Source organism: Nesterenkonia aurantiaca, assembly GCF_004364585.1.
GTDB classification, from domain to species: Bacteria; Actinomycetota; Actinomycetes; order Actinomycetales; family Micrococcaceae; genus Nesterenkonia; species Nesterenkonia aurantiaca.
On sequence record NZ_SOAN01000002.1, the window covers coordinates 173,476 to 285,678 of the forward strand.

A 112,203-nucleotide genomic window follows, 5' to 3' on the forward strand; every position below is an offset into this window, starting at 1 on the left:
CCGAGACGCCGGATTCCGCTCCCACCGCCGCACCGAGCAGGCGTTCAAGGATCTCTTCGCTCGGTACCGCGCGGATCGCGTCATCCCCTGAACGGATGCCCCGCTGAGAAGCATGACCTGTCGAAAAGCACGCCGGTCGCGAGGAATGATCGGCTGAGCTGTGCGCTCAGTCCCGGACCGCGGCCACGGCCTCGATCTCCACGAGCTGTGCATCGTAGCCGAGCACCGTCACTCCGAGCAGCGTGCTGGGCGAATCGTGGTCACCGAAGGCCTCGCGCACCACGCGCCAGGCGGTGACCAGGTCCGCCTGGCGGGTCGAGGCGACCAGGACCCGGGTGCTCACCACGTCGTGGAGCCCAGCCCCGGCCTCGTCCAACGCGGTGCGCAGGTTCGCCACACACTGCTCCGCCTGGGCGGCGTAGTCGCCGGCCCCCACGGTGGCGCCCTCCCGGTCCAGCGGGCACGCCCCGGCCAGGAAGATCAGCCGCGCATCGGCGGGGGCGGTGGCCGCATAGGCGTACTCCACGGACCCCGCGAGCGAGGGCGACCTGATGAGCGTGACGGCGGTCGGCAAGGGGTGGCTCCTTCTGTGAGGTGGCAGGGGTGGGTTGCCAGCGTCGTGCCTAGCTGTCTAGCTGTCTAGCTGTCTAGCTGCCTAGCGGCGTGGCGCGGTGTGAGGATTCGAGGCGCGGCCTGCGTAGAGTGCCAGCTTCAGCAGCTCGGTGAGCACCAGCACCAGCACCCCTGAACTGAGCGTGATCAGCAGGTAGAACGGGTCCAGCACCGCGGTGTCGAAGATCGTGTGCAGCCAGGGCAGGTAGATGAACCCGACCTGCAAGAGGGTCAGCGCCGCGACCATCAGCCAGGCGAGCTTGTTCTTGAACAAGACCGAGGGGCGCAGGCTGAACTTCTCCAGGGACTTCACGCTGAAGAGGTAGAAGACCTGACAGACCACCAGCACCGTCGTGGCCAGGGTGCGGGCCACCTCGAGATCGTCGCCGGCGTCGATGCGCCAGCGGAACACGATGATCGTCACCGCGGCGATCAGCAGCGAGACCACCGCGATCTGCACCACGTGCCGGGTCTCCACGATTCCGGCGTCTGGGTCGCGGGGCCTGCGCCGCATGATGCCGTCCTCGGCGGGCTCGAAGGCGAACGCGAAGGCCAGCGTGACACCGGTGACCATGTTGACCCAGAGCACCTGAAGCGGGGTCAGCGGCAGGGTCCAGCCGAAGGCCACAGCGAAGAGCACCACCGTGGCCTGGGCGCCGTTGGTGGGCAGCAGGAAGACCAGCGCCTTGCGCAGATTGTCATAGATCCGGCGGCCCTCCTCCACCGCTGCCTCGATGGTGGTGAAGTTGTCATCGGCGAGCACCACCTCGGCGGCGTCCTTGGTGACCTCGGTGCCCTTGAGGCCCATGGCGACGCCGACGTCGGCCCGGCGCAGCGCGGGGGCGTCGTTGACGCCGTCGCCGGTCATCGCCACCACTTCACCCTCGGCCTGCAGGGCGCGGACCAGTCGCAGCTTGTGCTCCGGGGAGGTGCGGGCGAACACGTGGTGGCGCTGGGCCAGCGTCCGCAGCTCCTCGTCATCGGTGGCCTCCAGCTCAGCGCCGGAGATGGCGCCCTGACCGTTGTCGATGCCCATCTGCAGCGCGATCGCGGTGGCGGTGCCGGCATGGTCTCCGGTGATCATCTTCACCTGGATTCCGGCGTCGTGGCAGACCTTGATCGCATCGATGGCCTCCTGCCTGGGCGGATCCACGATCCCGACCACACCGACGAAGATCAGCTCCTCACCGAGGGATTCCATGCGCAGGGACTCGCGGTCCTGGGCCTGGGCCGGGCGGCAGGCGGCTGCCAGGACGCGCAGGCCATCCGCAGAGAGGGCGTCGATGTGTTCGTTCCATGCCTCGGCGTCGAGCGCAGCGGTCTGGCCCTGCGCGGTGAGCTGGGTGCTGGAGCGGGCCAACAGCCGGTCCGGGGCGCCCTTGACCAGCACGAAGGTCTCACCCTCAGGCAGCGCCGCCGTAGTGGCCATGAGCTTGTTCTCGGAGCTGAACGGCAGCGTGGCCAGTCGTGAGGCGGCGTCGTCGTCGAAGGCGAGCTTGCCCGCCAGGGATTTCAGCGCGCCCTCGGTGGGCTCCCCGGCGATGGTCCAGCTGCCGGCCTCGTTGCGAATCAGCTCGGTGTCATTGGTCAGGCTCATGATCTCCACGAAGCGGCGCAGCCCAGAATGCTCCAGGGTGACCCGCTGCCCGTCCAGGGTGACCTCGCCCTCCGGGATGTAGCCGGTCCCGGAGACCTCGAAGGTCTCATCGGCGAGGACGAGGCGCTCGGCAGTCATCTCGTTCTTGGTCAGCGTGCCGGTCTTGTCTGAACAGATGGTGGTCACGCTGCCCAGGGTCTGCACGGCGGAGAGCTTGCGGGTGATCGCGTTGCGCCTGGCCATGGTCTGCACGCCGAGCGCCAGGGTGATGGTGATCAGCGCCGGCAGGCCCTCCGGGATCGCGGCCACGGCGAACCCGGCGGCGGCCTGGAGCAGCTCGGCGATCGGGGTGCCGTGCAGGCCCCAGCCCAGACTCACCAGCAGCAGCGTCAGCACCAGCACGCCCAGGGAGAGCATCTTGCCGAATCGGGCGATCTGGCGGGTCAGCGGAGTCTCCAGGGTCTCGACCTCGGACATCATCGTGTTGATGCGCCCGATCTCGGTGTTCTCGCCGGTGCCGACGACGACGCCGGTCGCGGTCCCCGAGGTCAACATGGTGCCGGAGAACGCCATTGAGGTGCGGTCACCCAGGGGAGCGCCCTGCTCGCTGGTCTCGGTGGTCTTCTCGGACGGGACGGATTCACCGGTGAGCGCCGATTCCTCGATGGCCAGCTCGGCGGTGTCGATGAGGCGGACATCGGCGGGGACCTTGTCCCCGGTCCGCAGCCGGACGATGTCTCCGGGAACGACCAGCTCGGCGTCCACCGTGGCCCAGGAGCCCTCGCGACGGACATCTGCGCTGGGCGAGAGCATGTTCCGGATGCCCTCCAGGGCGCGCTCGGCGCGGCCCTCCTGCAGGAAGCCCACGACCGCGTTGATCACGACCACCAGCAGGATCACGATGGTGTCGGCCCAGTGCTGCAGCAGCGCGGTGAGTCCGGCGGCGCCGATGAGCACGTAGATCAACACGTCGTTGAAGTGCTTGATGAACCGGATGAAGGGGTGGTCCTGAGCCGGGTCCGGAAGCCGGTTCGGGCCGTGCTGTTCCAGGCTCGCCGCGGCTGCCTCGGAGCTGAGTCCCTGTTCGGGGTCAACCTCCAGGCGGCGCAGCACCTCCTGGTGCTCAAGCGCGTAGGCCGAGGCGACGTCCTCGGCGGAGGCGGCTGCGACGTCGGCTCCCGTGGTCTCGCGCGTGGACGGTGTCTGGGCGGGTGATCTCACAACGATTCCTTCGTCCCCGGGGTCAACGAGTGCTCCTAAGCCTACGGGTGCTGCGTGCAGAGCGTGCGCGGGGGCCGCTCGGCCAAGTGAGTCCTCCCGACGACGAACGCCCCGCCGCGCGGAGCTCGAGGAGCTCCTGGCGGGGCGGGGCGTTCATCGTGACGGGCGCTGCGGGGTTCCCGGAAGCGCCCAGCGCGTTCAGGCGGCGGCGTCGGCCTTGTCCAGGGACGCGATGTCGATGACGGCGCGGTAGCGCACGTCACCGGAGACGACCTTCTCGTAGTACTCATCCACCTGGTCGGCCTTGATCAGCTCGATCGTGGAGGTGATGCCGTGCTCGGCGCAGAAGTCCAGCATCTCCTGCGTCTCGGGCAGCCCGCCGACCATGGAGCCGGCGTAGTTGCGGCGCATGGCGAGCAGCGAGAACATCTGGAAGGACTGCTCCTCGCTCGGTGCCCCGACGTTGACCATGGTTCCGCCGCGGCCCAGCAGGCCGAGGAAGGAGTCCAGGCTGACCGAGGCGCCGACCGTGTTGATGATCAGGTCGAAGCTGCCGGCGAGGTCCTTGAACGCCGAGCCGTCTTCGGTGGCGCGGTAGGCGGTGGCGCCGAAGGCCAAGCCGTCTTCCTTCTTGCTGTCGGTGCGGCTGAGCCCGGTGACCTCGGCACCCATGGCGGCGGCGATCTTCACCGCGACGTGGCCGAGTCCACCCATGCCGATGACACCGACCTTGACGCCGGGGCCGGCGCCGTAGCGCTTGAGCGGCGCGTAGGTGGTGATGCCGGCGCAGAGCAGCGGGGTGGCTGCGGCGGGGTCGAGGCTCTCGGGAACGCTGAGCACAAAGTGATCGCGCACCACGATCTGCTGGCTGTAGCCACCGTGGGTGGTCTCGCCGTCCTTGTTCTGCCCGTTATAGGTCGCGATGACGCCCTGGCTGCAGAACTGTTCCTCACCGTCCTTGCAGGCCTCGCACTCCATGCAGGAGTCCACGAAGCAGCCGACGCCGACGGTGTCGCCGACCTTGAACTTCGAGACCTCGGCACCGACCTCGAGGACGTCGCCGACGATCTCGTGACCCGGGGTGATCGGGAAGGAGGTGCCGCCCCACTCATCGCGGACCTGATGGATGTCGGAGTGGCAGATGCCGGCGTAGCGGATGGCGATCCGGACATCGTCGGTGGCCAGGCTGCGGCGCTCGAGCGTGCGGGTCGTGAAGCTGGACTCGGCGCTGTCGGCCTGGAGTGCTGTGATCGTTGTGGTCATGAAACGTGGTTCCTTAGGGGAAGTAGAAAGAGGGGGACACGACGCAGGGCCGCGGCGAGCATGAGATGCGCGCCGCGACCCTGCAGCAGTGTGGTGGACCCGCGTGGGCCCGTGAGGATCAGCTCTCGAGGGTGGCGTCCAGGGTGATCTCGACCCCGGTGAGCGCCTTGCTGACCGGGCAGCCGGTCTTGGCGGCCTCGGCGGACTTCACGAAGGTGTCCTCGTCGATGCCGCTGACCTTGCCGTTGACCGTGACCTTAATCCCGGTCAGCTTGAAGCCGCCCGACTGGTCTGGGCCCATGGAGACGTCCGCGCGGACGTCGAGGGTCTCGACGGTGCCGCCGGCGTTGGTGAGCTCGGCGGAGAGCTGCATGGCGAAGCAGGAGGAGTGCGCTGCCGCGATGAGCTCCTCCGGGCTGGTGCTGCCGTTGGCGTCGTCGGATGCGCGCTTCGGGAAGGACACCCCGTAGGTGCCGATCTTGGAGCTGCTGAGCTCGACTTCGCCGGAGCCCTCTTCGAGTGATCCGTTCCAGGCGGTGCGTGCTGTGCGTGTAGGCATAGTGATTCTCCTTGAATTGGTGGGTCCAGCGTCAGTCTTGCGGCTGTGTCCGGATGGTTCCTGGACGCCTCAGCCGAGGGCCGCGCCGAGGGGTTTCTGCTCTGGGGTGATCTCTTCGAGTCCAGGGATCAGGAGCGCAGGAAGGTCAGCAGGTGCTCGTTGACCTCCTGGGCGTGGGTCCAGAGCATGGCATGGGGGGCGTCGTCGATCTCGTGGTACTCCGCGGAGGGCAGCGCCTTGTGGAAGACCCGGCCGGTGGAATCGATCGGCAGGATGTTGTCCGCGGTGCCATGGACGATCAGCGCTGGGACGCCGGAGCGGCCGACGGCGGCGACGTCCTCGCGGAAGTCGGTGAGCCAGGTCGGCTGGGCCCAGACCGAGGCATGCGGGGAGGCGGCGTAGGCAAGGCTCTTGTGCGCCGCCAGGGCCTCCTCGCTGAGCCGGCTGCCCAGGTTGTCCTTGGTGTTGAAGAAGTCGTCGAAGAACGCGGTGAAGAAGGCGTAGCGATCGCTGGTGACGGCCTCGAAGAGCCCGTCGAACACCTCCTGCGGCACGCCGGTGGGGTTGTCCTCAGTCTGCAGCAGGAAGGGCTGGAGCGAGCCGAGGAAGACGGCCTTGCTCACCCGGTCGGAGCCGTGGTCGGCCAGGTAGCGGGCGACCTCGCCGGTGCCCATGGAGAACCCGACCAGCACAGCGTCGCGCAGGTCCAGGGATTCCATGAGGGCGTTGAGGTCGGCGGCGTAGGTGGTGTAGTCGTGTCCAGCAGTGGGGCGGGAGGACTTCCCGAACCCGCGACGGTCATAGGTGATGACGCGGTAGCCGGCGTCGAGCAGCGCGGAGGTCTGCTTCTCCCATGATGAGCCGTCCAAGGGGTAGCCGTGGATGAGCACGACGGGCTGACCCGCGCCGTGGTCCTCGTAGTAGAGCGAGATGTCTGTGCTGTTCTCGGTTCCGACGGTGACGTGAGACATGTCAGTCCCTCCTTGAGAGTCGGAGAACGTTCGTTCTCCGTTGTCCTCAGCCTAGGAGAACCGTCGTTCTCTTGCAAGTACACTGGGATGACGGCACCATGAAAACCGCGGAAACGTGAAGGTGCGCAAGACTCTGAACCGCCGAAGATGCGGTGACACCGGGACACGGTGGAGGCGAAACACAGCGATACCGAAACACAGTGAAGTCGAAACACAGCGATATTGAAACTCGAGGAAAGGGCCGCGATGGCGCGTCAGGGGGACGCACAGCTGCAACAGTCTGCCGATCCGCTGCGCCAGCGCATCATCGAGGCGGCAGATGAGCTCTATTACGCCCACGGCTTCCGCGCCGTGGGCATGGACGCGCTGCGCCAGCACGCCCGAGTCTCGCTGAAGCGGCTCTACACGGTGTTCCCGTCCAAGGAGTCCATCGTGCTCGCCGTGCTGGACTACCGCCACACGATGTGGGCCGATGAGATCGCAGCCGCCGTGGCCCAGGAGGGCACCCCCCGCGCCCGGCTCCTGGCGATCTATGACTATCTCGCCGGGTGGTTCCTCTCCGACTCCTTCCGCGGCTGCGTCTTCATCAACGCCTTCGGCGAGCTGGCCACCGAATCTCCTGCCGTGGCCATCAAGGCCGCGGACCACAAGCGCGAGTTCCGGCGCTTCATGGAGCAGCTCGCGACCGAGGCAGGGTTCTCCGAGGAGCTGGGAGATCAGCTGATGCTGCTCGCCGAGGGAGCCCAGACCACGGCTGCGATCACCGGAGACTCCGCGATGGCGCTCAAGGCGCGCCGCGCCGCCGAATCGCTGCTCAGCGTCGCAGAATCCACCCGGGCCCAGTCGGTCCGATGAAGCACCCGACGGCGCTGATCTGGTGCGCAGGCCTGCTCGGCCTGCTCAACGCGGCGCCGAGCTACTACTGGGCCGCGGGCGGGGACGCGCTGCTGGGGAGCATCGGGCAGTGGCTGATCGACCTGCGCGCCGAGATGCCGGGGCTGACCGGCCTGGCCCTGCTGGGTATCGCGCTGGGCAAGACCGGCGCAGCGGTGGTTCCGATCGTGGCGGCCCACCAGCTGACTTCCCGCCGGCCGACTTCCCGCCGGGTGCGATCTCGCACTGCGTCCTCCGAAGGGTTGAGCCCTGTCCGACGCCGGCCGGCTTCCCGCGAGGAGCGCTGCTGGAACCTCTCCCGGCTGGTCGCCGCCGGGCTGATCGTCTACGGCGCGGCGGGTCTGCTCGTCAACGCCGGGCTGCTGCTGTGGCCCGGGCTGGACCTGCAGGACCCGACGGCGCGGCTGGGCCAGGCGCTGCTCTGGTATCCGATGCTGCTGCTCTGGGGGCTGGTGCTCGCAGCAGGTCTGCGGCGGCTCAGAGCCAGTGTCGCCGTTTGAACACCGTCCACAGCGTCAGGCTGAGTCCGACCATCAGCGCCACCGCCAACGGGTAGCCCCAGAACCAGGTCAGTTCGGGCATATGCCGGAAGTTCATCCCATAGATCGAGGCGATCAGCGTCGGGGCGAACAGGATGGCCGCCCAGCCCGAGATCTTCTTACTCTGCTCCCCCTGGGCGTAGGAGGCGTCGGCCAGCCGGCGCGTGGCGTCGTTCTGCTCGATGGTCAACAGCGTCGAGTGCAGCCCGACGGCGTTCTCCAGGTGCGACCGCTGCAGCTCCACCCGGTCGCGCATCCTTCGGGTCCGCATGATCAGATCGGCCCAGCTGGAGGAGGCCTCCCCGGCGGCGTCGGACTCGGCGGCCGCTGCGGCGCGGTCGGTGGCCACCGACTCCAGGGGACGCAGCGCCCAATCGAAGCGGTGCACCTTCTGCAGCAGCTGATAGATCCGATGGGAGAGCACCGCGTCGAGCCGGGCCTCCTGAAACAGGATGCCCTCCATCGTCTCGATCGCGTTCTCGAGTTCATCCAACGCTGCCGGATACTCGCGCAGCACCGCGCCGACCAGGCTCGCGACGGCCTCCGAGGAGCTCACCGAGCTCCTCGAGTGCGAGGATCGAGCAGACTCCAGCAGCGCCTGCAGGTCCAGGGTGTCCTGCCCCGTCTCCACGGCCTGGACGGTCACCACCAGCCCGTCCACGGCGAGGAGACGCAGCTCCGAGAAGCGGAACCTGGTGTCCTGAGTCGACTCAGAGGCGGTGGTGGAGACCCGGTGCAGCACGGCGGCCACCGATTCCGCCGAGGCGGCGGGAATGGGAAGGCGACTGCGGTCCCCGCGGAGGAACTCGAGCTGGGCGGTCCTCAACCCCAATGCGGCGGCGGTTTCTCCGAAATCTGGCAGGTCTTCCCCGGTGAGGTCCACCCAGAGCAGCACCGAGGCGGGGTCTGCAGTCGGCGTGGCATCCAAGGAGGCCACCTTGGAACTCCCCGCATCAGCGGTGAACCGCCGCATGGTGATGGCCATTGCGCTCCCTGGGATCGCGTCGAGATCAGCACCTGCCCTGATGCCCGATCGGATCTCAGCGTAGCCCAGCGGCTTGGCTGCGACTCGGTGGCGGCTCAGTGCTGGGTCGCTGCAGGCTCAGTGCAGGGTCAGGCCGCGATACCGGTTGATCGCGGCGTGGATCTCCTGGGTCCGCGGACGGGCCAGGTGACCGGGGTGTCCTCGGTGCGGGGAGAGGCCGTCCAGACCCTCGACGTCGAGGCGTTCCACGAGTTCGGCGACCAGGGCGGGGATGTCCCGGGCGTCGTCGGCCTGCTCCGCGAGCCGGTCCAGCGCCTTGGCCAGCGCCTCGGTCTGGGCGGGGTCCACCAGCTGCGCCACGGCGGTGAGGTCGATGTCCTCACGGCCATATTGGATCATTCGGTGCCCGCGGCTGCGCGCGGGCTTGGTCTTCTTCCCAGGATGCAGCGAGGCACGGCGCGGCACCCGCGCCGGGTCTGCGGTGAAGACTCCCGACTCCGGGCCCGCGGGCCGCGTCTGGTGGTCTGCGGCGATCCGGTGCGCCTCGGCGGTGACCTCGCGCAACTGGTAGTCCTGCAGTGCGATGACCTGGTCGGCGACCTCGAAGAAGGCCCCTGACCCACCGGCCACCAGCACCGTGGAGACCCCGCGCTCGGTGAACAGCGGGCGGACCCGGTCCACGAACGGGGTGATCGGCTCACGTTCTGCCGGGACCAGCCGGCGCATCTGGTCATCGCGGATCATGAAGTTCGTCGCCGAGGTGTCCTCGTCGATCAGCAGGGCGCAGGCGCCGGCTTCCACGGCCTCGACCAGGTTGGTGGCCTGAGAGGTGGAGCCGGAAGCGTTGGTGCTGGAGAAGCTGCGCGTGTCCGCCCCGGAGGGCAGCCCGGAGATGAAGGCGGAGATGTCGACGCCGGCGGCGCTGCGGCCGTCCTCGGCCCGGATCGAGGCCGCAGAGTCCCGGGTGATGACCCATTCGCGGCCGTCCCCGGCGATATGCGGGTAGACCCCACGTTCGATGGCGCGCAGCAGCGTGGACTTGCCGTGATAGCCGCCGCCCACGATGACGGTGACCCCTTCGGGCACGCCCATCCCGGTGACCTGCCGGCCGCTGGGCAGGGAGAAGCTGCGACGCAGCGACTCGGGGCTGTGGAACTCCACGGCCTCCACGCCGAGCGGCAGATCGGAGTCCCCGGCCTGGCGGGGCAGCACGGACCCGTCGGCGGCGAAGCAGACCAGCTTCGCCGCGGTGAGCTGGGTGCGCAGATCCTCCTGGTCGCGCAGCAGGGTGACGTGGGAGCGCAGCGCCTCCTGGTCCAGGCTGGTGTGCAGCAGCGAGGCCTCGGCCACGCGGGGCAGGGTCTCGGTGAGCAGCCGGGCGGCCTTGACCCCCAGCGCTCGGCGTCCGGCCGCGGGCAGCGCCACGGAGAGCCGGGCGGTGATCAGGTCCTCGGTGATGACCACGCTGGTGCGCTCGAGCACCTGCTGCCCGGGGCGGCCGATGCTGATGCTCGCCGCAGAACCGGAACCCTCAGCGGCCTCGGCGGTCACCGCCTCGGCGAAGGCGCGGGCTAGGAAGTCGCTGGCGGCGATCCGGCCGAGCCGATCATCGAGCAGGTCCCCCGGCAGCCCGGCGTCCTCGCGGGACAGGCTGATCCGCATCAGCGAGGGCGGAGCGAACGGGTCCACCTGCACCTTGTCCACGTTCAGGGTGAACCGGCCCAGGGGATGGTGCCCGCTGAGCTGCTTATAGGACGCGTACCCCCGGCCGTCGATCGAGGTCAGGATCTGCTCCAGGGTCTGCTGGTGGCTCATGCACTCTCCGTGTACTCGCGCTGACGTTCGCGCTGACCGTGGGTCAGTCGACGCAGGTCCGCCCCGGAGTCGAAGCTGGATCCGATGGCGCCGGCGAAGACGCCCATGACCGCGCTGAACCAGGCGATGTTCAGGTAGTTGAGCAGGCTGACCTCGCCGCCGATCACGGTCGCGAGGTATTCGGCGTCGATGATCACCAGCCCGGCCAGGAAGATCACGCCCACCAGCAGCAGGTAGAGCAGCAGGATGCAGACCAACAGGGTGATCGCGGTGGATCCGTTGTAGAGCGTGACCACGGTGGCGAGGCTGCGGTGCTTCGGCCGGTCCCAGAGTCCCTCGCGGACGACCAGCCAGAAGAGCATGGTGACCACCGCGGCGAGGCCGACCAGGACCAGCCGCGTGGTGCTGAGCGCGTCGGCCATCTGCCAGATCGAGCTGTAGAAGATGCCGAAGGCGCCGGTGGCCGCACCTGCACCCAAGGCGCTGGTGAGCTTCGGGACGGCGCGCAGCGGATCATTGCCCAGCACCATTCCGGCCACGGTCCGCGGACCACCCGTGATGGTGTGGGCGAACAGGCCCAGGCCCTCCCCGCGCTCGGTGGACTTCCACTGGCTCCAGCGCTGGTCATACTCCTCCGGATCCGGGCCGGCTCCGGAGGGGAGCAGGCGCAGCAGCGAACCGGTGAAGACCTTGCGGATGCGACTCTTCGTGGCCCAGGCACCCAGAGTCGGGCAGGACACGATCGCGACGTTGTGATCGGGGAAGATCTCGGAGATCAGCGGATGCCCCGTGGTATGGCGGGGGATCTCGGTGAGCATGATGACCGCGTCGGCCTCGGCGTGATCTTCTTCCATCTCGCGCACCGCGTCGATGTCCAGGGTGGCGTCGGGGCGGATGCGCAGCATCCGGGTGTCCGAGGAGACGGTGACCTCGCCGTTGAGGAGCTTGCGTGCTTCCGCGGCGAAATCTTCCTGGATGGAGTTCACGCGTCGCGTGGGCAGGCCTGGATCGGCGAGCAGCCTGATATGGAAAGGTTTCGCGGATTCAGGCACAGCCTCAGGTGCTCCTTAGCTGTTGGCGACAAGGACCTCATCATGAGGCCACCCACCCGCAGGGCCGGTGGCCCAGCGGGACATGCCCGTGCAGCGGGCGGGTGAGCACACTCTAGGCGAAGAGCGGCGCGAAGCCTGTGGGCAGCTGCGAGCGCAGGTCCTTGATCTCACCTTCGGAGACCGAGTCCGCCAGGGTGGAGAACACGGCCTTGACCTGGGCAAGCGCATCCTCGGTGCCGACACCCTGCTCAAGCTTGCCGGCGACGCGACGCAGGAACTCATCCACGTCGTCGAGCGTCTCAGTTCCGGCGTGGTCGGTCAGCGGCGCCTTGAGCTCCTGGGGCAGCTGTGCGGCGAGGTTGCTCGCCTCACCACCCTTGAGCCGCTTGCCGAGATCCTCCAGCACCACGTTGACCAACTTGCTGGCCTGCTCGCGATCCGAGGGGCCGCCCTTCTCGGTGACGGTCTTGAGAAATTCGTCGTGGCGCATCTGTTGCTCCTTCACTTGCGGTGGCCAGCGGGCCTTACGCGGAGGCGCGAACGTCCGCTCTCGCGTGCCGGCAGGATCTATACGCCGCGGGCGGGCCCGGCAGGCCGGTTCCTCCACGGTAAACACGGGACCCCGGGCTCTGTCGAACCACAGGCCCGAGGAGACCTACCCGCCCCGGGCGATCCGCCAGCCGGCGAGGATGAGAGGCAGCTGGAGCGGGAGCCGCGCGAGCGCGATGTTGCGCACCGTGGGCCGGTGCCAGTACCTCTTCACCGAATAGAGGTTCGCCGGGTAGACGGCGAGCATCAGCGCCGCGGTGCATGCTCCGCCCACTCGCCGGGTCGCCGGGACCGCCAGCAGGGCCGCGCAGCCCAGCTCGGCCACACCGCTGGCGTAGGTGATCCGACGGCGGTTGCCCAGCTGGGGCGGCACGATGGCGTCGAAGGGCGCCGGCCGCAGGAAATGCATGGTCCCGGCGACACCGAGCAGTGTGGCCATCGAAGCTGCGCGCTGGGTGCTGTTCATGGGTCCTCCGGGGTGGGATATCGAGGTGAGAGACTGGCGTGATGACGATCCTGAGCGTGACTCGAGGCCTATGGGGATCCTCTCATCCCGGACCCACCGTCGTGGTGACGGTTCTCACCGCAGCGCTCGCGGTCTCGGCCGGAATCGGAGTGGAGCGGATCGCACTGCTGGGGTTCGCGGTGTTCCTGGGTCAGCTCTCGGTGGGCATCTCCAATGACGCCTTCGACGCCGAGCGGGACCGCGAGGTCGGGCGCAGCGACAAACCGATCGCGCGCGGCGATCTCAGCGTCCGCACCGCCTGGATCGCCGCGATCGGTGCTCTGGTGCTCGCGCTCGCGCTCTCGACCCCGCTGGGGCTCGGGCTGCTCGGCGCGCATGCGGTGTTCCTGGCGGCGTCCTGGGTCTATAACGCCGGGCTCAAGGCCACTGTGTTCTCGCTGGCCCCGTTCCTGCTCGCCTTCGGACTCTTCCCCTCCTTCGCGACCCTGGCAGCGCCCGATCCGGAGCTTGCCGCCCCCTGGGCCTGGTTCGCCGGCGCCGCCCTGGGTGCCGCGATCCATCTCACCAACGTGTTGCCGGACCTCGACGACGACGCCCGCACCGGCATCACCGGCCTGCCGCACCGGCTCGGTGCCCGGCCCGCGGCGGCGCTGGCCGCCGCGGCGGTGCTCTGCGGCGGGATCGCGGTGACCGCCGGTGCCGCCGGGTGGCAGCCGGAACAGGTCCCGGCAGTCTCCTGGGTGTTCTTCGTCCTGGTCAGCGCGGTGGCGCTGCTGGCGCTGGGCCTGGCGATCCGGGCCCGGTCTGGGCGGGTGCTCTTCCGGCTGGTGATGTTGGCGGCGCTGCTGCTCGCCGCGCAGCTGGTGGTCGCCGGAGGCTCTCTGGCTGGCTGAGGATCAAGCTTCGGCGTCGAGGCCCATGGCGTAGGCGTGGGCGAAGAGCCGGCCGGTGCCTGGACCGAGCATCAGCCGCACTCCGTTCCGGCGGGCGGAGTCCCTCGCCGGTGAAAGCGGCCGGCCGAGCCGGGTGTTCAGCGCCGCCAGCTGGGCGGCTCGGCGGGCCGAGCGCAGTCGGGTGCGCTCCCAGTGCCGCAGCTGCGCCTCCGGGGCGGTGCCGGTGCGGACCCAGTCGGTGAGCAGCGGGGCCAGGGTCGCGGCGTCGAGCAGACCCAGGTTCATCCCCTGGCCGCCGATCGGGCTGACCTCATGGGCGGCGTCTCCGATGACCATCAGCCGGTGACGGCGCAGCGCCGGGGCGACGAACCGGCGCACCCCGAAGCCGCTGACCGCTCCGGTGAGCGGCTGACCGTGGGCGGCGAGGGTGCGTGCCATCCGGTCACGCTGAGCGGCCGGGTCCTGGAATGCCGGGTCTTGGACTGAGGGGGCTTGGGAGGCTGGATTTCCGGAGGTGGCCCCGGAGTCCCAGGCGACGAACCGGCGTCGTCCCCCGGGAAGCGGGAAAGACTCCAGCACTCCGGAGGACTCGAGGTGGACCACGGCGGTGCGCGCGTCCTGCCGGGCCGGCATCTGCGTCCCCGGGCCCTGGTCATCCGACGCGTCGGCGTCGGTCATCAGATACCGGTCCGGGTAGCTGTGCCCCAGCGCGGACCGGTAGACCAGCTCGCGGGAGCGCGGGCCTCCGGCCAGCACCACCAGCGGGGCTCGGTGGGTTCCGGAGCTGGTGTCGAGTTCGACGTGGTCAGACTCGGGGCGCAGCGCGCTGACGCCGATGCCGCGCTGCGGAGCCGGGGAGTGAAGGGCGAGCGCGGCCTCGGTGCCGGACTGGGGCAGCGTCGCGACGAAGGGGAACCGGGTGCTGAGCCGATCAAAGCGCACAACGCCGAGCAGCTTCCCCTGCGCACGGGCTTCACCACGGGTCACCCGCACCGCCTGCTCCAGCAGCCGCGCGGTCAGCCCGGAGTCCTCCAGGGCGGCGAGCACCGGGGCGTGGATCCCGATGGCACGGCTGTCTGCGCTGCCGTGTTCGCGCTGTTCCAGGATCTCCACATCCACCCCGGCGCGGCGCAGCAGGCCGCCCAGCAGCAGTCCCACCGGGCCGGCGCCGATCACCAGCACCTCAGCCACGGCCGGGCGCTTCCGCGATCAGCCGGAACGGCGCGGGGGAGGTCACGGTCCACCCTTCAGCCAGGGCGGTGGCGAGCTCCTCGGGCTGGTAGCTGCGCCGGATCGAGCGGAGCCCGTCGGTGCGCAGGAAGGTTCCCCGCGCCAGCGGGGTGATCCCGACGGCGAAGAGCCCATAGGCGAGCCGACCTCGGGCGATGTCGCTGTGCAGCACGGTGCCGGTGCAGAGCTGCCGGGAGGATTCGGTGAAGTCGAGCAGGCCGGGGGCGTCCAGGTGGTGGAGCACATGGTTGGACAGCACGACGTCGAAGCTTTCGCCCTGCTCCAGCAGGGCACCGGCATCGGCGCAGAGGAACCTGACCCGGGGAGGCTGTCGATCGCTGATGCGGGGCTTCCGGTCGTTCTGAGTCTTCTGGGCGGCCTCGTGGGCACGCGGATCGGGATCTGCCCCGGTCCACTCCACGGGCAGCCCGTCGCGGGCGGCCAGCTGCGCGAGGCGGGTGACCACATCCCCGCCTCCGGAGCCCAGATCCAGCACCCGGGCGGGCCGCTCCAGGTCCAGCAGCGCCGGGCGCAGCCGGGTCCGGTAGACCTGGTCCCAGCCGGAGATCAGCCGGTTGACCAGGTGGAAGCGCCGCAGGGTGGCGTCCAGGCGCACCGGGTCGCAGTCGGGATCATCCATGAGCTCGCGCAGCTGCTCATCGCGGACGGAGAGATTGACCGGGCTCACGGGTCACCGAGTCTTGTGCAGCAGGGCGGATTCCACCGTCAGCCCAGGCCCGAAGGCCAGTGCGGCGATGCGGCCGCTGACCGTGGGGTCGGCGAGGAGCTGGCGCAGGATGAACAGGATGGTCGCGCTGGACATGTTGCCGTGATCGCGCAGCACTGCACGGGAGGCGTCCAGGGCGGTGGGCTCAAGCTGAAGTCCCGCCTCCACCCGGTCCAGGACGCTGCGGCCTCCCGGATGGACCGCCCACCGGGCGGGCGCAGGCTGATCACCGAGGAAGCGGTCGACGGCGGCGCGGATCTCCCGGCCGATGATCCTCGGCACCTCGGCGGAGAGCCGCATGTTGAACCCGTGGTCCCCGATGGTCCAGACCATGTCCGATTCGCCCTCGCTGGTCAGGGCGGTGCCGAACCTCTCCAGGGTGATCCCGCCGGGGGTGCCGAGGTTCTCGTCGGCGGTGACCACCGCCGCGGCGGCGCCGTCGGCGAAGACCGAGGCGGCGACGATCTGTTCGGCGTCCGAGGCGTCGCGGATATGCAGCGAGCACAGCTCCACGCAGGCCACCAGCACAACGGCCTCGGGCTGCGCGGCGGTGATCTGGGAGGCGGTGCGCAGCGCCGGAAGCGCTGCCGCGCAGCCCATGAATCCCAGGTGGCTGCGTTCCACGGTCGGCGGCAGGCCAAGATCACGGATCAGCCGGAAGTCCAGGCCCGGAGCGAAGAACCCGGTGCAGGAGACGGTCACGACGTGGGTCACCTGGCTCGGTGCGAGTGCCGCCTCGGTCAGGGCGCGGCGCCCGGCCTCGGTCGCCAGTTCCGGGGCGCTCTGCCGGTAGAGCTCGTTGCGGGTCCCGGTGGTGGGCGAGAGCAGCGTGGCGCCCTCGCCGACGAAGACCCCGTCCGGGGTGCCGCCCAGACCCGTGAGCACCGAGTGCCTGGTCTCAATGCCGGCGGCGTCGAAGGCGGCCCCGATGAGCCGGCGGGTCAACCGGGTGGCGTCGGGCTGGTCCGCGAAGAAGGCGCGCAGATCTTGCTGGGGCACCGAGGTCGCCGGAAGTGCCGTGCCGATGGAGAGGATGCGCGCGGGCATGTCACCACTAAACCATGGTCACGAGCCTCTCCGCCGCAGAGGTTGCGCAGAAGCCCAGGAAGTCACGAAGAACACCTGCCGAAGAGAGGCGCCGGGCAGGGGATGGGCCCGCGACCTCAGCGACCGGGCGGGGGGAGGTGCCCGCGGTCCACCCGACGCCGCCGGGTGGAGGAGGACTCACCGGGGCTGTTCGGCCTGATCCTCCCGGACCACGGGTTCCTCGAACGCGGCAGGATTCATCCCGATGATGTAGGCGGCCTGAGCGATATGCGCCACCGCGTCCAGCGAGATGCTGATAAGCCGCGCCGCCCGGGTCACCGGCGGGTCCCACTGGGGATCGATGATCTGCTCCAGGTCCGCGTCGCCCAGCGAGTCCAGGTAGGACAGCTGGGCCTCGACGACGGCGCGCAGATGCTCCAGCAGCAGGTCCGGGTCACCGGCCCGGATCCGCCGCGCCTCGGCGCTGGTGTGGCCGAATCCCATCTCGTGGTCTGCCAGTTCCAGGCCGAACCGCTCCGCGAAGCCCTGCGCCGTCCACACCGTCTCCGCTCCGGAGAGCCCGGCGAGCTGCTCATCGATCTCTCGGGCGGAGTGCCAGAGCAGCCAGGCGATGGAGTTGTGGTGCTGCGGATGTGCGTTGAGCAGCTCGGGCGTCAGTGCTGGGCGCAGCGCCTGTGCCTCCTCGAGCGGGCGGCGCGCGATGTCTTGGAGAATCTCGATGCTGCTCATGGTGATCACCTGTTCTTCGAGGGCGGGCTATCCGGCGAGGAGTGCGCGGACGTGTTCGGTGCGCACCCCCGGGTTGGCGAGGTCGTGGAGAGGCTCGGGTCTGCGGCCACCGGTGACGACGACGCTCATGACTTCTCCGCGAGGTCTGGGCGCCGTGGTGGTGCCTGCCTGAGGGTCAACCGGGCTGGGAGGTGATGGTTTCCCGGCGGCTCGGCATGCCGCTGGGGATGCCGCAGGGAGGCCGGACGGGGCCTGACCGGGGCTCCGACCCGGGGCCCCGACCCGGGGCCCCGACCGGGTGCCCTGACCGGGGCTCGCGATCAGGCTCCGGATCGGTCATCGAGAGCACCGATCGCGGCGGCGACGACCTCCGGGTCGGTGAGCATCGGCAGATGACCCGCGCGCACCTCGAAGGTCTCGGTGGGGTGCAACCGAGTCGCGAAGCGCCGCTGCAGGGTGCTGGGGATCTCGGCGTCCTCGGTGGTCACCACGTAGCCACGCGCCGGAAGTGCGGACAGGGCGGCTGGGTTCGCGGCGCGGCTGGTGAAGTACTCGCGCGGCTCGGGGGAGAAATCCGCCACGAGATGCTGCGTGGTGGTCTCACCGAGGCCTGTGCCGAGGCCGGTTCGGATCGCAGCCTCCGACGGCCTGGTCCCCGCCACCTGCATGACGAGGGGCAGGATCAACCGCTGCGGGAACGGCAGCGAGGAGACGAAGGAGGCGTCCGCCCGCGGGATGAGGGCGGCGATGGCGAGCACCCCGGTGATGCGGTCCGGCGCGGCGAGGCGGGCGAGCTCGGCGGCGACCACACCGCCGGAGGAATGCGCGACCAGCAGGAACCTCTCGACAGGGGCCGCCTCCAGGGCCGTTCGGGCGTAGTCGCTGACGGTCTCTCCGCTGCGCGGACGCGGAGCGACACTGGACGGTGCTTCCACGCGGGAGCGGACTGCGTCCCAGATCCAGGTGGGAAGTCCGGCGCCGGAGAGGAACAGCAGGGGAGTGGTCATGGGGTTGATGCTAGGAACCCGCGCTCGGCAGCGGAAGGGTCAGTCTGCCCCGGTCTCGCACATCTCGCGGGAGACCGCCGGTCGATAGGAGGGTTCCGGTCCGAGGCAGGGCCGACCCGGGAACGGCGCAGCGGCTGCCGCGGGATGAGGATTCGGTTCGCCGTGTGATCTGAGCAGTCCTTCAGGGATGTGGCCGGCTGTTCGATCCTCGTTCACCGACCAGCGGCATCCCGGTCATATCGGTACGTGAAGGTCGGGGCAGCCCATGCAAACACCGAAGGGATTCCCATGCCTGACCACTCCGCGCCGCGAATGACGTCCGCTGTCTCACTCCTCGCCCTCGCTGGGTTGGCTCTGGCTGCGTGTAGCAGCGAACCAGACGCCGCCGCTTCAGAACCATCCGGGGAGGGTCAGGAGGCATGCGGAACCGCGCCGCTGCGCTTCTCCGACACCGGAGTGGAGGGCCTGGAGGTCCTTCAGGTGGAGTTCGAAGACTTCCGGGCCGCCTTGGAGGAGGCAACAGAGCTGGAGATCGAATTCCAGCCGATGTCTTCGCGCACCGCTGCTGCCACCGCGCTGGAGTTCGACGACCTCGACGTGCTGCTGACCGGACCCGCGGAGTACGTGGTGCTCAAGCACGACGCCGACGCGCTGCCCATCGTGGGTGTCACCCGAGAGAACTACCAGGCCGCGATCTTCACCCGCACGGACTCCGACGCCGAATCCGTCGAGGACCTCGCCGGCGGGCAGATCATCACCAAGGAGGTCGGGTCCACCTCGGGGCACCTCGGCCCGCTGGAGATGCTCGACTCCGCCGGCCTTGACCCCACGGTGGGTGATGTTGAAGTCATTCCGCTCGCGGACACCCAGCTTGAAGCGTTCGCAGGGGGCGACGGCGACGCGCTGGGCAGCGGCATCTCCGACTTCGAAGAACTCCAGGACATGATGGGCGAAGACGAGGTCCAGATGCTCGAGGAAGGACCGGATCTTCCCAACGACCTGTTCGTCGCTCGCACCGGACTCGGCGAGGAGTGCTCCGACTACCTCAAGGCGTCCTTGCTGGAGAACCAGGAGGTGCTCCTGGAAGCCATCGTAGGGACCGGGGAGAACGACAAGTACATCGGCTCGGAGTTCGTCGACGCCCAGGATGGTGACTACGACCCAGTACGCCGGTCATTCGAGGCTGCCGGGTACTCCGACTACTCGCAGCTGCCTGACGAGAATGAACCAGCTGAAGCAGACGACGACGCCGAAGAAGACTGATGCGGGTGCGCGATGTCTCCGCACAACCTCCGGTCATTGACGTCTCCGGTCTCGCGAAGCGGTTTCCCAACGGCACCCAGGCGCTGACGGAGATCAACTTCCAGGTCAACGCCGGTGAGACGGTAGTGCTCCTCGGGGCGAACGGTTCAGGCAAGTCGACCCTGCAGAAGTGCCTGACCAAGCTGGTCGAACCCACGCACGGTTCGGTCCGGGTCCTCGACACCGAGATCACCACCGCCGGTACTCGCGAGATCACCGCACTGCGGCGCCAGGTCGGAGTGGTGTTCCAACGCATAAACCTGGTGCGAGAGCTTTCGGTGATGACCAACGTCATCCACGGATCGTTGGGCCGGGTGGGCAGCCCGCGGAACTGGTTCGCCGGGACCGCCCGCAAGGACCAGCGTGAGGAAGCCATGGAGGCCCTGGATCGCGTGGGACTGGCCCATGTGGCGCAGCGCCGGGCCGACGAACTCTCCGGCGGTCAGCAGCAACGTGTCGCCATCGCGCGGATGCTGATGCAGCAGCCCAAGGTGGTTCTCGCTGATGAGCCGGTGGCCGCACTGGACCCCAGGGCCGGGAGGTCGGTGATGGACCTTCTGTGGGAGATCACCGAGGAGCGAGGTCTGACGCTGCTCTGCACCTTGCACCAGTTGGAACTCGCCCGGGCCTACGGCCGCCGCGTGATCGCGCTTCGCGACGGAGCGATGGATATGGACACGGTGATGTCCAAGGTGGCGGATGAACAGTTCCAGGGGCTCTACACCACCGAGGACCAGGAAGAGTCTCCGTCTCACGTGACCTTTGAGGGAGCAGCGTGATGACGCATCCCAGCACCGAGGCGGCCATGCGGACACCCCCGGCGGCTGAAGGGCGACCCGCGGCTCCGCCTCGGAGCAAGCCTCCCCGCTGGTCCACCAGTGTGATCGTGGTGCTTCTCCTGGGGCTGGCGGTCAACGGACTGATCCGGATGGACATCTCGATCGAACGCCTGTTCCGGGCACCCGAGAACGTCTGGCGGTTCCTCTCCGGGGCGTTTCCGCCTGATGCGCAGCGGTTCCCCAACTTCGCCGAGGCGATGCTGGAGACCATCGAGATCGCGCTGATCGGCACCATCATCGGGGTGGTGCTCAGCGTGCCTGCTGCCCTTCTGGCCGCGCAGAACACCACCCCATGGAAGCCTTTGGCGCATGCGGTGCGGTTCGTGCTCACGTCGCTTCGTGCCATCCCCGATCTCGTCTGGGCCCTGATCTTCGTCATGGCCGTCGGCCTGGGCCCGCTGGCGGGAATCCTTGCGATCGCCGTGGACGTGATCGGCTTCGCCGGACGATTCTTCGCCGAGCGGATCGAGGAGGTCGAGCGTGGACCCATCGATGCGCTGCGCTCCACCGGGGCCAACGAGATCTCGATCGTGGTCGGGGCCGTCCTGCCAGCCTCGTTCGCCTCGTTCACCGCGACCAGCCTCTACTGTCTGGAGAAATCCATCCGCGGCGCCACCGTGCTGGGGATGGTCGGTGCTGGCGGCATCGGCGGTGAGCTGACCACAGCGTTCAGCCTGCGGCAATTCGACACAGCCTTCGCGATCATCCTGATGATCCTGGTCGTGGTGCTGCTCGCCGAGCAGCTCAGCGCCATGGTCCGGCGCAGGATGCTGGGAGCGGACCAGCTCACGCGCGCGGTCTGACCTGTCATCTCCAAGCGGGCGAGCGGGTTTCGGGTGTGTCGGGTGTTGCTCCGGCCACGGGACGCCGAACGTGCTGGAATGGGCGAAGCAGGGGGGTTTCGAATGCCGAGCCTATGAACGGGAGTCCGTGCAATGCAGACCGCGCCCTACGACAGCTTTGCCGCAGCCTACGCGGCGGACAACGAATCAAATTTCGTGAACGGGCACTACGAACGCCCCGCGATGATCGATCTGGCCGGTGACGTCGAGGGGCGCCGAGTGCTCGACGCCGGCTGCGGATCCGGGCCGCTCGCCGCCGCGCTGATCGAGGGTGGCGCCGACGTCGTCGGGTTTGATCTGAGCCCGGCGATGGTGGAGATCGCGAGGCAGCGACTCGGTGCCGACACCGACCTGCGCGTGGCAGACCTCGGCGAGCCCCTGCCCTACGCGGACGACTCCTTCGACGACGTGGTCGGATCCCTGGTGCTGCACTACCTCGAGGACTGGTCAGCGCCCCTGGCGGAGCTGCACCGCGTGCTCAAGCCCGGAGGGCGGCTGATCCTCTCGGTGAATCACCCCTACGTCTACATGCTCAACTACCCGAAGGCCGACTACTTCGCGACCACCCAGTTCTCCGATGAATTCACCTTCGCAGGCCAGGAGGCGACGCTGACGTACTGGCACCGACCCCTGCCCGCGATCACGTCGGCCTTCACGGAAGCCGGGTTCGACATCGCATCGGTCTCCGAGCCGCCCTACGATCCCGACACGCCGCTCGAGCTGATCCCGCCACCGCTGGTCGGACGGTCCTTCATCTGCTTCATGTTCTTCGTGCTCGAGGCACGGACCTAGGGGGCTCGAACTCAGGGGTTCGAGGCTCGGTCGCCTCTTCACCCCTCGGTTCCCGCGAGGATCTCTGCGAGGCCCACCAAGTCCTCGACCTCGATCTCCGCAGTTCTGAAATAGCTCGGGTAGGCGGCTCCGGTCCGGTTGATCCACGCCGTGCGAAGTCCCGCCGCGGCGGCGCCATGGATGTCCCAGGGGTGCACCGCGACCAGCATCAGCTCATCGACGCGCCGCCCGGTCTGCTGGGCGGCGTACTCGTAGGCCTCCCGGGCGGGCTTCCACCGCGGTGCCTCTGCGACGCTGAGACACCGCGAAAAGTGCTCGCGCACACCGCCGCGAGCAAGCAGCGATTCCGCGATCTCCGCCGAGCCGTTGCTCAGCGTGACCAGCTCTGCGGTCCGGCTCAGCGCGGCGACGGCCGGCGCGACATCGGGGTGAAGCTCAAGGCTCGTGAAGACCCCCAGGATGCGCTCCACCGCCTCGTCCTGGCCTTGCGCTCCAGGGGTCGCTGCCAGGTGGCGTCTCAGGGTGTCCCCAGCGAGCGCCACGAAATCCGGGTTCTCTCCGGTGGCGGTCAGCGCAAACCCGTCACGGAGCACCTGCGCGAACCACAGTGGGGCGCCCGTGGCGGGCAGTCCCGATGCTTCGAACGCGGCGGCGAGAGGTCCCATGTCGGAGAGCGTCTCGTTGACGTCGAAAAGCACCACGGGCGGCGAGGTAGTCATGGCACTCTTCCTACCACGGGCTGGGCTCCCAGGGCCCGGCATCCAGGCCGAGCCACCCGCACACAGGTGAGCTGCCGCTGGGCTCCAGTACGCTCGAGGAGTGACTGACCAGGAGCCGGACCGCCTCAGCTCCGCGACCCCAGATGGCCCGGACTCCGCTGCGGCGGCATCGAGTGGCCGCCGAGCTGCGGTGACCAAAGCCGCGCTGCTGGTGCTGGCGCTGGCTGGGTTCACCGCAGCTGCTTTGCTGCTCCCCCTTCCTGCGCTGGAGGAGATCCGATCCCTCGTCGCCGGGGCAGGCTGGTGGGGCCCATTCGGATTCGGGATCGGCTACGCCGCACTGACCCTGGCGCCGGTGCCGAAGAACGTGCTCTCCATCGGTGCCGGAGTGCTCTTCGGCTTCGGCCCAGGACTGCTGATCGTCTACGTCGCCGCGATGGCCGGAGCCTCGGCCGCCTTCTGGCTGGGCCGGGGACTGGGTCGCGAGGCGGTCGAACGGTTCACCGGCACCCGGGTCGCAAAGGTGGAAGCGGTCCTGGACCGCCACGGGTTCGCCGCCGTCGTGGGCGTCCGGCTGGTCCCGGTGCTGCCCTTCACCGCGATCAACTACTCGGCCGGCCTGACCTCGCTGGGCTGGTGGCCCTACGTGATGGGCACCCTGATCGGGATCATCCCGGGCACCGCCAGCTACCTGGCGCTGGGCGCCTACGGCTTCGAGTCGGGCGCTCGGGCCGAACTGGCGGCCGCCGCACTCGGAGTCCTGACCCTGGCCGGGATCGCCTACGCGGTGCGAGTCCGCAGAAGGAGCACCACGACAGATGTTTGACGCGAGACTCCGGTCTGCGCTCACCCCCGCAGCAGACGCCGCCGCCCGCGTCCTGGACGTGCCCTGGGTGACCCCGAACCGACTCACCGCATTGAACCTGGTGGCGGGTCTGGCCAGCGCCGCGCTGGCCGCGACCCAGCTGTGGATCCCGGCGCTGATCCTGTGGCTGCTCTGCCGACTCGCGGACGGCCTGGATGGGCCGCTGGCGCGGCGTCGTGCGCTGGGGTCATCGCCGGCCTCCGGGCAGGGCGGCTTCTTCGACATCTGCGCGGACTTCATCGTCTACGGGGCGACGGTGATCGGCGTGGCGATCGGCGCGAACGAGGCCTTCGACGCACCCTGGCTGCCCTTTCTGCTGGTGCTCTTCGCCTACTACATCAACGGCGGCGCCTTCCTCGCGTTCTCCTCCATCGCGGAGAAGCAGGGCAGAACGCTCGACGACGGCCGGTCGCTCTCCTTCCTGGGCGGTCTGGCGGAAGGAGCCGAGACCGTGCTGGTGCACAGTCTGTGGCTGATCTTCCCCTTCGCAGCCGCCCCGATCGCGGCGGTCTGGGCGCTGCTGGTGTGCCTGAGCGCGGCGCATCGCGTCGTCCTGGGCTACCGGTCGCTGGGCTGAGACTTCGGCCCGCGGCGTCGTCGCCGGACCAGCCCGGCAAGGGCGCCGGTCGCGGTCTTGACCGCAGGGGAGTCCAAGCCGCCGCTGGCATGAGCGACCGCGGCGTTCCACAGCGCATCGTTGTAGGTCGGGTAGGCGTGGGTGACCCCGGCGAGCTGACGGGTGGTCAGCTTATTCGCGACGGCGAGGCTCAGCTCCCCGAGCGACTCGCCGGCCCGCGGACCCACCAGGGTGCCCCCGAGGATCCGGCCGCGCCGGCCGATCACCAGCCGGGCGAACCCCTCGGCGGCGTCCTCGGTCAGCGCCCGGTCGGTGTGTTCGAGCGAGACCGTCGAGGTCCTCACCCCCGGGCCGGTGGCCGCGGTGTGACCCACGGCGGCCACCTCCGGGGAGGTATAGGTGATCCGCGGGATGGTGCTGCTGACCCGACGCCGCAGACCCAGCAGCGCATTGGAGGCGGCGGTGCTGGCATGGACCCCGGCCAGGTGGGTGAACTTCGGGTGCGCGGTGACATCCCCGGCGGCGAAGATGGAGTGGTTCGAGGAGCGCATCGTGGCATCCACGACCACGTGGCCCGCGTCATCGCACTCGACCCCGAGCCGCTGAAGGCCCAGCCCCTTCGTGCGCGGGGTGCGCCCGGTGGCGATCAGGACGACCTCGGCCTCCAGCCGTCGGCCCGCCGCGGTGGTGACCACCTTGACGCCGGCGCTGACAGTTCCATCACGCCCGTCGGTGGCGGCGTGCACGCGGGCGGGCTGATCGTGGAGGAGCACCTCGACGCCGTCGCGTTCCAGGCTGGCCTGGACCAGGGCAACGGCCTCGGGGTCCTCTCTGGGCAGCAGTCCAGAGCGGGCCAGCAGCGTCACCTCGGAGCCGAGTCGGGCGAAGGCCTGGCCGAGCTCGCAGGCGATCGGGCCGCCGCCGATCACCACCAGTCGCGGCGGCAGCTCGGTGAGATCCCAGATCGTGTCCGAGGTGACGTATCCGGTGTCCTCCAGACCGGGGATCTCCGGCACCGAGGGGAAGCTGCCCGTCACCACCAGGGCCTGACGGAAGCGGATCCGCTGAGCCGCGCCATCGATGGAGCCGGCGGTCCCGGCCATGCCCGCGGCAGCAGCGTCCGAGATCTCGGCGAGGCCCGGGGCGACGAACCGGGCGGTCCCGTGCATCACGGTCACGCCCGCCTGTTCGAGGGCCGCTGGTGAATCAGCGGGCTCTATGGTGGTGATGGTCGCGCTGATCCGTTCCCGGACCTTGTCGAAATCGGGCTCGATGCCCGCGGCCTCGCGGATCATTGCCGCCCGCGCAGCCGCGGAAAGGATGGTCTTCGAGGGCACGCACCCTGTCCAGAGGCAGTCACCGCCGGTCCGGTGCTGCTCGACCAGCACCGTCCGGGCGCCCAGCCGCGCCGCCGTCTTCGCGCCGACGATCCCGGCGGTGCCGCCGCCGATGACCAGCAGATCGATCAGGTCATCCACGGTGAGCTCCTTCAGCAGCGGGAAAGCGAGGACCGGCGCCAGCACATACCCTGGGCGGTGAACCATGGGCGCCGTCGTGCCCAGCGTACGCGGGAGAGGAGCCTGGCCTTGAAGAGATCCAGCGCCGAGAAGTACACGGCGTTCGCCCCCTTCTACGATCTGCTCTCCGCCGAGCACCCCGTCTACGGTGCGGGACGAAGCCGGCTCGTCGGATCCCTGGCGCTGAGCGCAGGAGACCAGATCCTGGACCTCGGCTGCGGCACCGGGCTGAACTTTCCGCTGCTGCAGAACCGGGTGGGCCCGGGCGGGAGGATCGTGGGCATCGATCGCAGCGCCCAGATGCTCGCCCAGGCCAGGAAGCGGGCACAGCGCCAGGGCTGGGACAACGTGATCCTGCTCCAGGCCGACGCCACGACCATGGTCGCCTCCGAGGTCTCAGCGCAGATCGCCGAGGCCGGAGGACATGGCCTCTCTGGCATCGGTCTGGCCACCTACTCGCTGTCCCTGATGTCCCCGTGGGAGCGGGCCTGGGAGAACCTGTGGCAGCTCACCAGTCCCGAGGCGCAGCTGGGAGTCCTGGACATGCAACGGCCCAGCGGACTCAGCACGCCGATGATCCCGCTGGCCCGGGTCGCCTGCTGGCTGGGAGGCGCCGACATCGAGGTGCACCCCTGGACGGCGGTGGGACGAGACTGCGTCGATGTGCGGGCCGACTCGGCGCGCGGCGGTCACCTTCAGGTGCGCACCGGGGTCAAGCCCGCGGGTCGACGATGATCTTGACGTGCGCCTCGTTGTTGGTGATCAGCTGCTCGAAACCTTCAGAGACCAGCCCGTCGAGGCCGATCCTGCCGGTGATGAACGGACCGAGGTCGATCTTGCCGTCCTCCACGAGTTCGATCACGCGTTGGTGGTCGTTGGAGTAGCCGATGGTTCCCAGCAGCGCGATCTCCTTGAGCACCAGCTTCGGCATGTCGACCGCGGGCTTGTGCCCCCAGATCGAGACGTTGACGATGACTCCGGCCGGCCGCACTGCATCCAAGAGCATGTCCAGGACCACCGGGACCGAGGAGCATTCGAAGCCGACGTCGGCGCCCCGACCCTGGGTGCGCCGGCGCACCTCCTCGGCCACATCGACCTCGCGGGGATCGAAGACCTCATCGGCGACGCCGGTCTCCCGCGCCTTGGCCTTGCGAGCCTCGGAGAGCTCGGAGATGAAGACCGTGAGCCCTTCGGCCTTGAGCACCGCGGCGGTGAGCAGGCCGATGGGGCCCGCCCCGCCGACGATCGCGATGTCACCGGTCTTGGCGCCGGACCGGACGAAGGCGTGGTGGCCCACGGCCAGAGGCTCGATCAGCGCAGCGTGATCGAGCGCCACGTGGTCCGCGATCGGGTGGACCCAGCGCCGTTCGACCACGATCTTCTCGCTGAGTCCGCCGCCTCGGCCGCCGAGGCCGATGAAGTTCATATCCGGGGAGAGCTGGTAGTCGACCCCGGGCCTGGCCTCGACGTCCTCACGGATGATGTAGGGCTCGACCACGACCTTCTGGCCGGGGGCGAGATCCGTCACGTCCTCGGCGACCTCGGTGACGGTTCCGGAGAACTCATGTCCGAGCGTGACCGGGGCGGACTCGCCCGAGATCGGGTGCGGGTGTCCGTGGGCCGGGACGAAGATCGGGCCTTCGAGATACTCGTGGAGGTCGGTGCCGCAGATGCCGCACCAGGCGACATCGATGGCCACGTGTCCTGGCTTCAGCGCAGGCTCCTCGATCTCCTCGATGCGGATGTCTTTGCGGTCGTAGTAGCGTGCTGCGCGCATGGCGAGGGTCTCCTGAGGGCTGATCCGAGCGGGGTCGAGACTCTCGCAGACTACTCCTCGCACCCTGGCAGAGCACCAGGTCTCGCGCAGGGAAACTCTTCTGCACCCCAAGAGAGAAGGTATGGCTCCTCACAGGATTCGTGATCGTGGTGTGCTTCATCCTGCTCATCAGCCACGACCTGGCAGTGGTGGGGATGCTCGCCGACCACATCCGGGTGCTCTACCGGGGTCCGCGCGGCAGAAAACCCAGCGTTTTGGTGTAGCGTAACGGTCGTTATTGTTTTCGATCTTCTGGGGGCCCACAGTGCGGACCTTTGTAGTCAGCGGCATGGCCCTGATCGCCGCGACCTATGGGCTGGCGCGCTTCGGGTACGGGCTCTTCCTGCCCCGGTTCACCGAGACCTTCGAGATGAGTTCTGTGGTGTCCGGCTCGATCCAGGCAGGCAGCTTCCTCTCGTTCTGCATCGCCGCCGTGATGGCCACCCGTCTGGGCGCTCGGCCCCGTCTGGTGGTCACCTGTGCCGGTGCGACGGCTGGGCTCGGAGCCGTGGGGGTGGCCGTATCTCCGCATGTCCTCGTCTTCGCCGTGAGCGTGATGATCGCGGGTGCCGGTGCAGGGTTCGCGACACCCGGACTCGTGGCCCTGGTGGAGTCCAATGTCCCAGCTCAGCGCCGGGAAAGTGCCCAGACGGTGGTCAACGCGGGAACCGGTGCGGGGATCGTGGTCGCAGGTCTGCTGATGTTCCTCACCCTGGGTCAGTGGCGTCTGGGCTGGTGGATCATCGCCGCAGTCGTCGCGGCGGTCACGCTGGCCGTGCTGAGGACGGACAGGTCCTCTCGGGCGCAGCCACGCGAGCAGCAGGAGGCCACACCTCAGACTCGCACCCGGCGCGCCGGTCTTCTGGCGGCTCTGAGATGGCCGATCACGGCCGCGCTGCTGGCCGGAGCCTCCAGTGCCGCCATCTGGACCTTTGGGCGTTCCATCATGGCGGAATCCACGGAGGGGGGAGAGGCGTACTCGATCCTCGCCTGGATGGTCCTGGGAGCCTTCGGGATCTTGGGCGCGCTTGCCGGCAAGATCACCCGAGCGGCCAGCGTCGCGGTCGCGTGGAATCTCACCACGGTGGCGATGGCCCTCTCGACGATCGCTCTGGGGCTCGCCCCGGGGGTGCCGGTTTCGGCATACCTCGCCGTGGCCGTCTTCGGTGCGGGCTACACCGCGATCTGTGGCGTCTTGATCATCTGGGCGGGTCGCATGGTTCCGGATCAGGCCGCTGCCGGCACTGCGGTGCTGTTCATCGCGCTCGCCGTCGGCCAGGCGATCGGATCTGTTGTCCTGGGGGTCTTGTTGAGCCTGGGTTCGGAGGCCCTGGCCTTCGGCGTCGCGGGTGTCCTAGGGGTGCTGGCTGTTGCGCCCACCATGGCAAGAGCCGCGACGGCGTCTCCGGAGCGTGCTGCGCTCAGCTGGTGAGCTCCAGTGACGGGGTCGCCCGGTTCAACTCTGGGTGTAGGCCTGAACCGCCGCGCCGGCCAGGCGCTTTCCAGCAGTGATCGGGCTCCGGGGGTGACCGCGCAGAAACGCGGTGAGGGCCCCGTTATAGGCCAGCAGCACTGCGTCGGCGAGGTCTTGCGCGTGGTCACCGGCCAGCGGGCGGGAGAGGTGGAGCAGCCTGGTGCGGAGCAGGGCGGTGTCCGCGTCCAGGACCTCTCTGATCTCTCCGGTCTCCGGCATCATCTCGGTGGCGGTCGCCAGGAAGGCACACCAGCGCTCGGGGTGCTGCGGGGTCTGCGCGTAGGCGGCACGGGCGTCGAAGACTGCCAGCAGTCGTTCGGTGTCATCGTTCGCGGAGATCACGTGCTCGTCCCAGGTGCTGCGCCAGTCCGCGAAGCGGACCCGGAGGGCTTCAGCGATCAGCGCGTCCTTGCTGCCGAAGTGTGCGTACAAGGTGGCCGGGGAGACCTGCGCCTGACGGAGGATCTCATCCACCGGCGTGGCGCGGATGCCCTCTTCGAAGAGTATGCGGTCAGCAGCCTGGAGCAGTCGTGTGCGCGCGGGAACCTGCTGAACGGTGCTCATCAGGCCATTCTAGGCCGTCAGCTGCGCAGGCATCTCCGTGCGCTCAGCGCCCGACCCGCTCGACTCCCTCGAGGATCGCCTCCTGCACCTGGGCCTTGCCCAGGGGCAGGAAGTGCCCGCGGCTGCCCAGCTGCACATTATGCGCGGCCTCGAGGTGGCTTCCACCGGGGATATGCGGGTCGAATCGCCCGTAGATGGACACGATCCTGCGATTCACCTCAAGGCTGGCACCGAGCGCGGCGAGTTCTGGGGAGCGCGGCAGGAAGAGCCGGAGCGCCGGAAGCGGCAGCAGTCGGGCCAGCGGTGACCCCTCGAACGGGGTGTTCAGCGTGACCAGTCCGAGGATCAGTTCGGTGTCGATATGCCGGGTGAGCAGCAGCTTCCCGATCAGTCCACCCTTGCTGTGCGCCACCAGCACGCAGCGTCCGATGCCTTCCCGTCGAATGTGTCCATCCACCAGGTCCGCCATGTCTTCGATGGTGCCTCCGTTGTAACCCAGGTCCACCACGGCGTGCACGTCGTAGCCCGCTTCCCGCAGCACATCGGCCACCGGGAGCATGAAGGACCAGGTCTCATAGATCCCCGGCAGCAGCAGCACGGAAGGCTTCTCCGACCCGGGCCTGCGGTAGACCTGCGGGTCCGGACCGCGCAGCAGCCCGGAAGCCTGCCAGCGCAGCGCGTAGGCGTAGTCACGCGCCCAGGCGCCGAGGTTGAGGCCGAGCTCCGAGACCACCCGCAGGGGCCCCCGCGCGCCGGAATACCCCGCGTCCATGCCCGGGCGTCGAATCATGCGGGCATCGACTGCTGGTCCGGGCGCTCGTCGTCGAGCGCCGCCAAGAACGGCGCACACGCCGAGGCGAGCTCCTGCGCGCGGTTGATCTGCAGCGCGTGCGGAGCATCAGAGATCTCCACCAATCTCGCGTCCGGGGCGAGTTCCGCCAGCTGCCGCGCCCAGTCGGCCGAGGCGATCGGATCCTTCTCGCCACGGACCACCAGCCCGGGGATGGTGCAGTGCTGGATGGCCTCCTCGGTCCGGTGGCTGAGCATGTGCCGGACGGTGTCGAGGTAGCGCAGCGGACCCATCCGCAGGTAATTGCGGAACACGATGACGTTGTTGCGCGGCGGTTCGCGCAGGGTGTCTCGCATCAGCCGCGAGCTCTGGCCCAGGAAGCTGCGCGCGGCCGGATCCGTGGTGGGCCCGATCAGCACATAGCCGGCATACAGCTCGGGGTGGGTGGCGACGGTGTCAGCGGTGATCTGGCACCCCATCGAATGCCCGACGACGACGGGGCGGTCCAGCTCCAGGAGTGTGGCCACCCCGGCGACCACCTCGCCGAGCTCCGAGATGCTCAGTGCGCGGTCCGGGTTGGGAGTCTTGCCATACCCGGGCAGATCCACCGCGTAGACATCGTGGGTGGCTGCGAGCGCGTCGGCAAACGGCAGGAAGTACTCGCCAGACATCCCCAGCCCGTGCACCAGCAGGATCGGTGGGCGCTGTGTCGTGCAGGTGCTACGGACGTCCACGGCGTGCTCGCCGACCTGCAGCCGCCGGGTGCGCAGCCCCACACCGGGCGTGCTTCGCTGGATCATCGGGCCCCTTGAATTCGTCGAGTGATGCGGGAAGCGCGCATTCCGGCGCATCTCCGGCTTTCCATCGTAGCGAGGCGGGGCACCTGCCGAGGCGGGGTCCCGCATCGCTGGCGCGTCTGGCAGCTACTTGCTGCCGCCGGTGAGCCCAGAGGTGCTCGCCTCAGGCGAGAGATCAAGACGGCGCAGCAGCTGGGCGTTCAGGGCAACCACGACGGTGGAGGCCGACATCAGGATCGCGCCGATGCTCATCGGGAGTACGAATCCCACGGGGGCCAGCACGCCAGCAGCAAGCGGCACTGCGGCGATGTTGTAGCCGGCAGCCCACCACAGGTTCTGCTTCATCTTATTGAAGCTGGCCTCGGACAGTCTGAAGACGGAGAGCACCGAGCGGGGGTCTGAGCTTGCCAGGATGACTCCAGCGGATCCTATGGCCACGTCGGTGCCGGCGCCGATGGCGATGCCGACGTCGGCCTGGGCCAGGGCGGGAGCGTCGTTGACGCCGTCGCCGACCATAGCCACCTTCATGCCCTCGGCCTGGAGTTCCGCGACCTTCGCCGCCTTGTCCTGCGGCCGGACCCCCGCGAAGACTCTGTTGATGCCCAGATCCTTGGCCACAGTGTCGGCCACAGCCTGGGCGTCCCCGGTGATCATCACGACCTCGACGTGTCTGGCGTGCAGCGCCTGGACGGCAGCGCGGGACTCGGCGCGGGTCTCATCCGCAAGCCTCAGCGCTCCCATCACCTCACCGTCCGCCAGGACGTGCAGGATGATCGCGCCTTCTTCGCGCCACCGCTCGGTCACCGGGAGCGTGGCCTGTCCGCGCTGATCCAGCAGATGCGGACCGCCGACCTCCACGATGCTGCCAGCCACTTCCGCGCGGACCCCGACGGCGGGAGAGGAGGTGAAGTCCTTGGCCTTCGGCACGCTCAGCTCACGGCTCCTCGCCGCGCCCATGATCGCTCTTGCCAAGGGGTGCTCGCTGTCTGATTCGGCGGCGGCCGCGAGGGCCAGGACGTCGTCCTCCCTGCGACCCGTCACGGGGTGGACCTCCGTGACCGTGGGCTCCCCCTTGGTGAGTGTGCCGGTCTTGTCGAACAGCACGGCATTGACCGTGCGCATTGACTCCAGCGCCAGCCTGTCCTTCACGAGCACGCCTGCTCGGGCGGCTCGTTCGGTGGCGATCGAGACCACCAGGGGAATCGCGAGGCCCAGGGCGTGGGGACAGGCGATCACCAATACGGTGATCGTGCGGACGACTGCGGCGTCAGGCATGCCGAGCGTCGCCCAGGTGATCGCGGTGAGGACCGCGGACCCCAGAGCGAACCAGAACAGCCAGCCCGCGGCGGTGTCGGCGACGCGTTGGGCCCTGGAAGAAGATGCCTGTGCGTCCGAGACGAGCTTCTGGATTCCGGCCAGGGCGGTGTCTTCTCCGATGGCGGTGACTCTCACGCGCAGCCCGGAGTCCGTGGCCACTGTGCCGGCGACGATCTGCTCGCCGATGCTGCGGTGGACCGTCTTGGATTCACCGGTGACCATGGATTCGTCCATGGAGGCGCCTCCGTCGATGATCATCCCGTCGGCCGGGACAGACGAGCCCGGCCTGATGATCACCACATCGCCGACGACCAGATCGGCGGGAGCGACCTTCACGACGTCGTCACCGTCGAGCTTCTCGGCCTCATCCGGCAGCAGCGCAGCCAGGGAGTCCAGCGCCGAGGTGGTCTGCGCCAGCGAGCGCATCTCGATCCAATGGCCCAGCAGCATGATGACCACGAGCAGGGCCAGTTCCCACCAGAAGTTCAGCTCGTGATCCAGGATGCTCAGCGTTGCGCCCCAGGAGGCGAGGAATGCCACGCTGATCGCGAGCCCGATGAGCAGCATCATCCCGGGCTGCCGACTCCGGATCTCTGAGACTGCGCCCGTCAGGAAGGGGCGGCCGCCCCAGAGGTAGATCACGGTGCCCAGGACGGGGGACACCCACCACACCCAGGAGGCTCCTGGAAGCTCGTAGCCGAGGAGGTGCGCAAACATCTCATTGAAGCCCACCACGGGTATGGCCAATATCGCCGTGATCCAGAACAACCGACGGAACTGACCGACGTGGTCCCCGTGGTCTCCGTGGTCTCCGTGTCTGTGTTCTGAGTGTCCAACGTCCGCCTGGTGTGCAGCGTCTACATCGGGATCTGGCGCAGTCTCGTGTGGTGCTCGCGGTGAATGGTCCATACCCGCATGTATACCCCCAGGGGGTATAAGGGTCAAGATCTGATCGCGGCGTGAGCTTCATCGAATCTTCAGGGAATCTGAGGCCCTTCGCGGACCCATCACCGATAGTGTTGATGGCTGGCCATTTCATCCTCGGAGGAGATCTACTGATGCAGCGCGTGAACCGCAGACGTCTCATCGCTGGGGGTCTGGGCGTGCTTGGAGCGGGTGCCCTGGCGGCCTGCTCGCGGGATGTTCAGTCGGAGGCCCCGGCCCCCGAATCGACGGCATCGCTCTCCCATATCCATGCGATCGTCCGCGATCCCGTCGATTCTTCGGTCGTGCTGCTGGCAGCGCACGAGGGTCTTTTTCGACTCAGCGATCAGCAGCCGATCGCCGTCGGCCCCGAGATCGATCTGATGGGCTTCACCGTCACCCCAGACGGGCGCTACCTTGCGTCTGGACACCCTGGACCGGGGGTCGACCTCCCGGAGCCGCTCGGACTCATCGAGTCCACGGATCGGGGCGAGAGCTGGAACGTGATCTCCCGAGGAGGCGAATCCGACTTCCACGCGCTGGCCTCGACTTCCGATCGCGTGCTCGGCTTCGACGGGGAACTGCGACTCAGCGAGGATGGTCAGACATGGACGACCCTGGCCATCGGTTCCATGCCCGCCTCCGTCGCCATCGCCGAAGCCAGCGGAACCATGCTGGCCGCGACCGAGGACGGCGTTCTACGCTCAGAGGACGGAGCCTCATGGGACCGCCTGGACACGCCGCAGCTGATCCAATTGCTGACCTGGGTCGATGAACAGACGATCGTGGGCGCCAGCGTCGAGGGACACCTGCTGATCAGCCACGACGCGGGGGGCAGCTGGACGGTCAGTCAACAGTCGCTCGGAGAGATCTCTGCACTGGGCGCGGGTCTGACCGTCGAGGGTGCTCTCGAGGTGCTCGTGGTGGCGGGAGCGTCGGTGCTTCGCACTCTCGACGGCGGGGAGACCACCGAGCGGCTTCTCTGAGCCGCTCGGCGGACACCTCCCTCAGAGGTTGGTCAGCAGTTCTTCCATCTGCTCGATCTCAGCCTGCTGAGACTCGATGATGGTCTCCGAGAGCTCCAGGGCTTCGGGGTTCTCGCCCTCCTGGAGGTGCTGCTCCGCCGAGGAGACGGCGCCTTCATGGTGGACGATCATGTGCTCCAGGTACATCGTCGAAGCAGTCGAACCGGTGGACGCATCGAGCTCGTCGAGGTCTTCCTCACTCATCATGCCTTGATGGCCCATCCGGTTCTCGCCCATGTCCCCGTGGTCCATGTCCTCCATGTCCCCCATACCCCCCATGCCGTTGCCTGCGTCGTTCTCACCCCAGGCGTCCAGCCAGGATTCCATCTGTTCGATCTCCGGGCCCTGTGCGTCGCGGATGTCCTCGGCGAGGTTCGCGACCTCGGGCTCGACGTCGTCCTTCTCGAGGAGCATCTCGGACATGTGGACCGCCTGCTGGTGGTGCGGAATCATGCCGGAGAGGTAGTCGACATCGGCGTCGTTGTACTCCGCTGAGGTCTCCTCCGTGGCCTGCTCCTGATCGGACGGGGTTTCGCCGGGCTGGTCCTCGGAGGCGCCACAACCGGCCAGCACGGCTGTGAGCGCAAACGCGCCGATGAATGCTGCGGATGTCCTGGTCTTCATGGTCTGCTCCTGGGTTGAGATCATCAGTGCCTTGCTCAGGAGTCAACCGCACGGCTGGTCCCGGTATTGCCGAGAAGCGCGATCTTGAAGAAACCTTCATCAAGTGCAGACCGGGTCTTGATCGGACCCTGCCGCCGTGACCCTGCCGCCGTGCCCTTGATGCTCGGCTCAGCGCGGACGCCGGGACAGTCTGGGTGCCCGCAAGAGAACCTCGAGGGGCCCTCGGGTGAAGCGCTGCCGCCAGAGCCAGGCGAACGCCATCAGCGCGAGGACTGTGGAGGCGCTCGCGATCACGCCCTGGAGCAGTGTGTCCGGTCCCGGGCGGACGATGAGTGCGAGGATCAGCAGGTGCCCGACGTAGGCCGTCAGGGCCAACTGGCCCAGGAAGACCAGCGGAGACGCCAGCGGGTGGGACCACGTGCGGATCTTCAGGCACGCGCCGAGGACGAACACCGCGGAACCCGTGCCACCGATCACCCACAGCGGCATCTGGGAATGGGCCACTGAGCTGAAGAGTCGCTGCCAGGCCAGGTGGCTCGTGGATTCACCGAAGATCGCGACCAGAAGGAGAGACGCCCCGCGGGCCCCGATCGCTCCAACGGCGCCCCAGATGATCAGACGGGTGCTGACCCTCGAGTCCGTGAGCTCCAGGCGTCCCAGCCAGATCCCGAGGATGAAGGGCGCGGCCCAGACGATCAAGGGGTAGGGGCCGGTCAGGACGATGCCGGTGAAGATCTCCCACAACGGGTCGGAGGCCGAGACCGGATCTCGATCGAAGCGTCCGTCGGTCTGAGACTGCACCGCGAGCCAGATCAGCGGGCCTATGAGGGCGCTGAGGCCTGCGGTGAGAAGCAGGGTCCTGTTGGCCGCCCGGAGGAGTGGAATGCAGAAGAGGATCAACAAGGCATAGATCTGCAGAATGACCGAGACGTCGTGGGCGAGTTCCTGGAGTGCCAGGCCGCCGAGAAGCAGCAGGGCACACCGCCAGAGCAGCGATACCCAGGGCAGCGGGTCGTGCTGTTCGCGAGAGCGTCGCGTCATCAAGGAGATGCCGATGCCGCCGAGCAGGACGAAGAGCAGCGAGGCCCGACCGTACGGAACGCGGTAGATCAGCTCCAGGAACTCGTCGTCCCCGCGGGGACCAGTGTTGACCGCGATCATGCCGATCACTGCCAGGCCGCGCGCCGCGTCCAGAGCAATCATCCGCTGGGCGCCGGAGCGAGGCGGCCTCACTCTGGAGGTCTTTCGCTGAGACAACACTCCCGCTCCCTGTCTGATCTGTGGGTGGGCACCCTGACTGCGACCACGCGGCTCCCGACTCTATCCATCCACCCTTGAGAGGGTCCTCGGAGACACGGATCCTTCATGGAACCTTCAGAGATTCGGGGGCGCTCTGCGGCAGCTCGACGGTGAAGACTGATCCGCTGCCCGTCCCCTCACTGAAAACCCCGACGGATCCGTGATGGGCGGTGACGATGGAACGCACGATCGCGAGCCCGATGCCGGAGCCACCGTGGCTGCGCTCGCGTGCACTGTCGGCGCGGTAGAAGCGTTCAAAGATGTGCGGAAGATGGACCGCATCGATTCCGTGGCCGTTGTCCGCGACCTCGAAGGACACGGATGATCTCGAAGTGCGGGCACTGAGGAGCACTTCGTCCTCGGGGTCGGTGTGATGCAGCGCGTTGTCCAGAAGGTTGGTCAGGACTTGACCGATCCGGTCGCGATCCACACTGATCGTCGTGGCGCGTGCCCGCGGGCCGGCCTTGATGATGAGATGCACGCCGGCGCTCTCATAGCGGGCCCGAATCTGGCCAGATGCGGCATCGAGAAGCTCGCCGACCTCGATGGGGGCGGGACGCAGGTTCAGGCGCCCCTCCTCGGCAGCGCTGACGAGGGAGATGTCCTCGGCAAGGCGTTTGAGTCGTTCAGCCTGCTCTCTGAGCATCCCCAGCGTCTGTTCGTCGGCGTGAGCGATCCCGTCCTGCATCGCCTCGAGATAACCATCGATGGTGGCGACGGGTGTGCGCATCTCATGAGCAAGGTCGGAGAGAAGCCGCTGACGTGTGAGCTCTGTGCGGTCAAGCTCTGCGGCCATGCCGTTGAAGGCGGCCATCAGTTCAGTGAACTCCGCTCCGATGCTGCTCTCGGGGACCCTCGCGGAGTAGTCGCCCTCTGTGATCTCTCCGACGGCAGCGCGGATCTTGCCGATCGGCCGAACCAGTCGACGCACCAGGATCACGGTGACCACGAGGGAAGCCCCGAAGGCGGCCAGGAGGGCCAGCAGGAGGGAAAGTCTCCAGGCCGCGTCGAAGGCCTCTTCTGCGTGTGCGACGACCCCAGGATCAGGGTCACCGGAGTCGACCATCTCCATATGGTCATCGAAGATCACCGGTCCCACGACGAGAGCGACGGCCCAGGCCGTCACCACCGCCACGCACAGCACCAGGATGAGCGCCGCCAGAATCCGGGTGCCCAGCCCGCTGAGACGTCTCTGCCGGATCATCGCTGCGGCCCCGCCTTGTACCCGATGCCCCGGACGGTGTGGATGAACCGTGGGTTCGTGGGATCCTCTCCCAGCTTCCGGCGAAGATGCCCGATATGGACGTCGACCAGGTGGTGATCGCCGAACCAATCATCGCCCCACACCTTGGCGATCAGCGCGCTTCGAGAGAGCACCACCCCGGGCTCCGAGAGCAGAGCGGCCAGCACCTCGAACTCGGTCAAGGTGAGATCCACCGGCTGCCCGCGGAGCCGGACTTCGCGCCCCGCAAGATCCACGTGGAGATCCCCCAGCTGATAGGTGTCAGGGTTCGTGGCGTGGGCGCCTCGGGGCCTGCGCAGCATCGCCTTGACACGGAGCACCAGCTCCCTGGGGCTGAAGGGCTTGGTCACATAGTCATCTGCGCCGACGGAGAGTCCGATCAGACGGTCCACCTCTTCAGCGCGGGCGGTGAGCATGATGATGTAACAGTCCGAGAACATGCGGATCCGGCGGCAGGCCTCCACGCCGTCCATGCCCGGAATGCCGAGGTCGAGGATGACGACCGCGGGGTTCGCTCGGCGAACGATATCCACAGCGTGGACGCCGTTTCCGGTCGCCTCCACGCAGAACCCCTCGCGGAGAAGGTACTGCTCGATCAGGTGGACCAACGGCGCCTCGTCATCCACCACCAGGATCTTCATGGGACCTTCCTGGAGGGCAGACATGGACCCGATCCTAGATCAGCGAGGACTCCGAGTCTCGTCGGCGTCTGCCCCGCACGATGCTGACGCGCCCCGGCACCCGTCTCATCGACGCCGGCACAGTGGGGCTTCCGGGCCTCAGCCGTGACGACGGATCGGGGCGAGGCCGTTCTCGGGCTCCGGCTGGTGGAACTCCCGGATCAGCGGGGCCAGCAGGCCGGGCTTCTCCACGATCGCCCCGTGAGTGGCGCGAGGGATGACGGCGAGCTCGCCGTCGGGCAGCGCCTCGAGCATCTCGATCAGGTGCGGCCAGCGCACCTGATCGTCGTCGCCGACCACGATCAGCACCGGCAGGCGCAGCCGCAGGAGGTCCTGTGTGCTCAGATCAGGCTCCCGGTGGTGCAGCTGCTGGGCCTTCTGCACGACGACGGGCCAGTGCTGCCCGCCGTCGGGGGATATCGCGGCGTAGGCCTCGCGCATGAACTCCGGCGGCTCCCCCTCCAGCACTCCGTCGAGCCAGCCGGACCGGTGGAAGGCGGCGCCGCCGAAGACCAGGCTGCGCACCAGCTCAGGTCTGCGCAGCGCAAGGTGCAGGCCGACGATCGCGCCGTCGCTCCACCCCACGATGTGGGCGGGTGTCGTATGGGTCTCAAGGACCTGCGCCACCGCCTCGGCCATCTGAGTGAAGGACCAGGCGCCGTCGACGTCGGGGGAGCGGCCATGGCCCGGGCGATCCACCAGCAGCCGACGGTAGTCGGGCAGCTGCGCGCTGAGCGGGGCCGTCGCGGTCGAATCGGTTCCTCCGGGGTGCAGGAGCAGCAGCTCCTCGCCCACACCGGTCTCGGAGAACCAGGGGGTGCGCGACGTCATGATCGGAAGCTCCTCATCTAGGGGTCGTTCGAGGGCTCGGCCCGGCCCATGTCGTCGAGCCAGCTCGCATGCCAGGCCAGAGCGGCATTCCAGTTGATCGTGGTCTCGTTGGTGGACCAGGAGTCCGGGGCGTCGACGTAGCAGAACTGCGGCGGGCAGCCATCGAGGTCCTCCTGGGCCGTGGGGTCATCGAGGGTGGAGTTGGCCCCGCCGGCGAGCTTGCCCGCAGGGAACGGCGGCAGCCGCTCGTGATCGGCCGCGTACCAGCGGCTGTGCATGTTCTCGGAGGAACGCGTGCCGTAGCCGGAGACGTAGGAGTTGTTGATCGCATTGCGGCCCAGGACGTAGTCGATGGCCTCGATCCCTGCATCGCGGTACCGGGTCTCGCCGGTGAGGTCGAAGGCGGTGGCGATCACCGCGGCGTTGTTGAGCACCATGTGATTCGACCCCCAGTCGTAGTCCTGCGGGCCGTAGGGGTGCCCGAAGGGCTGATCCGTCTGGATCCTGCTGTAGCCCTCGGCGGCCTGGATCACCGACTCGACGACAGCCTCGCGGTCCACCAGATCACTCTCCACGGTGGCCAGGTCCAACCGCGCGGCGGCTGCGGTGTTCTGCCAGTCGAATGCCGGGGTGCCGAAGACCTGGTCCTCGGCGCCGCCGACATGATGCTCGCTGCGCAGCACCGCGTCCTCGTAGATCGCGGAGCCGGTGCTCAGATACAGCTGGGCGGCCGCCCAGTAGAACTCATCGGTGAACTCGTGATCGTTGTACGGACCACCGCCGGCATCCGGGTCCGCAGTATCGGTGCTCCGGTAGATGTCGGAGTGTGCGACGGCGGCGTCCCAGGCAGATTCCGCGGCCTGGAGCAGCGCCTCGGCGAACGCGGCGTCGTGCTGCTCATAGATGCGTGCCCCGTGTGCGGCGGCGGCTGCGAGGTTCAGCGTCGCGGCGGTGGAGGGCCGGTGCAGATAGCGCGGCATCGGGTCCTCGTGCGGGAGGGTGTCCGTCCCGGTCCAGGCGATATCGTGCATCTTGTGGTGGGCCATCCCGCCGGCGTTGATCTCGACGCCGTCGATGGTCATCCAGGTGTCCGCGGGAACCTGCATGGTGAGCATCCATTCGAGGTTCCAGCGGACCTCGTCGAGGATATCGGGCACCCCGTTGCCCCGCTCGGGGATCAGCAGGGTCTCATCATTCAAGGCCTGGTCCACGGTGGTCTCCGCGTTCCGGCTTCGCTCATAGGTGGAGAGCAGCTGCCACACCGAGATGCCGGAGTTCACCACGTACTTGCCCTGGTCGCCCGCGTCATACCAGCCGCCGGTGACGTCCAGGGCGTAGCCCTCTGGGCAGCGCCAGGCGTTGGGGCCGCCGTAGACGTCCGCGCTGGCGCGCTGCTGCGCACCGTTCCACTCGAAGCGCTCCACCGGCAGGCAGGGCACCTGCAGATCCCCTCGGTTAGGGGCGTCGGCGTCTGGCAGCTCCGCCTCGGGTGGGAGGAACTCCGAGAGGTGCCCGGCGGGACGCTCGTACTCCTGCCGATGCAGGACGCCGTCGACCTCGATCGGTTCGATCGCAATCCCGGAGCGCTGGGTGTAATAGACGTTGAGCGCATCATGGCGCAGCGAGCTGTAGAGGTCCTCCGCGATGTCGAAGGGGTAGCTCGGCTCACCCTCGGCGCTCAGCGTGTAACCAGACCCGGAGTCGGTGTGCTCGGTGAAGTCGATGGTGTGCACGGTGAGCCCCGCGGAGGGGTCGAATCCTTCCGGGGAGGAGGTCCCCTCCGCGGCGAGCTCGCCGTCGTCGTCGCGCAGCTGCCAGCTCACGGCCTCGTGCTCCTCGGTCACCAGCGTGGCGCGTTTCGGACCGTCGGGCAGGTAGCCGAGCTGATTGACGCGCACGCGGGGCCCGAGCTCCTGCCCGAAATCCGCGGCTGTGGAGGTGGCTGAATGCTGGCCTGCGGGACCTTCCCCGGCCTGGGAGCTCTCGTCGGCGCAGCCCAACAGGGCGACAGTGACGAGGAACGTCGCTGCCCCCAGGACAGGGCGGGAGCCGTCGCCCGGTGTTGCGCTGGGGTGCATCGGAGATCCTTGGTTCGGCGGGGGACGGCCCGCATCGGTGAACACTCAGCAGCGGCACTGGTCCTGAGGCTCCTGAGAAGCAGTTTTGGGTACCGGCGGTTCAGAAGTCAAAGGGTCCGGGCCGAGACTGACGTGGCGGTCGGCGTCGGGGCGCACCGCAGCTGCCGCGACCCTGGAACGCAGCACGGGAACCTGCCGAGAAATAAACCTCGCCCCAGGTGGTGTTCCCCGGACGAGAGCACCCACGATCTTGAGGATTTCTGATCTTATGCGCGACCTTCACCAGCTGTTGAACAACACCATCGGCTTCGGCACGGCACCTCGGGGCAACATGTTCCGTGAGATCCCCGAAGACGAGGCGCTGAACACCGTCGAAGCCGCCTGGGAGGCCGGCATCCGCTACTTCGACACCGCCCCCTTCTACGGCGCCGGTCTCGCCGAGAAGCGCCTCGGCGCCACCCTCGGGCAGAAGCCCCGGGACGAGTTCCTCCTGAGCACCAAGGTCGGACGCTACATGTCCGATGAGACCGAGGAGAAGGAGGGACTCTTCGCCGACGGCCGCAGCAACAAGGTCATCACGGACTACACCGCCGAGGCGACGCGGAAGTCGCTGGCGCAGTCGATGCAGCGCCTGGGCACCGACCGGCTGGACTTCGTGTTCGTCCACGACATCTCCCAAGACTTCCACGGCGACGAATGGATCGCGAAGTTCGAAGAGGCCCGCACCGGAGCCTTCCGCGTCCTCACCGAGATGCGCGAGCAAGGCCTGATCAAGGGCTGGGGACTCGGCGTCAACACCACCGAGCCGATCGAGCTGGCCATGCAGCTGGACGAGACCCCGCCGGACCTGAGCCTCTCGGCCACCCAGTACACGATCCTGCAGCACGAGAAGGCGTTGGAGCGGATGATGCCGAACGCTGAGGCGCAGGGCGTGGGAATCATCGTCGGCGGGCCCTACAACTCCGGAGCACTCCTGGGTGGGGACTACTTCGACTACGCCGAAGCTCCGCAGTCGGTGAAGGATCAGGTGACGGCACTCTCTGCCGTGGCGGCCCGCCACGAGGTGGACCTCAAGGCGGCCGCGCTGCAGTTCTCCACCGCGCACCCGGCGACCGTCGCGGTGATCCCCGGTTCCAGCCGACCCGGCCGGATCTCGGAGGACCTCGCCGCACTCTCGGCGACGATCCCCGGCGCATTCTGGGACGAGCTGGTCCAGGAGGGTCTGATCTCTGCGAAGGCGCCGCTGCCGCAGGGCTGATCGCGGCGGCGGCACGCGTGATCCGGTAGTCCGAGGGGTCGCGGGAGGCAATGTCACATTGCCTCCCGCGGCCTGCTAGGTCTTCTCTGGAGCGCGCCCGTCGAACCGAGGGTCTCGTCCGTAGTCCTGGAGGCGAAGGTCCAACGCCGCCTGGACCTGGTCGGGGGCATCGTCTCCGAGGAGCAGCCGCAGCCGAGCGTCGTCGGGATCCTTCACGTGGGCCAGAAGTGCGGCGGCGATCTCGGAGGCGGGTGTGCCGTCGTCGGCATCGCTCACGGGCCACGGCACGGTCGGGCTGCCGAAGAGGGTCTCGCGCAGACCGTCGTAGGCGGCGACCGGGGTGCTGAAGCGCATGCTCGCTCCGGCCCAGTCGGTGGCGATCGCGCCAGGCTCCGCGAGCGTCACCCGGATGCCGAACTGCGCGACCTCGGCGGCCATCGCCTCGCTGAAGCCCTCGAGTCCCCACTTGGCAGCGTTGTAGAGCCCCAATGTGGGCATGGTCCCGACGGCGCCCACGGTCGAGATCTGGATGATATGGCCGTGGCCTTGTTCACGCATCACCGGGATCGCGGCCTGGGACAGCCACAGCGGTCCCAGCAGATCTGTCTCAAGGATCTCGCGGGCCTCCTCCTCACTGACCTCTTCGATGGCGCCGATCAGCCCGTAGCCGGCGTTGTTCACGACGACGTCGAGGCTCCCGAACCGCGCGACGGCGTCCGTCACGACCTGGTAGGCGGCGGCGCGGTCCCGGACATCAAGTTCCCGCAGCAGGAGCCGATCCGAATAGGGGAGGTCGTGCGCGCCGCGGACGGTGGCGACGACGGCGTGCCCCGCATCCAGGGCAGCCATCGTGATAGCCCGGCCCAGGCCGCGGCCTGCGCCGGTGACGAGCCAGGTCTGTTGGGAGGTCATGGACCCAGGATAGTGAGCAGCTGCGCCGCGACCGACTGTTTCTCCTGCGCAGTTGAGTTTTCCGGCGGCTATGTTCCGACCGGAGAACTCAACCAGCCAGGAGGGGTGGGGGAGCTGGGGTTTAGTGACGGTTCACAACTGTGAGCCTCCCCGTCGGGCACCGCGCAGCGTGGCTGGCCTCAACCCATCGGAACACCCGCGCCAAGGAGCAGCACCCCGGCGGCGAGGAAGCCGAGCGTCGAGCCAGCGATGACTTCGCTCCGGGAGTGGCGGCCCAGATGCACCCGCGACCAGATCACCAGCGCCCAGACCGGAATCGTCGCGAGCAGAACCCACCAGGAGAACGCGCTGGCGATGACCACGGCGGTGAGCGCGGAGATCAGCGCGTGCAGGCTGATCTTGAAGACGGTGTTGATCACCGCGACCACCGCCACCAGGCCGACGGCGATGAAACAGGCCCAGCTGACCCAGGCGCTCTCGGTCACGAGCAGGGTTGCCGCTGCGCCCAACAGGGTGGAGGCCATGACGATGGCGTAGAACAGGTGGCGCTGCGCCCTGTTGACGATGAACTTATCCGTTGCCCGGCCGCGCAGGGTCATCGCAATCGCGACAGCCTGGGGGATCACGGCGAACGCGATCACCGAGATGACCGTGGTCACCACCCAGTTGGGGTCTGTGACCACTGCCAGCGAGACCAGCATCAACGCGATCAGCACCGGTGGAGAGAAGACCTCGGACCCGACCCAGGCCGCACGGCCCAGGATGTGCTGCGCGGCCGAGAGACTCGGGCGCTCGCGGGTGCCGGCACCGTCGCCGGCACCGTCGCCGGCACCGCCGTCGGGTCCCGCGTCCTGCGCACCGAGAGCGGAATCGTGGTCGGCCTCGGGACTCACGCGTGGCACAGTCAACGCCCTCCTGTTGCTCATCCGGTGCTGGTTCGTCAGCTGGTCCCCGAACCGGGTTCAGGGTCGACCGAGAGTCTGACACATCAGGGTCGAGTTCACCCAGGTCAGCCGTGGCCCTGTGTGGCTGACCATCCGTACCCAGGAGCACCTTATGATCCGGTTATGGGACGACCCCTCACCGAGCGCGAACGAGACGTGCTGACCTTCATGATCGAGAGGGCAGTTCCCTTCGCAGATGACCGACCCGTGCCTGCCGGCTCACGGGAACGATGGCGCCAGTCGGTCCCCAGCACCACGGCGGGTCGGGGCTGCGCGTGCGGGGCGTGCCCCTCGATCGACCTCGAGGATCAGCACGGTCAGACGCCGGACGGCGGAGACAGGATCGTGCTGAGCGCCCACCATCCGAAGGCCTCGCTGCTGCTGTTCATCGACGAGGACCGGCTCAGCTACCTCGAGCTGGCGCCACACGGCGATGAGGTGTGGGATCACTTCCCGCCGGTCGCGGAGCTGAGTCTTTGACTCGATGCTGCGCCGTGGTTCTTCGCCAACTTCGAGGGCCACCAGACCGCGGGCCCGATGTCGCGCACCAGTGCCGGCACGAGCAGCGCTCGCACCAGGAACGTGTCCAGCAGGACGCCGAAGGCCACGATGAAGGCGATCTGCGCCAGGAACAGGATCGGGATCACCGAGAGCGCCGCGAACGTCGCGGCGAGCACGATGCCGGCTGAGGTGATCACGCCTCCCGTGACGGTCAGCCCGCGGATGACGCCGCGTCGCGTCCCATGGGTCAACGACTCCTCTCTGACTCGGGTCATCAGGAAGATGTTGTAATCGATGCCCAGCGCGACCAGGAACACGAAGCCATAGAGCGGCACGGTCGGATCGGCCCCCGGGAACTCGAAGACGCCGTTGAAGACCAGCGCGGAGACGCCCAAAGCGGTGGCGAAGGACAACACGGTCGTGAGCACCAGCAGCACCGGCGCCAGGATCGAGCGCAGCAGCAGCATCAGGATGAGCAGGATGACGACCAGCACGATCGGGATGATCAGGTTTCGGTCGTCGATCGCGGCATCGTTGGTGTCGATCGCCGTGGCGGTCACGCCACCCACCAGCACCTCGGAGTCGGCCTCGGCATAGGTGGCTCGCAGCTCGCGGACGGTGTCCTGCGCGGGTGCAGAATCCGCGGGATCGGTCAGCGTGGCCTGAAGCATGATCGACCCGTCGATCACGAGCGGATCCGAAGCAGGCGTCCCCGGAGGGCCATAGGCGCTGACCCCATCGGAGTCGACCGGGGCGGAGCCGGCCTCGTCCTCGGTCATCACGGTGACTCCGTCGACCCCGCTGTTGCCCAGCAGGACATCAGCTGCGGTCTGGAGCGAGTCCTGATCGGTGACCACGTAGGCAGGGCTGCCGGAGCCGCCCGGGAAATGCTCGCCCAGGGCGACCTGGCCATCGCGCGCCTCGGACTCTCCCAGCACCAGCTCCGACTGCGGCACTCCCTGGGCATCCAGCTGCGTGACGCCCACGGCGCCCAGGAACAGCACCAGAGTCGTGGCGATCCAGATGCGGCGGGGCCTGCGCTCCACGAGTCGTCCGGTGCGCGCCCAGATCCCGCGGCTGGGGATCCCGTCCTCGGCGGCGACGACCTCGGGCTCGAACCGGGGGCGGCGGGGCCAGAAGGCGGCACGGCCGAAGACGAAGAGGATCGCCGGGAGGAAGGTGAGGGCGGAGGCCATCGCGAAGAGAATGCCGATCGAGGCGACCGGACCCAAGGTGCTGTTGGACTTCAGGTCGCTGAGCAACAGGCACAGCAGGCCCGCGATGACGGTGCCTCCAGAGGCCAGGATCGGTTCGAAGGATCCGCGCAGTCCCTTCCAGGTCGCGGTCCACTTGTCCTGGTGGGCGCGCAGCGCCTCCCGGTAGCGCGCGACGTAGAGCAGCGAGTAATCGGTGGCCGCGCCGATCACCAGGATGAACAGGATGCCCTGGGTCTGCCCGCTGAGCAGCAGGATGTCCGCATACGCCAGCCACCAGATGGTCAGCAGTGAGACACTGAGCGCGAAGATGCTCGTCGCCAACACGGCGATGGGCAGCAGCAGCGACCGGTAGACCACGATCAGGATCAGAAAGACTGCGGCCAGCGAGACGGCGAGAAGGATCCCGTCGATGCCGGCGAATCCGGCGGCGAGGTCCGCGGTGAACCCGGCCGGCCCGGTGACGAAGACCTCGACGTCGGGAAGTTCGGCACGCAGACTCTCCGAGATCTGACCCACGACGTCTCCGAGCTCCTCCTCGGACCCGATCGGCACGAACGCCTGGACGGCCAGTCCGTCCTCGGACAGGATGATCGGGGAGAGGTCCTCCTGCACCCCGGCGATCGCGGGCAGCTCTCCGACGGCCTCGTCGATCGCGGTGACCTGTGAATCGCTGAGCTCCGTGTCAGAGGCGACGACGACGACGGCGGGGATGGTGTCTGAATCATTGAACTCACCCAGCAGCTCCTGCACCGCGGTCGCGTCCGCGGACTCTGGCAGGTAGGTGGTCTGATCATTGGAGGAGACCTCCGCGACCCTTCCGAAGAATGGCCCGCCGATGGCGGTGCCGGTGAGCCAGATGAGGATCAGCGCGGCGGGGAGGAACACCCTCAGCCAGCGCGGAACGCCGCCCCGGTGAGGGCGGCCGCCGCTGCCTCCGCGGACATCATCTCCGCCGCCGTCGCTCGGGATGCCCGCGCCGGGCGTGGGTGAGGTGCGGGTGTCCGTGACGGTGCGCGGCATGTTCTTGTCTCCTGACGAGTGATTTCTTTGGTGGAAGAATATACTGTCCTGAGGGATAAAGTACACCAATGGATAATAAACGCCGCAAGGTCCGGTTGCGCATCGTAAGGTGGTCAGCATGGCAGCAGGAGAGACCGAGCCGGATCCCGTATCAGAGAGCCTGTATGAGGTTGATGCCACGGATCCCCTTCAGCGACTCGTGGATCGATCCGAGGTGCCTTCCGAGGACGTTGCCCAGATCGGTCGGCTCATGCGAGCACTCTCCGACCTGCGGACGGCGGAGCAGCGCCTGTCCGAGGCCTCGCAGCAGTACATGAAGCTCAGCCAGCTGGACATGGGTGCGATCCACTACCTGATCGTGGCGGAGAACCGTGGGGCGACGGTGACGCCCGGGATGCTCGCAGCAAGTCTGGAGATCTCTGCGGCATCGACCACCAAGCTGTTGAACCGACTTGAGCAGGGTGGACATGTCACTCGCGAAGTGCATCCGACTGACCGTCGGGCCTTCGCCGTTCGGGTCACGCCGGAGACGGCGGAGGCCGCGATGGAGACCGTCGGGCGGCAGCAGGCCAAGCGGTTCCACTCTGCCGCCGCGCTGAGTGCCCGGGAGCGAGAGGTGGTCATCGGCTTTCTCCAAGACATGACACAGCAGCTCTCCTTAGACGACGTCGCCTGGGCGAAGGGTGAGGGTGCCTGAGCTTGCCGCGTCACATCTCCACGCCGTCACAGTGGGCGATATATCGTTAAGTCTGATCGGACCCATCGTGGGTGCGGCGCTTAGGAGGCTGTCATGACTGGATCATTTTCAGGCGACTCACACGCCCGGGGCATCTTCGGAGACCGCCGGCACGCTGCAGGGGGTCCGCCGGCGGACCTCTGGGACGCCATGGATCAGCTGCGCGGTGCTTTCAAGGACAAAGCGGCCCCGCGCGCGAACCGTGGAGATGTGCGCGCAGCGGTGCTCGCGCTTCTGGCCGAGCGCTCCATGCACGGATACCAGATCATCCATGAGATCGAACAGCGCAGCGGTGGCGCGTGGAAGCCCAGCCCCGGCTCGGTCTATCCCACTCTGCAGCTCCTGGCCGATGAAGGACTGATCCACGCCGAGTCAGAGGGTGGACGCAAGACATATTCGCTCACCGAGGAAGGCCGAGAGGCCGCGGCCGCCGCTGAACAGTGGCCCGCTCAGTGGCAGGGTGCTGAGCATCGCGGCCATGCGGTCCGAACCCTCTCCAAGGCGGGCATGGAACTGGCGCAGGCAGCCGCGCAGGTGGGCCGTTCCGGAACACCCGAACAGATCCACCAGGCGGAGCAGGAGATCGACCAGGTGCGCCGGAAGCTCTACGCCATCCTCGCTCAGGACTGAACCGCGTGCTTGAGGCAGGTGACGCGTGGGGCCGCAGCCTTCAGGGCATCGAGTGAGTCCAACGGCTAAGTCGCTGCGCAATCGGTACCGCCGAATTCTGCGGTTCGCGGCTCTTCATCTGGTCCAGGTGTGGTGGTTCGAACTGTTCCTGCCACGAATCGGCCTGGCTCAGCTCGCCGCGGTCGGCCGAGCTCGGCGCATGCGGCGGCTTGCTCAGCGCTTCCACCGCCTCGCGGTGGATCTCGGCGGGCTGATGATCAAGGTCGGCCAGTTCCTCTCCTCGCGACTCGACGTGCTGCCCCCCGAGATCACCAAGGAGCTGGAAGGGCTGCAGGACGAGGTCAGTCCTGTCGACTTCGCTGAGATTCGAGCCGCTGCCGAAGAGGAGCTTGAGGTCCCGCTGGAGCGTGCCTATGCGTCCGTGGACCCGGAGCCGCTCGCTGCCGCCTCGCTGGGCCAGGCGCACCGCGCGGTAGCTTCGGCCGAGGACGCTGAGGTCGCCGGTTTCGATGCAGCGGTCGTGAAGATCCAGCGCCCCGGGATCGGTGAGATCGTCGACGTCGATCTGGCGGCACTGCGCCGAGTGAGTCGATGGCTGTCCCGGATCAAGCTGGTGAGCAACCGGGTGGATGCGCCGGCCCTGGTGGAGGAGTTCGCCACCACCAGCATGGAAGAGATCGATTACCTCAACGAGGCTGCCAATGCTGAACGCTTCGTCGCGAACTTCGACGGGGATCCGCGCGTCTCTGCGCCTGAGGTGATGTGGGAACGCACCACCCGTCGAGTTCTGACCCTGCAGGACGTGACCGCGATCAAGATCAACGATGTGCCGCGGCTCAAGGCCGCGGGGATCGACCCGACGGCGGTCGCCACAGAATTCGCGAACGTGATGTTCGACCAGATCTTCGTGCACGGGTTCTTCCATGCCGACCCGCACCCCGGGAACATCTTCGTCACGCCGACTCCTTCTGGCCGTGAGCTGCCGGCAGAAGCCGGAGCATCGCCGGGCTGGCATCTGACCTTCATCGACTTCGGCATGATGGGCGAGATTCCGGACACGCTGCGCGACGGGCTGCGCCGGGTGTTCATCGCCGCTGCCTCTCGAGACGGAAAAGGCCTGGTCGACGCCATCCAAGAGGTGGGTGTGCTGCTCCCGTCCGCGGACACCGCGGAGCTTGAACGAGCCATGACCCAGCTCTTCGCCCGCTTCGGCGGCATGGGCTTCGCCGAGCTCAAGGAGGTCGACCCTAGGGAGTTCCGGGACTTCGCCAAGGAGTTCGGTGACCTGGTCCGTTCGCTGCCCTTCCAGCTGCCGGAGAACTTTCTGCTGATGCTGCGCACGGTGTCGCTGATCTCGGGCGTCTGCAGCACCCTGGATTCCCGGTTCAATCTCTGGGACGCCATCGAACCCTATGCCGAGCAGCTGATCCGCGACCAAGGCCGCCCTGCGGTCCAGGACGCCGCCCGTCAGGTGGCGACCACCGTGACGACGGCGCTGCGGCTCCCGGGCCGGCTCTCCGACGTCGTGGGTCGCATCGAGGAAGGCCGGATCGCGGTGCGCACCCCGGATCTCGATCGGCGCACCGCGGCTCTGGAGCGCGTGGGACGGAGGCTGGTCTCGGCGGTGCTGTTCACCGGGCTGCTGGTCACCGGGACCCTGCTGCGATCCGAGGACGACGTGATCGGATCGGTGATCATGGCGGCCTCCCTGATCCCGCTCCTGCATGCGGTCTTCCCGTCCCGGCGAGGCAGGATCTAGGTCTGCGCTGAGCGCGGACCCGAGCCGCAGCTCGTCAGCTCCAACCGGTCACCTGCGCGAAGACCAGGAAGCTGATGGCGACCAGCGTCCAGAGTCCGAACAGCGGCAGATAGAACCGCAGCCACTTCTCCCAGCGGACACCGCCGATGGCCAAGGCGGCCATAAAGTACCCCGAGGTGGGATAGAGGATGTTGGTGAGTCCATCGCCGAGTTGGAAGGCCAGCACGGCGGTCTGCCGGGTGACCTCCAGCAGATCCGCGAGCGGAGCCATGATCGGCATCGTGACCACGGCTTGGCCGGAGCCTGAGGGCACCACGAAGTTGAAGCCGGTCTGTACGGCGAACATGCCGACGGCGGCGAGTTCGCCGGGCATCCCGCTGACGGCGCTCCCCAGAGAGTGCACGATCGTGTCAAGGATCTGGCCGTCCTCCAGGACCACCGCCACGGAACGGGCGACGCCGACGATGATGGCGGCCTCCAGCACGCTGCGCATGCCCTCGGAGAAGGAGGCGGAGATCGCCGAGGGGTTCAGCCCGCTGACCAGGCCTATGATCAGCATCATCAGCAGGAACATCCCCGCCATCTCGATCATGAACCACCCCTGCGAGGAGACGCCCCAGATCGTGACACCGAGGACTGGCGCCGAGAGCAGCAGCGACACCTTCTGCCGCCGATTCATCCGCTTCGCCTCACCATCCGCTCCGGAGGCATAGAGGCGCTGCTTCTCCAGCTCATCCTCCTCCCCGTACACCAGGCTCTTCGCGGGGTCCTGCTCCACGCGACGGGCATAGCGGATGACCCAGAATGAGCCGAGTGTGATCATCGCCAGGAAGAGCGCCCCGCGCAGGCCCGCACCGGAGAAGGTCTCGATGCCAGCGATCTGCTGGGCCAGGCCGGTGTTGATGGGATTGAGCACGCCAGAGGTGAAGCCCGCCGTGGTGCCCACGAGCGCAATGGCCACCGCCACCATCGAGTCGTACCCCAGAGCGATGATGACCGGAATGAGCACTGGAATGTAGACCAGTGCCAGTTCCTGAGTGCCGATGAGGGAGGCCAGGGCTGCGAAGACCGTGATCAAGACGGGAATCAGCAGAAGCCGGCGATTGGCGAAGGCTCGAAGCAGCCTGTCGAGCGCGTTCTCGATGATCCCGGTGCGCCGGATGACCATGAAGACGCCTCCGATGATGAACGTGAAGAACACCACCTCCCCGGCATCGACGAGGCCGCGGGGGACCGCGGTCGCGAAATCAAGGAACGACGTCGGCGTCGCCTCCACCGGTCCATAGGAGTCCGGGTTGATGACCTCTCGGCCGTCTGGACCTTCCACGCGCTCGAACTGGTTCGAGGGGATGACGTACGTCGCGAGGGCGGCCAGCGCGGAGAGGACGAAGAGGATGACATAGACGTGAGGCATCTGGAAACCGCGTCTGACGGTGCGTGCTGGCGTATCTGTTGCAACCATCCCCGAGACGTTACGGAGCCGGTGTTTCGCGCGTGTCACGACCGAGTGAACTCACTCTGGACCGGTCTGGCTGACCCATGGGCGACACGCGATCGGGTCGCGAGAGTGGCATTTCCTCGGGCCGCGGCCTCCCCGCTGGCACAGACGATCTATCGGGAATTCGCCCTTCCGCGCATCCCGGTCGGCTGCGTCCAGAGATGGTCTGCCGCCGCGGCCGGTTCCAGGGATTCTTGGGAACCGGCTGCTGGGGAGGATCCACCGAGTGCCTGCCAGTGTGCCTCTATCCTCCGGTCCCGTGGGTGACGCAGAACCAGCTCCACGGCGCGTCGAGCGCTCGAGAGAGCAGCATTCGTCGACTCGGTGAAACGCATCCCTGCGACGAACTGCGGCCCGTGTGCCCGATCAGACTCCAACGCATTGAAGTGCGCCGCGCGTGCATCCATATACCGCTGCAGGGGCAGCAGGGAACTTCTCGTGAGCAGCAGACCCTGCCGGCACGGAACGCCGCGCCTCAGAGCGAGTTCCAACAATCCTTCACTCATCTTCAGCTGATGCTCCTCGTACCACCGGAGGCCTTCTACGTCATCGGGGTCCTCGGTGCCCAGAAAGAGCTCAGGGAACTGATCGGTCCAGCGGATCCTGGCGAATGGGGTTATGAGTCGAATCATGAGTCAGCGTTCCTTACTATGATCCGTTGCGGATCAGGTCAGCGCGGCCCTCGTACGCGGGTTCCCGTGTGGGGCCGATGTGCCGGTCGGGGATCCGGTGTCCGCGTCTATGGAAGGCATCTGCTGTGATGCGGAGCTCACAGTGAAAGCCGTCCACGGTGCGGGTCACTCCTGCCGGGTGATGCTCATGACGGGCCGCCGTCGGTGGTGCAGCTGCCGCCGGTGGCCATGGGGTTGCTCCTGAAGCTGAGTGCCTCGGCATTGAGGTGTTGCTGGTGCAGTGCCGCTCGTTCCCGAGGCCTGATCGCAACACTCCTCTCCCGGGGAGAGCGAGTCAAGGGCAAGAACGCGGGAGGCGTCCCCACCGGTGTGGGGTGCAGCTATGGGGCAGGCTTCCCGTTCTCCTCCGAGCGAGTCAGTCGGTCGGCTTCGGAGGTCTCGGCAAGTATGCGCTCCTCAAGGCCCGGAGGTGGGGATTCCTCCCGCCAGGCCACCCCCGTCGCCTCCATGCGCGCGGCCGTAGCCCGCAGCTCTGCGAGCTCTGCATCGATCGAAGGGTCTGCTGCCCGGGTTCGGTCGAACTCGCGCCGCTCATCGTCACTGAGATCCCCCACCAGCGCACCGGCGATGAGCTCCTCGCGACGTGAAGGCGTTTCTGTCATCGTGCGCCACTACTTCCCAATGCTGTCCGCATAGATCTCAACCCGTAATACATGCGCGTCCGCAACGTCGCGACCGGGACACCCGTCTGTTCCGATAGGTCCTGGTAGCTTCCACCGAGCAGCTGTACGGCGGCGATCACCTGACGGTGCTCAAAGGTAAGCGTAGCGAGGGACTCATAGAGGGCCAACCGCTCGACTATCAGCAGGTCCTCCGTCACAGGCTCACTGGCCCACTCGATCTTCCCCGCATCAGAGGGCTCTGGGCGCCGGGCGCGAGATCTCAGCGCATCGATGACGAGGTTTCGCGCTATCGCGAACAGCCAGGTCCGAACTGAGCCACGCGAGCTGCTGTACCGCTCTCGGCTGCGCCAGGCACGAATGAAGGTCTCCTGCACGCAGTCTTCGGCCTCGACTCGATCACCCAGTGCATTGAGTGCGAACGAGAACAGCACTCTGCCGTGTGCGGCGTAGGCTTCTTCAGCGTTGAACGTCATCTCAGCCTCTGCACGCATGGGGAGCACCCCCTCGAGGGGCCAGTGGATCCAGCGCACAGGCGGCATCCAAGCTTAAGTTGCGGTTCGCGGTGGGTGGAACAAGCATAGAAACGGATCCTCGCTGCTCTCAGGGTCGTGTCCGGTGCAAAGAGACTCTCTGAGGGCGACTTGGTGATTCAGCTTTGGATAGGCATTACTTGAACATTCAACTATCACTCCGTCAGTCCGTGAAGGGACCTTGGTCCCATACCGGCCTTGCCTGAGACCTCGCGGCGAAGGCCCTGGGACAGCGTCAGGGTGGTTCTAGCGGATAGGCCCTGGCTGATCACGGAGCCGGTCATCCTGGAGGTCTGGAACAACCATGACTGGACCGGTCGCCCGCAGGAGCACCCCGCGGGAGACCGATCCCAAAAGATTGCCGCTGAACGTTCCCCTACCTCGTGTGCCGACCACCGTCAGCTGTGCCTCCTGGGCGGACTTGCTCAGCTGCGTCACAGGATCCCCAGGCTTGACCGAGGCGGTCACGGCCAACGAGGGAAAATGCCTGTGCAGCCAGGCCGCCTCTGCCTGAAGCGAGCGCTCCAGCTGTGACTGTCTCCGGCTGATGATGTCTTGGTCGAGGGGGTCCAGATCCGGGTACCAGTCCCACCAGCCCTCCAGCGAGGGCAGCGTCATCAAGAGGTGCAGGGCGACACCACGGTCTTGAGCCGCTCGGGCCGCATGCAGGGCGGCGACGCGACTCTGCGCAGAGCCGTCGATGCCCACGATCACTGGACGTGAGTCTGCCTGAGGGGCGAAACGCGCAGCCCCTTCTGCGACGTTGATCGCATAGTGCCGGGGCACCACAATAGTGGGGCAGTGCGCGTGGGCCGGCAAAGCGGAGGCCACCGAGCCCAGGATTCTTCCGAGGAATCCGCCGCGTCCCCTTGCTCCGAGAATCGCAAGTTCTGCCACCGTGGAGAGCTCCGCCAGCACAGCAGCAGCCTCGCCTTGTTCGGTCCGGTAGGTGACCTTGCCTGGGTAGGCCTGAAGGTACCTCCGGGCATCATTGAGGACTATTCCTGCCGCATCGATGGCGGCCTGAGTTTCGAACTTCTCCGGCAAGGCGCCGAGGGTGGTGTAGACGGGAATGGGGCCGCTGACCGCGGTGATCACCGTCAGCACACGTCGGCTGCGTTGAGCCTCCAGCGCGCCGTAGTGCAGCGCCAGAAGAGACCGGGTAGAGCCGTCGAAGCCGACCAGCACACCTAGGCCCTGGGCCGCGAGGTTGAAGGCGCGGGGTCGGGGAGCTGAGTGAGTGTCGATGTTCATGTCTTGCCTCCGTGAGGGGGAGAACGTTGGGAACGGGGAAGGGATTGTCCGTTGCGTGGTCGCCGAGTCTGGTGCCATGGCTCGACGCGAGCTCTGAACTGGTACTCAAGGATCCGCGCTGCGTGACGGACCTCGCGGTCCGGGCTGCTCAGGGAACCGTTGTTGCTAAAGCCGGTTCGGCATACGGCTCGGGAGGGACCCGCCGAGGCCGCCTGTCATAGAAGTCCAGGAGCTGCGCACCAAGGCCGAAGAGGACCATCGCCAGCCACACCGCAATGTTCAGCCACGGAACATGCAGCGCGACGATCAGGATCACCCCGCCCACCAGTGCCATGACCACAGGGCGCTGAGAGTCCCGGAACACAAGGCGTCCGATGGCGTAGGAGCCGGAGGCGAATGTCGCCAGAGTCATCAGCGCCCATACCAAGATCCCAGCCAGGGCCAGCGGGGCCCCGATGATGGTGATCATGAGAAGCAGGAGCGCCACGGGAACCGCGACCGCCGCCACGAACCCCACCAGGAGCGCCTTCCACGGAGAACGCTTCAGCTGGTTCGTCACCTCCGTGAGTCGGCGCGGGAACACCAACACGGCGACCAACGTGATGAGGCTCAACGCGACCAGAGCGTAGAGCAGCCCGAGAGCCCAACCGAGGAAGACGCCCCAGGGTGAGGGCTCTGCCTCAGGAGCCGGATCGGGGGCGATGCGCTCGACCGAACCAGCGACCGCACCGTCAGTGATCGAGGCGCTCTGGTCGCTGTAGTAGGTCACGTCTCCACCGACGGACCCATCGATGGAGAAGTCTTCGGCGCTGATCACCAAGTCTCGCTCGATGCTTCCGTCGATGCTGACTTCACCGGCAGCACCGACGAGATCGGCTCCGAGGGACCCCTCCTCGGTGAGATTCACACTGGCGGCGAACACCGTGCCGCTGCGTTCAACCTCACCGCTGATGACCACATCTTGGGCTGCAAGACGCACGTTGCCATCGACTGTGCCGGTGATATTGATCGTCTGGGCCGCCACGATGACGTCGCCGGTGACGTCGCCGCTGACGGTGACGTTCTGGCCGGCCACGTAGACATCACCCTGGATCGTGTCTGAGACGTCGATGACGGAACCGCTGTAGAACTGTGGTCCCTCACCGTCGCCGTCTGTCACCTCGCTGGTGGTTGAGCTGGGTGTGGAGGGTGAGTTGATCGGTGTTGACGCTGCACCGAAGGCCCCTGCCGCAGACCCGATGAGCAGGACCCCTGCCATCACGGTGCTGGCGATAAGGCGCCCGGGCTTTATAGGTGCGCTCATGATTGGTGCCTCTCTCAGGCCATTGGGGTGAGTCATTGCGCGGGCTTTGAGAGACCTCGCGCGCTTGAGACACCACGGTGCTGCGAGATGGCCACGGAACGGAGCATCCTCGTCGACCTTCTCCGACCTCATTCTGTGGTGGAGAGCGAAGCGTGTGTAGGGCCTTTAGTCTCATCAGCCGCGGGGCGGGGAAGAGCCCGAGGGCGGGGGTCTAACCTTCGGAGTCTCCGACGCTCATCGTGGCGCCATAGACGGCGACCTGGGTGCGGCGGTCCATCCCGAGCTTCGCCAGCAGCCCTGAGACGTAGTTCTTCACGGTCTTCTCCTTCAGGCCCAGGCGGTGTCCGATCTGCCGGTTGGTGAGTCCTTCGGTGATGAGCGCCAGAACCTGGTTCTCCCGCAGGGTCAGGTCAACCCACGGGACGCGCGTGGACTTCTCCTGAGCCGCCGCCTGTGCCTGCTTGGTCAGGGATGAGTGCACCCGTTGGGCCAGGTCGCGGGTCACCAGGTTCTCACCCTGAGAGACTCGAAGGATCGACTCGATCAGATGCCGGCCTCGGATGTTCTTGAGCACATAGCCCGAGGCGCCGGCGACCACAGCGGCGATGCTTGCCGCGTCGTCGTCGTAGGCGGTGAGGATCAGGCAGTGGATCTCCGGGTGCGCCGAGCGGATCCGGCGGCACAGCTCTATGCCGTTGCCGTCCGGCAGATGGACATCCAGCACGGCGACATCGGGCAGTGTGGCTTTGATTCGGGCGAGGGTCCCGCGTGCGGTGGCAGATTCACCTACGACTTCCAGGCCTGGTTCGGCGTCGATGAGTCCGGCGATGCCGCTGCGAACGATCTCGTGGTCATCGACGAGGAAGACACGCGTCGATCTGGTCATGTGAGTCTCGGAGAGTTGACGGGGGCGTGCCAGCGGCTCCGGGTTCCTCCGGAGCTGCGGGGACATAGTTGGAAATCCCCTCCGTGGGCATGCGCCCTGGCCCTGAGGTTCTTGGTGCCGCTGTTGAGCACCGAGTTCGGGGAGATCCCTACCCCGTCATCGTCGATGGTGATCGTGATGTCGGTCTCTGTGGCGCTGACCTCCACCCAGACGGTCTCGGCGTGGGCATGGCGTGCGACATTGCTCAGCGACTCACGAAGGACAGCGACGGCGTCATCGGCGAGGGAACCTTCCAGGATCAGGTCGACGGGTCCGGTGAACGTCAGACGCGGAACCGTTGACAGAGTGGGTGAGAGTTCGGAGACGACCTCGAGGAGCTGGTGTCTGACATTCATCTGCGGTGCTTGAGTCTGGAGAGCGAAGATCGCGGTGCGGATATCGGCGATCGCCGCGTCGATCTGCGCCACGTGGGGCTCCAGCCGGGCTGCCTGCTGCGGATGGGCTGATGCCAGCGCTTGCAGTCCCATCCCGGCTCCGAAGAGTCTCTGGATGACATTGTCGTGGAGATCTCGCGCGATGCGGGACCTCTCTTCGACCATTTCCAGGTGCTCTCGGTCTACCCGTGCCCACGCCAGGGCAACAGCGAGACCAGCCTGGGTGGCGAACTCTGTGAGCAGCTCGAGATCATCTGCGCTGAAGCGCGGCTCTGTCGCGGAGCGGGTGGCGCATAGGGCGGCCACCCGGTCGCCGGCGACGACGAGAGGTACCGCGATCATCGACGCGCTGGGGATATCCTCGGCGAACGGAACTGGTTCGTCTGCCTCCAGGGGAGTGATTCCGGGCTCTCCATTCATGGCTCGTGAGAGGACACAGTCCATCCAGGGAACTGAGGCGCCCTCAAGCCGTGCCGCGCGTGCCCCCCGAGCGGTATCGACGAAGAGCGCCTGGCCCACCGCTTCGGAGACCACGACACTGACCAGCTGCGCCCCGGTGAGTGAAACCACGCTCTCCGCGAGGACCCCGAACACCTCGTCGCCTTCCGCATTCAACAGCCTCGCCGCGACGTCCCCCAGCGCGGCACTGAGCTCCTGTGCCCGGCGGGTTCGTTCGTACAGGCGTGCATTGTTGATCGCGGTCGCTGCGGTGGCCGCCAGCGCCTGAACCAGAGCCTCATCATTGGCGGTGAACGACTTCTCGGAGGAATTGGTGAGATAGAGGGCACCATAGGTGCCGCCGCGGATCATGATGGGGACCCCGAGGAACGCCTGCATCTCCGGGTGAGCAAGCGGCAGGCCGACGGAGCGAGGATCATCAGACAGGTTCCTGATCCTGATGGGCTCGCTCCCGGTCAGGACGGCGCCTAGAACGCCGAGTCCCCGTGGCGGGGCACCCATCTGCTCGACGAGCTCTGGGGACATCCCCACGTGGATGAACCGCTCTAATGCCCCTTCGTCATCTACCACGCCGAGGGCAGCGAATCTGGCGTCCACGAGGGTTCGGGCCGACTCTGCGAGGTGGCGGAGGACCTGGTCGAGGTCTAGGTCCTCTGTCACAAGCTGACTCGCCTCGAGCAGGCTCAACAGACCGTGATGGTCCGTCAGGAAGCGGTCACTCCGGACCGCACTGGCGTGGTTCGTCTCGCCCGCGTCGTCAACATGGCGATCTGGGAGCTCCGGAACGGAAGGGTGATCGAGCATGGAGACGGACTCATTACTGCCATCAGGGCCTATCCGGTGCGAAGGCGCCCTGAGGGCGATTTTGCGATTCACGACTTTGCAGGACGGTGCCCCTCGACTACAACACTGAACTGCGGCTGAAGGGAAGCGTCCGGGGCCGACTGGGGCCCAGGCGCTCAACGGGGCCGCCGTTTTGGAGCTGGGGTGACTCAGCTCTTCAACGTGTGGGGTCTTCGGTGCTCAACCTGGCGCCATAGACGGCAACCTGGGTGCGGCATGTCATGCCCAGCTTCGCCAGCAGGCCTGAGACGTAGTTCTTCACGGTCTTTTCCCTCAGGTTCAGCCGCTGCCCGATCTGCCGGTTGGTGAGGCCTTCCGTGATCAGTGCCAGGACCTGGGTCTCACGCAGGGTCAGCCTCACCTGTGGGTCCCGACTCGACTTCTCCTGCGCTGCCGCTTGTGTCTGCCTGGTCAGGGAGGAACGAACCCGGTTGGACAGATCACGGGTGACCAGCGTCTGCCCTTGGGAGACCTGGAGTATCGACTCGACCAGATGTCTGCCCCGCACATTCTTCAGCACATAGCCCGAGGCGCCGGCGACGACGGCGGCGATGCTGGCCGCGTCATCGTCGTAGGCGGTGAGGATCAGACAGGGGATCTCCGGGTGCGCCGAGCGGATGTGCCGGCATAGCTCTATGCCGTTGCCGTCCGGCAGATGGACATCCAGCACCGCGACGTCGGGCCGTGTGGCCGTGATCCGCTCGAGGGCACCCCGTGCGGTGGCCGATTCTCCGACGACCTCCAGACCTGGTTCGGCGTTGATGAGCTGGGTGATGCCGCGACGCACGATCTCGTGGTCATCGACGAGGAAGACCCGGGTCATGTGGAGCTCGGGGCGTTCACCGGGGCGTACCAGTGGGCTCTGGTGCCTCCGGAGCTGCGCGAGGTCAGCTGGAATTCGCCGCCATGAGCGCTGGCCCTGGCGTGCAGGTTCTTGGTCCCGCTGCGGCGGGACAAGGAGGAGGAGAGCCCCAGGCCGTCGTCCTCGACGGTGATGGAGACCTGGGCTTCTGCGGCGTTGATCTCTACCGAGACGGTCTCAGCCTGGGCGTGGCGTGCGACATTGGTCAGTGACTCCCGAAGCACGGCGACGGCGTCATCGGCGAGGGTGCCTTCCAGGATCAGGTCGACGGGACCGATGAAGACCAGACGGGGAATCGTGGAAAGCCTGGGGGAGAGTTCGGACACCACCTCCAGGAGGCGATGTCTGGCATTCTGTGTAGGTGCCTGAGTCTGCAGCGCGAAGATCGCGGTGCGGATGTCAGCGATCGCGGCGTCGATCTGAGTGACGTGTGTTTCGAGGGTGGCTGCCTGGGCAGGCCGCGATGATGCCAGGGCCTGCAGCCCCAGTCCCGTGCCGAAGAGCCGCTGGATGACGTTGTCGTGAAGGTCTCGGGCGATGCGGGCGCGTTCTTCGACCATATCCAGTCGCTGCCGATCCACTCGGGACCAGGCAAGTGCCACAGCGAGACCGGCCTGGGTGGCGAACTCTGTGAGCAGTTCAAGGTGACCTTCGGTGAAGGGGGATTCCTCTGCGAAGCGGGTGGCGCACAGGGCGGCGACCCGGTCTCCGGAGATGACCAGAGGCACTGCCATGATGGAGGCGCTTGGGACATCACCGATGAAGGGAGCCGGCGCGTCCCCGTCCCTCGGCGTGATGCCGGGCTGTCCCTTCATTGCGCGGGAGACGACGGAGTCGGTCCACGGCATGGTGGTGCCTTCGATCGAGAATGCGCCCTCTCCTCGAGCCGTCTCGACACGGAGCTTGCTGCCGACGGCTTCGGAGACCACGACGCTGACCAGTTGTGCCCCGGTCAGTGACGCAACGCTCTGGGCAAGCACGCCGAAGGCGTCGGTATCGGGTGATGCCAGCAGCGCGGAGCTGACCTCACCCAGTGCGGCGCTGAGTTGCTGTGCCCGTTGCGCCTCGCCGTAGAGTCGTGCGTTGTTGATCGCAGTAGCCGCTGCCGTCGCGAGCTCCTTGACCAGTTCCTCGTCCTCTTGGGTGAAGGGACCGCCGGATCGGTTCGTGAGATAGAGATTCCCGAAGGTCACTTCGCGGATCTTGATGGGCACGCCCAGGAAGGTGTCCATCGGTGGGTGATGCTCGGGAAAGCCGACTGCTCGAGGGTCTTTGTTGAGGTCCGTGAGTCTGATCGGGCATGAGGTGTCGGTGACGGCGCCAAGGACCCCGTGGCCCTCGGGAAGATGACCGATCTTCGCCACCAGCTCTTTTGGCATTCCGACGTGAATGAACTGCTCCAGCTGACCTTCCGGGTCAATGACGCCCAGTGCGCCGTATTGCGCATCCACCAGGGTGAGTGCGGATTCGGCTATCTGACGCAGCACATTCGAGAGGTCCAGTTCGCCGGTGACCAGGAGGCTTGCCTCCCAGAGGCCGCGCAGGCCCGGCTGCGCACCCATCATCCGGTGATCTTGCGCATCGACCTGCGGATTCGAGTTTCGGCGTTCGGTTTCCGGCCGGGGTGCTGAATCTGAGCGTGGAATGAACACGATTAAACCCATCATTATACCAAATAGCCATACAGTGTATTTTGATATTTAAAGAAGAATTATGAAATTATGATGCGGGCGGTTCCAGGGATCGCCCCGGAGTCCAGGTGTCTGGTTCGAGATTTCAACCGGGGCTGCCATCTCGATCGTGGTCCCATTATGTCTGGAGGACCCTCCGGAGAGTCTTCGAAATCATGCGTTGTATTGATCGAAAAGACTTCACTAGGGTCCTAAGACTCTACTTCGAATGGTGCGCAAGCGCATACGGTCCGCTTATGACTCCTCCACGTGACGCAAGTGAGCCCCGCACGCCGGCTGTTCTGGTCGGGATCGATGGTTCGGAAGACAGCGAGCGAGCCTTTCGAGCAGGGCTCAGGATGGCTGAGCGCCGTGGATTGCCGCTGAGGTTGGTGGGCACCTTCGCTCGCCCGGTGGTGAGCGACGCCTACGCCATCCCGCTGATGGGTGAGTTCGTCGAGACGGCGCTCAAAGAGACCCAGAAGATGCTCGACGGCTACGCGGCACAGGCAGAACAGTCGGGGATCGAGGTCACCACCCACGCGGTCGAAGGCGACCCGGGCGCGACACTGGTCGATGAGAGTCGCTTCGCCGAGCTGGCAGTCGTGGGAAAGCGTGGACGGAACAGATTCGCAGGTCGAGTCTTGGGCAGCGTCTCGGCCAAGCTGTCCGCGCACGGAGGCTGCCCGACCCTGGTCATTCCGGCCAAGTGGGAGAGCGAGTCCGCCGAGGAGCTGCTTGCCCCATCGCAGGAGCATCCGCTCGGGGATGGGATGGCGGCCGAGCCCCTGACTCAGATGGAGGAGTCCGCCCCGAGAGAGCATTCCCGTCGTGAGTTCGCCAACGTGGCGCAGGAGCTCAACTTCGACTCCGAGGTCGTCGTCGGCGTGGACAGCTCCTCAGGCCAGGTCGTGGACCTGGCGGCGCAGACCGCGCAGCTGCTGGAGCGGCCTCTGACCCTGGTGTCGGCGGCTCCATTGAATGCCAAGGGTCATTGGTACCCCAACACGGTCGAACACAATCTCGAGCTCCCGAATCTGCGTCGGCCCTATATCGAGAACCTCCAGAAGCTGGTCCTTGAAGTTGGGGAGAAGTTCCCGGCGCTCAGCGTGCGGTGGCAGTTCTTCGATGGCTCACCAGCAGGCGTGCTCTCCGAGGCGTCCAGGACCGCCGAGCTCGTGGTGATCGGCACCCGAGGTCATGGCGGGTTCGCGGGCCTGCTGCTGGGCTCGGTGAGTCAGGCAGTCCTGAACCGTTCGGCCTGTCCCGTCCTGGTCGTTCCGACCTCAAAGGTTGAAGGTTCCCGGGCGAAGCTGCGAGTCGGGACCACCCGGTCAGATGCATGAGCGGATCGCCCCACACGGTGGAGCCCTCCTTGGCGATGGGCTCCAGAGCAGAAGCCGCCCGCTCCGCGGTCCTGGAGATTTGGAAGCTGCAGAAAGAGAGATCGGCTGATGCTGTTTGAACACGCAGAGAATGAGCCAGTGCTCATCCTCGATGCTGACCAGATCTGGAATCTTCTGGAGACCGCCAGTCACGGGAGACTCGTCCTCGTGGTGGGATGGAGGCCAGACATCTTCCCGATCAACTATGCGGTGGCCCCCGACCGCACCCTCATCTTCCGAACTGCGCCGGGAACCAAGCTGGCCGAGCTTGCGATCAACGAAAAGGTGCTGTTCGAAGCGGATCAGATCTCCTCAGACGACGCTTGGTCCGTGACGGTCCGCGGAGAAGCGCATTGGCTGCAGAACTCGGCGAGTATCGAACAGGCAGAGGCGTTGGGTCTGCGACCGTGGGTTCCCACCGTGAAGGACCACTACGTGAGCATCACCCCCACGGAGGTCAGCGGCCGACACTTCCAGTTCGGCCCGCATCCGGAGCGCGAGCTGGGAGAGGGCTCCGAGGGCGGCTGATCCACCATCGCTGGACCCCGGGTATCCGGATCTCCGATCGCGGCTGACGCTTTTCGGATGTGGGTGCATACGGGGTGAGCGGGCTCGCCTGGCGCTCAGCTGGGCGGGTGCCCCGCTGGGTGGGCATCATCCAGCTGATTCAGTACCGCACGGGGTCAGGTCGATGGCTGCTCGCCAGAGGTGGGCGTTCGGTGTCGGCGATCGCCCCTCCCGAGTGATTGATGACACCGGTGAGACCTGAGAGCTGCGCCATCTTGCGTTGCCGGGTGGCTCCGGTTCCCTGGGCCAGGAACAGCTCCAGCCCGGAGCGGACCAGTTCTTCGTCGCCGAACTCGACCAGGTAGGGCCATGCCTGATTGAACGCCTGCCACACCACCACGTCGGCGAGGACCGGAGCCCCGGTGAACGGGTCGAGCAACCGACTGCTGAGGCCGAATTTCGCGGCCTGCCAATGAGCGACGTCCAGGAGCTCAGGTTCAGGTTGAACCCGCGAGGGTTGGTCGATCGCGGCGCAGACCAGCGCTCGGATCAACGTTGCAAGAACCACGGCGTCGAGCACCTGGAGCTGAACGTCGCAGGCTCGAATCTCGATCGTCGGGTGAAGCTGCGAGAGCCGGGCCAACCAGCTGATGCCACCGCGGTCGGCCACCACATCGGAGTTCACCAGAGCATCGATCCGATTCTCATAGTCGGTGAAATCACGGAAGGCAGGTGGCACCCCGTTGACCATCCAGCGCCGGTAATGGATGGATCGCCAGCTGGCGAAGCCAGAGTCGAGACCTCGCCAGAAGGGCGAGTTGGCGCCCAGCGCGGTCAGCAGTGGAAGCCACCGGCGAATCCCGTTCAGTGCTCGGATTCCGGTCTCGGGATCTGGGACGCTGACATGGACGTGCATCCCGTTGATGTATTGATCAGCAGCAATCCCTGGTGCCAGATCTGTCATCTGCCGGTACCGGGGGTCGTTGCTGACCGCGGCGCCGAACTCCGCAATGGTGGGAGCGGTCCCGATGGGCGCGGCAATCAGTCCGAACCCTTCCGCCACGGATGCGAGGTTCTGTCTAAATCTCAGCAGAGCCGTGGTGGCAGCTGGCGCGTCCTGCAGCACTGCAGATGCGTGCTCGACCTGACAGGAGAGCCATTCCTGAGAGGTTGCGCCCTGGCCCGGCCTGATGTCCTGCAACGCGTTGGATTGGTGCACGGTCGGGGTGGCGGGCAGCATCAGCTCCCGGTCGATGAGCAAGAACTCTTCCTCGATCCCCATCGACACCGCGGGGGAGAGACGAGCGAAACTCTCAGACATCACTCGGGACCGCTGGTTCGGGGGATCGGGATGACTCTTTATGAGGGCAGGCGAGTGTCGGGCCTCTCGAGATCCTCCCCAGGGCGGGGCATGCGAGGAGGTGCAAGGGTGGAGATGTCACCGTGATGTCCTATCCATGTGATGTCGGAGTGGTTCAGCGCCGGCGGATCTTGAGGCGATTGTCGACGTGGGTCACGGCCGGGGAAGCCGCCACCGCGAGCCCGGCCTGTTTCCTCTCGTCTCGAGACTTCACGAATCCTCGGAGGACGGCGGTGCTTTGGACCCGGGTGACGAAGACTCGGCTTGCAGGGGGTGAAAGTGCGCGGCTCAACGGACTCCCAGGTCCGACGCTGAGGATGGCGGGGACCGATGGGGGCACCGCGTCGCAGAAATCTGAACCAGAGCCCCCGGCGCTTCGAGCTCGACGGGCGAACGTATCTCATGGTCGGTGACGGGCGTCGCGCCCGGCCCGGTAGTCCTCATAGTTGTAGCCCTTCAATCATTGCCCGCGTCTTGTCTTGTGGCTCCACCGTCGTATTGTTTGCGCGATCTGTGCAGGGCCATTGGTCCCGCACGCTCGACCCACACCCCCATCCGCACCCGCACCTGCACCCGCACCGTGCACTGCAGGGTCCATTCGCTCTCTGCTTCCTGGCCCGGAGGCGAAGTCCCGGGCGTGTGCCCTGCACGCTGCGCTGGGGATAGCATGTGGACACCAGACGGGTCTGACACCCCATGGAAAAGGAGTCCCGCATGACTGGTCGTGTTGAAGCGGTTGTTTTCGATGTTCTGGAGACTCTCCTGGACCTGGACCCTCTCGGTGCCAGGCTTGAGGAGGTCGGGCAGCCTGCCTCGGTGCTGGGTCCGTTCTTCATGCGGTTCCAGCGGGACGCTATGGCGTTGACGCTTGCCGGTGATGTCGCAGACTTCACCCGGACGGCTCGTCAGTCGCTGCGCACCGAGACTAAACAGGCGCTGTCGGATACGGATATCGACTACGTCATGGGAGGCTTCGCCAGCGTTCAAGCCTTCCCCGATGCACTCCCCGCGCTGCGCAAGCTCTCCGAGGCCGGGATCACGGTCGGCTGTCTGACTGTCGGTGATCCGGAGAACACCCGTTCGTTCTTGGCCGGAGCGGGACTCGAGTCCTATGTGGACGAGGTGGTGACCTCAGATTCAGTGGGAGTGTGGAAGCCTGCACCAGAGGTCTACCACCACAGCGCGAAGGCGCTGAATTGCGAGATCGATCGCATGGCGCTGGTGGCGGTGCACGCATGGGACTGCCACGGCGCCAAGAAGGCCGGGGCCCTTGCAGGCTGGTGCTCGCGGCTCGAGGGTGAGCCCGGTGAGGTCTTTCTCCCGGCCGACGTCCGCGGCGAAGACCTGATCGACGTCGTCGACGGGCTGCTGGCCCTCTAGCTCCTGAGGTGAGCGGGTCGCTACGCCCCGCGTGCGATCGAGTCTCGCCCCATGGCGAGTCAGGAGCCGCAGCGAACAGCGCGCCTCAGGGGATATCTGCCGGGAGGGAGCGCCCGGGGGCGCGGATCGCGGACTGTCGTTCCCATAATGCGCCGGTGACCCGCCACAGGACATCGGTCGCCGTCGTCACATCCTCCTGTGGGAGTCCGTGGGTGGCTCGTGCCACCATAGCGATGAAGTCGGCGTGGATCGCAGAGATGGTCCGGTGTCCCTCGCTGGTCAGCTGCAGTCGCACGCTGCGCCGGTCCTCCGGCTGGGCGACGCGTTGAAGAAGCCCCGCGTCGACGAGGCGTCTTGAGATGCCGGTGACCGCTCCGCTGCTCAAAGCGAGATGGCCAGCCAGCTCCTTGGGGGTCAGGTCTCCCGACTCGGCAACGCGGAAGAGGCCTCGGAGGTCCGTGGGGGAGAGGGAGTGCTCCTCTGCGAGGCGCTGCCGCTCTTCCTCCAAGCCCCTCAGGAGGTGGATGGCAGCGTTGGGAAAGCCTGTCAGCGCATGCCTGTCTTGCTGGTCCTGGGCCACCTGCTCCTCCTATCGAGACTATGACATGTTCGCTACGCGTTCGGACATCGTGTTTCGCCTGATCCTACGACAGCAGGATGGCCGAGAGTCGATATATAGTTTAGTATCTAAGATACCCACTGAAGTATCGCCGCGGCCTGCAAAGTGGAGCGCGGCCTGTCCGATGGAGGACCCGTGATACCCGAATCCCTGACACAAGGACAGTTCGACACCGTCTACAACTTCCTGTCCCTGGTCATCGCCTCGCAGCTCTTCACTGCCCTGTTCCTGCTCATCTGCTTGCCCCGGATCCTGCCCCGCTACCGGCAGGCCATCACCGTGGCCATCGTGGTCTGCGGCATCGCGGCATACCACTACCTCCGCATCTTCGACTCCTTCAAGGATGCCTTCGTCACTGACGCCGTCGGTGGCGACGGCATCTACACCCAGGCGGCAGGTGCCTCGTTCAACGAGGGCTACCGGTACGTGGACTGGCTCTTGACGGTGCCACTGCTGCTGGTCGAGCTGATCGCGGTGCTCGCATTGGCCCGAGCCTTGCAGTCCAAGTTGCTGTGGCGGCTGGTTCCTGCCGCGGTCCTGATGATCGCTCTCGGGTATCCGGGTGAAATCAGCGACGACAACATGGTGCGGGGGATCTTCTTCGGGCTCTCGATGATCCCGTTCCTGTATATCCTCTACGTGCTGTTCGTCCAGCTGACCGCCTCGCTCGACCTGCAACCGGCGGGTGTCCGTCGTTCGCTGAGCAATCTGCGCTGGCTTCTGCTGGGCAGCTGGGCGGTCTACCCCATCGCCTACCTGCTGCCGATGCTCAATGTCTCTGGGGCGGATGCCTGGGTTGGCATGCAGATCGGGTACTCGGTGGCTGATATCACTGCCAAGGCTGTATATGCGCTGATCATCTACCGGGTGGCCCGGATCAAGTCATTCGCGGAAGACCCCGCCTTCGCGGAGCGTGAGATGTCCCACGGCGCCTTCGCGAGGGAAACCGTCTGACGCCGGCATGATTGACCGCGTGGTGGCCCTCCAGCAAGTCGGGCAGCAAGGCACGACATGCTGGGGGCGACTGCCTCTCGGGGGTTGCCCGCAGGTCAAGATGCCACCTCTTCATGCGGCAACCCCGAATGGCATTCAGCGGCTTGGGGGGAGATGTAGGACCCGGTCGAGCCTTTGCAGGGTCTCGCTTCGGTGTGAGGCCACGAGTACTGTGCCTTCATAATCCGCGATGACGTTAGAAATGATGCGTTCGGTCTCCGAGTCCAAGCTGGCAGTCACCTCGTCAATGAGAAGGATCTTTGGTCTCCGGATGAGGGCGCGGGCAAGGCAGAGCCGGGCTTGTTGTCCCCCTGAGAGCCGCAGGCCGTTTTGACCGATATGGTCCTCGAGGGTGACCCACTCCAAGGCCTTCACCCTGTCCAGTACAGCCAGGAGTTCGGCGTCGCGTATCGGATCGGCACCTCGCAACAGGTTCTCCCGCACCGTTCCGTGGAACAGGGTGGCATCCTGGTCGACAACGGCGATGGCTTTTCGAAGGCAGGGATCTTCGATGTTTCTCAGAGAGATCTCTGCGCCGGATCTGGGGACGAGCTCGATGCTGCCATGGGTGGGGTCCCAGAGACGAGCAGCCAAGGTGATGACGGTGCTCTTCCCCGACCCGGAGGGACCGGCGATGCCGACATGTTCCCCGGCCGTGACTTCTGCAGACCAGGAGGAGAGCACGTCGGTCTGGTCGTCATAGCTGAAGGACACGTGCTTGAAGCGCAGTCCCAATGGCCCTGACGGGAGACTCTTGGACCCCGGGGAGCGGTCAACGGCTGGGGGCCGCTGGATGCCGTGTGCGACTCGGTCGGCGCTTGCTGTGAGCGGATGCAGCTGAGTCACCGTGGTGGTCGCCTCAGTGACGGCAGTGACGCCGGCCAACGACAGAGCGATCAAGGCCGGAAGAGCGGCTGCGGTGAATCGAGGTTCGTTCGGATCGCTGAAGAGGCCCGCGGCCGAGGCGCTGGTCGCGATGACTCCCATCATGACGGCAGTCACGGTGAGATCGCGGATCGCTGTGATGAGTTCAGCGAGAAGTGCGCGTCTGCGGCTGATAGCCGTGGCTCGGTCGGTGGTGGCGAGAGCTTCAGCGGTGATGGGGCGGATGAGTCCGAAACTGAGGACTTCTCGCAACGCTCCGAGCGCGTCGACGAGCTCGGTGGAGAGCTGGTTGCGGAAGAGCTGTTCCTTAGCTCCGAGATCGCGCATGCTGCGTCTGCCGAGCAGGACGCTTGCCGCGATCGTGATCGCTCCTATGGTCATCACCAGTCCGGCTTCGGGCAGAAGGAGCGTTGCGGTGAAAAGGGTGGTGAGGAAGACGGTGAGGGAGGTCGCGATTCGAGCGAGGGTGTGGGCGTAGAAGAATTCCAGCTTCTCGATGTCGTCCATGACCACGCTCGCGGTCTCTCCGGAGTGTTCTCGGCGTCGTGCGGGAACACTGTGCGAGTAGGAGTCGAAGAGCGCCATGCGCAGACGCGCCAGAACCCGGTAAGCCAGGGCATGGGAGATGTCCATTTCTCTCCACGTCAGGATCGTCCTGGCCAAGACCAGTCCGATGAGTGTCACCCACATGGTTGGACCGGGAGGGCTCGCCTCGACGATGGCGTGGCCTACGGCCCAGGCGGTGAGCACTACGATCGCGGTCAGCGTGAGCGCACTGGCGGTGCCGATGAGGTAGCTGGTGATCATGCCCCGTCTTTCAGCGCGCAGCACGGGGAGCAGCGAGAAGAAAGCGTTGGGTGAGGAAGGGTGTATCACGGGACGATGCGATCCACATGGTCATTGTCCAAGTGCAGGACGGATTCGACGTCGAGAAGACTTTCGGGACGGTGGCTGATCATCAGGACGATCCGGTCGGCTGCGACCCGGTGCAGGGTGTGGATCACTTCAGCGGCCCGGACAGCATCCAGGGCACTGGTGGGCTCGTCCACCAGCAGAACGGGTCGTCGGGCAAGCAGCGCCCTGGCGAGTGCAAGCCTCTGACGCTGTCCGCCGGAGAGGCTCAGCCCTGCTTCGGTGACCTCCGTGTCGAAACCCCGCGAGAACGAGAGGATCTCGTCGAGGATTCCGGATGCCGCGCAGGCGGTTTCGAGTTCGGTGTCGGAACGCGCACCAGTGACAGTGAGATTCTGGCGGATGGTGCCGGTGAAGAGGACCGGACGTTGAGACACCACGGCGAGGTCGTTGCTGTGCAACGTTTGGCCATCGAGCAGGATCTCACCGCTCTCAGGGGTCAGGAACCCCAAGAGGAGATCAAACAATGTCGACTTGCCGGCCCCGGATGTGCCCACCACAGCGCTGAGGGTTCCCCGGCTGACTGTATGTGTGATGTCTTCGAGCACCGGGAGGTCTGTGCCTGGGTAGCGGTAGGTCAACGCCTGGATGCGGAGTTCTCGGGCTGTAGCTGGAGATTCTGACCCGATCGGAGTCTCCGGCCGGGCATGTTCTTCGGATCCGTTGAAGGCGCCCAGCCGAATGAGTTCGGGCACGGCTGTCAGGCCCATGAAGCCGGCGTGCCAGTGCCGGGAGAGATCGCGGATCGGACGAAACGCCTCAGAAGCCAGGAGGAGGACCAGATACGTCTCCAGTGCTGGAGGCTGTCCGGTGGTTGCGTGGAGGGCCGCTGTGGTTCCGGCCGCGACTACTCCGGCCTGAATGGCGAAGTCCGTCACGCCGGTTTCTGCCAGAGATACTCTCATCACCCGTTCTGTCGCGGAACGGAGCGCTTCTGATCGGTCGTGGAGACGATGCCGAGTCTCTGGCACGGCACCAAGGACGCGAAGGGTGGCCATGCCGCGCAGGGATTCCAGGAGGTCTGCGCTCAGATCCTCGTAGGAATCCCAATGGTTGAGTCCCCGCCGGGCTGCGACCTTCTTCCACAGCAATGGTCCCGTGAGCGCCAGTACAACCGCGAGTCCTACCCATACCCCAGCCCACGGGTTCAGGATTGCCACGGTGATCACGACCAGTGGGCAGGCGAGGACCACTTGGGCGGTGGCCGGGATGTACTTCGACACGTAGGCGTCGGTGCCATCGATCCCATCTCCGAGGCTGGCTCTGATGGCACCGTCTCGGGCAGTGGTGTCATGGAGGCGCGGGGCCACGAGGGCAGCGGGGATCGCTTGTTCTCGGAGGCGACGCCGGACGAGTCCTCCGAGTCTGGCCGCGGAAGAGGCTTGCACAAGAGACAGCAGCAGGCGGAGCACAGCGATTCCGAGAATCATGCCGAGTGCGAGCCACACCTCGTCGGTCTGCCCGCTGATCACACTTGCGAGGGTCCAGGCGATGGCGAGGGCTTGAGCCGCGTGTGTCGCGAACACCAGGACGAGCCAGATGATGCTCCAGGCAAGAGGAGCGGGGAACTTCGCGGCCTCGCGCCAGAGTTCAGGGACGATCATCATGAGCTGGCACTCACTGTAGAGTAATTGCTAACGAGAAGCATTTGCAATACGGTAGCCGAGTGCTTCTTCGCTTCCCAACTCGTGTGGCCTGTGGCTCCCTTGAGGCGTCTCTTGGACCTTGCACTCTGTGAAGACTTCCCTGAGTCTCAAGTTCATCCGGAGTCGCAACGGAGCTCGATCCGATGTGCCCTTGGAAGACCAAAATCCCGACGCGAATCGACCACCTCGGCGAGGTCAGCTGGCGACGAGAATCCTCGTCCCGACCCTCTCCGTCCTCCTGGTTGCAGTCGTGGTGGTCTCCACCAGTGTCGGAACAATCCCCGTAGCCCCCCTCGAAGCGATGAAGATCATCGTGGGGCACATGGTTCCAGGTATGCCCTGGATGAGCGATGGGACCCTGACCCCCTTGCAGGACAGCGCCGTGTGGCAGTTCCGGCTGCCACGGATCCTCTTAGCTGCCCTGACTGGTGCCGCCCTGGCCCTGGCGGGGGCGCTGCTGCAGGCCGTGGTGCATAACTCCCTGGCGGAGCCCTACATTCTGGGAGTCTCCGCGGGGGCAGGAGTTGGGGCGGTGTCGTTCATCGTCCTCGGCGTCGGTGTCAGCTCCTTAGGCATCGGGGCCTCAGCCTTCGTGGGGGCGCTCATCGCGACAGCAGCCGTATACCTGTTGGCGCGGAAGAACGGCCGGATCGCTCCGCAGCGCCTGATCCTGGCCGGGGTCGCGCTGGGGTCGCTGTTCAGCGCCATCACGAGTTATCTGACGATCTCCACCGACGCCCAGAACGTCTTCAGCATCATGTTCTTCCTTCTGGGATCCGTCTCGGCCGCCACGATGCAGAGTCTCGCCCTGCCTGTCGTGGCCCTGGTCGGAGTAGGGATCTTCACGGCGTTGCGCGCCCGGGCGCTGAACGCGTTGCTCGTCGGGGATGACGCGGCCAGCTCCTTGGGCATCAACGTCAACAGGCTCCGCACCACAGTGCTCATCGCAGCGGCCCTGCTCACCGGCGCCGTCGTCGCGGTATCGGGCGGCATCGGATTTGTCGGGCTGATCATTCCTCACATCGCACGCATCATCGTGGGCTCGGACCACCGCAGGATGCTCCCCGTGGCAGTCCTCTCCGGGGCCGTGTTCCTCACCACCTGTGACCTGCTGGCCCGGACACTGGCAGCTCCGTCAGAAATCCCACTGGGAGTGCTCACCGCCCTGGTCGGCGCACCCTTCTTCCTCTGGCTGCTGCGCCGCGACCGTGCCGACAGCGTTGGGGGCGGACGATGAAGGTCACCGTTGATCACCTCGACGCCCACCGCGGCGGGCGCAGGGTCATCAAGGACGTCTGCCTGGAAGTTCCCACTGGCGCGGTCCTTGGCCTGATCGGCCCCAATGGCAGCGGAAAATCCACGCTGCTGCGTGCCCTCTGCGGCATCGACACCCCCTCCGGGGGCACCGTCCGTTACGACGGCATTCCGATCGCCAGTCTTGGCCGGCGGCAGCTGGCCCAACGGGTGGCCTTCATGACCCAGGAGCACAACGAAGAGTTCGACATGCCCGTTTTGGAACTCGTGCTTCTGGGTCGCATCCCTCACGGCAAGGGCTTCGGACGGGACTCGGATGCCGATATCGCCCACGCGCAGCGGGCCTTGGATCAGGTTGGAGCGCGGCATCTAGCCCAGCGGTCGTTCTCGGCCCTCTCCGGGGGAGAGCGACAACGGGTCCTATTCGCCCGGGCCTTGACGCAGGACACTCCGGTGTTGGTGCTGGATGAACCCACGAATCACCTGGACATCGCGCACCAGCTTGAGCTCCTCGATCTCATCCGCGCCACAAACCGGACGGTGATGATCGCTCTCCACGACCTCAATCTCGCCGCCCGCAGCTGCGACGAGATCGCGGTTCTGGCAGACGGATCGCTGGTCAGTCACGGTTCTCCCGAGGACGTGCTCGGCACTGAGCTCATCCGCCGTGTCTTCACCGTGGAGTCCACCGCCGTGACCCACCCCGCGACGGGTCAGCCTCACTTCCTCTTCGACGTCCGCACACCGCGAGATGAACCCCAGCAGAGCAACGCTCTGACCACCACTCCGAAAGGACTCTCCACACCATGAACACCGTCCCCGCCACCGCTTCACGATCACCACGGTCCAGGGCTCTCACCGCCTCCGCCGCGCTGGCGGCGCTGCTGCCGCTGACCCTCGCCGGGTGTGGGGGAGGCGTCTCCTCAGACGGCGCTGAGACCTCTGAGACCACGGCGGCCGATGAGACCGTCGCCGTCGAGAACTGCGGACGAGAGCTGTCCTTCGACGCCGCGCCCACCAGTGTGGTCGGGATGATGCCCTCCCAGACCGAGCTCCTTCTGCGTCTCGGAGTCACTGCAGAGTCGCTCGTGGGGCAAGCCCAGACCGAGACCTCACCACTGCCCGAGGATGTTGCCGACCAAGCCAGTGATATCCCGGTGCTCAGCACAGACATGCCACCCGCCCGAGAGGATCTGCTGGCGACCAGCCCGGACTTCGTCGTCTCGCCGACTGAATATGAGTTCACCGCAGAGCAAGGCTTCGCGAGTCTCGACCAGTTGGCCGATAACGGTGCACAGGCTTACGTCGCGACCGGAGGTTGTGCTGATCGGCGCAACACCGCAGAGGTCACCGACGTCATGACCGACATCACCAACCTGGGCGAGATCATGGGTGTCCCGCAGGAGGCCGCGGCACTGAACGACGACGCCGAGGCTCGTCTGGCTGCCGTCGAGGACGCGATCGCGGAGCAGGACCGGCTGTCGGTCGCACAGGTCTACGTCGAAGGCAACTCCTTGGGCGCCATCGGGGCGGGGGTTGAGGCAGACATCATTCTCCAAGCCGGAGGGGAGAACGTCTTCGATCCCGACGCCCCCGAATTTGAAGCGTTCTTCGCCACCGAGGTCAACCCCGAAGAGATCATCGAACGAGACCCGGAAGCGATCGTCTTCGGCACTTCGGGGCCCGAGAATGAGGAACAGACCCGGGAGTACCTGACCACTACATTCCCCGGTACCCCCGCGGTGGAGAATGATCGGCTGATCGCGGTAGACCAAAGTGATCTCTACCCGGGAACGCTGGGCAACATCGATGCCGTGGAGACCATCGCCGTCGAGCTCTACCCCGAGGCGTTCTAGGAGGTCCCGGTCGCGACGCTGGCCGCCTCGATCACGGGGTGCTTGTTGCCGTCGATCGAGGCGGTCTTCTTCTGCGGTGACGGGCCCCGCGGATCTTGTCACAGGGGTCAGGCGCTGACATGGGAGTGACATTTCGCTGAGACGTGGTCTGTCTCACGAACTTGTCACAATCCTCAGAAGAAGTCGTTCCTGAGGGTCTACATCAACGGATTCGCAACCTTCTGCCTCGACCGCAGCTGATTGGTCGTGCCGGACGCGACCGCCGATAGCAGCAGTCAAAGTGCTCTGACTGTCTTCCATAGAAGCAATACAGTGCACTGATCGGGATCGTGTGCAACGGAGGAGCTTCGATTCCGATGAGGCCTCTTGAATGTGAAGTAAATGCCCGGCGTCGTCATGATTCTCCTATGGTTTGAGTCTCTCTGGAAGTAGGGTTCAGTGCATGGTTCACTCGTGATCATGGGATGAGGATTTGGATGCGAAGCTCTACCTGCCGATCTTTTGTTGCCTGGCCGATGTCACCCGCAAGGGGAGCGAGCCCATGTTGAGTCCGCAGGGTCGAGGCGCCCTGAGTGAAGCGGTCCTGGAGTCGATGCGTTCGGGGAAGACGTCTCACCTGGTTGACGCGCCAGAACCGGATGGTGCCGAGGATGCTCAGCTAGCGCTGTGGGTCCTCTACGAGCAGCATTACCGAGGCTTCGAGGACGTCTCGGGGGAACTGGAGTGGGATCCGCACCTCATCAGCGTCCGACGTGGCCTCGAGCAAGACTTTGAGCGGACCCTGCGCGCCCGAATGCCCGAGGTGCCGAGAGAGGGTGACTTCGCTGAGACGTTCTTCGCGTTCGTGGCTGAGCACGACGGCCCGTCGCTGGCGACTCACGTGCAACGGAAGGCGACCGAGGATCAAGTGCGCGAGCTGCTGCGGCACCGTTCGATCTACCATCTGAAGGAGTCGGATCACACCACATGGGTGATTCCGCGGCTGTCTGATCGGGTCAAGGCCGCCGTCATGGAGCTGCAGTTCGATGAATACGGCGATGGTGACCCGAATCGTCTCCACGCCCACCTGTTTCGCCGCGGCCTGGCGGACAGCGGCCTGGATTCTGGTTACGGGGCATACATCGACGAGGCGCCGCTGGAGGTCCTCGAGGAGAACAACGCGATGTCCCTGTTCGGCCTCAACCGTCGGCTGCGTGCCGCGTCCCTAGGCTTCCTGGCAGCGTTCGAAGCCACCAGTTCCGGCCCGTCGCGCCGGATGGCAGGCGGTCTGGAGCGGCTTGGCTTCCCTGCGTCCATGATCGGGTACTACACCGAACATGTGGAGGCTGACGCGGTGCATGAGCAGCTGGCTGTGCGCACGATCTGCGGAGCCCTCCTGGAGGAGGAGCCGGAGCTGCACGATGACGTCTATCTCGGCGCCTGGACCTCGCTGGACCTAGAAGACCGCTACGCCGCGAGGATGCTGAAGCAGTGGGCGGCATGAGCGAGAATCCCGAACCTGGCCGCCCGGATGTGATCTTCTGTCCCAATGGACCGATGCTGCTGCGAGGTGATCATGCGGTTCGGGACGAGGACGGCGACGATCACCGGACAACGCGTCCGGTCAGCGCCGTCTGCCGGTGCGGCGGATCGAAGATCAAGCCCTGGTGTGATGGCACGCACAAGGCCATGCGCAAGCCTTCACGTGACTGAGCAGGCTGGTATCAGCGGGTGATCCGCACCAGCACGCCACGTTCGTAGACGCGGGTCTCGACCACTCGCACGGAGCCTGACAGAGACTCTGCGGCATAGGTCGCGATCGTCTCCGACTGTGCGGTGTTCCCGAGCTGGAGCAGCCCGGAACCGCCTGCGGAGAGATGGCGGTCGATGAGATCGACACAGGTGCGCGCGAGGTCGAGGCCGTCGTCCCCGCCGTCAATGGCGAGGATCGGGTCCTCGGGGAACATTGAGGTGTCCGCTGAACGAACCCACGGTGGATCAGCCACGATCAGACTGAACCGCTCTTCCGGAGTCAGGGCGGTGTCAATCCCGTTGAGCCGAAACTCGACCCTGGACTCCAGGCCGTTCGCAGCGGCGTTCTCCTGGGCGAACTGTTCTGCGACCGGGTTGACGTCGACCATGACGAGGTGGCGGTTCGAGCTGAGCACGGAACCGAGCCCGATGTGCCCGACGCCGGCGCAGAGCTCCAGAACCGGGCCGGGCGGTGCGTCGAGCAGCAACTCAGCGGCCCACCCAGACTGGGCCTCGGTCCAGGGCCTAGGTTCCAGCACTCGGTCATCGAACGAGATGGCGAGGCCGCGGAAGGTCAGGTGTCTCATGATCTCCATTGTCTCCCAATCGGGTCCTGGTCAGTGTCGGATCCTCAGGTTCCACAGAAGGTTCGGTAGGGACCGAAGCTCGCCGGTGGCGGGGACGCATAGCGAGAGTAGCCTTCGCGCTCGCGGTAGGGATCCGTCACGACCTCCAGCAGCTGGTGGAAAGGTGAGAAGTTGCCGTCGGTTGCCGCGTCGAGGGCTTCCTCGACCAGGTGGTTTCGCGGGATGTAGACAGGGTTGACCCTGGCCATCTGATCAGCATCCGGGGAGAGCTCGCGCCAGCCCTCCAGCCAGGCATCGAGCGCCTCGAGATTGAGGGCCTGCTCTCGAACAGGTTGTACGTCACCGGAGGTAGCGTGGTTGAGTGCCCGGAAGAACGAGGTGTAGTCGAGCGACTGCTCCTTCAACAGGGTCATGACGTCATTGATCACCGGTGAGCTGACCTCATCATCCAGGTCCTGCGGCAGCCCGAGCTTGGATTTCATGCCGTGCGACCAGGCAGCACTGTACTCATCGCGGAAGCCGCCCAGGGCTTCCTGTGCCAGGGCAATGGCTTGATCGTCGTCGTCGTCGAACAGGGACAGCAGGGTCTCGGCGAAACGGGCGAGGTTCCATTCAGCGATCGCCGGCTGGTTCCGGTAGGCGTAGCGGCCGTTCTGGTCGATGGAGCTGTACACCGCGGCGGGGTCAAAGGCGTCCATGAATGCGCAGGGGCCGTAGTCGATGGATTCCCCGGAGATCGTCATGTTGTCGGTGTTCATCACGCCGTGGACGAATCCGACCAGCATCCATTGGGCCATCAGTTCGGCCTGGGCCGAGACCACCGATGCGAACAGTGCGAGATAGGGGTTCTCAGCGTTCGTCGCCTCAGGGGCATGCCGGGCGATCGCATGGTCGGCCAGACGGCGGACCAGTTCGGTGCCACCGGCGGCTCGGGCGTACTGGAAACTGCCTACGCGCAGGTGGCTCTCAGCCACCCGGGTGAGAACCGCACCGGGCAGCGGTCTCTCGCGCTGCACGAGGTCACCGGTGGTGAGGACCGCTAGCGCCCGAGTGGTAGGAATTCCCAGGGCGTGCATCGCCTCGCTGATGACGTATTCGCGCAGCATCGGACCCAGCGCAGCCTGACCGTCGGCGCCGCCGCGCGCGAAGGGGGTCCGTCCCGATCCTTTGAGGTGGATATCGCGCAGCTGGCCACCGCTGTCGGTGAGCTCGCCCAACAACAGGGCCCGTCCGTCGCCCAGACGCGGGGAGTAGGAACCGAACTGGTGGCCAGCGTATCCCTGGGCTACTGGCGTAGCGCCGCGGGGCACTCGGTTGCCGACCAGCAGACGGACACCATCTGGGCTCTGCAGGTCTGCGGGGTCGAGCCCCAGGTGATGAGCCAACGGCTCGTTGAGCACGATCATGCGCGGAGCGGTGGCGTCTTGAGCCGACCAAGGGATCGACAGCTCCGGGAGCTCCTGCGCGAAGCGGCGATCCAGTGGGATCTCGAATTCTGCTGGGGTACTCATCGGGCGAAACCTCGCGCCTTCCGCATCAGCGAACAGGTCTTCTCAGGACACTATTACTATCCCAGATCGACAAGCCGAGTCGTTCGAATCGTTGCGGTGCAAGGCACTGACGCTGATTCAGCAGCACAGCTGAGGGACCTCAGCGGGGGAGGACGGACGGGGTGCCCGGTCGATTCGATGTGAAGAGGGTCAGGTGCCAGAGTCCTGGTCGCTTTCGAGAGGGGTCGATCAGCCCCTGTGCTCGGCGCTCGAGCAGCGTCTCTCGGACTCTCCAGGAGACCGGTGTCCTGCCTGCTGCCACATCGTCTTGCCAGGGCGCCGCCGCGGCGTCGACATCGACGCCGATCGAGGCCATCGTCGCTCTGTCCCGGAGGTCCGCGATGTGTGAGGCCGCAACCTCGAAGGAGAGCACCTTCCGATCAGGCGACGCGGAATTGGTATGGGCGAGCATCGCGACCGCAACACCCTCTCGCGACGAGCTGAGGTAGAGGGTGGCTGTCTCTCTCGAGGCTTTGCGCCTTCCATCCGAAGTACACAGCACTCCTGCTGTGTCGGAGCGGTCTGGATGGTGAGTGTGAGATCACTGTGCTGTGCGTCGTCTCGGCCAGAGTGCGCGACGAGCCTCGTGCAGCCATCATCGGGCTGCGCGCCGTCGCCGGACAACGAAAAATCGGCCATCCGTTGCTGACATCATCATGTTGAGGATCGCCGTCTCCTCAGCGGTGTTCCGCGCTTTCCCCACCTGACTCACCACACGGTGCTGCCAGCGCCATCAAAGGTTCGTCCACAAGGAGACATCACATGACCGGAAAGACCATCGTCCTCACAGGTGCCAGTGACGGGATCGGAGCAGCTGCGGCCCGCCAGCTCGTCGCTGACGGGCACACGGTCGCCCTTGTGGGGCGCTCGAAACAGAAGACTGAAGCTTTGGCTCATGAGCTCAACGCCGACTTCTTTGTCGCGGACTTCATCAGGTTCTCCGAGGTCAGGGCACTCGCGGAGCGTCTGAAGGACAGCTACCCCCGGATAGACGTTCTGATCAACAACGCCGGGGGCATCTTCGGGGACCGGTCCCGCACGGTCGATGGGTTCGAAAAGACGCTGCAGGTGAACCACCTCGCACCGTTCCTGCTCACCAACCTCCTGATGGAGACTCTGACGGCGAGCAATGCCTCCATCATCAACACCTCAAGTGTGGCAGCGCGCGTCTTCGGGAAGATTAACCTCGATGACCTCAACAATGAGCGGAAGTACTCCGCGAACAAGGCCTACGGGGACGCGAAGCTGGCCAACATCCTCTTCACCAAGGAACTCGACCGGAGGTTCTCCGACCAGGGAATCTCTGCAGTCACCTTCCATCCCGGAAATGTCCAGACGAGCTTCGCCTCAGACACCACCAGCGTGATGCGCTTCATCTACCAGACGCCGCTTGGCCGTCTGGCCGGTCTCATCAGCCCGGAACAGAGCGCGGTCCACCTCGTATGGCTCGCCGATGGCGCCCCGGGCCGAGAGTGGGTCTCGGGTGAGTACTACGAGAAGCAGAAGATCGCCAAGACCAACCCTCAGGCCGCAGACGGGCAGCTGGCAGTTGGACTGTGGGACAAGAGCGCTGAACTTGTGGGGATCTCCACGACTGCGCTATAGCTCCTGGTCGGGCAGCAATTTCGTCTTGAACCGCATGTGAGTCTTGAGGGGTCTGCTGACGGTGCGGTTGACTTCCTGACTACTAAGAAAGCAGAGAGGGTCTGCCGCACGAACAGGTGACATCTCCAGGAATACTTCCCACCTCGTCAAAGTTGAGTAGGATGGACTCAAGTTTATATGGCGCTGTCGCACAACCGGCGCCACTACGCAGTGGGAGGAGCAGACGTGGACGTCAAACTCACGACCAAATCGCAGGAGGTCGTCTCCGCGGCCGCAATGAACGCCAACACCGCGAGCAACCCGCAGGTGGAACCGGCACACATCCTCAAGGCGCTCATGGATCAGCGCGAATCCATGGCCGTGGCGCTGCTGAAGGCGGCCGGTGCTGATCCCGATGCCGTGAGCACCCGGGCCTCCGCGATCATCAAGTCGCTGCCGGCCACCAGCGGGGACTCCGTGGCCGCTCCGCAGTTCTCGCCCGCCGGACTCAGCGTGATCAAGGCCGCCCAGGCCCAGGCAGAGGACTATGGGGACGACTTCGTCTCCACCGAGCACCTGCTGATCGGAGCCGCCACCGATCACGGTCCGGTGGGCAAGGCACTCGCCGATGCCGGGGCCACCCTGCAGGCGCTCAAGGCCGAGCTGCCCGGGCTGCGCGGGGACCGCAAGGTCACCACTCCGGATCCGGAGAACACCTTTCAGGCGCTGGAGAAGTACGGCACCGACATGACCGAGATCGCGCGCTCGGGCAAGCTGGACCCGGTCATCGGGCGCGATTCCGAGATTCGCCGCGTTGTCCAGGTGCTCTCCCGCCGGACCAAGAACAACCCGGTTCTGATCGGTGAGCCCGGGGTCGGCAAGACCGCCGTCGTCGAGGGCCTGGCTCAGCGCATGGTGGCCGGTGACGTCCCCGAGTCACTCCGGGAGAAGACGCTGATCTCGCTGGACCTTGGCGCGATGATCGCCGGTGCGAAGTACCGCGGCGAGTTCGAGGAGCGGCTGAAGGCCGTGCTCGAAGAGATCAAGGCCGCCGAAGGCCGGATTGTCACGTTCATCGACGAGATCCACACCGTGGTCGGCGCCGGCGCCTCACAGGGCTCCATGGACGCTTCCAACATGCTCAAGCCGATGCTTGCCCGCGGGGAGCTGCGCCTGATCGGCGCCACCACGCTAAACGAGTACCGCGAGAACATCGAGGCCGACGCCGCCCTGGAGCGCCGCTTCCAGCAGGTCTACGTCGGCGAGCCCTCGGTGCCCGACGCGATCGCGATCCTGCGCGGGATCAAGGAGCGCTACGAGGCTCATCACAAGGTGGGCATCGCTGATAACGCCCTCGTCGCCGCCGTCACGCTCTCCGACCGCTACATCAGCGGCCGCCAGCTGCCCGACAAGGCCATCGACCTCATCGATGAGGCCGCCTCGCGGCTGCGCATGGAGATCGACTCCGCCCCGGTGGAGATCGACGAGCTGCGCCGCGTGGTGGACCGGCTGACCATGGAGGAGCTCGCGCTGCAGAACGAGACCGACGCCGGCTCCGCCGAGCGCCTGATCACCCTGCGCGAGGACCTGGCCGACCGCAAGGAGGAGCTTGCCGAGCTCACCGCCCGCTGGGAGGCCGAGAAGGGCGAGCTCAACCGTGCCGGTGAACTGCGCGTCAAGCTCGATGAGCTGAAGTCAGCCGCCGAGCGCTCCCAGCGCGACGGCGATCTGGCCGAGGCCTCCCGGCTGCTCTACGGCGAGATCCCGCAGGTGGAGAAGGACCTGGCCGCCGCCGAGGAGGAGGACGCCTCCACCCCGGCTCCGGAGAAGAAGATGGTGGCCGACGAGGTCGACGCCGACGGCATCGCCGGGGTGATCTCGGCCTGGACCGGGATCCCCGCCGGGCGGCTGCTCCAAGGCGAGACCGCGAAGCTGCTCCAGATGGAGGAGCTCATCGGTTCCCGGCTGATCGGGCAGACCAAGGCGGTAGGCGCCGTCTCCGATGCGGTCCGCCGCGCCCGCACCGGCGTCTCCGACCCGGACCGGCCCACCGGATCCTTCCTCTTCCTGGGCCCCACAGGCGTGGGCAAGACCGAACTGGCCAAGGCGCTCGCGGAGTTCCTCTTCGACGACGAGCGCTCCATGATCCGGATCGACATGTCGGAGTACTCCGAGAAGCACTCGGTGGCTCGCCTGGTCGGCGCGCCCCCAGGCTACGTGGGCTACGACCAGGGCGGTCAGCTCACCGAGGCGGTCCGGCGTCGTCCCTATTCGGTGGTGCTGCTCGACGAGGTGGAGAAGGCCCACCCGGAGGTCTTCGACATCCTGCTCCAGGTCCTCGACGACGGCCGGCTCACCGACGGCCAGGGCCGCACCGTGGATTTCCGCAACACGGTGCTGATCCTGACCTCCAACATGGGGTCGCAGTTCCTGGTGGACCAGACTCTCGAGGCGAAGGTCAAGCAGCAGCGGGTGATGGACATCGTCCATGCCTCGTTCAAGCCGGAGTTCCTCAACCGGCTCGACGACATCGTGATGTTCGATCCGCTGAGCATGGACCAGCTCGCCGGAATAGTGGAGCTGCAGATCGGACTGCTCCAGGAGCGGATGACCGCGCGCCGGCTGACCCTGGAGGTCACCGAAGCGGCGCGCGACTGGCTGGCGTTCACCGGTTATGACCCCGCCTACGGCGCCCGGCCGCTGCGCCGCCTGGTCCAGCGTGAGATCGGCGATCAGCTGGCCCGCGCGCTGCTCTCCGGTGAGGTCGAGGACGGTGACACCGTCCTGGTGGACCGTGAGGAGCTGACGCTGGAGGGTGAGTCCGCGCATGGCCTGACCGTGACCAAGAAGCCGAAGTCCCCCCTTCTCTTGGGCGAATGAGTTCACCGGTCGGTACGTCACCGCGGAGAACTCAACCAGCCAGGAGGAGGGGGCGTCAGCGCCGGACGTCGTAGACCGCTTTGATGACTCCGTTGGCGTAGTGGGCAGATTCGCGCAGGGCCAGCTTCGTCGCGTCGTGGTCTTCCGCCGTGAAGAGCCGCTTCCCGGTGCCGAGCAGCACCGGGAAGATCAACAGGTTATATCTGTCGATCAGGCCCGCGTCCATCAGGCTCCGGGCCAGCTCGGCGCTGCCGTGGATGAAGATCGCGCCGCCGTCGCCCTGCTTCAGCGCAGTGATGTCCTCGGTCGAGCGCAACAGGGTGATGGGTCCCCAATTCTGGACCAGGGCGCCCTCCTGCAGGCTCGTCGAGACCACATACTTCGGCAGTTCCTTGTAGTCCGCGTGGTCCTCCGACTCGGCCCAGATCGGGGCGAAGGCCTCGTAGCTGCGTCGGCCGAACATCAGCGCCGTGGTCTCTTGAAGTTCCTCGCCCTTGAGCGCGAACGCCTCCGGGAGGAACTCCGTGTTGAGCACCCAGCCGCCGCTGCGGTGCCCCTCGCTGCTGCCGCCGGGGGAGTCCACGACCCCGTCGAGCGTCATGAACCCGGTCCACACCAATTCCCTGGCCACGCGTCCTCCTCCGCCGAAAAGGCCGAGTCTGCATCAGTGATCCACGGGCTGTCACGTCTCGAGGGCCAGGGCCCCACGCCTGTCCTCCAGGTCAGTTGAGTTCACTGGTCGACACGTAGCCGCCGGAGAACTCAAACAGCCAATAGGGTCAGCGGGTGAGGTGGAGGCCTTCGCGGGCCAGCAGGGCGCGCTTGGTCTCGACGCCGCCGAAGCCGTAGCCGCCGAGGCCGCCGTCGGCGCGGATCACGCGGTGACAGGGCACCGCGAAGGCGACCAGGTTGTTCGCACACGCGCTGGCCGCGGCGCGGTGTGCCAGCGGCCGGCCGGCCATCTGGGCGAGTTCCGCGTAGGAGACCGTCTCGCCGGCGGGGACCTCACGCATCGCCGCCCAGACCTCCTGGCGATAGGCCGAACCGGGCTGCACCACGGGCAGCTCATCCAGCGCAGTATGGTCGCCCGCGGCATAGGACGCCACGGCGTCCGGGACCCTGCCGCGGCCCGCGGGAAGCGGTTTCATCTCGCGGGCCGCGGTGGTGGGGGCCAGCGCCTCGAGCTGGTCCATCAGCTGCTCCAAGACCCGCCCGATGGCGGCGACCTCCGGCTCGTCACCGGCGGCCTGGGCCAAGGACGCAGCCCGGACCGTGTCATCTTCGGGGGAGTAGATCACCACGATGGCGCCGAGTCCGTCGAGGGAGGCGGAGCACCAGCGCAGCTCAGGCAGGTGGTACTCCGGCATAGGCGCTGCATCAGTCATAGATCGAATTCTCCACCGCCCGCCGACTGAGGTCCACCTGGCTGCGCCCGGGACGGCCGCCAGGCCCGGGCATCCGCGACTAAGCCGGCGCCGCCGCTTGAACCTCCGGCGCCGCCGCTGGAACCTCGGCCGCCGCGGCGTCCATCACTGCTCGAGCCACGGCCGGTGCCACGCGCTCATCCAGCGGAGAGGGCACGATGTACTCCGGGCTGAGCTCGTCGCCCACGATGTCCGCCAGCGCCGTCGCCGCCGCGATCTTCATCTGCTGGGTGATCCTTCGCGCACCGGCATCCAGCGCACCGCGGAAGATCCCCGGGAAGGCCAACACGTTGTTGATCTGGTTGGGGAAGTCCGAGCGGCCGGTGGCGACCACGGCGGCGTGGCGCTGGGCGACCTCGGGGAGCACTTCAGGATCCGGGTTGGAGAGCGCGAAGACGATCGCACCGTCATTCATCCGCGCCAGCTCCTCCTCGGGGACCTTGGAGGAGGAGACGCCGATGAACACGTCGGCCCCCGCCAGCGCCTCGGCGAGCCCACCGCTGACCTGGCTCCGGTTGGTGCGCTTGGCATAGTGCGCCTTGATCTCGCTGAGCCCCTCGCGGCCTTCATGGATCACCCCGCGGGAGTCGGTCAGAATCACCTCGCCCACTCCGGCGCCGAGCAGGATCTCAGTCACCGCGATCCCCGCGGCCCCGGCCCCGGCGATCACCACCCGCATCGATGCGAACTCGCGCTGCGTGACGCGTGCGGCGTTGGTCAGGGCGGCCAGGACCACGACGGCGGTGCCGTGCTGGTCATCATGCATCACCGGACAGTCCAAGGCCTCGATCAGGCGAGCTTCCAGCTCAAAGCAGCGCGGGGCCGCCACATCCTCGAGATTCACCGCCCCGAAGCTGTGGCGCAGCGCCACCATGGTCGCCACGATCTCGTCCACATCGTGGGTGTTGATCACCAGGGGGATCGAGTTGAGGCCACCGAAGGTCTTGAACAGCGCAGACTTGCCCTCCATCACCGGCAGCGCCGCGGCCGGGCCGATATCGCCCAGCCCGAGGACGGCGGTGCCGTCGGAGAGCACCACGACGAGGCGGTCTGCCCAGGTGTGTGTGGCCCGCATCCGAGGCGACTCGTGGATGGCGCGGGAGACCTGCGCCACGCCCGGGGTGTATGCGATGGAGAGTGCGCGCGTGGAATCCAGCGGCATGGTGGTCTCGACGCTGAGCTTGCCACCCTCGTGGGCAGCGAAGATCTCGTCGGTGGTGGGAGCCGTGGGCGCCGTTGCCCTGCGGTCGGTGATGGACATGGAGGTGTCTCCTGGAAGAAGTGTGATGGGGCTGCACGTGCAGGGTCGGCCCACAGCGGCCACATCCACGGTTCACCGCGGGGGCCAGGGGGTCAGCTGAGGGCGCATCTTCTGCCGCGCCACCGAGATCGTCGGACGGCGTTGTCGCAGCGGTCGGTACTTTCTTTGGACCGTGCGGAACAGAGTACGTCATCTTGGCGTTGAACGGTGTGATCGTGCTCGCTCAGCGAAGACATCGGGCGACGTCGCAGCGCCAGTCATGTTAACCTAGGGATCACGAACTACTTCATATACAGCTAATCCCGCGATAGCCTCTGCCCGGCATCGTCAATGGGACACGAGAAGACAGAGGGGGTCTCGCTTATGGGGCGTGGCCGTCAGAAGGCGAAAGCTACGAAGCAGGCTCGGGAGATCAAGTACTACACTCCGGACACCGACCTGACTGCGCTCGAGAGAGAGCTCGCCAAAACCCGTGGTGACCGGGAGTCGTCCAGCCGACCAGCTCGGCCGGAGCCCGAAGAGCGCAGCAGCGGCTTTGACCCGTACGAGGACAAGTACGGGCGCTGACCCGTGGAAGAGTCCACTCCCACGGCCTTCACCAAGCCCGTCGAGAACGCCCATAAGGCGGCGCTGCGCTCGATAGCCCGGGTCGTGAAGGACACCGCCGAGCCGCAGTCCGAGGAGATCGCCCGCGAGGGCATCCGGCGGATGCTTCAGAGCGGGGACGTGCTGTGCGTCACCGGGGCCGGCGTCTCCACCGACTCCGGGATCCCCGACTACCGCGGCCCTCAGGGCTCGCTGCATCGGCACCGGCCGATGACCTACCAGGAGTTCCAGCACGACGCCGCCTCGCGCCGTCGCTACTGGGCCCGCGGCTTCGTCGGGTGGCGCCAGATGCACCAGGCGGAGCCCAACCATGCCCACCGGCTGCTCGCCGACTGGCAGTCCGAAGGACTGCTCAGCGGATTGATCACGCAGAACGTGGATGGGCTGCACCGCGCCGCCGGCGCCGACCCGGTGATCCACCTGCATGGCGACATGGACTCCGTGATCTGCCTGAGGTGTGACAACCGTGAGGCGCGCTCCTCCCTGGACACCCGGCTCCAGGAGGCGAACCCCGGATACGCCGAGGCTGCCTTCGCCGCCGCGGAGAACGTGAACCCCGACGGCGACGTCACTCTGGACCAGTCCTGGGTGGAGCGGTTCCACATGGTCACCTGTCTGGTCTGTGGCTCCGAGAAGCTCAAGCCCGACGTCGTCTACTTCGGCGAATCGGTGCCCGCCGAGCGCAAGGCCGCGGTCGAGGGCCTCGTCGCCGCCTCCTCGGCGCTGCTGGTGGTGGGCAGCTCGATGGCGGTGATGAGTGGATTCAAGATTGCGCTGACCATGCACCAGTCGGGTCGGCCGATCGGTGTGATCAACGGCGGTCCCTCCCGCGCGGACACCAAAGCGGACTGGCGCTGGCGGACTCGGATCGCCCCGGCGCTGCAGACGCTGGACGCTCTGCTAGGTGAGGAAGCTCACCAGTAACTATACCGGACGTATAGTATAGTTACTCGGGTGATGACCCTTCCGACTGTGCACGCCGATACCCGCCCTGCCCTGAGCGCGTGGCAGCGCTGGACCATGCTCGCCATCGTGTCCTCGGCGCTGTTCCTGATCGCGCTGGACAATACGATCCTCTACACCGCCCTGCCCACGCTGACCGCCGAGCTCGGCGCCTCCTCCTCGCAGCAGCTCTGGATCATCAACGCCTACCCGCTGGTGATCGCCGGGCTGCTGCCCGGCTCCGGGGCGCTGGGGGACCGGTTCGGGCATAAGCGGATCTTCCAGATCGGCTTGGGGATCTTCGGGGTGGCCTCGATCCTGGCCGCCTTCTCCGGCAGCTCGGAGATGCTCATCGCCTCCCGCGCGCTGCTCGCCGTGGGTGCCGCCGCGATGATGCCCGCCACGCTCGCGCTGATCCGACTGACCTTCTCCGTGGAGCGGGAGCGCAATATGGCCATCGCCGTCTGGGCTGCCGTGGCCACCGTGGGCATGGCGCTGGGTCCGATCGTCTCCGGGGTGCTCCTGGAGTTCTTCTGGTGGGGCTCGGTCTTCCTGGTCAACGTGCCCATCGTCGCCGCCGCGCTGGTGCTGATGCTTGTGGTCGGCCCCGTGAACATCGCCAACCCCGGACGTCACTGGGACTGGCTCTCCTCGGCCCAGGTGATGCTCGGCCTCACCGCCGCGGTGCTGGCCATCAAGACCATCGCCGAGACCCCGGTGGACTGGCTGCGCTTCGTGGCCTCAACCGTGGTCGCCGTCGTCATGCTCACCGTCTTCGCCCGCCGTCAGATGCGGCTCAACCGCACCTCCGAGCCTCTGGTGGACTTCACGATCTTCCGCAACCGCGGGTTCAGCGGCGGCGTGATCGCCGCAGGAGCCAGCATCTTCGCCATCGTCGGAGTTCAGCTGGGCACCACCCAGCGCTTCCAGCTGGTCGAGGGCTTCTCCCCGCTGGAGGCCGGACTGATCGTGTCCGCGCTGGCGCTGGGCTCGCTGCCCTTCGCGCTCTTCGGCGGCGCGATCCTGCACCGCGTCGGCCTGCTCACGCTGATCGGCGGCGGCATGGTCCTGGCCGCGATGGGCGCGCTGGTCTCGATCTACGCCGTGCTGGATGACTCGCTGGTGCTGCTGGTGATCAGCTTCGCCGTGCTCGGCGCCGGTCTGGGCGCCTCGATGTCAGTGGCCTCCACCGCGATCATGGGCAACGTCCCCCCGCGTCGGGCCGGCATGGCGGCATCCATCGAGGAGGTCGCCTACGAGTTCGGCGGACTCGTCGGCGTGGCCACCCTGGGCAGCCTGCTGACCCTTGTCTACACCCGGGTGCTGGTGCTTCCCGCCGGTTCCGAGGAATACGCCGGCCAGGCCCCGGCCGCGGTGCTCGAATCCGGGGACGCCCCCGCGATGGCAGCCGCCGCGGAGGCCTTCGACGTCGCCTACCTGGGCGTGCTGATCGGGGTGGCCGTGGTGATGGTGCTTGCCGCCGTCGCCTCCTCCTGGATGCTGCGCCGCTACACCCCGGGCACCGAATCCCAGGCCTACCCCGAGAACCACTGAGCGGAGATCCAACCCTGTGCGACCCTCCAAACGTCACGAGATCCTCGACGCCGCCACCCGGGTGGTCCAGCGCGAGGGCGTGACCACGCTGACCTACGAATCCGTGGCCGCCGAGGCCGGGATGACCAAGGGCGGGCTGCTCTACCACTTCCCCTCCAGGGAGGAGCTGCTGCTCGGGCTGCACCGGCATGTGGCGCAGAACTGGGAGCTCGCGCTGGAGGCCCAGGCCGGGGGCACCGCGCAGGAGCTCAGCCGGGACGAGCGCTTCCGGGCCTTCGTGCGGCTCTCGCAGAACCCCGAGCGCGCGGAGCTGCTGCTGATGCTCGAGGCCTCCGAGGACCCGGTGGCCAACGCCGCCTGGGATGAGATCTTCGCCCGGTGGGCGCCGCAGCCCCCTGAGGTCCCCGAGCCTGCCGTCACCGGAGACACCGAGAAGGCCGACGACGACGCCGCGGAGTCCGCCGCGGTACAGCGCTTCATCGCGCGGCTCGCCGCCGACGGGCTGTGGTTCTACGAGGCGCTCTCCACCGAGCGGCTGGATCCCCGCCTGCGCGAGCGGGTCACCGAGGAGATCATCGCGCTGGCGCAGAGCGCGCAGGTGCCGGCAGAGTAGTCTCATCCGGTGGCGATTCTCTCTCTGATGCTCTTCGTGGTGGCCGGCGCCGGCACCCCGGGGCCGAACAACACCATCGTGATGGCCTCCGGAGCCGCCTACGGTTTCAAACGGACGCTGCCGGCGATCCTAGGCGTGAACCTCGGCTTCCCCTCGATGGTGCTGATCGTGGGTATAGGGCTGGGCCAGGTGCTGGAACAGTGGCCGGTGATCCTCGACATCCTGCGCCCGATCGGGATCCTCTACCTGCTCTGGCTCGCCTACAAGATCGCCACCGGCCCCACCACGCTGACCCCGAAGCCCGGGGCGAAGCCGCCGGGGTTCGTGCAGATGGCGCTGTTCCAGTTCGTGAACCCCAAGGCCTGGACCCTCTCGGTGGCGGCGCTGAGCACCTTCACCGGATTCTGGGACTCCTTCATGCTCGAGGTCGCGGTGATCGCGCTCGTGGCCTGCAGCTTCGGGGCGCCCTTCACGGTGGCCTGGACGCTGCTCGGCGTGGGAGCCGGTCGGATCATCTCGCAGCCGAAGCACATGCTGATCTTCAACCTGGTCATGGCCGGGCTGCTGGTCGCCTCGGTGGTGCCCGCCATGGCGGACACCTGGGAGTCGCTGCCGCTCTAGACGCGGCGTTCCAGGCGCGGCGTTCTAGGCATGCCCAGACGAGGGCCGATGCTCGCCCAGGCGCAGCTGCCGATCGCCGATCTCCGCCGCCCAACGCCGATCGTGGGTGGCCACCAGCACCGCACCACCGGCGGTGGTGAAGCTGCGCACCAGAGCGCTCAATCGGCGCATCCCCGCGGCATCACGGCCCAGCGTCGGCTCGTCGAGCAGCAGCACCGCGGGTCGCAGCAGCAGCGCCGAGGCGATCACGCAGTCCTTGCGCTGGGCCGGCACCAAGTCATATGGATGCTCCTGCCCCAACCCGCTGAGCCCGGCGGTCTGCATCACCTGCTCCACCTGGTGCTCACGCTGCGCCGATGCACGCACTCGATCGGCGCGCCGCAGCCGCCGTCCTCCCGGGCCCAGCGGGACCGCGCGCACCAGCTCCGCACGCACCGTGGAAGCCGACAGCTGATCTCCCGGATCCTGACCCACCCACCCCAGATGGCGGGCCCGGTGGTGCGCCGGTGCCGCGCCGAGTTCGACGCCGCCGGGTCCGGTGATCCGAGCCCCCGGCTCGGCGGCAAGCAGCCCCGCCAGGGCGCCGAGCAGCGTGGACTTCCCGGAACCGTTGGCCCCCAGCAGCGCGGTGACCTCCCCCGCGCACAGGTCCAGCGCCACGCCGTCGAGCACCGGCGTGGACCCGCGCCGCACCGAGAGGTCCCGCACGTGCAGCAGCACCTCGCCTCGAGGCACCGGGCCGGGCCGGCCCAGATCCTGTACCGCCGGAGCGCGCCGGGCGTCCCAGATCCCGTGCTGGTCCAGCGGTCGCTGGTCCGGCCGCGCTCCTTCTGGCGTGATCGCGGCGGGGCGGCCCTGGTCCAGGAACAGCACCTGGTCACAGGTGGCGGTGAGGTCGTCGTGCTGGTGTCCGGTGAGCAGCACCGCGCCCCCGGCGTCACGGAACGCGCGCAGGGACCGGGCCAGGCGCCGTCGTGCGCCGGCATCCAGGGCCTGTGAGGGCTGATCCAGCACCAGCACGCTCGGGCGCAGGGTGAGCAGCCCGGACAGCGCGGTGAGCTGGCGTTCCCCGCCGGAGAGCGTGTCCAGGGCCCGCTCAGCCAGGCCTGCGAGGCCCAGCTCCTGCAGGCCGGCCTCGGCGCGCTCCAGGCACTCTGGCAGCGGCAGCCCCAGCAGCCGCCCGGGAAGCGCAGCCTCTTCGCGGACCGTGCGGGTCAACCCGGTGAGCTGGGCCTCTGGGTCATCGCCGAGCATGCCTGCGTGGTGATCATCGCGCAGCTCGCGCACCCCGGTGCTGTGCCCATGTTCCCCGAGCAGCCCGGCGGCGGCTCGGGCCAGGGTGGAGGTGCCCGCGCCCTGAGGCCCGAGCACCGCCACGGCCTCCCCGGGGTGAAGGGTGAGGTCCACGCCTTCCAGGGCAGGGGTCTCGGTGCCGCGGTACCGGAAGCCGAACTCGGCCAGGCGCAGCAACGGCAGCCGTGAGGAGGTGAGGTCAGGCATCGAAGGCTCCCAGGAGGTCGGTGGCCGAGGGCAGCGGCAGCAGCCCGGCCAGCGAGGCGCCCACCGCGAGCACCGACCCGAGGACGGCGCCCCAGCGCAGACCGCGCTGGCCCGCGCCTGCGGGATAGAACTGGGCCGGGGTGGGGTGCGAGGACTGGCCGAATCCGCGCTGGGTCAGGGCGTCATGGCGCTGATCCAGCTGGGTGATCGCGGTGACCAGCAGACCGGTGAGTACGCCGGTGAGCAGGCGCAGGCGCACCGAGAGCCGGTCGGTGTCCCAGCCGCGGGCAGAGCGGGCGGCCAATGCGGCGCGGACCCGATGCTGGGCCAGCGGGATCAGGCTCATCGCGGCGGCACACACGTAGGCCAGGGACAGCGGCAGCCGCAGCGTGAGCAGGCCGTCGAAGGCGCGCGAAGGATCCGATCCGAACGCGAACAGCGCGCAGACCGCGACCATGGCGGCCACCCGCAGCCAGAGCTGGATAGCCAGGGCGAGGCCCTCCACGGTGACTGCCGCGGGGCCGAACTCGGTGAGGACCTCGGCCTGCTCGCCGGGGTAGAAGAGTCCCTGGATGATGCCGACCATGATCAGCATGGGCCCGGCCAGCACCACCAGGGTCAGCGCCCAGCTGCGGAAGCGGACTCGGGGAGAGGCCGCCGCCCCGACCGCCGCGGCGATGAGCACGGCGGCCGGGATCAGCGGGGAGGGCACTCCGTAGACGAGCAGCAGCGCGCAGCCGAGCAGGACCAGCTCAGTGGCTGGGTGCAGCCGCATGCGAGGATCCTGCGGTGTGCGGGGTCCCACGCCTCGCCGCAGTCCGCTTCACGGCGGAGTGCTCGGTGAAGGGGAACCGGCTGCGCAGCCGGTTCGGGAGTGCGGCGATGACGAGGAAGGCCAGCGCGAAGATGATCGCCTTATCGGCGATATCGCTGCCCAGTCCCTGGATGGTGGCGGCGCCGAGCATGGAGGCGCCGGCGCCCTGCAGGGCGGCGACGATGCTGCCGGTGCCGACGCCGAGTCCGCCGCCGTAGATGAACGCGGCCACCGGGGTGGCGATCAGGCCGGTGGGGATGCCGGCCAGGGCTCCGGCGAGGACGGCCCACCAGATGCGGCGGAAGCCACCGAGCCGGGCGGCCCAGCCGGCCGCGGCGCCGATGAACGCAGAGCCGGCGGTGAAGGCGATGACCGTCGGGTTGATCGTCACGCCCCAGATGACGTTGGTGAGGATCCCCGTCAGGGCGCCGGCGGCGGGGCCGGCGATGACACCGACGATCACGGTGCCCAGGGAATCCAGGTAGAGCGGGATCGGGGTCATGGTGCCCACGATCTGGCCGGTGGCGATGTTCAGTGCGATCATCACCGGCATCAGGGCGAGCACGCTGCGCGGGATCCGCGGGAGCGTGCCGGCGGCGATGAGCGCCGCGCCGAGCAGGTAGCCGACCATCACGCCGAGGGTGGTGTGTCCCAGGTCTGCGCCGAGGGTGGCGGGCTGGCTGGTGAGCACCCAGAGATAGGTGCCGACGATGACGGCGGCGCCGGCGGTGAGCGCCAGGACCGACCACAGCGGGGGAGCGGGTCGGAGGTGGTTCCCGGCGCGGTCGGTGTGGCGGGTCTGGGGGGTGCCGGTCTTCTTCGCGCGAGTCTTCGGGGTTTCTCCGGGATCCGCCGCGGCGACGGACCCCTGCCCAGAGTGCGGGTCAGTGTGAGCCATGATGTTGTGGTCCTTGTCTCAAGGTGATGGTCAGGTGTTCCAGGAACGCCTCGGCGTCCAGGCTGCGGATGATCTCTGCATTGGGCACGCGGCCCCAGCGCCCGAGCCAGTCGGCTACGGTCTCGCCACGGGTCAGGGAGCCGAGGAGCTCGACGTCGACCGCTGCCTTCTCAGTCTCGTGCGCCCAGGGAATTATCCCGGCTGCGCCGTGTGGGGACGAATCCTGCTCAGGTTCTGCCGCCGTCTGGTTCCGGGCCCATGCCACGGCGGCGGCGGTGACATAGGGATCGTGGACATGGGCCAGATAGCCGTGACCGTCGGTCTCATGGAACTCGAAGTAGAACCGCAGCGCCTCGGCCAGCTGATCCAGAAAGCCTGACCACGGCTCCGACCGGGGCCGATCAAGCATCTGCTGCAGCCGCTCAGGCGTCAGCGCCACCGCCTCGGTGGCCTCGATCGGGCCGATCACCGGCAGGTGGGTGGATGCACCGAACGCGTCGATCACAGCCTTGGTGGCCTCGGGGTCGTAGCTGACGTTCCACTCCGTGGTGGGCCGGGTGTTGCCCCGGTAGTTGAAGGCCCCGCCCATGATGAAGAGCCGCTTCAGCAGCTGCGGGAGCTGGGGCTCCAGCTGCAGCGCCAGGGCCAGGTTGGTGGCCGGTCCGGTGAGCACCCCGATCAGCTCACCCGGGTATGCCCGGGCCGCTCGGACCCATGCCTGCGCGGCGGGAAGCTCGTCGGCGGTGAACCCGCCGGTGGGCAGGCGCGCGTACCCGGCGCCGGTGTCGCCGTGGGTCTCCTCGGCGTACTCGCTCGCCCCAGCCAGCGGGTGCTCGGCGCCGGGGTGGACACTGAGCTCGGTGCGCCCGGCCAGCTGCAGCCAACCCAGCGTGTTCGTCAGCACCTGGGCGGTGGAGACGTTGCCGCCGCTGGCGGCGATGCCGAGGATCTCGACGTCGTCCTGGCAGAACAGCCAGCCCAGCGCGAGTGCATCGTCGATGCCGGGGTCACAGTCCAGAAAGAGGGGGATCACCTGCACCATTGTGCCGGGTGCGGCGGAATCTCTCGGCGCAACACAGAGCCTTATTCAATTAAGACACACCAACCTTGCGTAACTTAGGGTAGCCTTGGATCAGATCAGTCAGGCTCGCATCGGTGAGCCTCCGATGCGGAAAGAAGGAACACCTCCATGCGCAGAACCTCCCTTGCGGTCACCCTGGGCGCGATCGTCGCGCTGACCGCGACCTCCTGTGGCGACACCACCGAGCCCGCCTCCAACGGTGACGAGACCTCCGCCGAGCAGGAGAGCCTGGTGCTCTACTCGGGACGCAACGAGGAGCTGATCCAGCCGCTGATCGATACCTTCTCCGAGGAGACCGGCATCGAGGTCGACGTCCGCTACGGTGGCACCGCCGAGATGGCCGCGCAGCTGCTGGAAGAGGGCGAGGGCTCCCCGGCCGATGTCTTCCTGGCCCAGGACGCGGGCGCCCTCGGCGCCGTGGCGGAGGAAGGTCTGTTCGATGAGCTCGACGCCGAGCTGCTTGATCAGGTGCCTGAGGCCTACCGTGACGCCGAGGATCGGTGGGTGGGCCTCTCCGGACGAGTCCGCACCCTGATCTACAACACCGACACCGTCGATGAGGCCGACCTGCCCGAGAGCGTGGACGAGCTGACCGGCTCGCAGTACACCGGTCGCGTCGGCGTGGCCCCCACCAACGCGTCCTTCCAGTCCTTCGTGACCGCCCACCGCGAGATCGAGGGCGAGGAGGCGACCCAGACCTTCCTCGACGACCTGGCCGCGAATGATCCGCAGATCCGCGAGGGCAATGGCGAGATCGTCACCGACGTCGCCGACGGGGTCATCGACATGGGCCTGGTGAACCACTACTACCTCTACGGCCGCGCCAAGGAGCTCGGCGAAGACCCCGCGGAGCTCAACGTCGCGAACCACCTCTTCAGCGGCGGAGACGTCGGTTCTCTGATCAACGTGGCGGGAGTCGGCGTGCTGAACTCCGAGAACCCGGCTGCTGCCTCGCTGGCCGAGTTCATGCTCAGCACCGACGGCCAGACCTACTTCGCCGAGGAGACCGCCGAATATCCGATGATCGAAGGCGTGGAGGGACCCGAGGGCATGCCGAGCCTCCAAGAGCTCGACGCCCCCGACATCGACCTCAACCGGCTCGATGACCTGGAGACCTCCGTGGAGATGATCGTCGAATCGGGTCTGGTGGGCTGACCCATCACCGCCCCGGCCCACGCTCCAACGCGCACCGCCGCCCGTTCCCGCTCCGCCGGGAACGGGCGTGTGGCGGTGCCGCTGTGGCTGCGTGCCGCCGCGGTCATCGCCACGCTGGTCGCGATGCTGCCGCTGTTCTACCTGATCATCCGGATGGCCCAGTTCCCGCTCCCGGACTTCCTGGACACGGTGTTCAGTGCGCGCAGCGCCCGGCTGGCCTACACCTCACTGACCCTGACCGGCACGGTCACCGTGCTGTGCCTGATCCTCGGCGTGGGACTCGCCTTCCTGGTCACCCGCACCCAGCTCCCCGGACGGCTGATCCTCGGCGTTGCCGCCGCGCTGCCTCTGGCGGTCCCCAGCTACGTCGCGGCCTTCGGCTGGCAGTCGATGAACGCCCTGATCAACCCGGGCACCAGCTTCGAAGGGTTCCTCGCCGCGGCGATCGTGATCACCTCGGTGACCTACCCGTACATCTACCTGCCGGTGGTCGCCGCGCTGGTCTCGGTGGATCCCGCCCAGGAGGAGGCCGCCCGGGCGCTGGGCCGCGGACCGGTGGACACCTTCTTCAGCGTCACCGTCCGCCAGGCCGCCCCCGCGATCACCGCGGGCACCCTGCTGTGCGCCATCTACGTCATCGCCGACTTCGGGGCCGTCTCGATCCTGCGCGTGGACACCTTCACCCGCGCCGTGTTCACCAGCTTCTCGATGGGCTTCGACCGGCTCGGCGGGGTGGCGCTGTCCTCGGTGCTGCTGGTCTTCACCCTGTGCCTGCTCATCCTCGAAGGACGGGTCCGCCGCACCGGCACGCGCTACTCCACCATGTCCGGGGAGGGGCGAGCCCGCCCCGCCCGGTTCTCGATGGGACGCTTCACGCTGCCGATCATGGCACTGGCCTGGGCCCCGGTGCTCATCGCGCTGGCGGTCCCGCTCTCGGCCCTGCTGGTCTGGAGCGTGCGCGGCGTCTCCCGGCCCGGCTCACTGGGCGAGATCGGCTCGGCGCTGCTGAACTCGCTCTGGGCCGCCGGGCTCGCGGCGCTGGCCACCACGGCGATCGCGATCCCGCTCGCGCTGTGGCTCGCGCGCCGTCCCTCGCGGCTCGCCCGGCTGCTGGAACGCACCGCCTACCTGGCGCACTCGCTGCCCGGCGTGGTGATCGGGCTCTCGGTGGTGATGCTCGGTATCGCGGTGCTGCCGGCGCTGTATCAGACCATGTGGATGCTGACCCTGGCCTACTGCGCGCTGATGCTGCCGCTCGCTCTGGGCCCGGTGCTCGCCTCCGCGCTCTCGGCGCCGCCAGAGCTCGAGGAGGCCGCGCAGTCACTGGGCAGCAGCCCGGGCGCGGGCTACCTGCGGGTGACGCTGCCGCTGATGCTGCCCGGGATCCTCTCCGGTGCGCTGCTGGTGCTGCTGACCACGATCAAGGAGCTTCCGGCCACGCTGATGCTGCGCCCCACCGGCTTCGACACCCTGGCCACCCGGCTGTGGACCTACACCGGCGGTGAGTCCTATGCGGCCGCCGCGCCCTTCGCCGCAATGCTGGTGCTCGTCGCCGCGGTCCCGGCCTGGATGATGATCTCACGACTGCTCAAGGAGGTTCGATGAACGCCACGGACAACGACACCACGATGCTTCAGGTCTCAGGGATCGAGGTGCGATTCGGTGACCAGCGGGTCCTCCATGACATCGACCTCAAGGTCCGAGCAGGGACGACGACGGCGATCGTGGGCCCCTCAGGCTCCGGCAAGACCTCGCTGCTGCGTGTGATCGCGGGATTCCTGGTGCCCGAGCACGGTGAGGTCCGGCTCCACGGCGAGGATGTGACCAGCGTCGCTGCCCACCGGCGCAGCATCGGTCTGGTCGCCCAGGACGGAGCGCTGTTCCCGCACCTCGACGTGGCGGGCAACATTGCCTTCGGACTGCCGCGCGGCACCTCCCGCCGCGAGCGGCACCGCCGAGTCACGGAGCTGCTCGAACTGGTCAGCCTCACTGCGGACCAGGCCTCCCGTCGTCCGGACCAGCTCTCCGGCGGCCAGCGCCAGCGAGTGGCCCTGGCCCGAGCGCTGGCTCGCCAGCCGGAGATGATCCTGCTCGATGAACCGTTCTCGGCCCTGGACGCGGGGCTGCGCGAGAGCACCCGCCAGGCGATCCGCGACATCCTGCGGATCACCGGGACCACGACGATCCTGGTCACCCACGACCAGGACGAGGCGCTCTCCTTCGCCGATCAGGTGGCGGTGCTCAAAGACGGGCGGCTGCGCCAGATCGGTGCGCCCGAAGAGGTCTACACCCGTCCCTGCGACGTGGAGACCGCGCAGTTCCTCGGCGACGCCGTGCTGCTGCCCGGAGCGCTTACGAGCCAGCTCCCAGGCCAGCTCACCGGCAAGGCCGGTGCGGTGTGGGACTCCACCACCCCGCTGGGCAGCGTGAACGTGGAGCTGGTCTGCCCGAACCTGGCCACCGCGCACCTCACGGTGAGCGGGGCTGCGGGTCAGGTGATGCTGCGACCCGAGCAGATCACGCTCAGCGACCAGGGCGTGGCCGGTACCGTGCTCAGCTCCCAGTACTTCGGCCATGACACCACCGCGTTGGTCCAGCTCGAGGGTGTGGAGGCGCCACTGCGACTGCGCCAGCTCAACGCAGTGCCGCTTGCGGCCGGCACCCAGGTCCACCTCGCCGTGCAGGGGTCGGGCGTCTTCTACCCGGCGTTCAGCGATTGCCGCGCTTGCTCCGCGCGGCCCGTGCCGGTGAGCATCGAGACACGGGGCGCAACCCCGATGCCCAGCTTTCTCTGACTGACGCAGCGGCTCAGCGGAGTATGCCGGGCTTCCGAACGGCTGCCACGACGCTGTGCCCGATGGTGCTCACAGAGGCTGTGCCACTGCTCGAATGGGTGACCCGTCCATGCCTGAGAGCCGCAGCGGGAGCCCTACGAAAGTGACGCGAGCGGGCAGCTGTGTGAGTTCCCTCAGGTTCTCGACGATCAGTCGCTTGCTGCCAAGCACGATGTCGTGCACAGGCAGGCCCTGATCGGCAGCGCGGGTGGAGTCGGGATTCAACGTGTCGACTCCGATCACGCGGGCCCCTACCTCCAGCAGGCGCTCGGCGAGCTGGGGCTCCAGAACCGGGTGATCTCGATACAGCTCGGAGCCCCAGTGCCGATCCCACCCAGTTGCCACCAGGACGATCCGAGCGTCTCCAAGGCCATCGGCGAACTGCTCCTCCACACTCTCAAGAGTCACGGTGGCCCCAGGGTTCAACGCCCCGGCGCGAAGCACGATCGCCTCTCCGATGAGATCCTGGACATCGATGGCATCAACTGTGTGACCGCCGGGAATGACATGGGAGGGAGCATCGACGTGGGTGCCGGAGTGCGTACCCAGGTGCAAGGAGTGCACCTCGAATCCATCGACGGAGACTGTCGCGGCAGGCTGGATCGACACCTGTGGGTCGCCGGGAAACACCGGCATCCCTGAAAGCACCTCATGAGACAGATCAACCCACCGCGCCATGTCCTATCTCCTACTTCGTCGTCGTGAGTTCGAGCTGGTCTGCGAGGTGCTGCGATTCGACGCCCTGGGGTTCAGAGATTCCCGCGATCCTGGTCCACAGCCAGTAGAACAAGCCCGAGAACAGCACTGTCGGGAGGGCGGCCCCGACGGGTGAGAACCAGACGGTCGTCAGGAGCGTGTACAAGCCTGCGCCGGTCGCCCAGACCAGGATCGCGCCGATGTTCCAGCCACCGGTGAACCAATACTTCCCACCCTTGTGATTCAGAATCTCACGGTGGTAGCTGCGTCGACGAGCCAAGTAGTAATCGACGATCATCACAGCGAAGACTGGGATGAACAGCGCGCCGATCGTTGCCAAGAAGTTCGTGAACTGGTCGAGCAGCCCGAGCCAGGTAGAGCCGATCACCGCGACTACGCCGAGCCCGAGCGCGGTCGGCAGGAACGGCAGCGGCCGGCGACGGGGAAAAGCATGCTGCAGCGAGAGGGTCATGCCATACATGACCATCGTGTTCGTCGCCATGACGGACAGGAACATCACCGCAGCCAGGGGTGCTCCGAATGCCATGATGATCACGGTCGGGTCAAACGCGATAGCCTCGTCGCCTTCGAGCAGGACGTAGGAGATCGCAGTGGCGCCGAGCGTCATCGCGAGAATCGTCGAGGTGGTGTATCCGATGGCTGCGCCTGTTGCTCCGGCGCGGACGCTGCGAGCCGTGCGGGTCAGGTCCGCGCTGAGCACCGTCCAGGAGATCGCGGTGGCAAACACGATGTCGAATACCAGCGCGCCGTCCATTCCCAGTGCGGGATCGATCGCGATGGCGAAATACTCGGCCGGGGGGTGCGTCGAGAAGGCGACGGCGAAGACATAGGCGATGATGCTCACAATGACGAGCCCGAAGAGCGGTTCAATGCGGGAGATCCCGACGTGGCCGAAGATGGCAAGGAACACGACGAACGCCTGACACAGCGCTGCGAACAGGATCGGGTTGGAGTACCCGGTCCACGAGTGGATGAGGTAGTCGACCGAGATTCCGGCGAGCATGGCCTGCACCCAGGACCAACCCATCAGGATGACCAGGTTCGACAGCGAGGGAACGATCGAACCGCGCAGCCCGAAGGATCCCTTGGTCAGTGCCATGGTCGAGAGGCCGGTGCGAACACCCATGACCGCGACCAGGGTGAGCACGCCGGCGCCGAGAACGGTGCCGCAGACGATCCAGAGCAGAGAATCGCCGAACGAGATGCCTGGGACGAACAGTGTGCCGGTGAGCAGGGTCGTGACGACGAGGTTTGCGGCCAGCCAGATCAGCATGATTCGACCGCCGCCGAGGGTGCCCCGAAGTGGCACCTGTTCTTCTTCTGCGTCTGCGGTCAACGTTGCGTTCTTCGGGGAGCTGTTCACAGGGCAGTACCTTCCTCGGTGACCGAGGAAAGGTGCTCATGGACGGCGAGCAGCCCCTCCTGGGATTTTTCAAAGACTATGGTTTCGCGTTCGCGGTATGTCTGCGGTTCACCGTCGACGATCGCGGTCGTCTCCAGCACGTGCCAGAAGACGCCGCCTTCGGCGAGGATCCGGACTCCAGATTCCAGCGTGCGACACGAGACGACCCGCCAGCCCGACTCCTGGAGCTTGCCCCACGCAGAGTGCCAGCTCGCACGGTCAGCATGAACGGTATCGTCGGGAGCAAATATGAACGTGCAGGTGGGTGAGAAGCGGCTGAAGTAATCGTTTTCATCATTACGTTCGAATGCCCGCACTATCGCTTCTGCGGCCGACGAGATGTGGTGTGGAAGTATTTCAGTCATCGGATCCAACCCTTCAGTGCGACACCTCGACTCCGCTGTGGGTCGATTGATGTGACGCTCGATACAGGGGTCAGCATGCAACAAGAGTTGTACATGAGTCAACATTGTTCCGCTGCCCGATACGCTGGGGTCTCGGATCGACGAGAAAGAGGATGAATGCGAAACGTCAATCCCGCCGCAAATGACTCACCACCTCCCGTCGGCGCGAAGCTGCGTGCCGCTCGACAGGCTCAGCGACTCACGCTTGACGTCGTGGCCCAGCACTCGAATCTCACCAAGGGTTACATCTCCCGTGTGGAGCGAGATGACACGTCGCCGAGCGTCGCGTCGCTGATGTCCATATGCCAGGTGCTGGGATTATCGCTGGGCCAGCTCTTTGAGGAGCCGGACAGTGCAATCGTGCGCCTCGACGATGCACCGTTGATCAATCTGGGCGGAATCGGGGCAGTCGAGCACATGGTCACACCGCGCGGCCAGTCTCAGGTGCAGGTGATCCACTCGGAGATCGCAAGCGGAGCTCACGGCGGTGAGAATCTCTACACGATCAACTGCAAAGTCGAATCGCTGCACATCATCCGCGGAGAGCTGCATATTCGCTTCGCTGCGTCGAGTGAGGTGCTCTATGCCGGGGATACCATCACGTTTCCAGGCAATGAGCCGCATAGCTGGTGGGCACCCGTGGAGAGTGCCGCGCTCTGGGTGCTCGTGCCTGCGCCGTGGAGCGGGTTGGTCTGATCCCTTGCCGCTGAGGCTGTCTGCTCTTTCGCCTAGGGTGTCTAATAGAGTACAAATATTCTCTATAACTATTCCTGGCCCGGAAGTGGCGAGAGATCGGATGTACCCATGTCAGCGACGGAGTATGTGAAGTTCAGCTCGGGGAACGTCGGCCCCGCCGATGCGAGCAAGTCGCCCAGGTTCGCGGGAATCGCGACTTTTGCTCGGCTTCCCAGGGCAGAGGAGGTGGACCACGTCGATATCGCGGTTCTGGGTGTGCCCTTCGACTCTGGAGTGAGCTACCGTCCTGGCGCGCGGTTCGGTCCGGCGCACGTGCGTGAGGCGTCGCGGCTTCTGCGTCCGTACAATCCTGCCGCCGACATCTCCCCCTTTGCCGAGGTGCAGGTAGCCGATGCTGGTGACATCTCGGTGAATCCGTTCAGCCTCGACGAGGCTGTCCTCGATATAGAGCGCGCCGCCGACGAGCTTCGGGCCGGGGGCACGCGGATCCTGGCGATCGGCGGGGACCACACGCTCGCTCTTCCGATGCTTCGCTCAGTCGCGAAGACGCACGGCCCTGTGGCTGTGGTGCACTTCGATGCACACCTCGACACCTGGGACACCTACTTCGGTGCGCCCGTCACCCACGGCACGCCGTTCCGGAGGGCATCCGAGGAGGGCCTCATCGACATGGAGGCCAGCCTGCACGTCGGGATCCGCGGTCCGCTCTACGGCAAAGAGGATCTTCGAGACGACGAGCGTCTGGGATTCGCCATCATATCCACGCACGACATCGAGGTCGAAGGCGTCGAAGCGGCGATCGAGCGGATGCATCGTCGCATCGGTGATCGACCGGTATATCTGTCGATCGACATCGACGTGCTTGATCCTGCGCATGCTCCGGGCACCGGCACCCCTGAAGCTGGGGGTATGACAAGTCGGGAGCTGCTTCGGATGCTGCGGGCCTTCTCGAACACGAGGCTCGTCGGTGCCGACGTCGTGGAGGTGTCGCCCCCCTACGACCACGCTCAGCTCACGGCCGTCGCGGGCTCTCATGTCGCCTACGAGGTGATCTCTGCCATGGCCGCGCAACGATGATGTGTCGAGCAGCAGTCTGACCGGCGTCCGGTTCTGACTGCCACGAATGAGCGAGAACCCCGCTTCGCGAGCTGAAAACTAGGAGACGATCCATGACACCATCGCACACTTACCACGTCACGAATCCTGCGACGGGGGAAACGCTGGAAAGCTTTCCAGCCGCAACCCCCGAGGAGGTGGAGGCCGTCCTGGCCGCGGCGACAGAAGCCTTTGCGGAGTGGAAGAGAACCTCCCTGGAGAGTCGAACGAGGACAGCCCTTCGGATCTCGGAGCTGTTTGCTGAGCGAATCGATGAACTGGCGCGGACGATCAGCATCGAGATGGGGAAGCCGCTGAGCGAGTCCGAAGAAGAAGTCGAGTTCGCATCCGCCATCTTCGCGTACTACGCGGAGAAGGCGGCCGAGCTCACCGCCGACCGGGAGATAGAAAGCTATTCAGGCGGACGAGCCGTCATCGAGCACCTGCCGATCGGTCCGTTGCTGGGGATCATGCCCTGGAACTTCCCGTACTACCAGGTCGCCCGTTTCGTCGCGCCCAACCTGATCCTGGGAAACCCGATCATCCTCAAGCACGCGGAGTCGTGTCCCCGCTCAGCCCTCGCCATCGAGCAGATTCTGCACGACGCGGGCGTGCCAGTCGGCGTGTACACCAACATCTTCGCCACTCACGAGCAGGTCGCGACGATGATCGCTGATCCGCGACTGCGCGGCATCTCGCTCACCGGATCTGAGCGCGCCGGAGCGGCTGTCGCCGAACAGGCCGGAGCCCATCTGAAGAAGGTCGTGCTCGAGCTTGGAGGTTCGGACCCCTACATCGTGCTGGACGCCGAGGATGTGGCAGCTGCCGCTGACACCGCATGGGAGACCCGCGTGTACAACATGGGTCAGGCGTGTAACTCTAACAAGCGGATCATCGTCCACGAGGACATCTACGATGTGTTCGTCCAGCAGCTGACGGTGCGCGCTGCGGGCCTGCGGCCCGGAGACCCCTTGGCCCTGACTTCGGAGACGTATTCGCCGATGTCTTCGCGGGGCGCTGTGCGCCTCCTGAAGGAGCAGGTCGATGACGCCGTTTCCAAAGGTGCGCGGCTGCATGCAGGCGGAGAGACCTCCGGCTCCTCGGGGTTCTACTATTCTCCCGCAGTGCTGACGGGGGTCACGCCGGAGATGCGCGCCTATAGCGAAGAACTCTTCGGCCCAGTCGCCGTGGTCTACAAGTGCAGAAGCGACGAGGAAGCGATCCGACTTGCCAACGAGAGTCAGTATGGCCTGGGGGGTGCGGTCTTCTCCGTGGACACCGAGCGTGCGGCGGCAGTCGCCTCTCAGCTTGAGGTGGGGATGGCCAGTGTCAACACGCCCGCCGCGGAAGGTCCGGAGATGCCATTCGGGGGCGTGAAGAACTCTGGCTACGGCCGCGAGCTCGGACCGCTCGGTATGGACGAGTTCGTCAACAAGCGACTTCTCTACATCGCGGATTGAGCGTCGGGGGCGGCTGGGCGCTGCGGTTTCTGATGCCAGCAGTCACAGGGGCTGTGCCCACGGATGGCCAAGGGGAGCTCACGGTTTCGTCTCAGGGTTCTTCTTCAGTGGTCAGCGCTGGGCTTTGCCCGCCTGTCCGTGAGCCGACCTTGATGATGTGATCGGCGATCGCGGAGATGGCGAGCTGCAGTCCACGGAGACTGCGGCCTGCGTCGTCGCCATGGTGAGAGGCGCGGAAAAGCGTTGGTACGTGGACTTCCCCCGGCTGCCAGAGGGGAACTGGGGCCATCGAGTCAAGTGCCGATCCGAGGACTACGATGTCGATCAGAGTGAGCACATCGACTTGTTCATGTTCCTGGATCCCAGCCTCTGCCATGAGGGCAAAGGCCGCCTCGTAGAGTTTCAGCGTCAGGTCGTCGTCTACGGGTTCGCGAACCAGTAATGGGAGCGCCTCAGGGAACAGCGCCATGGATGCACTGTATGCCTCGACCCATTCTGTGAATCGATCACGCCAAGATCGGTCTTGAACTGAGAACCGAGTGAGGTCTATGCGTTCGTAGAGCATTGCCCGCATCAAATGGATGATTTCGTTCTTCCCGCCTTTGACGTGGTGGTACAAAGACGACGGATGGACGCCCAATTCTCTGGCGATCGCTGGGATCGTGAAGTCGTTTTCGCGCTCAGCTACGCTAAGGGCTGCCTCGGCGATGATGCGTCTGGAAAGGATCTTCCGTCTGGGGCGCGGCATGATGACGATGATGGGTCGGTCAGAAGACGATGACGGAGCGCCCGTAAGCGCCAGTGCGGAGAGCCTCGAACGCTGTGTCCACTTCTTCGAGTGGAACCCGTCGCTTGATGAGCCGATCCACTGGCAGTTTGCCACTCAGATAGAGGGATGCCAGCAGGGGGAAGTCACGACGCGGAACTGTTGATCCGTAATTGGAACCGACGAGGCGTTGTCCATGCTCTGCGAGAGCCAGCGCATCGATGGGCACCGGGTGTTCTCCTGACGGCAGGCCAACGACCACTGCGGTGCCCCCGCGTTTCAGGTAGCCGGGCATCTCTGCGATAGAAGCTGGCCGTCCGATAGCTTCGAATGCGAAGTCTGCTCCCATATCGGTCACTTCTTTGACATGTCTGGCTGTATCGCTGTTCGCCTTGAAAGTGTGTGTGGCTCCAAAAGATCGTGCCAGCTCGAGCGCTTCGTCAGTGACGTCGATGGCGATAATCGGTGTCGCTCCGGCGAGGTGGAGACTCATGATGATGCTCAGTCCGACGCCGCCAGCACCGATGACGACTGCGGAGCGGCCAGGGGGTACCGCCGCGTCGTTAACGACAGCGCCGAAACCCGTAGCCACCGAGCAGCCGATCAAGCAGGCCACGTCGAACGGTACTTCCCGAGGGACCGCGATGGCTGCCTGCTCGGGCACCAGGGTGTATTCGCTCATCGACCCTATGCCCAGATATGGATACACCGTCTCGTCCTCTCGGGTCATGGCAGAAGTGCCGTTGGGGAGAAGGCCGGTCTCAGAGTGTGACCCCGTACATACCCATGTCTTGCCTTCGGCGCATGCCTGACATTTCAGGCAAGGAGCGAACCAGGCAAGGATCACGTGGTCTCCGGGGGTGACCGAAGTGACGCCCGCACCGACAGAAACGGCTACGCCGGCGCCCTCGTGGCCCATGACAGTCGGCGAGGGCATTTTCCACTCGCCGTCGAGGACGTGTCGGTCCGAGCCGCACACTCCTGAGGCTCCCATGCGTATGAGGACTTCACCCTCGCCGGGATCTTTGACCCTCAGATCAACGATGTCGATATTTGGTGTGCGTGTGTGTAGTGCTGCACGTGAAGGAGTGGACATCATGCCTCCTGAAGGGGGGACGGGCGCGTAGGTCGCCGCCGGTAGAGGAGGTGGAACAGTACGAGGTAAGCGACTGCCGCCACAAGAGCTGCGGGAAGGCTGGCTGTGACGATCGAGAAGACTGCAGCGGTCTCGAGGGTGATTGGGTTGTAGAGCCACAGATAGAACACTGCTCCGATGAGCACTGCTGCGAGGCCCGCCCAGTTGACACCCCCGGCGAAGGCGTATAGCTGGCCGCGGTTGGCCAGGTGCAGCTGCCGCAAATCGATGCTCTGCCGCCGGAGGAAGAAGTAGTCCGTGAGGGCAACACCGCAGATCGACGTCAAGAAGGCACCGGAGAGTAGAACGAAAGTCATGAACTGCTCGTACATGAATTGCGGGAAGAAGGACATGATCGCAGGCAGGATGAAGAATGCCGCTGTCAGCAACTTCCACGGCACGCGGGCCAGTAGGCGGCCGGAGGACTGGCGCAGGGCCAAGATTGTTGAATAGACAATCGAGGACATCGAGGTGATGTTGGCGAAGGCGATGAACGCCAACACCGCCACGCCCAGAACGGGTCCTCCGAATGGGACCATCCAGATGGTTGGGTCAGAATCGCCGATGGTCAGTGCTGCAGCCATGCCAACGACCTGTGCAATGAGCGTCGCTACCAACAGGCCCCCATAGGCCGGCCAGAGTGCGGCCTTGCGGTGGCGAGTCATGCGACTCAGCGAACCCATCACGGGGTACCAGGAGACTCCGACGCCAACGTTGAATTCGACGGCGACCATGAAGTTGAGCGTTTCATCGTCGAAAGGCGCCAACGGTGCGGCGGAGAGCAGAGTGTCCCAGGATGTAGCGCTGACCAGTACGATCATCATGGCGATTGTGATGATGACGAGGCCTGGAGCGACGATCTTGTTGAGTCGCCCGATGACAACTGGACCTCGGGAGAGGACGAACCAGGAGATCAGGATTGCCGCTAGCGCGCCTACGGTGACAATCGGCCCGTATTGGTTCATCTCTGCCCCAGTGATGGAGCCGGCTACTTCATTGGTCGCACGTCCCGCCATGACCGCGAGCAGTGAAGACCACCCCATCTCGGTGATCAAGATGATGGTGAAGACGATGGCTCCGACGCCGACGACCCCGAAAGCCCCGCGCAGAAGTGTGTACTGCTCCGTGCCGTACCGCTGGGAAGCGGGGACTGCGGCCAGCACCATGAAGCACAGGCCGATCGCATTGCCGATGAGCATGGCGGCGATGCCGTCTTTGAAGCCCACCAGCAGGGCCGTTGAGCCTCCGACCAAGAACGCCCATGTTGCGATGGCTAGGGCAGTGTTGACCCAAGTGAAATCCCAGCCCGACCATTTTCGTTCGGACTCCAGCAACGGGAATGTGCCGTAGATATGCTCCCGACGAAGTTCCTCGGAATCGACTGGCAAAGCGTCAGCGTGTGCGCCGGGTGTCTTCTTCACAGCGCCATCACTGCCAATCCGATCAGGCAGGCCAGAACGGTCGCGGCCACGTAGACGCCAATGTCCGCGATGGACAAGGGTTGCCGTGCATCCTGGTGGGCTTCTGCCGATTCTACGATCTCGATGCGGCGCTCTAGCTCCTCGGCGATGCTTCTCGGTGTGCCGCTACTTGTCATCGTCTCTACGAAGTTGACCGGCGGTGAAGGTGGCCGTGTCATAGGTGCTCCTTAGGAACAAGGCGGCGCCGCTCGGCGTCGCTTAATCAAACTGCATTTGGTTTAGAATCTTCACATGTGACCTACGTCTCGTCAAGAGGTGCCGGGTGGATTAATGTCAGCTCGATGGCAGGCAGGTTCGAGCGGAATGGGAGGATGGCGAAGTGCCCAAGAAGACGACACCTCAGAGCAGTCCGTGGACATCTTGCGCTGTAGTCGCAGTGGCTCAGGGGGAGGCCTCGATCGGTGACATCGAGGAGAACCTTGCTGTCTTGGAGCGGCTGATCGCCTGCGCGGCGAATGAGGGGGCTGATGTCGTGGTTACGCCTGAGCTCTTTGCGACAGGTTACGATCCAGCCGAAGCCGTGCTTCATGACGGTGAGCGGATCCGTGCTCAGATAGCCGATCTCGCGCGACGCCACCATGTGGCAGTCGTTGGATCGACTATCGAAAGCGGGTGCGTGGGGGGTGAGGCAAAGTACTACATCACCGCGTCGTTCGTAGATGCTTCGGGTCATGAGCTAGCGCGCAGCAGGAAGGCTCACCTATTCGGCCCAATAGAGCAAGGGTGCATCGATACGATGGGGTACGGTTCAGTATTCTCCTGGCGCGGACTCCGCTGTGCTATGGGCACCTGTTACGACATTGAGTTTCCGGAGTTCGTGCGACATGGTGCGCGGTTGGGGGCGCAGGTGTTCTTCGTTCCTACGGCTGTCCCGACGCTGAACTTTCAAGATCCTCACCGTGATGCCGCGTGGAGCTACGACGCAACACAGACCTCCCTGCTGCAGGTTCCTGCGAGGGCACTCGAGAATGGTGTCGTAATTGCTTATGCGAACCATGCGGCACCTGGCTTCACGGCCCACAGCTGCATCGCGACCCCCTACGGCCGCCTGGCTGCGCTCATCGAGGACGGTGAAGGCGTTGCGCTTGCGGAAGTAGATGTTGCGTCCATCGAGCAAGCGCGGTCCGTCAACACCTACCTCCAGGATTTCGAAAGACCCGGATTGCGACCCTGAAGGTGAAGATCCAGAGTCGCGTGAGTCGTCGGACGCGATGACCTGGGCGACCGACCAGGCGACATGCTGCGCGACGGCGCAAAGGCATCGTGTAGGTGCCCACTGCGGGTCCGCGGCTTTGTGCAAGGGCAGAGTTCCTTGCATCATTTCACCGCTGGTCAACATGTGTCTGTGGACATGTCTTCCAGGGTGTCGTCCTCCGGGGCTGGGGCCGTGCTCCGGCCGTATCGGAGCTGGCAGAAGTCGCGCAGCCGCTGCGCCATGTTCAGCAGCATTGCGCTTCCATGGTGATCCCTCCGCCAGGCGGCGTAGAGGTGGAATCGGAGAGCCTGCCCCCGTTCGTCGAGAATCCTCAGGGGGTGCAGAGCGAAGTGTGTGTCGTCCGAGAGGACCGCGACTCCTCGTCCGGCTGCGGCCAGGGCCTGCGCCAGCCTTCCCTGTGAGACTTCAATGGTGTTGCGGGGTGCAAGGTTCGCGAGGTTCAGTGCGGCGTCGAGCATCTGTCGGGATTTCTGCATTGTTGGCACGAGGATCAGCGCCTGTTCACACAGAGACCCGAGGTCGATCGAGTCTCGAGACGCCCATTCGTGTGACCGGGGCACGCAGGCCCAGATGGGAAGTGTGGCAAGCAGAAGTGACGCATGGTCATTGGCCGCTCGCTGTGGCGTGATGATCAGATCGTGATCGGAGCTGTCCTTGGTGATCTCTGGGCTGAGCGCAATCTCGGAGACGTGCGGGGTCGGGTCGTTCTGGGAGAAGGTCGCGACGAATGGGGCAACGATGTCGATCAGGGTGGTCTGCGGCGCACCGATCGTGAGGTTGCGCATGGTGCCTGAGGCGAGCGTCTCGGCGATCATCTCGGCGTGGCTGTGGACGCGCAGCACCTCTCGGCTGACCGAGAGGAACTCTGCGCCCTCTGACGTGAGGATCAGTCGATTGCCCCCGCGGCGGAACAGCTGAAGTCCGAGGTTCTTCTCGAGCTCCCTGATCTGTCGGGAGAGCGCTGGCTGGGTGATGTGCAGGGTCTCTGCGGCCGCTGACACAGTCCCCTCATCAGCGACAGCGGCGAAGTACCTGAGCAGTCTATGGTTCACCTATCCAGCATCCCATGCGCTTAAGGCATGGTTTGTATCAGCACTAGGCATTCGACAGCATGCTCCCGCCTAGGTGACCATCAGATCAATGGTCATCTGACCCCCACCGTGTAAGGAGTGCCCCATGGAACAGACTCGACGCCTCATTACTGAGCTGCCTGGCCCGAAAGCTCGCGCGCTGATGGAGCGGCAGGACGCTGCGGTGGCCCGCGGTGTCTCCACCTTGATGCCCACCTTCGCCGTCCGAGCCCAGGACGGGATCCTTGAGGATGTCGACGGGAACCAGCTCATCGACCTCGGGGCGGGCATCGCCGTCACAAGCGTTGGAGCCAGTGCGCCGAAGGTGGTCGAGGCAGTGCAGCGGCAGGTCGCTGAGTTCACCCACACCTGCTTCATGGTGACCCCCTATGAGGGCTACGTGGCCGTGGCCGAGAAGCTCGCGGAGATCACCCCCGTCTCAGGTCCGGTGCGCACCGCACTGTTCAATTCCGGCGCCGAGGCGGTGGAGAATGCGGTCAAGATCGCCAGGGCGTACACCGGGAAGCAGGCCGTCGCGGCCTTCGACCATGCCTACCATGGACGCACCACGCTCACGATGGCGCTCACGGCCAAGTCGATGCCGTACAAGCACAGCTTCGGCCCTTTCGCTCCCGAGATCTACCGGGTGCCGGGCTCCTACCCATACCGGGACCAGCTCGATGGTCATACGGCCGCGGCCCGCGCCATCGCGCAGCTGGAGACGCAGATCCGCGCCGAGAACCTTGCGGCGGTCATCATGGAACCGATCCAGGGTGAGGGCGGATTCATCGTTCCAGCACCCGGGTTCCTGAAGGATATCGTTCAGTGGTGCAACGCGAACGATGTCGTGTTCATCGCGGACGAGATCCAGACGGGATTCGCCCGCACCGGTCGTTGGTTCGCCTCAGAATACGAGGACGTGCAGCCAGACATCATCACCACGGCCAAGGGCATCGCCGGAGGCATGCCGCTCTCGGCGGTCACTGGACGGGCAGAGATCATGGACGCGGCTCACCCTGGGGGTCTCGGGGGAACCTACGGCGGAAACCCCGTCGCATGTGCAGCCGCCCTGGCTGCCATCGAGACGATCGAAGAGGGTCGTCTGGATCAGGAGGCGCTGCGGATTGAGAAGCTGGTCCTCGCGCATCTGGAGGAGATCCAGCGCCAGGACCCCCGCATCGGAGAGATCCGCGGGCGAGGGGCGATGCTTGCCTTTGAACTTGTAGATCCCCAGACTCAGGCACCCGACGCGGCGCTGACCTCCGCGGTCGCGTCCGCGGCGCGCCAAGCGGGTGTCATCGCCCTGACCTGCGGGACCTATGGCAATGTGGTTCGGCTGCTTCCCCCTCTGACCATCAGCGACGAGCTGCTCGAAGAAGGCCTCACAGTCATCACCGACGCGCTCACCGCAGCCTGAGCTCGCCGGTCTCCCCATCCGCCACCTCGCGCCAGGTCCTCCGGCTCGGACGTGCCGTGGCGCCGATCAGAAAGTCTCATAGATGAACAGCTCAGACCAGACCCCGCTCACGCAGGGGGTGCAGGACCGCATAGACGCCTTGCTCGCTGCCACCCCTAAGGGGCTCCTCATCGATGGCGTCTGGGGGGAGTCCTCTGACGGCTCGACCTTCGAGGTGGAGAACCCGGCCACCCAGGAGGTCATCGCGACGATGTCCTCGGCCACCGAAGAAGATGCCCGTGCGGCCATGGACGCGGCTGCCGCGGCCCAGGAACCATGGGCGAGGACCCCGGTCCGGGAGCGGGCGGAGATCCTGCGGCGAGCCTTCGATCTGGTCCAGGAGCGGGCCGAGGAGCTCGCACTGCTGATGACCCTCGAGATGGGCAAGCCTCTGGCCCAGTCCCGGGGGGAGGTCGCCTACGGTGGAGAGTTCCTGCGCTGGTTCTCTGAGGAGGCCGTCCGTGATTATGGCCGATACGCCCAGACCCCCGAGGGCAGTCTGCGCATGCTGGTCACGCGGAAGCCAGTCGGGCCCTGCCTGCTGATCACTCCGTGGAACTTCCCGCTGGCCATGGCGACCCGCAAAGTAGCCCCCGCGGTCGCCGCAGGCTGCACGATGGTTCTGAAGCCCGCTGCGTTGACGCCGCTGACCGCGCAGTATTTCGCTCAGATCATGCTTGATGCAGGACTTCCCGATGGCGTGCTCAACGTCGTCTCGACCAATAATGCCTCAGCAATCTCCGAACCGATCATGCGGGACCCCCGGCTGCGCAAGGTCTCCTTCACCGGCTCCACGCCGGTGGGCAAGCACCTGATGAAGCTGGCTGCCGAGAACGTGCTGAGAACTTCCATGGAGCTCGGCGGCAACGGACCGCTGATCGTCTTCGAGGATGCAGATCTGGACAAGGCCGTCGCAGGGGCGATGGCGGCGAAGATGCGCAATATGGGTGAGGCCTGCACGGCGGCGAACCGCCTGCTGGTCCATGAATCGGTGGCTGATGAGTTCGTCGCCCGGCTCGCTGAGAAGATGTCTGTGCTGACGCTGGGTTCCGGGCTCGAGGACGGTGTCGATGTCGGGCCGCTGATCGATGCCAGGGCTTGCGAATCGATGGAATCGCTCGTGGCCGATGCTGTTGGCGGCGGTGCGCAGGTGGTCACCGGTGGCAGGCGCGCAGAAGGCGCCGGGTACTTCTTCGAACCGACGGTGCTGCGTGACGTCGCCTCGGATGCCCGGGTGCTCCGGGAAGAGATCTTTGGTCCAGTCGCCCCGGTAATCACATTCCGCGATGAAGCCGAAGCGGTGGCTCTGGCCAACAGCACCGAGTACGGCCTGGCCTCTTACGTATTCACCGAGAACATCTCGCGTGGCCTGCGCATCGGAGACCGCGTCGAGTTCGGCCTGATGGGGCTCAACGTGGGCGTGATCTCCAACGCAGCCGCCCCCTTCGGCGGTGTGAAACAGTCCGGACTGGGCCGCGAGGGAGGAGCGGAAGGCATCGCGGAGTACACCAGCACCCAGTACATCGGGGTGGAGAATCCCTGGGGCACTCTCTGAAAGATGCGGGCGGTCTGGCAGCACCGCATCGGGGAAGCTCTGTATCGGCGCCCATAGGTGCCGGCGCCGATTAGCTCCGAAGCCTCGGCCGTAATCGTGCCAGCAGCACCTTTCTATACGTCTCCGAGATTCAGGCGTATCAATGAGGTATGAAGGCACTCCTTGCGGGCCTCAGACGCTATCCGATGGTCCTGGCGACCCTTGCCGTCGGTTTGC

The 112,203-nt window shown here is 66.5% G+C and carries 107 protein-coding genes and 1 pseudogene (2 of these 108 cut by a window edge); 44 read left to right on the plus strand and 64 right to left on the minus strand.

The window, feature by feature from the left end:
* Positions 1-91, plus strand: the 3' portion of a protein-coding gene (locus EV640_RS03815; protein WP_036477041.1) for an SDR family oxidoreductase. It extends 1,001 nt beyond the left edge of the window; only the last 91 of its 1,092 coding nucleotides appear in the window; the start codon falls outside the window, past its left edge; its stop codon occupies positions 89-91.
* Between the two features lie 75 nt (positions 92-166).
* Here EV640_RS03815 and EV640_RS03820 read toward each other — a convergent pair whose 3' ends face one another.
* From EV640_RS03820 to EV640_RS03840, 5 genes are all read right to left on the minus strand, one after another.
* The gene (locus EV640_RS03820) at positions 167-574 is read right to left on the minus strand and encodes a RidA family protein (protein ID WP_036477044.1); all 408 of its coding nucleotides are present in this window, start codon (positions 572-574) and stop codon (positions 167-169) included.
* 81 nt (positions 575-655) lie between these two features.
* Positions 656-3,430 (minus strand): HAD-IC family P-type ATPase, encoded by a 2,775-nt coding sequence (locus EV640_RS03825; RefSeq protein WP_133725851.1) that lies wholly within the window; start codon positions 3,428-3,430, stop codon positions 656-658.
* 198 nt (positions 3,431-3,628) lie between these two features.
* Positions 3,629-4,693 carry an NAD(P)-dependent alcohol dehydrogenase gene (locus EV640_RS03830; RefSeq protein WP_133725852.1) on the minus strand — a complete coding sequence of 355 codons (1,065 nt, stop codon included), beginning with the start codon at positions 4,691-4,693 and terminating at the stop codon, positions 3,629-3,631.
* Between the two features lie 118 nt (positions 4,694-4,811).
* Complete coding sequence (locus EV640_RS03835; RefSeq protein ID WP_133725853.1) at positions 4,812-5,252, minus strand: OsmC family peroxiredoxin; 441 nt, start codon at positions 5,250-5,252, stop codon at positions 4,812-4,814.
* Positions 5,253-5,380: 128 nt separating this feature from the next.
* Positions 5,381-6,223: an alpha/beta fold hydrolase gene (locus EV640_RS03840; RefSeq protein WP_133725854.1), complete on the minus strand. Its 843-nt coding sequence runs from the start codon at positions 6,221-6,223 to the stop codon at positions 5,381-5,383.
* Between the two features lie 246 nt (positions 6,224-6,469).
* On the opposite strand from EV640_RS03840, the gene EV640_RS03845 reads away from it, so the two are divergent.
* Both EV640_RS03845 and EV640_RS03850 read left to right on the plus strand, forming a co-directional pair.
* Positions 6,470-7,078 (plus strand): TetR/AcrR family transcriptional regulator, encoded by a 609-nt coding sequence (locus EV640_RS03845; protein WP_133725855.1) that lies wholly within the window; start codon positions 6,470-6,472, stop codon positions 7,076-7,078.
* On the plus strand, positions 7,075-7,617 hold the full coding sequence (locus EV640_RS03850) for a DUF3995 domain-containing protein (protein ID WP_133725856.1): 543 nt from the start codon (positions 7,075-7,077) through the stop codon (positions 7,615-7,617). Before EV640_RS03845 ends, EV640_RS03850 begins: the two co-directional genes overlap by 4 nt.
* Here the strand turns inward: EV640_RS03850 and EV640_RS03855 are convergent.
* The 5 genes from EV640_RS03855 to EV640_RS03875 all read right to left on the minus strand — a co-directional run bounded on the left by EV640_RS03855 (position 7,595) and on the right by EV640_RS03875 (position 12,523).
* Positions 7,595-8,641 carry a CorA family divalent cation transporter gene (locus tag EV640_RS03855; protein ID WP_133725857.1) on the minus strand — a complete coding sequence of 349 codons (1,047 nt, stop codon included), beginning with the start codon at positions 8,639-8,641 and terminating at the stop codon, positions 7,595-7,597. The genes EV640_RS03850 and EV640_RS03855 overlap by 23 nt on opposite strands.
* Before the next feature lie 117 nt (positions 8,642-8,758).
* Positions 8,759-10,456: an ABC-ATPase domain-containing protein gene (locus tag EV640_RS03860; protein WP_133725858.1), complete on the minus strand. Its 1,698-nt coding sequence runs from the start codon at positions 10,454-10,456 to the stop codon at positions 8,759-8,761.
* On the minus strand, positions 10,453-11,508 hold the full coding sequence (locus EV640_RS03865; RefSeq protein WP_133725859.1) for a hypothetical protein: 1,056 nt from the start codon (positions 11,506-11,508) through the stop codon (positions 10,453-10,455). Before EV640_RS03865 ends, EV640_RS03860 begins: the two co-directional genes overlap by 4 nt.
* Positions 11,509-11,620: 112 nt before the next feature.
* Positions 11,621-11,998, minus strand: coding sequence for a DUF2267 domain-containing protein (locus EV640_RS03870; protein WP_133725860.1), 378 nt, complete (start codon positions 11,996-11,998; stop codon positions 11,621-11,623).
* Between the two features lie 165 nt (positions 11,999-12,163).
* On the minus strand, positions 12,164-12,523 hold the full coding sequence (locus tag EV640_RS03875; RefSeq protein ID WP_243832218.1) for a DoxX family protein: 360 nt from the start codon (positions 12,521-12,523) through the stop codon (positions 12,164-12,166).
* Positions 12,524-12,564: 41 nt separating this feature from the next.
* On the opposite strand from EV640_RS03875, the gene EV640_RS03880 reads away from it, so the two are divergent.
* On the plus strand, positions 12,565-13,416 hold the full coding sequence (locus EV640_RS03880; protein ID WP_208292182.1) for a UbiA family prenyltransferase: 852 nt from the start codon (positions 12,565-12,567) through the stop codon (positions 13,414-13,416).
* A 3-nt stretch (positions 13,417-13,419) separates the two neighbouring features.
* Here the strand turns inward: EV640_RS03880 and EV640_RS03885 are convergent, their stop codons facing one another.
* The 5 genes from EV640_RS03885 to EV640_RS03905 all read right to left on the minus strand — a co-directional run bounded on the left by EV640_RS03885 (position 13,420) and on the right by EV640_RS03905 (position 18,156).
* Positions 13,420-14,607: an FAD-dependent oxidoreductase gene (locus tag EV640_RS03885; RefSeq protein ID WP_133725861.1), complete on the minus strand. Its 1,188-nt coding sequence runs from the start codon at positions 14,605-14,607 to the stop codon at positions 13,420-13,422.
* Positions 14,600-15,334, minus strand: a complete 735-nt coding sequence (locus EV640_RS03890) for a methyltransferase domain-containing protein (RefSeq protein WP_243832219.1) — start codon at positions 15,332-15,334, stop codon at positions 14,600-14,602. The genes EV640_RS03885 and EV640_RS03890 overlap by 8 nt, the downstream gene beginning before the upstream one ends.
* Positions 15,335-15,337: 3 nt before the next feature.
* Positions 15,338-16,420: a type III polyketide synthase gene (locus tag EV640_RS03895; RefSeq protein ID WP_133725862.1), complete on the minus strand. Its 1,083-nt coding sequence runs from the start codon at positions 16,418-16,420 to the stop codon at positions 15,338-15,340.
* Positions 16,421-16,597: 177 nt separating this feature from the next.
* Positions 16,598-17,149 (minus strand): mycothiol transferase, encoded by a 552-nt coding sequence (locus tag EV640_RS03900; RefSeq protein ID WP_133725863.1) that lies wholly within the window; start codon positions 17,147-17,149, stop codon positions 16,598-16,600.
* Positions 17,150-17,469: 320 nt separating this feature from the next.
* The gene (locus EV640_RS03905) at positions 17,470-18,156 is read right to left on the minus strand and encodes an alpha/beta fold hydrolase (protein ID WP_133725864.1); all 687 of its coding nucleotides are present in this window, start codon (positions 18,154-18,156) and stop codon (positions 17,470-17,472) included.
* A gap of 288 nt (positions 18,157-18,444) precedes the next feature.
* Here EV640_RS03905 and EV640_RS03910 point away from each other — a divergent pair, with 288 nt between their 5' ends.
* The 4 genes from EV640_RS03910 to EV640_RS03925 all read left to right on the plus strand — a co-directional run bounded on the left by EV640_RS03910 (position 18,445) and on the right by EV640_RS03925 (position 21,931).
* Complete coding sequence (locus EV640_RS03910) at positions 18,445-19,419, plus strand: PhnD/SsuA/transferrin family substrate-binding protein (RefSeq protein WP_084479752.1); 975 nt, start codon at positions 18,445-18,447, stop codon at positions 19,417-19,419.
* A 5-nt stretch (positions 19,420-19,424) separates the two neighbouring features.
* Positions 19,425-20,237, plus strand: a complete 813-nt coding sequence (phnC, locus tag EV640_RS03915) for a phosphonate ABC transporter ATP-binding protein (protein WP_036477953.1) — start codon at positions 19,425-19,427, stop codon at positions 20,235-20,237.
* On the plus strand, positions 20,237-21,100 hold the full coding sequence (phnE, locus tag EV640_RS03920; protein ID WP_200869356.1) for a phosphonate ABC transporter, permease protein PhnE: 864 nt from the start codon (positions 20,237-20,239) through the stop codon (positions 21,098-21,100). The genes phnC and phnE overlap by 1 nt, the downstream gene beginning before the upstream one ends.
* 132 nt (positions 21,101-21,232) lie before the next feature.
* Positions 21,233-21,931, plus strand: coding sequence for a class I SAM-dependent methyltransferase (locus EV640_RS03925; protein WP_036477802.1), 699 nt, complete (start codon positions 21,233-21,235; stop codon positions 21,929-21,931).
* 38 nt (positions 21,932-21,969) lie between these two features.
* Here the strand turns inward: EV640_RS03925 and EV640_RS03930 are convergent, their stop codons facing one another.
* Positions 21,970-22,650: a haloacid dehalogenase type II gene (locus tag EV640_RS03930; RefSeq protein WP_133725865.1), complete on the minus strand. Its 681-nt coding sequence runs from the start codon at positions 22,648-22,650 to the stop codon at positions 21,970-21,972.
* A gap of 100 nt (positions 22,651-22,750) precedes the next feature.
* Here EV640_RS03930 and EV640_RS03935 point away from each other — a divergent pair, with 100 nt between their 5' ends.
* Positions 22,751-23,476, plus strand: a complete 726-nt coding sequence (locus tag EV640_RS03935) for a TVP38/TMEM64 family protein (protein ID WP_084479750.1) — start codon at positions 22,751-22,753, stop codon at positions 23,474-23,476.
* A complete protein-coding gene (locus EV640_RS03940; RefSeq protein ID WP_036477798.1) occupies positions 23,469-24,092 on the plus strand; it encodes a CDP-alcohol phosphatidyltransferase family protein in 624 nt (207 codons plus the stop codon). Before EV640_RS03935 ends, EV640_RS03940 begins: the two co-directional genes overlap by 8 nt.
* On the opposite strand, the gene EV640_RS03945 is transcribed toward EV640_RS03940, so the two are convergent.
* Positions 24,074-25,636 carry a dihydrolipoyl dehydrogenase family protein gene (locus EV640_RS03945; RefSeq protein WP_084479749.1) on the minus strand — a complete coding sequence of 521 codons (1,563 nt, stop codon included), beginning with the start codon at positions 25,634-25,636 and terminating at the stop codon, positions 24,074-24,076. The genes EV640_RS03940 and EV640_RS03945 overlap by 19 nt on opposite strands.
* 42 nt (positions 25,637-25,678) lie before the next feature.
* On the opposite strand from EV640_RS03945, the gene EV640_RS03950 reads away from it, so the two are divergent.
* Positions 25,679-26,344, plus strand: coding sequence for a class I SAM-dependent methyltransferase (locus EV640_RS03950; protein WP_036477793.1), 666 nt, complete (start codon positions 25,679-25,681; stop codon positions 26,342-26,344).
* Here the strand turns inward: EV640_RS03950 and EV640_RS03955 are convergent.
* Entirely contained in the window at positions 26,322-27,386 is a 1,065-nt protein-coding gene (locus EV640_RS03955; protein ID WP_036477789.1) for a 2,3-butanediol dehydrogenase, read from the minus strand. The two genes, EV640_RS03950 and EV640_RS03955, sit on opposite strands and share 23 nt — an antisense overlap.
* Positions 27,387-27,714: 328 nt before the next feature.
* Between EV640_RS03955 and EV640_RS03960 the strand changes: the two genes are divergently transcribed.
* Positions 27,715-28,857 carry an MFS transporter gene (locus EV640_RS03960; protein ID WP_051501478.1) on the plus strand — a complete coding sequence of 381 codons (1,143 nt, stop codon included), beginning with the start codon at positions 27,715-27,717 and terminating at the stop codon, positions 28,855-28,857.
* 24 nt (positions 28,858-28,881) lie between these two features.
* On the opposite strand, the gene EV640_RS03965 is transcribed toward EV640_RS03960, so the two are convergent.
* The 4 genes from EV640_RS03965 to EV640_RS03980 form a co-directional block, all read right to left on the minus strand.
* Complete coding sequence (locus EV640_RS03965) at positions 28,882-29,463, minus strand: TetR/AcrR family transcriptional regulator (protein ID WP_036477785.1); 582 nt, start codon at positions 29,461-29,463, stop codon at positions 28,882-28,884.
* 43 nt (positions 29,464-29,506) lie between these two features.
* Positions 29,507-30,253 (minus strand): alpha/beta hydrolase, encoded by a 747-nt coding sequence (locus EV640_RS03970; protein ID WP_133725866.1) that lies wholly within the window; start codon positions 30,251-30,253, stop codon positions 29,507-29,509.
* Positions 30,250-31,053 carry an alpha/beta fold hydrolase gene (locus tag EV640_RS03975; RefSeq protein ID WP_166645867.1) on the minus strand — a complete coding sequence of 268 codons (804 nt, stop codon included), beginning with the start codon at positions 31,051-31,053 and terminating at the stop codon, positions 30,250-30,252. Before EV640_RS03975 ends, EV640_RS03970 begins: the two co-directional genes overlap by 4 nt.
* Before the next feature lie 123 nt (positions 31,054-31,176).
* A complete protein-coding gene (locus EV640_RS03980) occupies positions 31,177-33,276 on the minus strand; it encodes a heavy metal translocating P-type ATPase (protein WP_166645868.1) in 2,100 nt (699 codons plus the stop codon).
* A 149-nt stretch (positions 33,277-33,425) separates the two neighbouring features.
* Between EV640_RS03980 and EV640_RS03985 the strand changes: the two genes are divergently transcribed.
* Positions 33,426-34,277 (plus strand): F510_1955 family glycosylhydrolase, encoded by an 852-nt coding sequence (locus tag EV640_RS03985; RefSeq protein ID WP_036477783.1) that lies wholly within the window; start codon positions 33,426-33,428, stop codon positions 34,275-34,277.
* Between the two features lie 21 nt (positions 34,278-34,298).
* Here EV640_RS03985 and EV640_RS03990 read toward each other — a convergent pair whose 3' ends face one another.
* The 6 genes from EV640_RS03990 to EV640_RS04015 form a co-directional block, all read right to left on the minus strand.
* Positions 34,299-34,940, minus strand: coding sequence for a DUF305 domain-containing protein (locus EV640_RS03990; protein WP_133725869.1), 642 nt, complete (start codon positions 34,938-34,940; stop codon positions 34,299-34,301).
* A gap of 168 nt (positions 34,941-35,108) precedes the next feature.
* Positions 35,109-36,173: a DUF418 domain-containing protein gene (locus EV640_RS03995; RefSeq protein WP_133725870.1), complete on the minus strand. Its 1,065-nt coding sequence runs from the start codon at positions 36,171-36,173 to the stop codon at positions 35,109-35,111.
* Positions 36,174-36,303: 130 nt separating this feature from the next.
* Positions 36,304-37,443, minus strand: a complete 1,140-nt coding sequence (locus tag EV640_RS04000) for a sensor histidine kinase (protein WP_133725871.1) — start codon at positions 37,441-37,443, stop codon at positions 36,304-36,306.
* Entirely contained in the window at positions 37,440-38,147 is a 708-nt protein-coding gene (locus EV640_RS04005; protein WP_084479746.1) for a response regulator transcription factor, read from the minus strand. Before EV640_RS04005 ends, EV640_RS04000 begins: the two co-directional genes overlap by 4 nt.
* Before the next feature lie 114 nt (positions 38,148-38,261).
* The gene (locus EV640_RS04010) at positions 38,262-38,993 is read right to left on the minus strand and encodes an alpha/beta fold hydrolase (protein WP_133725872.1); all 732 of its coding nucleotides are present in this window, start codon (positions 38,991-38,993) and stop codon (positions 38,262-38,264) included.
* Between the two features lie 17 nt (positions 38,994-39,010).
* Entirely contained in the window at positions 39,011-41,071 is a 2,061-nt protein-coding gene (locus EV640_RS04015; RefSeq protein ID WP_133725873.1) for a glycoside hydrolase family 9 protein, read from the minus strand.
* 268 nt (positions 41,072-41,339) lie between these two features.
* On the opposite strand from EV640_RS04015, the gene EV640_RS04020 reads away from it, so the two are divergent.
* Positions 41,340-42,329, plus strand: coding sequence for an aldo/keto reductase (locus EV640_RS04020; RefSeq protein ID WP_133725874.1), 990 nt, complete (start codon positions 41,340-41,342; stop codon positions 42,327-42,329).
* 75 nt (positions 42,330-42,404) lie between these two features.
* Here the strand turns inward: EV640_RS04020 and EV640_RS04025 are convergent, their stop codons facing one another.
* The gene (locus EV640_RS04025; protein ID WP_133725875.1) at positions 42,405-43,241 is read right to left on the minus strand and encodes an SDR family NAD(P)-dependent oxidoreductase; all 837 of its coding nucleotides are present in this window, start codon (positions 43,239-43,241) and stop codon (positions 42,405-42,407) included.
* A gap of 179 nt (positions 43,242-43,420) precedes the next feature.
* The gene (locus tag EV640_RS04030) at positions 43,421-44,149 is read right to left on the minus strand and encodes a phosphatase PAP2 family protein (RefSeq protein ID WP_133725876.1); all 729 of its coding nucleotides are present in this window, start codon (positions 44,147-44,149) and stop codon (positions 43,421-43,423) included.
* A gap of 159 nt (positions 44,150-44,308) precedes the next feature.
* Here EV640_RS04030 and EV640_RS04035 point away from each other — a divergent pair, with 159 nt between their 5' ends.
* Positions 44,309-44,665 (plus strand): hypothetical protein, encoded by a 357-nt coding sequence (locus EV640_RS04035; protein WP_133725877.1) that lies wholly within the window; start codon positions 44,309-44,311, stop codon positions 44,663-44,665.
* Here the strand turns inward: EV640_RS04035 and EV640_RS04040 are convergent.
* Positions 44,632-46,923, minus strand: a complete 2,292-nt coding sequence (locus tag EV640_RS04040; protein WP_133725878.1) for an MMPL family transporter — start codon at positions 46,921-46,923, stop codon at positions 44,632-44,634. The two genes, EV640_RS04035 and EV640_RS04040, sit on opposite strands and share 34 nt — an antisense overlap.
* A 118-nt stretch (positions 46,924-47,041) precedes the next feature.
* On the opposite strand from EV640_RS04040, the gene EV640_RS04045 reads away from it, so the two are divergent.
* The 3 genes from EV640_RS04045 (at position 47,042) to EV640_RS04055 (ending at position 50,048) form a co-directional block, all read left to right on the plus strand.
* A complete protein-coding gene (locus EV640_RS04045; RefSeq protein WP_036477765.1) occupies positions 47,042-47,620 on the plus strand; it encodes a MarR family winged helix-turn-helix transcriptional regulator in 579 nt (192 codons plus the stop codon).
* A gap of 93 nt (positions 47,621-47,713) precedes the next feature.
* Positions 47,714-48,289, plus strand: a complete 576-nt coding sequence (locus tag EV640_RS04050) for a helix-turn-helix transcriptional regulator (protein ID WP_036477762.1) — start codon at positions 47,714-47,716, stop codon at positions 48,287-48,289.
* Between the two features lie 199 nt (positions 48,290-48,488).
* Positions 48,489-50,048, plus strand: coding sequence for an ABC1 kinase family protein (locus EV640_RS04055; RefSeq protein ID WP_235181121.1), 1,560 nt, complete (start codon positions 48,489-48,491; stop codon positions 50,046-50,048).
* A gap of 34 nt (positions 50,049-50,082) precedes the next feature.
* On the opposite strand, the gene EV640_RS04060 is transcribed toward EV640_RS04055, so the two are convergent.
* The 9 genes from EV640_RS04060 to EV640_RS04100 form a co-directional block, all read right to left on the minus strand.
* Positions 50,083-51,462 (minus strand): YfcC family protein, encoded by a 1,380-nt coding sequence (locus tag EV640_RS04060; protein WP_084479744.1) that lies wholly within the window; start codon positions 51,460-51,462, stop codon positions 50,083-50,085.
* A 1,096-nt stretch (positions 51,463-52,558) separates the two neighbouring features.
* Complete coding sequence (locus EV640_RS04065) at positions 52,559-52,840, minus strand: hypothetical protein (protein ID WP_133725879.1); 282 nt, start codon at positions 52,838-52,840, stop codon at positions 52,559-52,561.
* A complete protein-coding gene (locus EV640_RS04070; protein ID WP_166645869.1) occupies positions 52,837-53,352 on the minus strand; it encodes a sigma-70 family RNA polymerase sigma factor in 516 nt (171 codons plus the stop codon). Before EV640_RS04070 ends, EV640_RS04065 begins: the two co-directional genes overlap by 4 nt.
* Positions 53,353-53,637: 285 nt before the next feature.
* Positions 53,638-54,645, minus strand: a complete 1,008-nt coding sequence (locus tag EV640_RS04075) for a universal stress protein (RefSeq protein WP_051501469.1) — start codon at positions 54,643-54,645, stop codon at positions 53,638-53,640.
* Between the two features lie 148 nt (positions 54,646-54,793).
* Positions 54,794-55,948 carry a bactofilin family protein gene (locus EV640_RS04080; RefSeq protein WP_133725881.1) on the minus strand — a complete coding sequence of 385 codons (1,155 nt, stop codon included), beginning with the start codon at positions 55,946-55,948 and terminating at the stop codon, positions 54,794-54,796.
* 211 nt (positions 55,949-56,159) lie between these two features.
* Complete coding sequence (locus EV640_RS04085) at positions 56,160-56,834, minus strand: response regulator transcription factor (protein ID WP_036477750.1); 675 nt, start codon at positions 56,832-56,834, stop codon at positions 56,160-56,162.
* Positions 56,831-58,531 (minus strand): sensor histidine kinase, encoded by a 1,701-nt coding sequence (locus tag EV640_RS04090; protein ID WP_036477747.1) that lies wholly within the window; start codon positions 58,529-58,531, stop codon positions 56,831-56,833. The genes EV640_RS04085 and EV640_RS04090 overlap by 4 nt, the downstream gene beginning before the upstream one ends.
* Positions 58,532-58,727: 196 nt before the next feature.
* Positions 58,728-59,393 (minus strand): response regulator, encoded by a 666-nt coding sequence (locus EV640_RS04095; RefSeq protein ID WP_036477744.1) that lies wholly within the window; start codon positions 59,391-59,393, stop codon positions 58,728-58,730.
* Positions 59,390-60,997 carry a sensor histidine kinase gene (locus EV640_RS04100; protein ID WP_166645870.1) on the minus strand — a complete coding sequence of 536 codons (1,608 nt, stop codon included), beginning with the start codon at positions 60,995-60,997 and terminating at the stop codon, positions 59,390-59,392. The genes EV640_RS04095 and EV640_RS04100 overlap by 4 nt, the downstream gene beginning before the upstream one ends.
* Positions 60,998-61,359: 362 nt before the next feature.
* Between EV640_RS04100 and EV640_RS04105 the strand changes: the two genes are divergently transcribed.
* Both EV640_RS04105 and EV640_RS04110 read left to right on the plus strand, forming a co-directional pair.
* On the plus strand, positions 61,360-62,448 hold the full coding sequence (locus EV640_RS04105) for a universal stress protein (RefSeq protein ID WP_161634847.1): 1,089 nt from the start codon (positions 61,360-61,362) through the stop codon (positions 62,446-62,448).
* A 108-nt stretch (positions 62,449-62,556) separates the two neighbouring features.
* Positions 62,557-63,015 carry a pyridoxamine 5'-phosphate oxidase family protein gene (locus EV640_RS04110; RefSeq protein WP_036477741.1) on the plus strand — a complete coding sequence of 153 codons (459 nt, stop codon included), beginning with the start codon at positions 62,557-62,559 and terminating at the stop codon, positions 63,013-63,015.
* Between the two features lie 139 nt (positions 63,016-63,154).
* Here EV640_RS04110 and EV640_RS04115 read toward each other — a convergent pair whose 3' ends face one another.
* Both EV640_RS04115 and EV640_RS14025 read right to left on the minus strand, forming a co-directional pair.
* On the minus strand, positions 63,155-64,315 hold the full coding sequence (locus EV640_RS04115; protein ID WP_051501465.1) for a carboxylate-amine ligase: 1,161 nt from the start codon (positions 64,313-64,315) through the stop codon (positions 63,155-63,157).
* A gap of 154 nt (positions 64,316-64,469) precedes the next feature.
* Positions 64,470-64,694, minus strand: coding sequence for a BON domain-containing protein (locus EV640_RS14025; RefSeq protein WP_133725883.1), 225 nt, complete (start codon positions 64,692-64,694; stop codon positions 64,470-64,472).
* Positions 64,695-65,068: 374 nt separating this feature from the next.
* On the opposite strand from EV640_RS14025, the gene EV640_RS04125 reads away from it, so the two are divergent.
* Positions 65,069-65,734, plus strand: a complete 666-nt coding sequence (locus tag EV640_RS04125; protein WP_133725884.1) for an HAD-IA family hydrolase — start codon at positions 65,069-65,071, stop codon at positions 65,732-65,734.
* 85 nt (positions 65,735-65,819) lie between these two features.
* On the opposite strand, the gene EV640_RS04130 is transcribed toward EV640_RS04125, so the two are convergent.
* Positions 65,820-66,242 (minus strand): MarR family winged helix-turn-helix transcriptional regulator, encoded by a 423-nt coding sequence (locus tag EV640_RS04130; RefSeq protein WP_166645871.1) that lies wholly within the window; start codon positions 66,240-66,242, stop codon positions 65,820-65,822.
* Positions 66,243-66,488: 246 nt separating this feature from the next.
* Between EV640_RS04130 and EV640_RS04135 the strand changes: the two genes are divergently transcribed.
* Complete coding sequence (locus EV640_RS04135) at positions 66,489-67,307, plus strand: bacteriorhodopsin-like (RefSeq protein ID WP_084479739.1); 819 nt, start codon at positions 66,489-66,491, stop codon at positions 67,305-67,307.
* A gap of 135 nt (positions 67,308-67,442) precedes the next feature.
* Here the strand turns inward: EV640_RS04135 and EV640_RS04140 are convergent, their stop codons facing one another.
* From EV640_RS04140 to EV640_RS13820, 3 genes and pseudogenes are all read right to left on the minus strand, one after another.
* Positions 67,443-69,038, minus strand: a complete 1,596-nt coding sequence (locus EV640_RS04140; protein ID WP_133725885.1) for an ATP-binding cassette domain-containing protein — start codon at positions 69,036-69,038, stop codon at positions 67,443-67,445.
* A gap of 65 nt (positions 69,039-69,103) precedes the next feature.
* Positions 69,104-69,643, minus strand: a complete 540-nt coding sequence (locus tag EV640_RS13815; RefSeq protein ID WP_424991610.1) for an ATP-binding cassette domain-containing protein — start codon at positions 69,641-69,643, stop codon at positions 69,104-69,106.
* 351 nt (positions 69,644-69,994) lie between these two features.
* Positions 69,995-70,750, minus strand: a pseudogene (locus tag EV640_RS13820) (ABC transporter transmembrane domain-containing protein); the annotation flags it as partial.
* 184 nt (positions 70,751-70,934) lie between these two features.
* Here EV640_RS13820 and EV640_RS04150 point away from each other — a divergent pair.
* The 5 genes from EV640_RS04150 to EV640_RS04170 all read left to right on the plus strand — a co-directional run bounded on the left by EV640_RS04150 (position 70,935) and on the right by EV640_RS04170 (position 75,591).
* Complete coding sequence (locus EV640_RS04150) at positions 70,935-72,026, plus strand: FecCD family ABC transporter permease (protein ID WP_255342491.1); 1,092 nt, start codon at positions 70,935-70,937, stop codon at positions 72,024-72,026.
* Positions 72,023-72,853: an ABC transporter ATP-binding protein gene (locus tag EV640_RS04155; protein ID WP_133725886.1), complete on the plus strand. Its 831-nt coding sequence runs from the start codon at positions 72,023-72,025 to the stop codon at positions 72,851-72,853. Before EV640_RS04150 ends, EV640_RS04155 begins: the two co-directional genes overlap by 4 nt.
* Entirely contained in the window at positions 72,850-73,899 is a 1,050-nt protein-coding gene (locus tag EV640_RS04160; protein WP_036477733.1) for an ABC transporter substrate-binding protein, read from the plus strand. Before EV640_RS04155 ends, EV640_RS04160 begins: the two co-directional genes overlap by 4 nt.
* Before the next feature lie 541 nt (positions 73,900-74,440).
* Entirely contained in the window at positions 74,441-75,382 is a 942-nt protein-coding gene (locus EV640_RS04165) for an iron-containing redox enzyme family protein (RefSeq protein ID WP_036477894.1), read from the plus strand.
* Complete coding sequence (locus EV640_RS04170; protein WP_133725887.1) at positions 75,379-75,591, plus strand: CDGSH iron-sulfur domain-containing protein; 213 nt, start codon at positions 75,379-75,381, stop codon at positions 75,589-75,591. Before EV640_RS04165 ends, EV640_RS04170 begins: the two co-directional genes overlap by 4 nt.
* 11 nt (positions 75,592-75,602) lie before the next feature.
* Here the strand turns inward: EV640_RS04170 and EV640_RS04175 are convergent, their stop codons facing one another.
* From EV640_RS04175 to EV640_RS14000, 3 genes are all read right to left on the minus strand, one after another.
* Positions 75,603-76,217: a methyltransferase gene (locus EV640_RS04175; RefSeq protein WP_235181118.1), complete on the minus strand. Its 615-nt coding sequence runs from the start codon at positions 76,215-76,217 to the stop codon at positions 75,603-75,605.
* Between the two features lie 44 nt (positions 76,218-76,261).
* Positions 76,262-77,728, minus strand: coding sequence for a protein adenylyltransferase SelO (locus tag EV640_RS04180; RefSeq protein ID WP_036477729.1), 1,467 nt, complete (start codon positions 77,726-77,728; stop codon positions 76,262-76,264).
* A gap of 139 nt (positions 77,729-77,867) precedes the next feature.
* Positions 77,868-78,269 (minus strand): RES domain-containing protein, encoded by a 402-nt coding sequence (locus EV640_RS14000; protein ID WP_051501463.1) that lies wholly within the window; start codon positions 78,267-78,269, stop codon positions 77,868-77,870.
* A gap of 260 nt (positions 78,270-78,529) precedes the next feature.
* Between EV640_RS14000 and EV640_RS04190 the strand changes: the two genes are divergently transcribed.
* Together EV640_RS04190 and clpB are read left to right on the plus strand one after the other, a co-directional pair.
* Entirely contained in the window at positions 78,530-79,372 is an 843-nt protein-coding gene (locus tag EV640_RS04190) for an SDR family NAD(P)-dependent oxidoreductase (RefSeq protein WP_036477727.1), read from the plus strand.
* Positions 79,373-79,597: 225 nt separating this feature from the next.
* Positions 79,598-82,231, plus strand: a complete 2,634-nt coding sequence (gene clpB / locus EV640_RS04195; RefSeq protein ID WP_036477717.1) for an ATP-dependent chaperone ClpB — start codon at positions 79,598-79,600, stop codon at positions 82,229-82,231.
* 55 nt (positions 82,232-82,286) lie between these two features.
* Here the strand turns inward: clpB and EV640_RS04200 are convergent, their stop codons facing one another.
* From EV640_RS04200 to EV640_RS04210, 3 genes are all read right to left on the minus strand, one after another.
* The gene (locus tag EV640_RS04200; protein WP_036477715.1) at positions 82,287-82,862 is read right to left on the minus strand and encodes a dihydrofolate reductase family protein; all 576 of its coding nucleotides are present in this window, start codon (positions 82,860-82,862) and stop codon (positions 82,287-82,289) included.
* 148 nt (positions 82,863-83,010) lie between these two features.
* Positions 83,011-83,616 (minus strand): methylated-DNA--[protein]-cysteine S-methyltransferase, encoded by a 606-nt coding sequence (locus EV640_RS04205; protein WP_235181117.1) that lies wholly within the window; start codon positions 83,614-83,616, stop codon positions 83,011-83,013.
* 79 nt (positions 83,617-83,695) lie between these two features.
* Entirely contained in the window at positions 83,696-84,916 is a 1,221-nt protein-coding gene (locus EV640_RS04210) for an NAD(P)-dependent malic enzyme (RefSeq protein ID WP_051501461.1), read from the minus strand.
* A 363-nt stretch (positions 84,917-85,279) separates the two neighbouring features.
* Here EV640_RS04210 and EV640_RS04215 point away from each other — a divergent pair, with 363 nt between their 5' ends.
* Genes EV640_RS04215 through EV640_RS04235 form a run of 5 tightly spaced genes read left to right on the plus strand, consistent with a single transcriptional unit; the run spans position 85,280 to position 89,252 of the window.
* The gene (locus EV640_RS04215) at positions 85,280-85,483 is read left to right on the plus strand and encodes a DUF3073 domain-containing protein (protein WP_036477710.1); all 204 of its coding nucleotides are present in this window, start codon (positions 85,280-85,282) and stop codon (positions 85,481-85,483) included.
* Positions 85,484-85,486: 3 nt separating this feature from the next.
* On the plus strand, positions 85,487-86,446 hold the full coding sequence (locus tag EV640_RS04220) for a Sir2 family NAD-dependent protein deacetylase (protein ID WP_036477708.1): 960 nt from the start codon (positions 85,487-85,489) through the stop codon (positions 86,444-86,446).
* A 33-nt stretch (positions 86,447-86,479) separates the two neighbouring features.
* Positions 86,480-88,018: an MFS transporter gene (locus EV640_RS04225; protein ID WP_243832220.1), complete on the plus strand. Its 1,539-nt coding sequence runs from the start codon at positions 86,480-86,482 to the stop codon at positions 88,016-88,018.
* Between the two features lie 16 nt (positions 88,019-88,034).
* Positions 88,035-88,631: a TetR/AcrR family transcriptional regulator gene (locus EV640_RS04230; RefSeq protein ID WP_036477705.1), complete on the plus strand. Its 597-nt coding sequence runs from the start codon at positions 88,035-88,037 to the stop codon at positions 88,629-88,631.
* 9 nt (positions 88,632-88,640) lie between these two features.
* Complete coding sequence (locus tag EV640_RS04235; RefSeq protein WP_084479737.1) at positions 88,641-89,252, plus strand: LysE family translocator; 612 nt, start codon at positions 88,641-88,643, stop codon at positions 89,250-89,252.
* Positions 89,253-89,276: 24 nt separating this feature from the next.
* Here the strand turns inward: EV640_RS04235 and EV640_RS04240 are convergent, their stop codons facing one another.
* Genes EV640_RS04240 through EV640_RS04255 form a run of 4 tightly spaced genes read right to left on the minus strand, consistent with a single transcriptional unit; the run spans position 89,277 to position 93,506 of the window.
* Entirely contained in the window at positions 89,277-90,752 is a 1,476-nt protein-coding gene (locus tag EV640_RS04240) for an ATP-binding cassette domain-containing protein (RefSeq protein ID WP_133725889.1), read from the minus strand.
* Positions 90,745-91,527, minus strand: coding sequence for a CbiQ family ECF transporter T component (locus EV640_RS04245; RefSeq protein ID WP_133725890.1), 783 nt, complete (start codon positions 91,525-91,527; stop codon positions 90,745-90,747). Before EV640_RS04245 ends, EV640_RS04240 begins: the two co-directional genes overlap by 8 nt.
* Positions 91,505-92,464, minus strand: coding sequence for an ECF transporter S component (locus tag EV640_RS04250; protein ID WP_200869344.1), 960 nt, complete (start codon positions 92,462-92,464; stop codon positions 91,505-91,507). The genes EV640_RS04245 and EV640_RS04250 overlap by 23 nt, the downstream gene beginning before the upstream one ends.
* On the minus strand, positions 92,451-93,506 hold the full coding sequence (locus EV640_RS04255) for a nucleoside hydrolase (RefSeq protein ID WP_036477618.1): 1,056 nt from the start codon (positions 93,504-93,506) through the stop codon (positions 92,451-92,453). Before EV640_RS04255 ends, EV640_RS04250 begins: the two co-directional genes overlap by 14 nt.
* Positions 93,507-93,653: 147 nt before the next feature.
* On the opposite strand from EV640_RS04255, the gene EV640_RS04260 reads away from it, so the two are divergent.
* The 3 genes from EV640_RS04260 (at position 93,654) to EV640_RS04270 (ending at position 97,495) form a co-directional block, all read left to right on the plus strand.
* A complete protein-coding gene (locus EV640_RS04260) occupies positions 93,654-94,700 on the plus strand; it encodes an iron ABC transporter substrate-binding protein (RefSeq protein ID WP_036477621.1) in 1,047 nt (348 codons plus the stop codon).
* A gap of 69 nt (positions 94,701-94,769) precedes the next feature.
* A complete protein-coding gene (locus EV640_RS04265; protein ID WP_036477624.1) occupies positions 94,770-96,305 on the plus strand; it encodes an ABC transporter permease in 1,536 nt (511 codons plus the stop codon).
* A complete protein-coding gene (locus EV640_RS04270) occupies positions 96,302-97,495 on the plus strand; it encodes an ABC transporter ATP-binding protein (protein WP_084479730.1) in 1,194 nt (397 codons plus the stop codon). Before EV640_RS04265 ends, EV640_RS04270 begins: the two co-directional genes overlap by 4 nt.
* A gap of 69 nt (positions 97,496-97,564) precedes the next feature.
* Here the strand turns inward: EV640_RS04270 and EV640_RS04275 are convergent, their stop codons facing one another.
* The 3 genes from EV640_RS04275 to EV640_RS04285 are packed head-to-tail and all read right to left on the minus strand — an operon-like array spanning position 97,565 to position 100,018.
* Entirely contained in the window at positions 97,565-98,212 is a 648-nt protein-coding gene (locus EV640_RS04275) for a cyclase family protein (protein ID WP_036477627.1), read from the minus strand.
* 10 nt (positions 98,213-98,222) lie between these two features.
* Positions 98,223-99,614, minus strand: coding sequence for a purine-cytosine permease family protein (locus tag EV640_RS04280; RefSeq protein WP_051501447.1), 1,392 nt, complete (start codon positions 99,612-99,614; stop codon positions 98,223-98,225).
* Complete coding sequence (locus EV640_RS04285) at positions 99,611-100,018, minus strand: YybH family protein (protein ID WP_036477629.1); 408 nt, start codon at positions 100,016-100,018, stop codon at positions 99,611-99,613. Before EV640_RS04285 ends, EV640_RS04280 begins: the two co-directional genes overlap by 4 nt.
* A gap of 156 nt (positions 100,019-100,174) precedes the next feature.
* On the opposite strand from EV640_RS04285, the gene EV640_RS04290 reads away from it, so the two are divergent.
* The 3 genes from EV640_RS04290 to EV640_RS04300 all read left to right on the plus strand — a co-directional run bounded on the left by EV640_RS04290 (position 100,175) and on the right by EV640_RS04300 (position 103,308).
* Positions 100,175-100,753, plus strand: a complete 579-nt coding sequence (locus EV640_RS04290) for a helix-turn-helix domain-containing protein (protein ID WP_036477632.1) — start codon at positions 100,175-100,177, stop codon at positions 100,751-100,753.
* A gap of 108 nt (positions 100,754-100,861) precedes the next feature.
* Positions 100,862-101,830: an agmatinase gene (gene speB / locus EV640_RS04295; protein ID WP_051501448.1), complete on the plus strand. Its 969-nt coding sequence runs from the start codon at positions 100,862-100,864 to the stop codon at positions 101,828-101,830.
* Positions 101,831-101,922: 92 nt separating this feature from the next.
* Complete coding sequence (locus EV640_RS04300; protein WP_133725891.1) at positions 101,923-103,308, plus strand: NAD-dependent succinate-semialdehyde dehydrogenase; 1,386 nt, start codon at positions 101,923-101,925, stop codon at positions 103,306-103,308.
* A 91-nt stretch (positions 103,309-103,399) separates the two neighbouring features.
* Here EV640_RS04300 and EV640_RS04305 read toward each other — a convergent pair whose 3' ends face one another.
* The 4 genes from EV640_RS04305 to EV640_RS04320 are packed head-to-tail and all read right to left on the minus strand — an operon-like array spanning position 103,400 to position 106,848.
* Positions 103,400-104,056, minus strand: a complete 657-nt coding sequence (locus EV640_RS04305; RefSeq protein ID WP_084479732.1) for a TetR/AcrR family transcriptional regulator — start codon at positions 104,054-104,056, stop codon at positions 103,400-103,402.
* A 19-nt stretch (positions 104,057-104,075) separates the two neighbouring features.
* Positions 104,076-105,173 (minus strand): alcohol dehydrogenase catalytic domain-containing protein, encoded by a 1,098-nt coding sequence (locus EV640_RS04310; protein ID WP_084479733.1) that lies wholly within the window; start codon positions 105,171-105,173, stop codon positions 104,076-104,078.
* On the minus strand, positions 105,170-106,630 hold the full coding sequence (locus tag EV640_RS04315; RefSeq protein ID WP_036477641.1) for a purine-cytosine permease family protein: 1,461 nt from the start codon (positions 106,628-106,630) through the stop codon (positions 105,170-105,172). The genes EV640_RS04310 and EV640_RS04315 overlap by 4 nt, the downstream gene beginning before the upstream one ends.
* On the minus strand, positions 106,627-106,848 hold the full coding sequence (locus EV640_RS04320) for a hypothetical protein (protein WP_036477644.1): 222 nt from the start codon (positions 106,846-106,848) through the stop codon (positions 106,627-106,629). The genes EV640_RS04315 and EV640_RS04320 overlap by 4 nt, the downstream gene beginning before the upstream one ends.
* 161 nt (positions 106,849-107,009) lie before the next feature.
* Here EV640_RS04320 and EV640_RS04325 point away from each other — a divergent pair, with 161 nt between their 5' ends.
* Positions 107,010-107,864 carry a nitrilase-related carbon-nitrogen hydrolase gene (locus EV640_RS04325; protein ID WP_084479734.1) on the plus strand — a complete coding sequence of 285 codons (855 nt, stop codon included), beginning with the start codon at positions 107,010-107,012 and terminating at the stop codon, positions 107,862-107,864.
* Between the two features lie 158 nt (positions 107,865-108,022).
* Here EV640_RS04325 and EV640_RS04330 read toward each other — a convergent pair whose 3' ends face one another.
* Positions 108,023-108,958, minus strand: a complete 936-nt coding sequence (locus EV640_RS04330; RefSeq protein WP_133725892.1) for a LysR family transcriptional regulator — start codon at positions 108,956-108,958, stop codon at positions 108,023-108,025.
* A 124-nt stretch (positions 108,959-109,082) separates the two neighbouring features.
* On the opposite strand from EV640_RS04330, the gene gabT reads away from it, so the two are divergent.
* The 3 genes from gabT to EV640_RS04345 all read left to right on the plus strand — a co-directional run.
* Positions 109,083-110,393: a 4-aminobutyrate--2-oxoglutarate transaminase gene (gene gabT / locus EV640_RS04335; protein WP_133725893.1), complete on the plus strand. Its 1,311-nt coding sequence runs from the start codon at positions 109,083-109,085 to the stop codon at positions 110,391-110,393.
* A gap of 82 nt (positions 110,394-110,475) precedes the next feature.
* A complete protein-coding gene (locus tag EV640_RS04340; protein ID WP_051501450.1) occupies positions 110,476-111,987 on the plus strand; it encodes an NAD-dependent succinate-semialdehyde dehydrogenase in 1,512 nt (503 codons plus the stop codon).
* A 149-nt stretch (positions 111,988-112,136) separates the two neighbouring features.
* Positions 112,137-112,203, plus strand: the 5' end (the start) of a protein-coding gene (locus tag EV640_RS04345; RefSeq protein ID WP_051501451.1) for a heavy metal translocating P-type ATPase. Its footprint extends 1,853 nt past the window's final position; the window shows 67 of its 1,920 coding nt (coding positions 1-67); it begins with the start codon at positions 112,137-112,139; its stop codon lies off the right edge, out of view.

What these genes read in the sequence shown, in the direction of transcription:
- EV640_RS03830 (WP_133725852.1), bottom strand. Translation starts at nt 4,693, where the DNA reads ATGACCACAACGATCACAGCACTCCAGGCCGACAGCGCCGAGTCCAGC.
- EV640_RS03835 (WP_133725853.1), bottom strand. Translation starts at nt 5,252, where the DNA reads ATGCCTACACGCACAGCACGCACCGCCTGGAACGGATCACTCGAAGAG.
- EV640_RS03840 (WP_133725854.1), bottom strand. Translation starts at nt 6,223, where the DNA reads ATGTCTCACGTCACCGTCGGAACCGAGAACAGCACAGACATCTCGCTC.
- EV640_RS03845 (WP_133725855.1), top strand. Translation starts at nt 6,470, where the DNA reads ATGGCGCGTCAGGGGGACGCACAGCTGCAACAGTCTGCCGATCCGCTG.
- EV640_RS03850 (WP_133725856.1), top strand. Translation starts at nt 7,075, where the DNA reads ATGAAGCACCCGACGGCGCTGATCTGGTGCGCAGGCCTGCTCGGCCTG.
- EV640_RS03855 (WP_133725857.1), bottom strand. Translation starts at nt 8,641, where the DNA reads ATGGCCATCACCATGCGGCGGTTCACCGCTGATGCGGGGAGTTCCAAG.
- EV640_RS03860 (WP_133725858.1), bottom strand. Translation starts at nt 10,456, where the DNA reads ATGAGCCACCAGCAGACCCTGGAGCAGATCCTGACCTCGATCGACGGC.
- EV640_RS03870 (WP_133725860.1), bottom strand. Translation starts at nt 11,998, where the DNA reads ATGCGCCACGACGAATTTCTCAAGACCGTCACCGAGAAGGGCGGCCCC.
- EV640_RS03875 (WP_243832218.1), bottom strand. Translation starts at nt 12,523, where the DNA reads ATGAACAGCACCCAGCGCGCAGCTTCGATGGCCACACTGCTCGGTGTC.
- EV640_RS03880 (WP_208292182.1), top strand. Translation starts at nt 12,565, where the DNA reads ATGACGATCCTGAGCGTGACTCGAGGCCTATGGGGATCCTCTCATCCC.
- EV640_RS03895 (WP_133725862.1), bottom strand. Translation starts at nt 16,420, where the DNA reads ATGCCCGCGCGCATCCTCTCCATCGGCACGGCACTTCCGGCGACCTCG.
- EV640_RS03900 (WP_133725863.1), bottom strand. Translation starts at nt 17,149, where the DNA reads ATGAGCAGCATCGAGATTCTCCAAGACATCGCGCGCCGCCCGCTCGAG.
- EV640_RS03905 (WP_133725864.1), bottom strand. Translation starts at nt 18,156, where the DNA reads ATGACCACTCCCCTGCTGTTCCTCTCCGGCGCCGGACTTCCCACCTGG.
- EV640_RS03910 (WP_084479752.1), top strand. Translation starts at nt 18,445, where the DNA reads ATGCCTGACCACTCCGCGCCGCGAATGACGTCCGCTGTCTCACTCCTC.
- phnE (WP_200869356.1), top strand. Translation starts at nt 20,237, where the DNA reads ATGACGCATCCCAGCACCGAGGCGGCCATGCGGACACCCCCGGCGGCT.
- EV640_RS03925 (WP_036477802.1), top strand. Translation starts at nt 21,233, where the DNA reads ATGCAGACCGCGCCCTACGACAGCTTTGCCGCAGCCTACGCGGCGGAC.
- EV640_RS03930 (WP_133725865.1), bottom strand. Translation starts at nt 22,650, where the DNA reads ATGACTACCTCGCCGCCCGTGGTGCTTTTCGACGTCAACGAGACGCTC.
- EV640_RS03940 (WP_036477798.1), top strand. Translation starts at nt 23,469, where the DNA reads ATGTTTGACGCGAGACTCCGGTCTGCGCTCACCCCCGCAGCAGACGCC.
- EV640_RS03945 (WP_084479749.1), bottom strand. Translation starts at nt 25,636, where the DNA reads ATGGTTCACCGCCCAGGGTATGTGCTGGCGCCGGTCCTCGCTTTCCCG.
- EV640_RS03955 (WP_036477789.1), bottom strand. Translation starts at nt 27,386, where the DNA reads ATGCGCGCAGCACGCTACTACGACCGCAAAGACATCCGCATCGAGGAG.
- EV640_RS03960 (WP_051501478.1), top strand. Translation starts at nt 27,715, where the DNA reads ATGGCCCTGATCGCCGCGACCTATGGGCTGGCGCGCTTCGGGTACGGG.
- EV640_RS03965 (WP_036477785.1), bottom strand. Translation starts at nt 29,463, where the DNA reads ATGAGCACCGTTCAGCAGGTTCCCGCGCGCACACGACTGCTCCAGGCT.
- EV640_RS03970 (WP_133725866.1), bottom strand. Translation starts at nt 30,253, where the DNA reads ATGATTCGACGCCCGGGCATGGACGCGGGGTATTCCGGCGCGCGGGGG.
- EV640_RS03975 (WP_166645867.1), bottom strand. Translation starts at nt 31,053, where the DNA reads ATGATCCAGCGAAGCACGCCCGGTGTGGGGCTGCGCACCCGGCGGCTG.
- EV640_RS03980 (WP_166645868.1), bottom strand. Translation starts at nt 33,276, where the DNA reads ATGGACCATTCACCGCGAGCACCACACGAGACTGCGCCAGATCCCGAT.
- EV640_RS03985 (WP_036477783.1), top strand. Translation starts at nt 33,426, where the DNA reads ATGCAGCGCGTGAACCGCAGACGTCTCATCGCTGGGGGTCTGGGCGTG.
- EV640_RS03990 (WP_133725869.1), bottom strand. Translation starts at nt 34,940, where the DNA reads ATGAAGACCAGGACATCCGCAGCATTCATCGGCGCGTTTGCGCTCACA.
- EV640_RS04000 (WP_133725871.1), bottom strand. Translation starts at nt 37,443, where the DNA reads ATGATCCGGCAGAGACGTCTCAGCGGGCTGGGCACCCGGATTCTGGCG.
- EV640_RS04005 (WP_084479746.1), bottom strand. Translation starts at nt 38,147, where the DNA reads ATGTCTGCCCTCCAGGAAGGTCCCATGAAGATCCTGGTGGTGGATGAC.
- EV640_RS04010 (WP_133725872.1), bottom strand. Translation starts at nt 38,993, where the DNA reads ATGACGTCGCGCACCCCCTGGTTCTCCGAGACCGGTGTGGGCGAGGAG.
- EV640_RS04015 (WP_133725873.1), bottom strand. Translation starts at nt 41,071, where the DNA reads ATGCACCCCAGCGCAACACCGGGCGACGGCTCCCGCCCTGTCCTGGGG.
- EV640_RS04020 (WP_133725874.1), top strand. Translation starts at nt 41,340, where the DNA reads ATGCGCGACCTTCACCAGCTGTTGAACAACACCATCGGCTTCGGCACG.
- EV640_RS04025 (WP_133725875.1), bottom strand. Translation starts at nt 43,241, where the DNA reads ATGACCTCCCAACAGACCTGGCTCGTCACCGGCGCAGGCCGCGGCCTG.
- EV640_RS04035 (WP_133725877.1), top strand. Translation starts at nt 44,309, where the DNA reads ATGGGACGACCCCTCACCGAGCGCGAACGAGACGTGCTGACCTTCATG.
- EV640_RS04040 (WP_133725878.1), bottom strand. Translation starts at nt 46,923, where the DNA reads ATGCCGCGCACCGTCACGGACACCCGCACCTCACCCACGCCCGGCGCG.
- EV640_RS04045 (WP_036477765.1), top strand. Translation starts at nt 47,042, where the DNA reads ATGGCAGCAGGAGAGACCGAGCCGGATCCCGTATCAGAGAGCCTGTAT.
- EV640_RS04050 (WP_036477762.1), top strand. Translation starts at nt 47,714, where the DNA reads ATGACTGGATCATTTTCAGGCGACTCACACGCCCGGGGCATCTTCGGA.
- EV640_RS04055 (WP_235181121.1), top strand. Translation starts at nt 48,489, where the DNA reads ATGCGGCGGCTTGCTCAGCGCTTCCACCGCCTCGCGGTGGATCTCGGC.
- EV640_RS04060 (WP_084479744.1), bottom strand. Translation starts at nt 51,462, where the DNA reads ATGCCTCACGTCTATGTCATCCTCTTCGTCCTCTCCGCGCTGGCCGCC.
- EV640_RS04065 (WP_133725879.1), bottom strand. Translation starts at nt 52,840, where the DNA reads ATGACAGAAACGCCTTCACGTCGCGAGGAGCTCATCGCCGGTGCGCTG.
- EV640_RS04070 (WP_166645869.1), bottom strand. Translation starts at nt 53,352, where the DNA reads ATGCGTGCAGAGGCTGAGATGACGTTCAACGCTGAAGAAGCCTACGCC.
- EV640_RS04075 (WP_051501469.1), bottom strand. Translation starts at nt 54,645, where the DNA reads ATGAACATCGACACTCACTCAGCTCCCCGACCCCGCGCCTTCAACCTC.
- EV640_RS04080 (WP_133725881.1), bottom strand. Translation starts at nt 55,948, where the DNA reads ATGAGCGCACCTATAAAGCCCGGGCGCCTTATCGCCAGCACCGTGATG.
- EV640_RS04085 (WP_036477750.1), bottom strand. Translation starts at nt 56,834, where the DNA reads ATGACCAGATCGACGCGTGTCTTCCTCGTCGATGACCACGAGATCGTT.
- EV640_RS04090 (WP_036477747.1), bottom strand. Translation starts at nt 58,531, where the DNA reads ATGCTCGATCACCCTTCCGTTCCGGAGCTCCCAGATCGCCATGTTGAC.
- EV640_RS04095 (WP_036477744.1), bottom strand. Translation starts at nt 59,393, where the DNA reads ATGACCCGGGTCTTCCTCGTCGATGACCACGAGATCGTGCGTCGCGGC.
- EV640_RS04100 (WP_166645870.1), bottom strand. Translation starts at nt 60,997, where the DNA reads ATGATGGGTGCGCAGCCGGGCCTGCGCGGCCTCTGGGAGGCAAGCCTC.
- EV640_RS04105 (WP_161634847.1), top strand. Translation starts at nt 61,360, where the DNA reads ATGACTCCTCCACGTGACGCAAGTGAGCCCCGCACGCCGGCTGTTCTG.
- EV640_RS04110 (WP_036477741.1), top strand. Translation starts at nt 62,557, where the DNA reads ATGCTGTTTGAACACGCAGAGAATGAGCCAGTGCTCATCCTCGATGCT.
- EV640_RS04115 (WP_051501465.1), bottom strand. Translation starts at nt 64,315, where the DNA reads ATGTCTGAGAGTTTCGCTCGTCTCTCCCCCGCGGTGTCGATGGGGATC.
- EV640_RS04125 (WP_133725884.1), top strand. Translation starts at nt 65,069, where the DNA reads ATGACTGGTCGTGTTGAAGCGGTTGTTTTCGATGTTCTGGAGACTCTC.
- EV640_RS04140 (WP_133725885.1), bottom strand. Translation starts at nt 69,038, where the DNA reads ATGATCACCAGCTACCTCATCGGCACCGCCAGTGCGCTCACGCTGACC.
- EV640_RS04155 (WP_133725886.1), top strand. Translation starts at nt 72,023, where the DNA reads ATGAAGGTCACCGTTGATCACCTCGACGCCCACCGCGGCGGGCGCAGG.
- EV640_RS04160 (WP_036477733.1), top strand. Translation starts at nt 72,850, where the DNA reads ATGAACACCGTCCCCGCCACCGCTTCACGATCACCACGGTCCAGGGCT.
- EV640_RS04165 (WP_036477894.1), top strand. Translation starts at nt 74,441, where the DNA reads ATGTTGAGTCCGCAGGGTCGAGGCGCCCTGAGTGAAGCGGTCCTGGAG.
- EV640_RS04170 (WP_133725887.1), top strand. Translation starts at nt 75,379, where the DNA reads ATGAGCGAGAATCCCGAACCTGGCCGCCCGGATGTGATCTTCTGTCCC.
- EV640_RS04175 (WP_235181118.1), bottom strand. Translation starts at nt 76,217, where the DNA reads ATGAGACACCTGACCTTCCGCGGCCTCGCCATCTCGTTCGATGACCGA.
- EV640_RS04180 (WP_036477729.1), bottom strand. Translation starts at nt 77,728, where the DNA reads ATGAGTACCCCAGCAGAATTCGAGATCCCACTGGATCGCCGCTTCGCG.
- EV640_RS04190 (WP_036477727.1), top strand. Translation starts at nt 78,530, where the DNA reads ATGACCGGAAAGACCATCGTCCTCACAGGTGCCAGTGACGGGATCGGA.
- EV640_RS04205 (WP_235181117.1), bottom strand. Translation starts at nt 83,616, where the DNA reads ATGACTGATGCAGCGCCTATGCCGGAGTACCACCTGCCTGAGCTGCGC.
- EV640_RS04210 (WP_051501461.1), bottom strand. Translation starts at nt 84,916, where the DNA reads ATGTCCATCACCGACCGCAGGGCAACGGCGCCCACGGCTCCCACCACC.
- EV640_RS04215 (WP_036477710.1), top strand. Translation starts at nt 85,280, where the DNA reads ATGGGGCGTGGCCGTCAGAAGGCGAAAGCTACGAAGCAGGCTCGGGAG.
- EV640_RS04225 (WP_243832220.1), top strand. Translation starts at nt 86,480, where the DNA reads ATGACCCTTCCGACTGTGCACGCCGATACCCGCCCTGCCCTGAGCGCG.
- EV640_RS04240 (WP_133725889.1), bottom strand. Translation starts at nt 90,752, where the DNA reads ATGCCTGACCTCACCTCCTCACGGCTGCCGTTGCTGCGCCTGGCCGAG.
- EV640_RS04245 (WP_133725890.1), bottom strand. Translation starts at nt 91,527, where the DNA reads ATGCGGCTGCACCCAGCCACTGAGCTGGTCCTGCTCGGCTGCGCGCTG.
- EV640_RS04250 (WP_200869344.1), bottom strand. Translation starts at nt 92,464, where the DNA reads ATGGCTCACACTGACCCGCACTCTGGGCAGGGGTCCGTCGCCGCGGCG.
- EV640_RS04255 (WP_036477618.1), bottom strand. Translation starts at nt 93,506, where the DNA reads ATGGTGCAGGTGATCCCCCTCTTTCTGGACTGTGACCCCGGCATCGAC.
- EV640_RS04260 (WP_036477621.1), top strand. Translation starts at nt 93,654, where the DNA reads ATGCGCAGAACCTCCCTTGCGGTCACCCTGGGCGCGATCGTCGCGCTG.
- EV640_RS04270 (WP_084479730.1), top strand. Translation starts at nt 96,302, where the DNA reads ATGAACGCCACGGACAACGACACCACGATGCTTCAGGTCTCAGGGATC.
- EV640_RS04275 (WP_036477627.1), bottom strand. Translation starts at nt 98,212, where the DNA reads ATGGCGCGGTGGGTTGATCTGTCTCATGAGGTGCTTTCAGGGATGCCG.
- EV640_RS04285 (WP_036477629.1), bottom strand. Translation starts at nt 100,018, where the DNA reads ATGACTGAAATACTTCCACACCACATCTCGTCGGCCGCAGAAGCGATA.
- EV640_RS04290 (WP_036477632.1), top strand. Translation starts at nt 100,175, where the DNA reads ATGCGAAACGTCAATCCCGCCGCAAATGACTCACCACCTCCCGTCGGC.
- speB (WP_051501448.1), top strand. Translation starts at nt 100,862, where the DNA reads ATGTCAGCGACGGAGTATGTGAAGTTCAGCTCGGGGAACGTCGGCCCC.
- EV640_RS04300 (WP_133725891.1), top strand. Translation starts at nt 101,923, where the DNA reads ATGACACCATCGCACACTTACCACGTCACGAATCCTGCGACGGGGGAA.
- EV640_RS04305 (WP_084479732.1), bottom strand. Translation starts at nt 104,056, where the DNA reads ATGCCGCGCCCCAGACGGAAGATCCTTTCCAGACGCATCATCGCCGAG.
- EV640_RS04310 (WP_084479733.1), bottom strand. Translation starts at nt 105,173, where the DNA reads ATGATGTCCACTCCTTCACGTGCAGCACTACACACACGCACACCAAAT.
- EV640_RS04320 (WP_036477644.1), bottom strand. Translation starts at nt 106,848, where the DNA reads ATGACACGGCCACCTTCACCGCCGGTCAACTTCGTAGAGACGATGACA.
- gabT (WP_133725893.1), top strand. Translation starts at nt 109,083, where the DNA reads ATGGAACAGACTCGACGCCTCATTACTGAGCTGCCTGGCCCGAAAGCT.
- EV640_RS04340 (WP_051501450.1), top strand. Translation starts at nt 110,476, where the DNA reads ATGAACAGCTCAGACCAGACCCCGCTCACGCAGGGGGTGCAGGACCGC.